Origin of the sequence: Streptococcus sciuri, from assembly GCF_024814375.1 — a bacterium.
GTDB lineage: Bacteria > Bacillota > Bacilli > Lactobacillales > Streptococcaceae > Streptococcus > Streptococcus sciuri.
On the sequence record NZ_JANUXX010000003.1, the window covers coordinates 57,672 to 152,381 of the forward strand.

Here is a 94,710-nt window from a genome sequence, read left to right on the forward strand (position 1 = left end):
TTAATATACTATCATGAACGTAATAAACAAGAGAAACAAAGACGATTAAGAGACCAAAATAGAAAGAAAGTAGACGTTCCTTTGTTGAATAATAATAGCGTTTAGGTAATATGGATATCAAGAAAGCTGATAAAATAAATGGAAATTTGGCAAAAGCGAAAGGTAGCGTGGTGAGCTGAAAAGCAATCATTTCTTTTTTACCAATTGGCTCATCTCTAGCAAGCAAGTTTGTCCACAAAGCGAGCAGTATCAGCGAGAAGCCATAGTAAATCGTATCATAATGAAAACCTGCACAAGTATATAAAACCGCTGGAAAGGTCGAAACGAGGTAAAGTAATTCTCTATAATACTTACTAATTTTTAAGGCAAAGTAAACCAATAAAGCATAGAATAGAATATTGAAAATACGTCCTAAATAGTAAGAGACGAAGATTTTTCGTGAAAACAGTTTTCCTACATTCCAACCAATAGCGCTTGGAATATAGGAAGGATTGATGATTTTGATGATAGCACCACTAAATTTACTCTCTTTATGCTTAACATTCAACCAATAATCTTGATTTGTATAGGTAGATGGACTACGTAAAATATCGTGATGTTCTACAGCCTTATAATCTGGTAAACTTTCCTTTTCATATTGAAATATCCCTCCATCTGCAAGCCGAATGACATTGATTAAATGCGTTTCTTCGTCCAATCCAAATTGAACAGGCTTTGCAAATGAGATGACTGTGCCAAAGAGGATAATCGTCACCAGAGCATTACGAATCATTTTTTTTGAGTTCTTCAAATCCGTTAACAAAAAATAAAGGATAACAGCTACGATTAGAAGAACAAATAAAGGATTATAATGAAATTGTGCAGGTAGAGGCAATAATAGCTGAGCACTAGCAATAAGAGCTAACCCTATCACTATCGGCCAAAATTTAATGTAGACATTTTTTTTCATTCTATAGATATTTCCTATTTTTTATTTTTTCAATTAGATACTAAAATAATCATAAAAACTCTTTTTCTATTCTTCTGCTTTCATTTTACTCAGTAAACGCATGAAGATGTATTTTATCGCTCTGGCTGGACCTATCACGATATACTTGGCAGCACCTCTTATGCCACCCAAATGATCAAAGTTCACGTAAGTATGTGGTAATAAATCTGAACGCTGGTTCAAGCTTTTGTTATCTATGAAAGCCGTTAAATGATTAGGATTTTCCACAATTCTAAAATCATAATGCCTATCCCAAGCAATATAAACCAATAAACGCTCAATCGCATGGAGAATAGAGTTTTGAGGAAGAGGTTCTTCCGGAATGTCTTCTTCTGCCAAACCAAGTTCAAATAAAGGCTTTAAGGAATCATACCTAAACCAGACATAGGTTCCATATGACATAACAAAGGTGTGAAAAGTATTGAAATCTATTGATTTTGAAAGATTCATTTGCTCCCACAAATCATTCATCAGCGGTGCAATCGTATTTTCATTGTGAGCATCTACGATTTTATTATACCTAAAAAAAGTGGGAATATCTGCAATCACTAAGCCTAAATCGGAATTTTTACTAAAAGATTTTAGAATTGCATTCGCTGGTTTGACAAGCATCTCTATTAACTCTTTACGCCAAGACTCTCCTGCCCAAAAATCAGCTTCTTTAGACTTTTTCGTGTGAAAATGACCAATATAATCGTAGCGTTCAAGTTTATCTTTCAATTTTAACATCGGTAGCACATCCCGCCCAATATTTCCTGTCACTGTAATTTCCGCAGACAGGTTAAACTCTTTTAGAATGGCGTTAATCGTATCAACTTTATCATTATGATCTGTCGTGATAAACAAGTCATAAGAAAAATCAAAATAGCTGAAATTTTCGAGAAACTCTGCTAACAAATCCACATAGAAAACATGTAAATGCACAGCGACTTTTTGATGAACAACCCCATCTGAGATAGGCTTTAGATACTTTCTACCCAATAGGTATCTAAAGTCAGGATAATTGATATCTGACATATGAGATACAATCAAATCTATAGGATAAGCACTATCACGCTCAATAGTATCTAAAATATAAGGTGCTATATGCTGATTGGCATCTATAGTCTTGATTTTAATAAAGGGCACCTTGTTCTTGAGGATAGCTGTCGGATTATAGTAGGAAAAGTCGGGATGTAACATCCCCGTGTCATCTGCATTGATTGTATTAAAAACTGTTTGGTAGTTAAATCCTGCGTCTGTTAGAGTTGTTGTGACCTGTGATTCATAGTTTTCAATCACATCTTGAACATCTGTATAGTCCTGCACATTCTGCCAAAAGTTTCGGAAAATAGCCGATGAAAACACTTTTTTAGAAAAAGAAAGGTAATAACTTTGCACATGTTCTTTAAATTGACTATTTAATCGAAAATTAGTCATTCCCCAAAAATCAATATTTTTATCGGTTTCAAAACGTTGATAGTAAGGTTTTAAATCCCACAAGGGACCAAAGCAAGTATCGTTCATCAAAGTCAAAGAATCGTACTGACGCATCGCTTTATCACCAACAAAGGCCATTCCATCACGCCAAGCCGCAAAATCAAAGCCATGATTTTCACGTTGGATAAAATCATCAATCACACCAAGCTGTTGCAGTTTTTTGCGTTCTTTATCTGACAACATGCTATTTGAAATAAAAACAACTCTCGAAAATAATGGTTTTATATGTTCCAGTTGATACTCCACATGGGGGCTTAATAAATTGAATTTATTAAAGTGGACATACAACAATAAACGCTTCATTTTCTCCTCCTAAAAAAGTTAATCATTTTTGTTGAAATCGTCCAACGGCGTGAATGTACGACAGCATTGTAACGTTGTATCATTTTTTCCAAGTCTCTTTGTTTGGCTTCCAACTCTAGATTTAACCGATTTATCAGTTGCAAATGTGTTAAATCATTATCAGCTTCTTTCTGAGTGATATAATTAACCAAATATCGAAGAGCTTCACTGCTGGTTGTTATCATTTGATAATGAAGATTAACCGTTCTATGATACTCACCAGGAAGCTCATAAATAATCTGTGGATCATTTTCTGTAAACAAATAATGACGTTCAATATAAACACCGTTTGTAAAGGCTGGTATTACTTCCAAGTCTTCCTCACCAGTACTCAATGTAACAACACTATAATAGCTTGAGCGTTCTGATAAATCGACTCGAATCTTCTGACAACCTTCTGGCAACTCTATTATCAAATTATCTTTCAAAAGGAGAGGAAAAGTTTGGATATTTTTTTGGCTAAATTGACCATCTCCATCTGCAAAATAAATCGTAACTTTTTCATTTAGTAATTTAGCTTGAGGTTGCGATTGTTGTGACAAAAGGAGTTCATAGGCGTTATTGCGTTCCAGTAAAATATCAATAATCTTATTTCTATCACTATCTGGATACTTCCTTACATACTTTTTTTGCGTTTCAAGCAACTTATAAAATCTTTTTTGCGTTTTCTTAAAATCACTTGGTCTCGAATCAGAACCCTCATTTATCCGATAAGCCGTCGTAGATATGGGTAGATAAGATAACACTGTCCGCTTGAACAACTCCAACTGAATATCAAAAGTATCATCTGCTGTATCATCCGCAATAATATCATTAACCTCTAATATTAAATTACGGTCAATCAACCAAGTTGATGGGGCTGTAAAACCACGTGTAGCGAGCATCTCTTCAAAGCTATGCGTCTTTGGGAGATATTGGCTTTCAAAAACCGAAGAAACCTTTATTTTACCATGCTCATCGACATAATCAATATCCGTTCCAGACCACTTAGCACCTATTTTTTCCATGTATTGAACTTGTTTTTCAAGCTTTTCAGCATTAAACCAATAATCATCACCATCACAACGTGCAATATAGGTGCTATGTACATCTGCTACTTTACAACCTATTCGCCATGTTGCAATAATTCCCAGATTTTTTTCATTATAATAAGCTTTGATGAGTTCTGGAAAACGCTCAGCATAGTCACGAATAATACTAGCGGAGTTATCCGTTGAGGCATCATCTATCAGAATGATTTCATAGTCAAATGTTGTTTTTTGTGTTAAAAAACTATCAATCGTCTGTCTCAACCACTTTGCTTTGTTATAGACAGTGCAAACAATTGAAACTTTGATACACCGTTTTTCAGTTTCATGTATTACTGACATCCTTACCCCTCGATTAGCCATTGTCCATTCCTATGCAACAGCCCAGCTGCAGAGTCAATTGCTGAAAAGTCATCTCGTGCAATATCTGTTCGATTGACAATAATAAGTGGCTGCATTTCTGAATCAGCATATGCCAACATTTCACGCTCTTTTCCTAAAATTGTCACCTGCAGTTGTAATTTAATATCATTAATATCTATCAATTGACACGTATAAGTAAATTTCTTATGTCCTTTTGTTGTCGTTGGTGTATCATATGCATTGTCATTATAAATCCAAATATTTCTATCAATATCTGTCATACAAAAAACAGGATAAGTGGTTATATCTTTTACAACGTCATATGAAATCTCAAACTGAACAGTATCTTCTTGTTGTATCTTCATTGGTGATAGAAGTTTCACTCTCAAGTTGTTCACCAATGTTTCTTTATTTGATTCTGACTTTACACCATCAGCTACATTTTCCTCTTTGACATAAACTACAGCATTGTCTACACTGTACTGATTTGCTACATCATCTGGATTTCCCAAGGCTTTTACAAAACCATCTTCAATGAGGACAGCTTGATTACAGTATTTTTTAACAGCACTCATATCATGTGTTACAAGGATTGTAGTTTTGCCACTTTTCTTGCGTTCCATAAAATAATCATTACACTTACGCTGAAAAGCTTCGTCACCCACAGCAAGCACTTCATCTAAAATCAAGACGTCTCCTTGAGCCTTGATGGCTACAGAAAAGGCTAAACGCACTTGCATACCACTCGAATAATTTTTGAGCTTTTGGTTCATAAAGTCTCCAAGTTCAGCGAATTCGACAATATCATCATACATAGTGTCTACTTCTTCTTTTGAAAAACCAAGAAGTGCACCGTTCATATAAACATTTTCACGTCCTGTCAATTCAGGATTAAAACCAACACCAAGCTCAATAAAAGAAACTAATTTACCATCTACAGTTACACTCCCTTTTTCGGGAACATAAATTTGTGAGATAATTTTCAATAGCGTTGATTTCCCAGAACCGTTACGTCCGACAATCCCAAAGAAATCACCTTCTTTGACCTCAAAAGAAATATCTTTTAAAACATGCTGTTCTCTATAACCTTTGATTCCTCGAAAACGGTTCACCATAGCTGTCCGCAAACTGTGAGTACTCTCGGTTGGTAATTTAAAAAATTTGCTGACATGTTCTACCTTGACGACTGTTTTTGATTGATTCATTTTACAGCACCTCCGCAAATTTCTTAGAATATTTGTTAAAAACGAACACACCAATCACAAAAACAACAAAAGGGATAAGATAAGGAATAGCCACAATGGCTTTATTATTAATCAATTGCCAAACCGTGACATTTGCCTTATCAAGGAGAAAATAGCGGGCATCTTGGATAATTTGAGCTACAGGATTAAGTAGCATAACCTTAGCTGCAATCAAGCTACGATCAGATACATAGGTGATGGGATAAATAATGGGTGTTGCATAAAGTCCAGCTTGCATGAATACTTCCCAAATTTGAGATAAATCACGAAAACGCACAAAAACTGTTGATAAAATCAGAGCAATCCCTGTTGAAAGAAGAAAAAGCTCAACTGCTAACGGAATAGTTACCACGGTTGCCCATGAAAACTGTACACCATTAAACAGAGCAAAAAGTAACACCACAATAAGGTTAATTCCAAAGTTAATTGCTGCTCCACAGATAGATGAGACAACGATGATTTCTTTTGAAAAGTTGAGTTTACGCAATAAATCTCCACGAGAAACAATAGACACCATCCCCATGTTCGTTGCTTCTGAGAAAAATCCCCATATAACATTAGCAAGCAATAAAGCCACAGCAAAATGTGGTACATCGCCACCTAAACGTAAGAAATGGATGAAGACAACGTACATGATAGCAAAGAGCAACAAAGGCTTCAAAATAGACCAAAGATAACCAACGACACTTCCTTGATAACGCAATTTAAAGTCAGTCTTTACCATTTCTCTTAAAAGAATGCGGTTTTCTTTACCGAAAAAATTCATCAGTTTCTCCTATAACCAAATTTTGTGATAATCAATGTTCTAAAAATAAAGGTGTGAAACCAGCGATTTTTAGCTAGCTTGTATGATTTCAAGGACGAGAGACGTTTCATGAGTGGCGCTTCTGTTATTCCAACAAAAGCGTCTACCAAGTCTCTATCACTAGAAGTAAGCTCAAAATTCCTCAACAAGCTTGCTTGCTTTTGACTAGAAGTGATAAGATACCAGTATTTTGCAACTAATGCTTGCGGTTGTAACCAATTTTTAATACGCTTATCCCACGTTCTAGCCCCAAGTACATTATTGCCATGCTGGCGGTAAAGTTCACCTGGTTTATCAATATAAATAAGTTGCCCCAAAGCCGCAGCTAACAATGCCAAGTACCAATCATGCATAATCACATTATCTGTTCTTGTCCACAGACTAGCTAGACTATGGTTAATACCCGACACACCACCTGTTACCGTATTTTCTGTCATTTCTTGGTAAAGTTTAGTATTAGCATGATGTGATTGTGTTTTCACCATACTCCTATGAAGCACATTGAGCTTAGCATCTACAACCATCAAATCCATATAAACCATGATAGGCTGATGACTATCATGCTCAGCAAAAGCAGCTAGTTGCACCTCTAACTTATCCTCTAGCCAAACATCATCTTGGTCGCTAAAAAAATAATAATCTGCCTCTTCAAACTTAACCAAGCGATAAAAAGACTCTATAACACCACAATTTTGAAAATCTTCTTCATTAATGAAAAAGATGCGATCATCTTTTTGAGTATAAACTTTGATGATGGAACGTGTTCTATCCGTTGACCCGTCATCTCGGATAAGAAGCTTCCAATCTTTAAAGGTCTGACGACGAATGCTTTCAATCTGATCTGCTAAAAAAGGCTCACCATTGTAGGTTGACATCAAGATATTAACTCTCATGCAAAAACAAATCCTCGTACTCTCCTACAATTTTTTCCCAAGTGTAATTATTGATGATAATCTCTTTAGCACGATTACTATAATCTACCTGATTAGGCATTCGTTCAGCTTTTGTTATTAGCTCCGCTAAATCACCAGTTTGTTTTTCCCAGTAAAGACTACTATCTTTTGCTACCGAACGGTTAAAATCTACACCAAGGACAAGATTTAATTTCGTCTGACTGAGCGCTTCAAGTAAGCCAGGATTGGTACCTCCAACCTCATGACCATGGATATAGGCAAAGGCATACTCTCGGATATAAGTCAGTAATTCACGATTATAGACAGTACCGACAAACTTAATACGCTTGTCTTTGTCAAAACCAGTTTTTCGACGTAACTCTTCAAAATAAGCATTCCCTTCATGATTACAAATGATAAGTAAATCACGCTTAGTTTTAGTCGTCATAAACTCACGAATAATAGTCTCGTAGTTATTTTCAGGAACAAAACGCCCAACGACAAGATAATAATTATCCTCAGAGATAGCCCATCTTTGAAAAAAAGTGCGCACCTCATCAGAATCTTTTGTCAGATAAGAAGGAGAAACATTTGTACCATAAGCAATAAAGGTCGTTTTAGCATTGGGATAAGAACTCTTGATATAACTTTCAATACCTCTATTATCTGCAACAATCAAATCCGCTTTTTGAGCCATTTTTTTCTCAGCATATTTCAAATAAGCTTGTATAGAGTGTGACCACTTAGAACGTCTCCACTCAAGTCCATCAGGATTGACCAAAACCTTTCCGCCACATTTGTGAATCCTTGAGATAAAAGGAACAATAAAAGCTCCTATGGTATTACCTAAAATATAAAAAACAGGCTCTTTAATCGCATTTTTCTTAATAAATGCAAGAGCATAGTTGATTGCCATCATATCGTATAAAATGACGCGAGCAGAACCAAGATTAGGTACCTTAATCCTAAAACAATCAGCTCCTTTATAATCATAATGAGTGCCGTGTTGCTCTTGGCTAAGACAGGCTACATGGTATTTGATGTACCGATTTTTTTGATGCGTCACCAACTCTGAAACAAATGTTTCAAATCCACCATAACTAGCAGGTAGACCACGACTGCCAATGATGAAAACATGCTGCAAAGCGCACTCCTCCAAACCTATAATGATCAGCTCCATTATATCATAAATACTAGCAGATAGCGACTTTAAAGATAGATTTTAGGCTTTTTCAAAAAGAAAAACCTGAATAAACCAGGTTTTAAAATTATTTTTTTACATTTTGCTTGTAAAATTCTTTTAAAGCATCTTTCCAACTTGGAATAACGAAGCCACTTGCCTTAGCTTTGGCAAGACTCATCGTTGAGTTAAATGGACGCTTAGCTTTAGTCGCAAATTGGCTTGAATCAACAGGTGTCACTACTACATCAATATCTTTCAAGATTTCTACTGCAAAATCATACCACGTTGTATCCTCACTGGCATCATTTGATAAATGATAGTAACCAAATTCTTTTTGATTTTCTGTCAAATAGGTCATAAACTCAGCTAATGTACGAGTCCACGTCGGACGACCATGTTGGTCATTGACAACCGTCAATGTATCGTGCGTTTTAGCAAGATTTTGCATTGTGAAAACAAAATTCTTCCCATAATTTCCAAACACCCAAGATGTACGGATGATGTAGAATTTATCTGCGTATTTTTCAACTGCTTCTTCACCAAGACGTTTTGTACGTCCATATTCTGTTTGAGGATCTGGTGTATCATCAACTTCCCATTCTTGACCAACTGGCTTCTCTCCGTCAAAAACATAGTCAGTTGAAATGTAAACAAGAGTTGCACCATATTTAGTAGCTGCTTTAGCTACAATTTCTGTACCTGTTACGTTGATAGCATAGTCAAGCTCTTTGCCTTCATCTTCAGCAGCATCAACAGCTGTGTAAGCTGCGCAATGATAAACAAGTGTTGGTTTCACTTGTGCAAATACTTCATCAACCTTTTCAGCATTTGTAATGTCCATTTCCGCAACATCAACCGCTACGTACTCTTCATCACGTTCATCTAATAAATAACGTAATTCTGTCCCTAATTGCCCATTGGCACCTGTAACTAAAATCATCTGTGACTCCTTTAATTTCGTAAGTTAAATTCATTATAACGCAAAAAAAGGATTTTTTCACCCTTTTTATCTGATGCCAAGCGCAATACGGGCATATCGACTCATTTTTTCAACAGACCAAGCTGGAACCCAAACAAGCTTGACCTCAACATTTGTCACCTCAGGAATATCTCGCATAACATCATAAATCTGATCAGTCAACAAATCAGCCAAGGGACAACCCATCGTTGTGAGCGTCATATCAATCTCTACCTCGCCTTCATCAAAACGAATCTCATAGACTAAACCAAGGTTGATAATATCAATTCCGAGCTCTGGATCAATGACCATCTCTAGCGCTTCTAAGATACGATCTTTGATTCTTGCAACTTCTTCTTCAGTATATAAGGCTGACATTTTTCACCTCCTAAAGCAAGACTAATCTTCCATAAAGTCTTTTAGTTGTTTGCTACGACTTGGATGGCGCAATTTGCGTAGAGCTTTTGCTTCAATCTGACGAATACGCTCACGTGTGACATTAAAGACCTTTCCGACATCTTCCAAAGTACGCATTTTACCGTCATCAAGACCAAAACGTAAACGCAAGACATTTTCTTCACGATCAGTCAATGTATCAAGCACTTCATTGAGTTGCTCACGCAAAACAACACGTGTGGTATATTCGACAGGACTTTCAATCACTTCGTCCTCAATAAAATCACCAAGATGACTATCATCTTCCTCGCCGATTGGCGTTTCAAGGGAAACTGGCTCTTGTGCAATTTTAAGAATTTCACGCACCTTATCTGGTGTCATGTCCATACGTTCTGCAATTTGCTCTGGGGTCGGATCTTGACCAAGATCTTGTAGCAGATTACGCTGTTCACGTACAAGCTTATTGATAGTCTCCACCATATGAACTGGGATGCGAATCGTACGCGCTTGATCAGCAATAGCACGCGTAATAGCCTGACGAATCCACCAAGTCGCATAAGTTGAAAATTTAAACCCCTTTGAGTAGTCAAACTTATCCACAGCTTTCATAAGCCCCATATTGCCTTCTTGAATAAGATCAAGGAACTGCATGCCACGTCCAACATAACGTTTAGCGATAGAAACCACCAAGCGGAGATTAGCCTCTGCTAAACGCTGTTTTGCTTGCATATCTCCTGCAGCTACCGCCAAAGCAAGTTTTTTTTCTTCTTCATTTGTTAATAATGGCACAACACCAATCTCTTTGAGGTACATGCGAACAGGATCGTTAACCTTAGCAGAGTTATTTCCTAGCAACTCCTCGTCTGTTAACTCTTCTGGTTTTGGCTCTTCAACCACGTACTTACTAGAGGGATTCCCTTCTTTGTCAGTGATAGCAATACCGCCATCTGTCAGACGCTCTAATAAATCATCAATCTGGTCAGCATCCAAAGCAAATGGAATGACTAACTTTTCAGTAACTTCCTCATCTATCGCAGTTCCTACTTTTTTATGGTTTCTAATAAAGTCTGCCACTTGTACGTTAAAGGTTGTTATTTTTTTCGTTTCTGCCATAGTTTCCTCATTCCATTTTTCTTTTTTGAGCAATCAATTGCTGAATTTTTTCCTCCAGCTCATCATCGACATTACCTTGATTGCTTAACTCACGTATTCGTTGACTTTGTTTACGGATATTTTGTTCTGCCAGCAACTGCTCACGCCTACGCTCAATCGCCTCCATCTCACCTAAAGCAACTTCATCTGGCAACCGCTCTTCTAATATACGATAGTACATCTGTCTCTCAGTATCACCAATCTCGTCCAAATCAAGACTTGTAATCTCTCCTTGACGACATAAAATCTGATACAGGCTTTCAATCTCCGGTGTATTGAAAGCAAAATCTAGACGATTGCGATAAGATTGCAATAAATAATCATGATGCAATAGGCGATGAAATAGCTGAATTTCCGCCTTTATAAGAGCCGATAACGGTTTAAATGTCGGAAAAGTCACCACTTGATGCTGAGTTTCTTGACTTGCTTTTCGTCTATTATTTCGACTGATGAGACGCTCGTTGTTAACCGCCTGTTCAATTTGTGGATAATCAAAATCCGGCAAAAATTCAGCAACTTTGTTAATATAACCGTTTTGCGCTGTGATAGATGGCTCCTGAGCAATCAATTTAGCTATTTTTTCCACATAAGCAATCTCAGCTTGCAGATTGTTGTTATTGTCAGGTCTTAGGTATTGAATATAAAATTCAGTGTTACTAATGCGACCCTTTTCCAAGAGCTGTTTAAGGGTCTCTTTTGAGTTGTGCCTTAAAAACTCATCTGGATCCATCTGATTAGGAATTCTAATGACATCAACAGACAATGAGGCTGACGCACCTAGTAATTCTAAAGATTTAGCTATTGCTTTTTGACCTGCACTATCACCATCATATACCAGTACAACTTTTTTAGTAAATCGGCTCAAATGCCTTACATGCTCAGAGGTTAGCGCTGTCCCCATAGAAGCGACCGCATTTTCAATACCTGATTGATAAGCTGCTATCACATCCATAAAACCTTCCATAAGATAAAGCTCGTGTGTTTTTTGTGCTATTTTTTTAGCCTTATCTACATGGTATAATTCGTAAGATTTATTGAAAATAAGGGTCGATCTCGTATTTTTATATTTTGCTACCTTTTTCTTCTGTTCTGACGGAGTCCAAATACGACCCGAAAAAGCAATCACGCGCCCCTCATCATCCGTTACAGGAAACATAATACGATTTCTAAAGGTATCATAGAAACGGCTGGAGTCCTCATCAATATTAAAAAGCCCAGATTGTACAAAAGCTTCATCATTATTAGGATACTTATCACTCAAAGTTTGATAAAGAAAATCAGGTTGCCTCGGTGCTAATCCAATATTAAAATGCGCTAATACAGCTTCATCAAGCCCTCTATCTCTCAAATAATCCCGAGCTTTTTGCCCTTCCTTTGTTGTCATCAAGATAGCGTGGTAAAAACGGGCAGCTTCACCATTTAAATCATAAAGCACTTGGTGAGGACTAGTCTTAACTGGCTGCTGTTTAGGTAAATCTAGCGTTACCCCTATGCGTTCCGCTACAAGATAGACGCTATCCATAAAACTAATTTGCCTGTACTCTTCTAAAAATTTAAAAACATCACCAGATTTTCCACAACCAAAACAGTGGAAAAACTGCTTATCTTCAACCACATTGAACGAAGGTGTTTTTTCCTTGTGAAAAGGACACAGACCAAGGTAATTATGACCAGAACGTGTCAGATTGACCACTTCGCCGATGACCTCTACAATATTGACACTACTTTTAATTTCAGATATTGTTTCACGACTAATCGCCAGAGTCATCACCTCCCTACTAAAATACAACGATTTTAGTTTTACGTTTCATTATATCACTTTCTAATCTTTTTGTAAATTATAAGGTTAAATAAAAAAGCATACTTAAAAAAACAAAACTATTTGCTTGCTCTTTTTATATTTTACTTGATATAATGTTAAAATCACTATAAATATGAAAGGTTTTTTATGGTTAAAGAACTCAGAGACTTTTTATTTAGAGGAAATATCCTCGACCTCGCTGTCGCTGTCATTTTAGGAGCAGCTTTTAATGCTATCGTCACTTCGCTTGTTGGTGACATTATCACTCCTCTTATTTTAAAACCTGCCTTAAAAGCTGCAGGTGTTGAAAAAATTGCTGACCTTGCTTGGAATGGTGTTGCGTACGGCAGCTTCTTGAGTGCTGTTATTAACTTCCTCATCGTTGGAACAACTCTCTTTTTCATCGTCAAAGCAGCTAATAAAGCTATCTCTCTTAGCAAAAAAGAAGAAGCTGACAAAGAGGCAGATGCACCCACTCAAGAGGAATTGCTTACTGAAATTCGTGACCTCTTAGCAAACAAATAAGAGACAATATTAAAAGGATTAGAATTAATTCTAATCCTTTTAAGTAACTTATAAACAAAAAACTAGGCTATACCTAGTTTTTAATATACTTTATTAGAATTTTTTACGCTTACGAGCAGCTTCTGATTTACGCTTACGTTTAACAGAAGGCTTTTCATAAAATTCACGTTTACGAGATTCTTGAAGAGTTCCTGCTTTCGTAACAGAACGCTTAAAACGACGAAGTGCATCGTCAAGTGATTCATTCTTTCGTACAACAGTTTTTGACATCATTTTCACCTCCTCAAGATATTGTGACAGCTACCGTCCATCTATTAGAATACCTAAATTTCTTTTTTTTGTCAATAGACTAATGCAGTGTTCTCAGATTATCTTCATCATAATCTCATATCTTTTGACTGCACTCTCTTTCAAACACCGTTCGTTAGATATAAACTATCTTATTAGAACAGTAAAAGTATTCGTTATTCATCAGGCGAAAAAGTCAACCTATCTCACAATAGTACAGTCTTCTTGGTCACATACCTCAAAATCATTAGCACAACACATATTTCCTATTTCTCAGAATTTTGGATTACAATTTTTCCTTCTTTTAACTCGATAATTTCATCAAAGTATGGCTTCATCTCTGATGATAAGTGGTGAGTGATTGCAATGATAGTGTACTGATGGTTAGATAACAGATTCTTTTCAATCATTCTAGCTAGTTCACGATTCAAACTCGAAGTACTCTCATCTAATAACAAGAAATTTCCTCCATTTATTAAAGCTCTGGCTAAGGATAATCGTTGTTGCTGACCTCCAGATAGGCTGACTCCTTCACTACCTATGACAGTATCTAACCCTTTTGGTAGCTTTTTTACTTCCTCTAGTAGTCCTACTGAAGTAAGAATCTCCTCTATTTTACCTTCTAAATTTTTATTTTTTAAAAGGATATTCTCCCTTACTGTTCCGTCAAAAACATAGGGGTATTGTTCAACGTATGTGATTTGTGATCGTAAGGAACTTCCTGAAATATCGGCTATTAATGTATCATCAAACGCTACAGTTCCCCTATCATAGCTCATGCCACCATTTAAAATTTTTAAAAGCGTTGACTTTCCTGTCCCACTAGCACCAACAAGACAATATTTTTTGCCTTTTTGAAAGGTAAAGTTAGCGCAAGAGAAAATTTCATTTCCCTCAAGTGATAGAGTCAAATCTTTTAGAGTAACTGCGTCAGTGAACTCAAAATTTTGGATTTTTGAATCATCTTTTAGACTCTCTTCTTGAATACCCTTTTGGAGCGATTGAAACTTTTCAAATATCGGAAAAATTCCCATCATTTCAATAATACTGGAGGACAGATTGCTGACACCATTAAAAATATCAACACTAATCGTAGATACAGATATCACCTGACCAAATGATATCAACTTGTTTACTACAAAAAAACCAGACAATATAAAACTACCTATTTGTCCCAGCACATTGCCAAAAGCAGCTAAAAATGTCACCGCTCCTACTATTTTGTAAGTAGAAGTTTCAACCTCTCTGATAGATTCTATCTCCTCTCCTGCTTTTAAACTAAAATATTTTTGCTGATTTAAAGAGAATAAATGTTTGAACCCACCAGCAATATTATTGATAGCTATGGTAAATTTTTCTTGTTTGCTTGTCAGCTGTCCAAAACTTTCAGCCATTTGTTTATCCAAAAGTTTAGGTAAAATTAAATTCAAGACTGCCAATAAAACAATCGATAACATTAATAACCAGTTAATATATATCAAAGCAAAAATAGATAAAGTCACCTCTACTATAGCTTCTGTAATTTTATAAAAGCTTCCATAGCCTTCATTATCAATACGATTAATGTCCATTGTTAACCACGAAATAATATTAGACTCACTGTCCTTATTCGGATTCGTTTTAACATACGAACTCACTATATCATTTCGAATATCGGCTAGCATTTTTTGCCTTACAAACACTTCGTACCATGTTCTAAAAGCAAGTAATATGACATAGACAAAATATAAAAGAGCAGCTAAAATGGCACCACGTACAAATACTTCAGTATCTCCTGCAATTAAACCATTGAAAGCATCAGCTGTGAGAAATGCTGATTCTATTTTCAAAAAAGTTGAAATTGCTATAATGATAAATAAAAAAACATTCTCTTTATAACGTTTTCTTATGTACAAAAACATCATAATTTTTCTCTCCAATCTAGCTTATCGCTGAAAAAATCATAACTTCCATTAAAGGTGCTTTTCCCAATAAATGGAGCAATGATAATCTGACCAATCATAAAGGCTGACATATATCCGTTTAGGATGCTACCACTATTATCATTGATATGTTTTATTGAATCATTAACAACATTATCAATATATTCGCAAAAGACCTGTGCTGTCTGGGAAGAATTGATGAGGTATACTGTTTGAAGAAGAGGACCATATCCAGATTCAATAATATGACAAGCGAGGTCTTTATCTATAATAGATTGTGCCAAATTTCTCATCAAGATATAATCATCTGCTGCATTTATAATAATATCGTCATCATTTATCTTCACTCCTAGATTGGACAAGTCTTCTATAGAGGTGATAAACTGATCATGTGCTTGGATACTAGCTTGTTCACCATAGCGAGATTTCATTACTTTAACTTTATATTTTCCGACATCACTGAGAAAGTAAGATTGAGCTGAAAGATTCTTTTTTTCTACTTTATCACCATCAATTAATACAAAATTTTCAAAACCAAGTTTTACTAGCATATCCAGCGAGTGACTGCCTACCGTCCCAAGACCAATGATAATAATCTTACAAGATTCTCTATATTTTCTAAAATTCAAATAATTTGTATTAGGAAAACAATTAAGAAACAAATCCGTTCTAGTCAAATCAACAGGAGCTTGAAAAAGTTGAAGATAGTTCTTCTCTTTTAAGTAATTAATGATATCTATCTTTTCCTTTTTTGTTAATTGATTATAATTTTCGATATCATTTGACGTTCTAAATTCCGATAAAAAAAGCAAAAAATTAAACAATTCTTCATTTTTGTCACTGTTGATTGCCATTTGCAAATCACGATGCCCATCGTACACAACAATCCCTACTTCTCGAAGAGACCAATTTAGCTCTTTTTTTAATCTGTAATAGCTCATATATTTTGTTTTTCCCATCTATAACAGTAAACCTAGGAAGTGATATTCCTAGGCTTAGAAACTATTTGTTAATCACGCAAATATTAATGTGTATAAACCCACATACTGTAACAACCAGTTTTGTTTCTTTAATGTCCATAGCCTTTTCCTCCTCACATTTATTCATTACTAGTAACTGTCTATTAGTTTATCAAAGTAAGAATAGTTTGTCAATTGTTTTTTGGGAATTTTATTTCTTTTTTGAATTTTTTGTTAATAGTTATATGATAAACTGGATTCATAGATATAGCTTATAAAGTTATTTAGCTATTGATATTTGTAGATAATTCTTTAAGCATACATAAAAGCCGCTTTTTAAGCGACTTTTACTAGTCTTTTATCGATTGCTCGTAAGCTCGTTGAACATACTCATCTATTTTTCCTGAGTCTTTCAATTTTTTAATAACTTTATTAATTTTCTTTTTAAGAGATGTGCTCCCCTTTGTCATCGCAATGGCATAAGCATCTGCATCGCTTGATTTCAAAGTAACCTTTTTGGCGATAGTCAAATCACTATTTTTCTCAGCATATCCTTTAGCAATTGGCTCTTCTAGGACAACTGCATCAACTTTACCACTCTTTAGTTCGTTAATCATCTCACCATTTTGAGTAAGAGTAAGCACTTTAGACCCTTTGAGTTGGTTTTTAGCAATAGTTTCTTGGATGGTTCCTTTTTGAACAGCTATTTGTTTATTCTTAAATGAACTTGTCGATGTATATTTATCAGCTTCAGATTTTCTTATGAGTACCACATTAACAGACTCGTAGTAATCATCTGAAAAGTCATATACTTTTTGACGTTCTTTTGTCACAGAGATACCAGATATAGCAATGTCTGATTTCCCAGATTGAACACTGGCTAAAACATTGTCAAAAGACATAGAAGAAAACTTGACCTTCACACCAAGTTCCTTGCCGATTTCCTTTGCAAGCTCAACATCTGCACCAACAATTGTATCTTTTCCATTGACAAGTGTTTTAAATTCAAATGGTGCAAACTCAGGATTGAGTGCTACTGTTAGCGTTCCCTTATCTTGGATTTTTTTCAAAGAGTTATCTTTCTTGGTAGACGATGAGCCACAGGCGACCAAGGCAGTGGCTGACAGAATCATCATAACTCCAACTAAAAGTTGTTTCCATTTCATAAGTGTTCCCTCTTCTCTTTAAGTTATTTTTTAGTATATTATTATTTTATTTTATATTTATTCATTTGTCAAGACATTTATGGAAAAATATTCATTTTTATTAAATAACATAAAAAGAGACCGCACGGTCTCTTTCATTTTAGTGGCTACGCCAGATATCATCATTATATTGCTTGATTGTACGGTCTGATGAGAAAAAACCAGCTTTAGCGATATTGTGGATGACTTTTTTATTCCAACTATCTTGATCCTCGTAATCTGCAAAGACTTGTTCTTTTACTGCTATGTATGCTTTGAGATCAATCAACGTCATAAACCAATCTTTATTGATGAGTTCATCACGAAGTCGGGTAAGACGTTCTTTGTTTCCAATTGCTACTACTTCATCATTAACAATAAAATCAACAGCTTCCTTAATAACGTCATCGCCTTCATAATAGTTTCTTGAAATATAGCCTGTAGTAGCATAAAGGTCAATAATAGTATCAGAGTCTTTACCAAATGTGTAGATATTTTCACGGCCAGCTAATTCAGCAATTTCAACATTGGCGCCATCCATCGTACCAAGGGTTAAAGCACCATTGAGCATGAATTTCATATTACCAGTACCAGAAGCTTCTTTTGAGGCAAGAGAGATTTGCTCAGAAATATCTGTCGCAGGAATTAAGTGTTCAGCAACAGTAACGTTATAGTTTTCAACCAAGTGAACATTTAGGTATTGATTTACTTCTGGGTCGTTGTTAATCACTTCTGATAAGCAAAGAATCAAGTGGATAATATCTTGGGCAATGGTATAAGCAGGTGCCGCCTTACCACCAAAGATAACGGTAATCTTGCGTTTTGGCAAGTGACCACGCTTGATTTCAAGGTATTTATGAATGACATAAAGAGCATTCATTTGTTGACGTTTGTACTCGTGAAAACGTTTGATTTGTGTGTCAATAATGGAATTTTCGTCAAGGTCAATATCTTTATTTTCTTTGAGATAACGTTTAAGAGCAAGTTTATTATTGTGCTTGATTTCAGTCAATTTAGCATGAACAGCTTTATCATCAGCAAAAGCAAGTAGTTTTTCAAGCTTAGTCGCATCAGTTAAGTAATCATCACCGATAAGTTCTTTAATATAGTCAGCCAAATCTTGGTTAGCAAATTCAAGCCAGCGACGGAATGTGATACCGTTTGTTTTGTTGTTGAATTTTTCAGGATAAATATCATAGAACGGTTTCAATTCACTATTTTTAAGGATTTCAGTGTGAAGTGCAGCTACCCCATTAACAGATGTTGAGAAATGAATATCCATATGTGCCATGTGAACACGGTCAGAGTCATCGATGATTTGAACAGCTGGATCAGCATATTCACTAGCAATCAATGTATTTAATTTTTCAATGATTGTTACTAAATGAGGAACGACTTCGTTAAGGTAGTCAAGAGGCCATTTTTCAAGCGCTTCTGCCAATATAGTATGGTTAGTGTAACCAACCATATTTTTTACGATTGAGACAGATTCATCAAAGTCAATGCCATGTTTTTCAGTCAAAAGACGAATAAGTTCTGGAATGACCATTGATGGATGAGTATCGTTGATTTGCACATAAGCATAATCAGCCAAGTCATGTAAGTTTGATCCACGTTCGATAGCTTCATCAATCAATAATTGTGCCGCATTTGAAACCATGAAATACTGTTGATAAATACGAAGCAATTCACCATTTTTATCTGAATCATCTGGGTAGAGAAAGAGTGTCAAGTTTTTCTTGATTTCAGTCTTGTCAAATGAAATACCATCGTGAATCAAGCTATAATCAAGACCGTCAATATCAAACAAGTTCAAATAGTTTTTAGTGTTGCGTTTGTAACCCAAAACATCGATACGGTCAAGACGAGATTTAAGTGTGAAATCTTTAAATGGCACATCATAACTGATATCAGTTGGAACAAGCCATGAATCTTTTTCAATCCAGTAGTTAGCTTCTGCTTCTTGTTGGTTATCAACAAAAACTTGTTTGAAAAGTCCGCAGTGATAGTTAAGACCAACGCCTTCACCATTGATGCCAAGTGTCGACATTGAATCGATGAAACATGATGCTAAACGCCCAAGTCCACCGTTACCAAGAGATGGTTCAAGTTCAACATCTTCTACTTCAGCAATTGATTTACCAGCTGCTGCTAATTCAGCTTTGACCTCTTTGTAAATACCAAGGTTGATAAGATTGTTTGATAATAGTTTTCCGATAAGAAATTCAGCAGAAATGTAATAAACTTTGCGTTTTGCTGTATTTTTTGGTTTTTCAGCCGCTAATTCTTTAACGTAATGCAAAAGCGCTACGTAAATATCTTCATTGCTCAATTCAGCAAGCGTTTGTCCTTTTGATTGGAGATAGTTTGTGAAATTAGTTGTCATTTTTAGTTTCCTTTTCTTCTTTAGTTGTCGTTTTAAATGTATTTTTGCGGCAGTAAAGTGCTGTAATATCTTTCAAGAAAGCTTTGCGCTCATCGGTCAAATCTTCTTTAAGCATACGCCACTGCCAATTTCCTCCTAAAGTATTTGGTGTGTTCATACGGCTATCAGCTGATTTATCAAGTAAATCTTGCATTGTCGCAATCGCAACATCACTAACGGTCGCAAATAAAGTTCGAAGCATAGCTTGTGTAATCAGTTCATCATCACTACGATGAGTGTAAGCATTTACAAATGCTTTTTGTTCGTCAGTCAAGTTGTCGTACCAACCGTTGATAACTTCATTATCGTGTGTTCCTGTATAAGCAACACTATTTTTATTACAGTTATGAGGAGCATCGATGCTCTTTCCTTCGGTGTCATAAAAGCCAAATTCAAGAATCTTCATACCTGGAAAAGCTGTATCCGTCAACAACTGTTCAGCTTTTGCATCGATGTAACCAAGGTTTTCAGCGATAATTGGAAGGTCGCCAAGTTCGTCTTTGACAACATCAAACAAGTCACGTCCTGGACCTGGTTGCCAACTACCGTCGTTTGCTGTTTTATAGTCACCGCGAATTTCCCAGTAATCAGAAAAACCTTTAAAGTGGTCAATGCGAAGCACGTCGTACATCGTCACACCAGCCTTGATACGCTCAATCCACCAAGCATAATGCGTCTTCTGATGTTCACTCCAGTTATAAATAGGATTGCCCCAAAGCTGACCATCATCGCTAAATTCATCAGCAGGTACTCCAGCGATAGCTGTCGGACGACGATTTTCATCTAGTTTGAACAACTCAGGCATGACCCACACTTCTACACTGTCTGCTGATACATAGATAGGCATGTCACCGATAATTTTGATGCCTTTAGCATTGGCATACTTTTTCAGTTGATACCATTGTTGATCAAAGAAATATTGCACTATTTTATGAAAGAGAATTTTATCTTTTAGCTTTTCACGATAAATAGCTAGTGTTTCTGGATCTCGCTTGATTACATTGATGTCATCCCACTCAGTTAATGCTTTATTTCCAAAATGTTCTTTCAATGCCATAAACTCAGCATAGTTAGCTAACCACGTTGCTTTTTCTTCAAATTGTGCTAGACGCTCCCTATTACTTTCTTCTTGCAAGAAAGCAATAACCGCTTTTTCCAAGATAGGACGGCGAGTCGTGTAAATACGCTCATAATCAACTTTCTCTGGGTCATCTCCAAAATCAATAGCCGCATAGTCAGATTCACGTAGATAGCCTGCTGATGCTAATAAATCAAAATCAATAAAATGTGTATTTCCTGCAATCGCAGAGAAAGATTGATAAGGGGAATCACCATAACTTGTTGTCGTTAGTGGTAAAATTTGCCAGTAAGTTTGGTCTGTTTCCTCTAAAAAATCAACAAAATCATAGGCAGATTTACCAAAAGTTCCCACACCAAATTGATTTGGTAAAGAAGTAATATGCATTAGGACACCGCTTGCACGTTTTACCATAGTTATAATCTCCTTATACTATTGTCAACATATTCAGTTTAGCGCAAGCGGTTGCATAAGTCAAGTGTTTTTGACAAAAAATTAAAAATACCTTTTTACCTTTATTATTTTAGCAGAACGCTATAATCTGAGAATTTTTTCTCACATCACGCTAATCCCTTATTTCTTGATTTCAAAGACGGAAGCTGACAAAGCCTTCAACGTTTTAAAATAACTTTTAGAAGATGCCGCATTCGTTAGAACTACAGCATATTTTGAAACATCTGATAGATAATGTTCTATTTTCTCTTCAGAAAAATTAAAAATGATTCGATAATGCTTTTCTCCTATGATATCATAAACGATTACATGTGATCCTGTCTCGGCAAAGCGAATCAAGACATGCTTTCTAATATCATCAAAACTTAGATAAGAAAATTCAGGACGATAGCGCTTTAGTTCTATCAATGAATGTGTAAATGCAACGGTGGGCTGATGATAGCTCACTTGATTCCAATCAATCTGGTTCACTTTATCTGATGCATTGTAGCTATTCATCGCTAACGCCTTGTCTGTTAATGTGAGATCCCCATTTTCTCCTGTTGGATGCAACTTTGTCCTTAAAAATTCTTGCCCCAACTGAATAAAACTCATTCCCTGCATTAACATACTCATCGCTATTGCTAACTCAATTCGCTTAGTGTGAGTGTCTAAATCATCATCTGGATGAAGTTCTCGTAATAGGTCGTTTACATTATAATTATCATGTGCCTCAATGTAGTTAAGCACTTGGTTGGGAGTCTGATAGCAAGATAGCCCCTCACTTCCTAAAATACCTTTTGCAACTATTTGCTCTGTCAGCTCTCCAGAAACAAAACCCGTTTTAATGTGACCATAAACTTCTGCACCTTTAATAGCATCTCTAATATTGTCATTGAAAAAGCCAATATTAGGCATCTGACATGCGTTTTCTTTTATTGCCTTATCTTCTTGTTTTAAGGCATCTCCCATATCCCAACCTTCACCATAAATAATAATTCGAGGATCAATAGCATCGACAGCTAATCGAATTTGATTCATCGTCTCCACATCGTGAAGCCCCATCAAATCAAATCGAAAACCGTCAATGTTATACTCTGTTACCCAATACAAAACAGAGTCAATCATGTACTTTCGATACATCTCTTTTTCACTCGCCATCTCATTACCACATCCCGAACCATTTTGAAAGCTCCCATCAAGGTTCATCCGATGATAATAATCCGGTACAATCCGTTGAAAAAGGGAGTCGTAAGATGAGTATGTATGATTGTAAACCACATCCATAATAACGCCGATACCTGCATTATGATAAGCTTGTATCATTGTCTTTAATTCTAAAAGACGTACCTCTGGTTTGTCAGGTTGACTGCTAAAACTCGCTTCTGGAACATTATAATTTTCTGGGTCGTAGCCCCAATTATAGGCAAAATTGCCATCAGCATCGATTACTTGATGATGATCGAAAATTGGTTGCAGTTGAACATGACTAACCTCTAATTCTTTGAGGTAATCAAAGCAAGTCTTATCCCCAAAATCATTTACCGTTTCCACTTCACAAGCACCCAGATACGTACCACGATTAGCTAAACTTACACCTGATGTTTTAGAAATTGAAAAATCTCGGATATGCATCTCTGCTATCACAGATTGATTGGGATTGTCCAGACGCCATGTTGCATCCTTACCATGTTTTACACAAAAGCCAGATGGGGTGCGTTTTTCTGAACTCAGGATAACACTTCTCTTGCCATTCCCCGTTGTTGCAATACTGTACGGATCACGACTCTCTACTACCCTATCTTCAAAATAAAGACGATAAGTATAAGCTTGGCCATCATAATTTCCAAAAAACGTTGCAAACCAAACACCATGTGTGTTTTCTTCATGGTTATCAGGGTTTTCCACTTGACCTCTATTCATGATGATGACATCTTTTAAGGGAGCATCGTTTGCACTCGTTTCATAAAAAAGGAGTTCGACTTTCTTGGCTGTTGGTGCCCACAATCGAAATTGTGTCTCATTACAGTGATACTTGACACCTAGCCAGCCATCAAACCCCCACTTATTGTCAAAACGCTTAGCATTAACTGCCATATCAAAGGCATGCACATCTCTGTAGCGATAATATCTGCTCGTATGGGCTGCCTGATGCGAATAATAAAGCGTATCATCTCCCTCAACAATCCATACCTCTGTCGTTTCCAAACCTTTATGACGTTGGATTTTAAATGGTTTTATCTTTAGTGGCTGATTTCTACCTTTAACAACAACGTACAGATATTCTAAAAAGTAAGAACTCTCAAAAGTTATCTGTCCGACAAGACCAAAACTATCAAAAGCTGAAAAGAGTGAATGCTCTCCTACACAAAATTTCCCCCAGCTCCAAAAACTATAATCAAAATAATGCCCAGATTGACTATGATAATGAACAGTTACTGTATTTTTCATCTTTTTATCCTCACTCTATCTCAAACAACCGCTTAAATTTGTTGATACAAACGGTTACTATCTCTTTTCTTAGAAGATAATGCTATCATAAAGGATACCCTTTTTGATATTCACGAACAGACTCTCTTTCTATCAAATGAAATGGCACGATAATTTTTTCACTATAAAAATGTTTATTTGATTTGGTTAACTCAAGTAAACGTTTCAGACTTGTTTTTCCTAGTTGCTCTATATTCACATCAAATGTCGTTAGATAGGGATGAACAATTGTTGAGAAAATAGAATCATTAAAGGTTATTAACGAATGTTCTTCTGGGATATGAAGTCCTCTTTGTTTTAGGTCTTGAATCAACTTAACCGATAAACGATCGCTGACAGATACTAGTCCTGTAACGTCATACTGCCACAGTACTTCGATTATATTATCCAAAGTACGTGGCAACTCGGTATCAAACAAAAGGTCATCTAGCGGTGATAGACCTGCATTTGTCATTGCTCTAAGATAGCCAAAATAACGCTCTCTTGAAATTTCTGACTCCTTGTCATCTGTTACAAAAGCAATATGACGATGTCCTCTCTCAAGCAGATAATCAACTGCTCTACTTCCCATTAGTTGATTATCGTTATCAATATAAGTAATTTCTGTTTCATGACCATTTGATGAACCCACAACAACAAAAGGCAGTTCGTTTTCTAATAAGTATTGTCTAACGGGATCATTTTTCTCTGAAAATAAGACGATAAAGCCGTCCACTCGCTTTTGCTTGTGCATGAGTCTTACTTGTGCTTCAAGCTCCTGCATAGTCATACCCGTTGCAATAGAAACTGTCAAATCAGACTGCTGCGCTTCATAGGTAATAGTAGAAATAATATTCATAAAAAAAGGTTCACTCAAACGCTCTGGAGTAACTAAAGGAGGTAGGACAACCCCTATCGCTTGTGTCAAACCATTAGCCAACATTTGGGCAGCCACATTAGGGACATAACCTAAATCGTCCATTGCCTTACGGACTTTTTCTTTCGTTTTTTGCGAAATGGAGCGATTATCTTTTAATACACGACTTACAGTTGAAGGGTTGACTCCTGCTTTTTGAGCAACATCTTTTATCGTTACCATTATCTTATCCTTCCTTTTCCATTTAAAATGTTACTAACAGTATAATAAACCTTGTCAAACAATGCAAGCGCTTTTTTCAATGCTATCCAAAATGATACATTTTTCTAAAATGAAAATCATGCTATAAAAACTTCTAACTCTTTGATAACATTCTGTTTATCCATGTAAGCTCTTTCTTTCCGATAAATTCTACTCCTCATTTTTGCAAAAAAGCTTGACTTTTTTTGCAAACGGTTGCATAATAGAGTTATAGAAAGCTAAAAATTCCTTAAAGGAGGAAATATTATGACCAAGAAATCTTGGAAAAAATGGTTAGCAGTCTCTGCTACTCTCACTTTGGCAGCTGGATTCGTTGCCATATCAACCGCTTCACCTGCTTTGGCAGCATCAAAAACCACTTTGAAATTATGGGTTCCAACCGATTCAAAGGATTCTTACAAAGACATTGTCAAAAATTTTGAGAAAGACAACAAAAACATTAAAGTTAAAATAATTGAGTCAAATGACTCCAATGCACAAGAAAATGTCAAAAAAGATCCAAGTAAAGCTGCAGATGTCTTCTCACTTCCGCATGACCAACTCGGTCAATTGGTTGAATCTGGTATCATCCAAGAAATTCCAAGTAAATACGCTGAAGAAATCAAGAACAATGACACAGAACAATCTGTTCTTGGTGCACAATATAAAGGTAAAACATATGCCTTTCCATTTGGTATTGAGTCACAAGTTCTCTTTTATAACAAGGAAAAACTATCAGCAGATGATGTCAAATCCTATGAAACTATCACAACTAAAGCCACCTTTGGTGCGAATCTAAAGCAAGTAAATTCTTACGTCACAGCACCGCTTTTCCTCTCAGTCGGTGATACTCTCTTTGGTAAGACCGGTGAAAATATCAAAGGAACAAACTGGGGTAATAAAGCTGGTGTCTCTGTCCTTCAATGGATTGCAGACCAAAAGAAAAACAAAGGTTTTGTTAATTTCAATGCTGATAATGCAATGAGTAAATTCGGTGATGGTAGCGTCGTTGCTATGGAATCAGGACCTTGGGATTACTCAGCAGCTCAAAAAGCTGTAGGTGCAGATAAACTAGGAGTTGCCATTTATCCAACCATAAACATTGGTGGTAAAGAGGTGCAACAAAAAGCCTTCCTTGGTGTCAAACTCTACGCAGTCAACCAAGCACCCGCCGGTTCTAATACCAAACGTATCGCAGCAAGCTACAAGCTCGCAAGTTACCTCACTAGTGCAGATACTCAAAAACAACAGTTTGAAACACGTAACATTGTACCTGCAAATAAGGTCATTCAAGAATCTGACGCTGTAAAATCAAACGAACTTGCAAAAGCTGTTATCACAATGGGTAGCTCAAATACTTACACGACTGTTATGCCTAAGCTTAGCCAAATGTCCACTTTCTGGACTGAAAGTGCTGCTATTCTTAGCGATACTTACAATGGTAAGATTAAATCAAGCGACTACCTCAAGCGCCTCAAGCAGTTTGATAGCGATTTAGCCAAATCAAAATAAGATGCTAAAAATAGAACCTTGCTAGCGACGCTAATCTGCAGTTAGCGGGGTTTATTTTTTAACACCTTGACTAATCATTGATAACATAATATATTATCCGTTATTTTAGAGGAGACTTATCATGGATACTACCCCTAAAAAACCATTACAGCTTTTTGTAGAAACCTTTAAAAAAGGAGATTCAGCCACTAAAACATCTTACTTTATTATGGGAGCTACTAATCTAAAAAATAAACAAATTGTAAAAGGAATGCTCTTTTTAATTAGTGAGATTCTCTTTCTTATTTCCTTTATCTACCAGGTTATCCCTGCCATCAAAGGACTTATTACCCTTGGTACTAATAGTCAAGGCATGACAACAAAGACTGTCGATGGGATTAAAATACAGATTGCCACGCAAGGTGACAACTCTATGCTACTGTTGATTTTCGGACTTGCCGCTGTGATTTTTTGCCTAGTATTTATCTACATCTACTGGTGTAATATCAAGAGTGCTGCTCACCTAGTGGAGCTAAAAGCGCACAATCGTAAGATTCCAAACTTTGTTGAAGATTTAAAAACCTTAGCAGATGGTCGTTTTCACATGACCCTTATGATTATCCCTTTGATAGGGGTTTTGCTCTTTACCATTTTACCATTGATCTATATGATTTGCTTGGCATTTACCAACTATGATCACAACCACCTTCCTCCAAAGAGCCTTTTTGATTGGGTTGGCTTTATCAACTTTGGCAATATCTTTAGTGGCCGTATGGCAAGTACATTCTTTCCTGTCTTGTCATGGACATTGATTTGGGCGGTCTTTGCAACGGTTACCAACTTCTTCTTTGGTATCGTTCTTGCTCTTATCATCAATACTAAAGGGCTCAAGTTTAAGAAAATGTGGCGGACAATCTTTGTTATAACCATAGCAGTTCCACAATTTATCTCGCTTCTTATCATGAGAAACTTACTAAACGATGCTGGACCTGTCAATGCTCTTTTTGAGAAGATTGGCTTGGTATCACATGCACATCCGCTTCCATTCTTATCAGATCCTATCTGGGCAAAGTTCTCTATCATATGTGTTAATATGTGGGTAGGTATTCCTGTCACTATGTTGGTTGCCACAGGAATCATCATGAACCTTCCGCAAGAGCAAATCGAAGCTGCTGAGATAGATGGAGCAAACAAATTTCAAATCTTTAAGTCTATTACATTTCCTCAAATCTTGTTGAACATGACACCAACACTCATTCAACAATTTATCGGAAACATCAATAACTTCAACGTCATCTACCTTTTGACAGGTGGTGGTCCTACCAACTCAAACTTCTACCAAGCAGGTAGCACCGATCTTTTGGTCACATGGCTCTACAAACTGACAGTAAGCGCTGCCGATTACAACTTGGCATCTGTTATTGGTATCATTATCTTTATTCTCTCTGCTGTCTTTAGCCTACTCGCTTACACAAGAACAAATTCTTACAAGGAAGGAGCTGCTAAATAATGAATAAAAGAAAACGCATCAACCTTACTTTCGTCTATATTTTGTTGACTGTTCTATCAGTCATCTGGCTCTTTCCTATCGCTTGGGTTGTCTTAACCAGTTTTCGTGCTGAAGGAACCGCTTTTGTCAATTACTTCATTCCGAAATCATGGACACTGAACAATTACACTAGACTCTTTACCCAAACCACCTTTCCTTTTGGGCAATGGTTTTTAAATACTTTGATTGTAGCAGCATTTTCATGTATCATCTCAACCTTTATAACTGTTGCTATGGCTTATGCTCTCAGTCGTATTAAGTTTAAACACCGCAACGGCTTTCTAAAATTGGCTCTTGTACTCAATATGTTTCCTGGTTTTATGAGTATGATTGCGATATACTATATTTTGAAAGCTCTTAATCTCGACCAAAGTCTGACAGCGCTTGTACTAGTCTACTCATCAGGATCTGCTCTGGGATTTTATATCGCAAAAGGGTTCTTTGACACCATTCCATACTCGCTCGATGAAAGTGCTATGATTGATGGTGCCACTCGTCAAGATATCTTTTTCAATATCACTCTTCCTCTCTCAAAGCCTGTCATCGTCTACACAGCTCTCATGGCATTCATCGCTCCTTGGATGGACTTTATCTTTGCCAAAGTTATCCTAGGCGATGCTACTAGCAAGTATACCGTAGCTATTGGACTCTTCTCCATGCTCCAACAAGATACTATCAATGATTGGTTTATGCCATTTACGGCTGGATCTGTCATTATCGCAATTCCCATTACATTACTTTTTATGATCATGCAAAAATACTATGTTGAAGGTATTACAGGCGGATCTGTCAAATAAGATTTGCCTTCTCACACAATAAGATAAGAATAGGAAATACATTATGACAACTCTACAATTAAATCATATCTACAAAAAATACCCAAATGCAACACACTATTCCGTGGAGGACTTCAATCTAGACATCAAAGACAAAGAATTTATCGTCTTTGTCGGTCCATCTGGCTGTGGGAAGTCAACAACACTTCGTATGATTGCAGGGCTTGAAGATATTACAAAAGGAGAACTCAAAATTGATGGAGCTATCGTCAATGATCTTTCCCCTAAAGATCGTGATATTGCTATGGTTTTCCAAAATTACGCCCTCTATCCTCATATGACTGTCTACGACAATATGGCATTTGGGCTGAAACTTCGCAAATATTCCAAAGAAGACATTGATAAACGTGTGCGTGAAGCAGCTGATATTTTGGGCTTAACAGAGTTTTTAGAGAGAAAGCCCGCCGATCTCTCTGGTGGTCAACGTCAACGTGTCGCCATGGGGCGTGCTATTGTTCGTGATGCCAAGGTGTTCTTGATGGACGAACCTTTATCCAACTTGGATGCCAAGTTGCGTGTGTCTATGCGTGCTGAAATCGCCAAGATTCATCAACGTATCGGATCAACAACTATCTACGTTACCCACGACCAAACCGAAGCTATGACACTGGCTGATCGTATCGTCATCATGTCTGCTACAAAAAATCCCGACGGATCTGGCACTATTGGGTGTATCGAACAAATTGGATCGCCACAAGAACTCTACAACCAGCCAGCTAATAAATTTGTCGCTAGTTTCATTGGAAGCCCTGCTATGAATTTCTTTGACATGACAGTTGGTAAAGATAAATTAACTAATCATCAAGGACTTACCTTAGCTCTTCCTAAAGGACAGGCTAAGGTACTAGAAGCCAAAGGTTACCTTGGTAAAACAGTCACTTTTGGTATTCGCCCTGAAGATCTCTCAAGCGATAACATTGCTCAAACAGCTTATCCGAATGCCACTGTGACTGCAGAAGTCGTTGTTGCAGAACTTCTTGGTAGTGAAACTATGCTCTACCTTAAACTGGGACAAGATGAGTTTGCTGCACGCGTTGATGCTCGTGACTTCCACAATCCAGGGGATAAAGTAACGCTTACTTTCAATGTTGCTAAAGGGCATTTCTTTGATATTGATACAAGTCAGCGTATCACTGCAGAGTAATAAAAAAGCACTTATCAGTGCTTTTTTATTACCAAAATTCACGGATAAAATCAGCTCCTAAACGTTCACTGTAAAAAAGTTCCGATAAGTTATCCTCATCAAAGATACGTACAAGATTAAGCAAATCATAGGCAAGATCTAAATCAGCAAGATTTTCTTTTTTTACCCATGAAACTTCACCTTCATCAGATGATTGCAAGCAACCTGTAAAATCCGATGCTTTATACAAAAAGACAAGGTAGCGTTCATTTTCCATAGTGTGCCAGTGCTTAACACCTACTAGCTGCGGACGATAGATAGTAAGTCCTGTTTCTTCGTACACTTCACGAATCATCGCCTGATGCAAGCTCTCACCTTTTTCGATATGCCCACCTGGAAAAGCAAATCCTGACCAAGCATAACGTTCTGGACGACGGTATTGCATGACGACGTTTCCTTTATTATCTTCTATCATACACATGTTGGTTAAAATGACCTTTTCCGCTCTTGACATAATACACCTCTCCTTTATTTAATTATCAGTATAGCAAAAAGAAAGGGCAGATACAATTGTCAAAACAACTTAATGGAGCGCTTTTTGCAACGTCTTTGAAAAACTACTCAGGTAGTAAAGACTATAAGCTAGAGCACTTCCCAGTACACTTGATAAAATATCAAAAGGTAACTTCAAAAGAGCGTAAGCTGGTGTCGAATAGATAAAGGAACGTCCTAAACCGTATCCTACAACACTAATAACACTGCCTACTAATAGCGCTAAAAAAATCTGCGTCTTTGAAACATTTCTAGCATCGCCAACCAGTTTGGATACTGTATAAGCTGCAAATCCCTGAACAATCAAGGATACAAACATCGGTGCTGGGTAAAAGAAGAAGTCCCCCAAAAAGCTTCCTGCGCCTGCAATAACAGCTGCTTCTATCGGATTAAACACCAAGGACGCGAGAAAAATAATCACTTTATTAAAGTAAAAATGACCACCTGGAACAGGCACGCTAAAGGAAGATAAGATAATGGTTAGCGCTGTAAAAAGCGCAGCGTAAGTTAATCGTTTTGTCATGATGAACCTCCTAAGACTTTTGTTTAACAGTATATTCCTCTTTAGCGAACCTTTCAAGTTCTAAAAAAGAAAGTTGTCTGGGGACAGTTTTAGAGTCATATTGACGTCATTAATGCACATAAAAATCAGACTAATAAAATTAGTCTGATACATTTGCCGTGACCCAATGATAAAATCGCTGATAGACCTCTATAAAAATAATGTCCTATCCACATGCCAACGCTCATCAACCTTACACCAAGTCTTTTATCTTTAAACTCATGATTAGTAAGTGTTTTGTAAAATCACTCTCTGAGAGCGACAATGTGGTATCAAGACACTCACCTAGTAACTGCACCAATTTAGATACTTTTTTATTTCTATTCATTTACTATCTTCCTTCTGCATTATAAGAAATGAATTTCCTCCATACTTTTATCTATGGACAACTTTTCCTCATTCAATACTTCAAACGGTTTCGTTAGTTTATTCATCATCATTTCTTCTGTTACTTATTTTTATCTCAAGGTTTCTTCGGTTTAGTACAAAGATGGTAGTATCAATAATTTAATACAAATTTAAGAATTTCCCTTGATTATCAGATTGATTTTTCTTTCTTGCCCCTGAAAATCATCGCAATCTTGATATTAAGCCATTTTTTCAATATCACCCTATCGCATATCAGTCATCACTGCGCATTGTTTTTTATTGTTGCCGTAACAAATACTCCATAGAAAGACTACTTCTTTTTATATTGTTTTGAGTTCTAAAATTATATCTCGTAATTGTGCAGCCAACTCAAAATCCAAGAGCTCTGCTGCTTCATTCATCTCTTTTTGGAGTTTTTTAATGGTTTCTTGACGCTCTTTTTGAGTCATGGTTGAGACATCAATATTTGTCTCAAGCTCAGTTTCCTCAGCTTTATTTGTAATGGCGATAAGATCACGAATTTCCTTTTTAATCGTTTGAGGTACAATACCGTATTTTTCATTATATGCCATCTGCAAGTGACGACGACGAGCTGTTTCATCCATTGCTTTTTGCATAGACTCGGTTATCTTATCAGCATACAAAATCACGTGTCCATTACTATTTCTAGCTGCACGACCAATAGTCTGTATCAGACCGCGTTCATTCCGCAAAAAACCTTCTTTGTCTGCATCAAGGATAGCAACAAGACTAACCTCAGGAACATCAATCCCCTCTCGTAAAAGGTTAATTCCAATTAAAACATCAAAAATACCAAGACGCAAATCACGAATAATCTCTGTCCGCTCTAATGTTTTTATATCTGAGTGCATGTATTTCACCTTGACACCCATTTCCTTGAGGTAGTCAGTCAAATCCTCTGCCATTTTTTTGGTCAGCGTTGTGACAAAGGTTCGCTCACCTTTATCAACACGACTGTTAATCTCTCCAAGAAGATCATCCATCTGTCCCATAGTTGGTCGCACTTCTACTTCTGGATCTAAGAGACCTGTCGGACGAATAATCTGCTCAACAACAGTATCTGTCTGCTCTAACTCATAATCACCAGGTGTCGCCGATACGTAGACAATCTGGTGGACATGACTTTCAAATTCTTCACGGCGAAGAGGGCGATTATCCAGAGCAGAGGGCAGACGAAAACCGTAATTGACTAACATTTCCTTGCGAGATCGGTCACCATTATACATCCCTTTAATCTGCCCCATAGTCATGTGACTCTCATCAATCATAATCAAAAAGTCATCTGGGAAAAAATCAAGGAGGGTATAAGGAGGCTCACCCTCACTTCGCCCATCCATGTGACGAGAGTAGTTCTCAACACCATTAGTGTAACCCATCTCACGGAGCATTTCAATATCGTATTCGGTTCTTTGGCGAATGCGTTGCGCCTCAATTAGTTTCCCCTCTTTTTCAAAAAGAGTGACTTGCTTTTCCATTTCCTTTTGAATAGCAGCAATTGCTTCTTCTATGTGATCATCATTTGTCATAAAGTGAGTGGCTGGAAAGACAACCAAATGATCCACATCAGCAATCACACGTCCTGTCAACGGATCAATTTCACGAATGCGGTCAATCTCATCTCCAAAAAACTCTATTCTAAAAGCATGTTCATCACGGCTGGCTGGAAAAAGTTCAACCACATCACCACGAACACGAAAACGTCCACGCTGAAAATCGATGTCGTTGCGTTCAAATTGAATATCCACCAAATCGTTGAGCAATTTATCACGTGAGATTTCCTGCATAGGACGTAAACTCACGGCACTATCAGCATACTCTTTTGGTGATCCCAAACCATAAATACAAGATACAGATGCCACAACAATCACATCATTTCGTTCTAGGAGAGCAGAGGTTGCTGAGTGGCGGAGTTTATCAATCTCATCATTAACTGAACTGTCCTTTTCAATATAAGTGTCACTGGATGGTACATAAGCCTCAGGCTGATAGTAGTCATAGTAAGACACGAAGTACTCAACCGCATTTTCTGGAAAAAATTCCTTGAACTCACCGTAGAGCTGACCTGCTAAGGTCTTGTTATGAGCGATGACAAGAGTAGGCTTATTGACCCGAGCGATGACCTGACACATGGTATAGGTTTTCCCTGTCCCCGTCGCTCCTTTTAAAATTTGTGCTTTTTCTCCACCTTCAATATTATCCACCAAGCTCTCAATAGCCTCAGGTTGGTCTCCTGAAGGCTGATACTTTGATACTAATTTAAAGACATTATCTTCTTTTCTGTCAATCATGTTATTCTCACTTTCTTCACTTATTGTAATACATTATCCTAAAGTTATCAATTCTAGGCTTTTATCTACCCTTTAGAGTTTATGTTATAAAACCTAACATAAGAATATGAAAAAGTTGACTTTCCCCTTATAATTTGCTAAAATGAAGTTCATAGTGCTAGGACACAGTCGTTCTAGTGATTTTTTTAGTAAAGGAGACATTCATGAAGAAAACAATTAAGGCAATTGTATTTGCCCTGATGGCTGTATTCATGGTTTTTGGCGAAAAAGCCAGCGCTGACACGATTTCAATCGTGTCTGATACCGCCTATGCACCGTTTGAATTTAAGGACAGTGATCAAGTTTATAAAGGAATTGATGTCGATATTATCCAAGAAGTGGCAAAGCGCTCTGGTTGGGATTATAAAATGACTTTTCCAGGATTTGATGCTGCTGTCAATGCTGTTCAATCTGGACAGGCTGATGCTCTTATGGCAGGAACTACTGTCACAGAAGCTCGTAAAAAAGTATTTACTTTTTCTGATACTTACTACGATACTTCTATCGTTATTTATACCAAAAAAGAAAATAAAATCAGCAAGTATAGCCAACTCAAAGGAAAAACAGTTGGAGTTAAAAATGGAACTGCTGCGCAATCTTTCCTTGAAAAAAACAAATCAAAATACGGCTATACTCTCAAAACTTTTGATACCAGCGATTTAATGAATAACAGTCTGGACTCTGGTTCTATTGATGCCGCTATGGATGATGAACCCGTCGTCAGATATGCTATCAACCAAGGAAAAGACTATGCTATCAATATGAATGGCGAGTCTGTCGGAAGTTTTGCTTTTGGTGTAAAAAAAGGAAGTAAATACGAATACCTCATCGAAGAATTTAACACAGCACTTGCTGCTATGAAATCAGATGGTACTTACGATCAAATTATGAGCAAGTGGTTAGAATCAGATGCTACCAAGACTAGTGCTAGTGCAACTGGAGATGCAAATGCTAAAGCAACACCTCAAAAAACGACTTATAAAATTGTCTCAGATTCTTCTTTTGCTCCATTTGAGTACCAAAATAGCTCAAACAAATATACTGGTTTTGACATGGAGCTTATCAAAGCTATTGCTAAACAGCAAGGCTTTAACATCACTATTAGCAACCCAGGATTCGATGCTGCTCTTAATGCCGTTCAATCTGGGCAAGCAGATGGTGTTATCGCTGGAATGACCATTACTGATGCTAGAAAAGAAATCTTTACTTTCTCAGATTCTTACTATACTGCTAACATCATCTTGGCTGTCAAAAAAGGATCTTCTATCAAATCCTATGAAAATCTTAAAGGCAAAACTGTCGGTGCCAAAAATGGAACAGCTTCTTATACTTGGTTAGAACAGAATGCCAATAAATACGGTTTTAAAATCCGTGCTTTTGATGAAGCATCTTCTATGTATGATAGTCTTAATTCAGGCTCTATTGATGCTCTTATGGATGATGAAGCCGTCCTTGCTTACGCTATCAAACAAGGACGTAACTTTGAAACACCCATCAAAGGAGAAGCTTCAGGCGATATCGGTTTTGCCGTGAAAAAAGGGGCAAATCCCGAACTCGTTGAAATGTTTAATAACGGTTTAGCTGCCTTAAAGAAAAATGGACAGTATGATAAGCTCGTGAAGAAATACCTATCAACAAGTAACTCTTCTTCTAGCCAGTCATCTTCAAGCTCTACAGTCGATGAAACAACTATCTGGGGATTGCTGCAAAACAACTACAAACAGCTACTCCAAGGATTGTGGACAACGATTAGCTTGACTCTTATCTCATTTGCTATCGCAATGATTATCGGTATTTTCTTTGGTATGCTAAGTGTGGCTCCAAATAGTGTTTTGCGTACTATCGCTGCTATATTTGTTGATGTTGTCCGTGGTATCCCACTAATGATTGTAGCTGCTTTCATTTTCTGGGGAATTCCAAATCTTATCGAGCAACTTACCGGTCACCAAAACCCAATCAACGATTTTGTTGCAGCAACTATTGCTCTTTCTCTTAATGCTGGTGCTTATATCGCTGAAATCGTCCGTGGTGGGATTGAAGCCGTACCAAAAGGGCAAATGGAAGCAAGCCGTAGCTTAGGAATTTCATACGGAAAAACCATGCGAAGGGTTATCTTACCACAAGCAGTTCGCCTTATGCTTCCTAACTTTATAAATCAATTTGTCATCTCTCTCAAAGATACAACTATCGTCTCAGCAATTGGATTGGTTGAACTCTTCCAAACAGGGAAAATCATTATCGCACGTAACTACCAATCATTCCGCATGTATGCTATTCTAGCAATCCTTTACCTCGTGATGATTACCCTATTGACTCGCTTGGCAAAACGCTTAGAAAAGAGGCTTAACTAATGGCAGAATTAAAAATTGATGTTCAAGATTTACACAAATCATATGGGCAAAATGAAGTTTTAAAAGGCATTAATGCTCAGTTTTATGAAGGAGATGTTGTCTGCATCATTGGACCATCTGGTTCTGGAAAGTCTACTTTCCTTAGAACACTGAATCTCCTTGAAACCATTACTAGTGGAAAGGTCACCGTTGATGGTTATGAATTATCTGACCCCAAAACAAACCTTGATAAAGCACGTGAAAATATCGGAATGGTATTTCAACACTTCAATCTTTTTCCACACATGTCTGTTCTTGATAATATTACCTTTGCTCCAGTTGAACTCGGTAAATACACTCAAGAAGAGGCTGAAAAAATCGGAATGGAGTTGCTTGAAAAAGTTGGCTTAGCTGATAAACGTGATGCTAAACCAGAAAGTCTCTCTGGTGGTCAGAAACAACGCGTTGCTATCGCACGAAGTCTAGCCATGAATCCTGATATCATGTTGTTTGATGAACCAACATCAGCTCTTGATCCAGAAATGGTTGGAGATGTTTTAGAAGTTATGCGAGACCTAGCTGAGCAAGGCATGACCATGCTAATTGTTACACACGAGATGGGGTTTGCCAGAAAAGTAGCTAACCGTGTTATTTTTACAGATGGCGGTCAATTCATAGAAGATGGCACACCTGAGCAAATTTTTGATCATCCAAAACACCCACGCTTACAAGATTTCCTAAACAAGGTCTTAAATGCTTAAAAAGAACTCTCATAGAGAGTTCTTTTTAATAGCCTAACATTACCTATAAACTCTAAAGTAAACAGCACATAAATATTGCTCAATAATCTATCTTTTGATATGATAATATCATGTTTACATTTATCTCTGTTTTGCTAGCCTATATGGATCGACACATACTCATTAATATCAAAACAAGTCAACAAAAAGGATTAGTATTTTGGCGGTCATTTCTTGCTTATTTCTTAGTTTTTACGCTTTCTGTCACAACAATATTCTTGACCTTTTACTTGTTGCTTCAAGGCTTATTTACTCAACAACTCATCTATTATCTTGGAGCTCTTTTGATTCTTGGAGTCGCCTTTTTCATAACTTATCAACTTATCCTCTACACGCCAGCTGTTTTTAAAAACTGTACTTTTATGATAGGATATGCTCTTGTTCGTGTAATCAAATCACATCATCAACGCAAAACAAAGAAAAAAGCAAAGGTAGATTAAGTATTCAATCTACCTTTGCTTTTTTCTCACGCTCTAACCGCAACTTACGGTTAGGATTTAGCTCATTGAATAAGGCTTCAAGTTTAGCAGCATTCCAAACATCTGCTGCTGAAACAAAGTTACCATTCTCATCTTTAAATGATATGGGTTTATCTCCCATAATCTCCTCCTTTTAATCAACAAACTCAAATTCAAAATGACCTATACGAACCGTATCACCATTTTTAGCACCACGTTCACGGAGAGCTTCATCAACACCCATACCACGCAATTGGCGAGCAAATTTCATGATAGACTCATCACGTTCCATGTTAGTCATGGCAAAGAGCTTTTCAATCTTTTCACCCGAGAGAATCCAAGACGCATCATCAGCACGTGAAATGTAAAAGGGTGGCTCATCCTCATTAAAGCCATAGTAGACCTCATCTTGCTCCATATCATTCTCATCATAAAGTAGGAATTCATCAGTTTTGTCAAGCAATTCTGCTGTAGCTTCTAAAAGATTTGTCAAACCTTGATGAGATAGACTTGATATTGGAAAAATCATTGGAAGCTCAGCAAATTCATCGTATCCAGCTGCTAGCTTTTTCTTAAATAGGCGCAAATTCTCCTTTGCCTCTGGCATATCCATTTTATTAGCAACAATAATCTGTGGACGTTCCATAAGACGTAAATTATAGCTTTCTAGTTCATGATTGATGGCGAGGTAGTCTTCGTAAGGATCACGCCCTTCACTTGCCGCCATATCAATAACATGTAGGATGACACGAGTGCGCTCAATATGACGCAGAAACTGCGTCCCTAAACCAACACCTTGACTAGCCCCCTCAATGAGCCCAGGAAGATCAGCCATAGCAAAGCTCTCGCCAGACTTGGTTCTCACCATTCCGAGATTTGGTACAATAGTGGTAAAATGATAGGCACCAATTTTAGGTTTGGCTGCACTGACGACACTAAGCAGTGTAGATTTCCCAACAGATGGAAAACCCACTAGGCCAACATCGGCTAAAATTTTCAGCTCCAACTGCAAATCACGCTCTTGACCAGGCTCTCCATTTTCTGCAATTTCAGGAGCTGGATTGCGAGGAGTAGCAAAGCGGATATTACCACGTCCTCCACGTCCTCCATTTGCGACGATAAATTCTTGCCCATTTTCAATCATATCAGCGATGACCTTACCAGTGTTAGCATCACGAACTGTCGTCCCAGGTGGGATAGGAACAATCAAGTCCTCTGCACCACGACCATGCATGCCTTTGGTCATACCTTTTTCACCTGCTTTCGCCTTAAAATGACGATTGTATCGAAAATCCATAAGAGTACGTAGACCCTCATCTACTTTAAAAATGACCGATCCACCTCGTCCTCCATCGCCACCCCAAGGACCACCATTAGGAACATACTTTTCTCTGCGGAAAGCAACCATGCCATCTCCACCACGACCAGCTTTGACACTGACTTTTGCTGTATCTAAAAACATACTCATTATTATTTACCTATCTTTGTCCGTTTAAAAAAACGCTTATTAAGCGCTTTACAGTTACATGCCTGTCACTCCAGCAAGTGCTGTGAATAATATTCCCCCAATTGTCACAATGATCATCACAATCACGACAATCATAGTTAACTTTTCAAATGGGGTCTTTTTACGTGGTCCATTATCTCCAAATGCCATGACATACTACCTCTTCTTGTTTGTTTCTATTATCTTACCATGAAATCAGCCTTTTCGCAAATATAAAATTCAAGTGCTACATCGAAAATAACTAATGTTTTTAACTCTTTTGCTAAAGATATATACTATATACTAAAGCACCGCTATTTGTCAGTAACAAAAGACCTATGTCTCTATCTAACTAGTCACTCAACCAAAAAGGCTTTCTTACTTGCAGTTTTCCAGTAAAGCCACTGTTTTGTGCTGTCTATCCTCCGTTGCAGAGATAGTTCCGGACGGTTTATTGAGTATATCATAAACAAGACGTTCATAATGTAAAACCTGATTTTGATAAGTGATCATATCTGTCACCTCATCAATCTAAAATGAGATGATGTAATGATTTTAGGATTAACACTTATTGCTCTCTTTTTCACCAATACTTTTACTTCTTTTCGTGATTTTAGACTGCACAAAACTAAAATTTATCTATCGCTTTGAAACTCCTCTATCCTTTTTATTATAGTATAAAGGTAAAACCAATCAGTATTCTTAGTCCTCATTAGGGTGACTGACGATTAACTCGAGTTTTCCTGTTATCGTCCAGCAGTTGACATCATTTGGAAGGATAAAGTGGTCTCCTTTTCTGATAGGATAAACCTCTCCCTCAATAGTCAATTGCCCCATGCCTTCTAAAACACTAAGGAGGAGATAGGAGGCTGTGCGTTGAAAATCAACTTGACCTTTGATTTGCCATTTGTAAACAGTGAAAAATGCATTAGCAACGAGCGTTGTCAAATCTAGGTTATCACTTATGATGCGAGCGGGCGTACTATTAGCAGGTTTGCCAATAGTCAAGACATCGATAGATTGTTTGAGGTGCAAATCACGAGTTCTACCTTTTTTATCCTTGCGTTCAAAATCATAAACACGATACGTTGTATCACTAGATTGCTGGGTTTCTAAGATAAGAATTCCCTTCCCGATAGCATGCATAGTCCCACTAGGAACGTAGAAAAAATCACCAGCTTTTACAGGAATCTTGGTTAGCAAGTAATCCCAATCACTTTCTTTTATTAACTGCTCAAGCTCTTCTTTAGACTTAGCATTGTGTCCGTAGATAATCTCTGCTCCCTTATCTGCGGCAATCACATACCAACACTCCGTCTTACCAAGCTCTCCCTCATGCTCAAGAGCATAGCTATCATTGGGGTGGACTTGAACACTCAACCAATCATTCGCATCTAAAATTTTTGTCAATAATGGAAAAACCTCTGACTTTGGATAACCAAATAAATCCTTATGGTCATGATACAGCTGATCCAAACCATAACCTTTATAGCGACCATTTGCAATAGTCGATACACCATTTGGATGCGCAGAAATTGCCCAGTATTCACCCGTTGTCTCACTTGGAATATCATAACCAAAAGTGTCTCGCAACTTTGTCCCACCCCAAATTTTCTCATGCATTTGTGACTTTAGAAATAACGGTTCTGCCATTTTGATTCTCCTCTTAAAAAACTTTCTTGATTTTTACACAGTGCGACTTATTATCGATTAATTCTTTTCTTATTATAACGCAGAGTCTTCTTGTTTGTCTAGCATTGTCAAAAATGAGTAGTACAATCTTTTCTTTTTTATTTTTTATAAACAAAAAAACTGCCGTTATAACGGCAGTTTTTGCAAGTTATTTTACAGCATCTTTAAGAGCTTTACCAGCTTTAAACGCAGGAACTTTTGAAGCTGCAATTTCAATTTCTTCACCAGTTTGTGGGTTACGACCTTTACGAGAAGCACGTTCACGTACTTCAAAATTACCAAAACCGATAAGTTGTACTTTCTCGCCTTCTGAAAGCAATTCAGTTACTGCTGCAAAAACTGCATCAACAGCTACTGCTGAATCTTTCTTTGTCAACTCAGAAATTTCTGATACTTTTGCAATCAAATCTTGTTTGTTAGCCATTTAACAATCCTCCAATAATTTTGTAAGCTTTCGCTTTAACAGAAACTATAATACCTAAAAATCGCTGTTACGTCAAGTTATTAACGCTTTGAAGCGCTTTTTTTCTTAAAAATATCAAAAGTAAACTGGTCATTGACTAAATCAATGCTGGTAGCTTTGAGGTAAAGACCCGCATCGTTTTTAAGATTTTGCAGGTTAATTGTGATAGTTGCTTTTTGGGGATCAATTACGACAATATCAGGTAATTTATAACTTGTTTTGATGTATTGTAGAACTTCTTTTTGAGGAAGAGATAGAGTTCCTACAGAAAAGGAGGTCACTTTTAATTGCACAGCACCATTTGAGAGACGCACTGGCTCAAAGTAGACATAAAGTGGAACCTCATAGCCAAGCAAGGTATAAGATCCTTCAAATAAGATTGAAGAAGAAGCAACATAGATTTGATAAGAAAAATCCTTGCTCTGATAATCTTTCAAAAAGGCAGCAATAGTGTTATTAAGTTCCTCTTTATGCATAGTAAAGGTACCAACCTTAACACTGTTTGTGGTGTGTTTGAGAGTTTGCTGATTATTAGGTTCCCTTGGTTGTATCAAACGACTCATAACAACACTTATAAAACCGATATTGATAGCAAAAAGCAGTAAAAATCCCCATTTCCACCAGTTAATCTTTTGTCCAAGAATCTTTTGTTTCACTGATTTTCTCCATTACTTGATCTGACATGATTTGATAGCCGATATTATTGGGATGAAAATGATCTCCCTCAAAAAGTGCATCATTTAAGATGCTGGTCTGATTACCTGACGTTTGTACAACACCTTCTTTTCCTTCAATACCTTTATAAAGTGCGTCATTGATTGGGACAAAATAGACATTTTGGTAGGCTTTGGTAATCTCTTTCGTTGCTGTATTCCAATTGTCAACAACCTCTTGCATCTGGGTCATATCTGGAAAATTAAGGTAAAAAGGGTTATAAATACCCAAGATATAGATGGGGAGATTACTGTTATCTTTTCGAGCCAATTCAATAATAGCACGAAGACGCTTTTGGTAAGCTTTAGCAGGCTTCTTGAAACTATCAACACTAAGCTTAGTTAAATTCTTTCGGATAACCGCCATAACATCATTGCCACCAACAGTCAATGTCATCATCTGTGATTGTTTGAGAGCTCTTTGGATTTTAGTCTGCTTCTTCATGCGACTTAAAATCTGAGAGCTGGTATTGCCAGAAATACCATAATTTTCACTATGCACCATATAACCATACTTACTCTGTAGCGCTTGTGCTAAGATAGGCACAAAACCACCTTGATTAGTCGTATCTCCAACACCTTGCGTCAGAGAATCACCGATAGCAACATAAGTAAGTGTCTTTTTGTTTTGCCTTAAAAAGTCAGATTTAGTCAATTTAGGATTAGATTTTGGGATAAGTATACTAAATAGCCCAATGGATAAAATAAGACTCACTAAAAAGAAAGCAAGTCCTGTAAATACTGATTTTCTATTCATAGCGCACCATAACTGCAAAAGCATTTTCACCCGTGTGGGTCTGGATGATAGATCCTGTCTCAAGTACGGAAATTGGAACGCCTAAAACTTTTAATTTTTCCCTGAAAGTATTTGCCAAATCAGCTGTACCACAATAAGAAATACCAACTTCTGCGATTTGACGTCCTTTGATATGTTCCATAAACTGCTCAAACCATTTATTAAAAGCTTTAGAACCACGTCCTTTTACAATCGGTACCAATTCATGATTTTTCATTTCTACAACGACACGGATATTAAGAAGTGATGTCAAAACACCTGTCACACGTCCTATACGACCACCTTTGACAAGGTTTTCCAAAGTAGATACACCCATAAAAAGTTCAGATTTTTCTCGCACTTCATTAACACGCTCCACAATAGTAGTGAGTTCGGCACCTTCTTTAGCCAATTTTGCAGCTTCTACTACTTGAAACTTTTGGCATTGATCGGTGAAAGTTGAGTCAATCACAGTCACCTCAACGCCTGCGAGATTAGCACCCTGACGAGCAGCCTCAATGGTACCTGAAAGGGTATGTGATAGGTGGATAGAGATAATGTCTGTCGCCCCTTCTTGGTACAAGCGTTCGTAAACTTCAGCAAAGACACCAACCGATGGCTGACTGGTCTTTGGTAAATTTTTGCTATGGCGCATCAACTCCAAAAATTTTCCTTCTTCTTTTAAATCATTATCTGAATAAAGAACCCCATCAACCATAACAGATAGAGGCACCACTGTAATATCAAGTTCTTTTATCAATTTCGGTTCGATTGTAAGGGAAGAATCCGTTACAATTTTTACATTTGCCATAATCTTTTCCTGTCTAATATAATCATTTTCTCCTCCATTATACCAAATTTTAAGGAAAACCGTATTGGTAAAATCAAAAAGATTGGAAATCCAATATTTTTACGATTTTCTTAGGAGTTCTCTTGCTTGTGTCCTAGCAGCTTCTGTTACGTTACTGCCTGCTAGCATTTTAGCAATTTCTTCGACACGCTCATTCTCATCAAGCAATCGTACTGTTGAAACAGTTGAATTATCATCAGAGACTTTTTCAATGAAAAACTGATAATCCGCAATCGCAATGACCTGAGGTAAATGCGAGATTGCCAGTACTTGCGAGTGATTACCAATCTTGTAAATTTTTTGGGCGATAGCTTGTGCCACACGTCCAGATACACCTGTATCCACTTCATCAAAAACAATACTCGTTTTATCTTCCTTACGAGAAAAAGCCGACTTAATGGCAAGCATCAAGCGTGAAATTTCACCACCAGATGCTACTTTAACCAAAGGTTTGAATCCTTCACCTGGGTTTGTTGAGATATAAAATTCAATAAGTTCATTTCCATCTTTATTAAATTTACCTTTGGTAAATTTAACCTTAAAATCTGCTTTTTCCATGTAAAGTTCGGTTAATTCTTGCTTAATCTCTGCTTCTAATAGTTTGGCAAGTTCGTGACGCTTATCACTTAATAACTTAGCTGATTGAATCAACTCTTTTTCTAACTTCTTAAGTTGGTGTTCTAAATCATTATTTGAACTAATGTTTCCAGTCAGAAGATTATACTCCTTAACACTATTGTCCAAGTACTCTAACACATCATCAACACTACCACCATATTTACGCGTGATGACATTAATAGTATCAAGTCGGTTTTCAATAGTTTGGAGATAAGCAACATCAAAGTCCATATTGTCAATAATAGCCTCTAAACGCTTGGTGACTTCTTCAAGGATATAGTAACTCTCAGCTAAACTCGCTGAGAGTTCCTTATAGTCAGAGTCAAACTCCTCAAGAGTCATCAAGTCATTCATAGCAGTGCGGATATTTGAGAGACTTGAGAACTCCTCATCATCTAGCATGATAAAGGCATCGTGCAATGTATCTGCAATATTTTTATAATTCATGAGCTTTTCACGCTCTTTTAAGAGTTTTTTATCCTCTTGAGATTTGAGTGAAGCTGCCTCAATTTCTGCTATTTGAAACTCTAGCATCTCAATGCGTTCTTTATGCTCTCTTTCATTTTTTTGCTTGAGAACGACTTGCTTACGTAAATCTCGGTAAGCCTCAAAAGTTTTTCGATAGCTTGATTTTATCGTTTTGAAAACAGTATCCCCAAAACTATCTAGCATGCTAATATGAAGTTGTGGACGCATGAGTTCTTCTTGGTCATGTTGTCCATGAATATCAACCAAATGCTGTCCAACTGCACGTAAAGTCGCTAGATTGACCATGCGTCCGTTAATGCGACTAACACTGCGCCCATTATGAAAAATTTCTCTACGGATAATTAACTCATCTGAAAATGCAATCCCATTGTCCTCCAAGATACGAGATAGCATAGGATTATCATTAACCGAAAAAAAACCCTCAATCTCAGCTTTATTGGCACCATGACGAATAACCTCAATACTAGCACGCGCCCCAAGCATCATATTCATAGCATCAATAATAATCGACTTTCCTGCACCGGTCTCTCCAGTAAGTACTGTCATACCAGTGTCAAAAGTCAAGGAAATCTCCTCAATGATAGCAAAATTTTTGATGGAAATTTCTAATAACATGAACGCTCCTCTCTAAGATTTGTCCAACATCCACTCAGACAAAGCCTTTTGAACCTTCTCTACAACCTCTTTTTCTTTTACCAGCAAAAGGAGACTATCATCATCTGCAATAACACTTAATAAATCAGATGTAAAGTGTCTTTTTAGACGTGTTTTGAGCACACGACTATTGCCGGGAATAACATCAACCGTCAAAAAGAAAACCTCTCCAGCAATAACATTTGATACTGAGACAATTGGGTTTGTTTCCTTTGTCACTGCTTGTTCACTAGGTGTCTCTACTTCTTCAGAAAATCCATAAATGTAATGTCCTAAATCCGATGGCACCTTGATAATTCCAATTTCATTCATATCTCGTGAAATAGTTGCTTGTGTCAGGTGCATACCACGCTTTTCCAACAAGTTCAACAACTCTTGTTGAGTCTCGATAACTTCTGTCGTAATCAACTCCTTAATCATTTTCAAGCGCTCTTTTTTTCTCATCATTTTTTAAACTCCTCATGTGCTTTGTCGATAATTGTATCTATATAGTCAGAGGCTAGATTGTGCGGATGCTCCGTTTTTTTCAAATGTGCCAAAAACTCAATATTACCGTGCCCTCCTTGGATAGGAGAAAAATCTAATCCACAGATTGTGTAGCCAGACTCTAACGCAAACTGACATACTTGTTTGACAACCATCTCATGAACCTTTTTATCTTTGATAATGCCATTTTTGCCAACAAATTCCCTGCCTGCCTCAAACTGTGGTTTTATCAGAGCAACCACATCTCCACTATCAGCTAAAATGCTAGAGAGAGCTGGTAAAATCAAATGAAGCGAGATAAAACTAACATCAATGGAGGCAAATAGTGGCTGACCAAAAGTAAAGTCACTAGATTTAGCATAGCGAAAATTGTACTGCTCCATACTGATAACACGCTTATCTTGTCGCAACCTCCAAGCAAGCTGATTGGTTCCTACATCTACAGCATAGACAAGCTTTGCTCCAGACTGTAACATCACATCTGTAAAACCACCCGTAGATGCTCCAATATCAAGAGTGTTCTTCTCTGCAAGTGAAATATCAAACACTTCTAACGCTTTTTCAAGCTTAAGCCCACCACGACTAACGTAGCGCAATTTTTTACCTTTCAACTTAAGTTCTGTATCACTAGCAATTTTCTCGCCAGGTTTATCAAAACGCTCTCCATTTAAAACAGAAATAACAAGTCCTGCCATGACACCACGCTTAGCCTGCTCTCTGGTTTCAAAAAGCCCTTGTTTATAGGCAAGAACGTCCACCCTTTCCTTAATCATCTAGCCGCAACCTTTCCAATAATGCCCTTAGTTTTATAAATTTTCTTGATTGCCTGACTTCTAACTCTTCCACCAGTGCGAAAGCTCGGTTGAGAGTGTCCTCAAGGATATGATGAGAGTTGTCCAGCCCTAGCAAACTTGGGTAGGTGACTTTTTGTGCTACTATATCCTTGTTTGGCGTCTTCCCCAAGGTTGCAAAATCTGCCGTCACATCTAAAATATCATCTCGCACTTGAAAAGAAAGACCAACTAACTCACCTATCTGCTTTAACAAAACCAACTCTTTTTGTGAAACATCAGCCAAAATCCCTGCTGCAAAAAAAGGATAAGCAAGAAGACAACCTGTCTTATGGCGATGAATGGTAGCGAGCTCTTCTATAGAAGGGTGGGAGTGTTCAGCTGCCATATCCAGCATCTGTCCTGCAACCATACCAAAACTACCTGAAGCTTGCGACAAAGACTGTATCAGATTAACTTTGACACGATCAGCCAAATTTGCTCCAGAAATTAAGCCAAAAGGGTCTAAAAAGAGACTATCTCCAGCTAAAATAGCAGTCGCCTCATCAAACTGTTTGTGATTAGTCAAACGTCCACGGCGATAATCATCATTATCCATGGCAGGGAGATCGTCATGAATTAAGCTAGCTGTGTGAATCATCTCAAGAGCAGCTGCTACATCATAGTGTCCACTATCCAATTTAATTCCTAAATCTTCCAGTAGATCCAGTAGAATAAGTGGTCGAAAACGCTTACCTCCTGCATCAACTGAGTACAAAATCGCTTCAATCAATCTCTCTGAAACCGCCCCAGACTGGCAATAATAGGCATGAATAGCCTCATCTACACACTGTTTTTTATTCATTAACTATCCATCTCTACTTCTGTTCCGTCATCTTGCATGACAGTGACAAGTGTTTTTTCAGCAGCTTGCAACGTTTGTTGCAACTCTTTTGACAGTGCCATTCCTTTTTGAAATGCACCGATAGCTTCCTCTAATGCAATATCTCCTGTCTCCAATTTCGCCACAATAGTTTCTAAAGCTTGTAAGTTTTCCTCAAATGTTTGATTTTTTGACATGTTCTACCTCAACTTCTAGCTGACCATCTCGCATAACAATCTGCAAGAGGCTACTTTTTTCTAGTGCTTCGACACTTGATAATATTTGACCATTTTGTTTAACAATAGCATACCCACGCGCCACAATATGCGAAGTATCTAATGATAGCAATGCATCCTGCACTCGCTCAAAACGTGCCAATTTACTGTCATATTGATTAGTCATCGTTGTCAATAACAGCCGCTTGAGATAAGCAAGCGTTGTTTGATTTTTTTGAATTTTCCCCATCAATTCAAGCCCTAATAAACGTTGTTCCAAAAGCTCTGCTTTCTGTTTATTATGGCTATAGATATGACGCATATTACTTGTCATCTCTGTACATAAATAATCAATCTTTTGTACATAACTATCATATAAGCGCTCAGGTTGACGAAAAATCACCGACTGACGAGACTTTGCCAAACGCTCCTCTAATGTCTCTATGCGAGCAAGCGTTGCTTGATAACTACGTTGCCTGCTCTCTGACAAAAAAGCAAGTACATCTGCCTTGGTCACAGGAGTAGCCAACTCAGCAGCAGCTGTGGGTGTTGCAGCACGCCGATCCGCAACAAAATCTGATAAGGTCGTATCAGTCTCATGTCCGACACTTGAAATCACAGGCAGATGAGACTCAAAAATTGCCTCCACAACTGATTCTTCATTGAATGCCCAGAGATCCTCAATTGTGCCACCACCACGTCCTACAATCAAAACGTCCAAATCCTTGAGCTGATTGGCTCTTTTAATGTTTGCTACAATCTCTTGAGAGCTTCCATCGCCTTGCACTTTTGTTGGAAAAAGCACAATAGATACGCCAGAAAATCGACGAGAGACAGTCGTAATAATATCTCTAATCACTGCACCACTGACACTAGTGATAACACCGATTTTCTTTGGAAAACGTGGAAGTGGTCGTTTGTGTGTATCTTCAAAATAGCCAGCCTTAGCCAGCTTTTCTTTTAACTGCTCAAATCGAAGCGCCAAGACTCCTACTCCATCTGGATCAGCTCGCTCAATGATAATCGAATAAGAGCCATTGGGTTCATAAAGGTCTATACGTCCCACAACATTGATTTTCATTCCCTCTTCAAGCTCAAATCCCAAGGTTTTAAAATCTTTTGCCCACATGGTTGCTTTTATTACCGCATTCTCATCTTTTAGGGAAAAATACTGATGATTAGGGCGACGTCGAAAGTTTGAAACTTGTCCTGTCACATAGACACGCTCTAAGTAAGGATCTTTATTAAACTTTAACTTGAGATACTTAGTTAAGCTAGATACTGATAAATAATCCGTCAATAGATTCTCCCCCTAACATAAAAGACTCATCATACGCTTTTTATTATATCAAATTTAATAAGCTTTTGACTAAAAAAGAGGGAAAGAAGGGTTTTTGGCAGACAAACTCTCAAATCTTTTCATCACTTTAGGAATTTGCCGACTAATCTGCGTTGGAAGGACAACATAAACGTCCTCACTTAGCATATCTGCGATATAAGAATGTAGGTAAGTGGAAGCAACGACGGTCTCAAAAAGATTGTCTCTAAACTGGGCACAAAAACCAGCTATCATACCCGCCAAAGTATCTCCCATCCCTCCAGTCGCTTGGTAAGGTCCACCAACACCAATCGAACAAACTCTATCCGTAGTATAGACCTTCGTTGCTTGACTTTTAGCTACTAAAATCGTTCCATTTTGAAAGGAAGCGAGGGCTACTTGAGTGTTTCTGGTAGTTTGTTTATCTATTTTGAGACCCGATAAACGCTCCCACTCTTTTTGATGTGGTGTGAGAATGATCTTATGTTTTTTTAATGCAATCTTTTTGTTTCTTGCTAGTAAATTCAAAGCAGAACCGTCAATAATAAAAGTCTGATGATCCGCTATAGTTTCAAAAACAAGCTTAAAAATTGCCTTTGAGAGGGTATCCTCACCTAAACCCGATCCAATAAGAACAACATCAGACTGCCTAATAGCAGTCACTAAATGCTCTTGATGACTCATATCAAAAGCCATGGCTTCTGGTAGGTGAGCATGCAATGCTGTGATATTCTCTTTATCTGTGGCAACGCTCACCAAGCCAGCTCCGCTATTTACACAAGCAATAGCCGCCATAATAATAGCACCACCATAAGGATAATGGCCTCCTATCAAAAGCACACGACCAAGACTCCCTTTATGGATATCTCTAGGGCGAGGAGTAATGACTTTTTTGGCAATAGTTTCAGCACTCAACATGACGAACACTCCTTTGGGCTACCTGGTAGGTTTGCTCAAGAAGCATGGTAATAGTCATAGGACCAACACCACCTGGAACTGGAGTGATGTAACTCGCCACATCTTTGACAGCATCGAACTGTACATCACCAATTAACTTGCCATCACTGTCACGGTTCATACCAACATCAATTACCACAGCCCCTTTTTTAACATAATCTTTTGTCACAAAGTTGCCTTGACCAATCGCAACAATTAAAATATCAGCTGTTTTGGTAACTTCCGAAAGATTTTGTGTACGAGAGTGGGTAAGGGTCACCGTTGCATTTTTAGCCAATAAGAGCTGCGCCATAGGCTTTCCAACGATATTGCTACGACCGATGATAACAGCATGCTTGCCGTCAAGATCAATAGCATAAGTAGCAAGCAGTTCCATGATTCCAGCTGGCGTGCAAGGTACCATAGTAGGACGTCCATTCCAGAGATGCCCAGTATTTATAGGATGAAAACCATCAACATCCTTGTTGGGATCAATCGCCATAATGACTTTTTTATCATTGATATGCTCTGGAAGTGGTAATTGTACCAAGATACCGTGGATACTGGTATCTTGATTATATTCTTCAATCACCTCTATCAACTCTTCTTCACTTATGTTATTAGCTACACGCTTAGTGATACTCTTGAAGCCCACTTTTTGCGCTGAACGTTCTTTATTGCGCACATAAACTTGACTGGCTGGATTGCCCCCAACCAAAATAACGGCTAAGCCAGGTACAAGTCCATAAGTCTCTTTCATTTTTTGAACCTTATCAGTTAGCTCTTTCTGCATTTTAGCAGCAAGTACTTTTCCATCTATAAGTGTCATTATATTCTCCTTATCATAGCTCTTTTCTTTCTTATTCATTATATCGAAAAGCCTTGCAAAACGCTATCATAATTTCAAAAAATACCACTAGAAATCTAGCGGTATTCGTTATTTCACCGTTGTCAGGAGATAATCACCAATATTAACACGTACAGCTTGTGTCACTAGGATATCATCATAGTCTGATGAATTAGTCACAATGACAGGTGTAACAACAGAAAGACCAGCATCACGTATAATCGCAAGATCGAACTCCAATAGCTTATCTCCTGCTTTAACCTTTTGCCCAACCTCGACAAAACTCCTAAAGCCTTTACCAGCCAGAGAAACAGTATCCATACCAACATGAATGAGAATTTCAGCACCGTTTTCTGTACGTAATCCAACAGCATGTCCAGTAGGAAAGACTAGTGTAATTTCACCATTACTTGGTGCTACAATCGTTCCATCTGATGGATTGATAGCCAGACCTTTACCCATAGCACCTGAAGCAAAAACTGCATCAGGAACATTTTCAAGCGATACTACCTCGCCAATCATAGGACTAGCAACGATGTCTTGTTGGAGTTCTTTGAGCTTTGGAGTAATTTCTTGCATCTGATGGGTATCTGTTACTTCACCGTAAAGATTAGGAATTTTGACAAACTGCGTCAGAATAAAACCTAAGACAAAAGATATGACAATAGCTACACCATAGTAAATCACGTTCTGACTGTTGCTAGGCGATATGAAAGATGGGATAGCAAACAATCCCATACCACCAAAAGAGTGTGCTTTCACATCGACAAAACCTAAGAAAGCACCTTGAACAGCACCTGCTATACAGGTCATGATAAATGGTGTGCGCATTGGTAGTGTAATCCCATAGATAGCTGGCTCAGTCACACCAAACACGGCAGAGATGAGGGCAGGAATAGCTAATTCACGAACTTTTGTTTCTTTGGTACGTAACATAATATTAAGAAGTGATCCCGCTTGAGAAAAACAGATTGCAGTCGCTGCCACCAGAATCACACCAGTCGGATGTTGTTGCAATTCTAAGATAGCAAGTGGAATCAATCCCCAATGCACACCAAACATAACAAGTACTTGCCAAGCACCACCAAGAATAAAACCATACAAGATGGGACTGACCTTGTAGATAGAGCTAAATACAAAACCAACAAAATCACTGGCGTAGTTCATAACAGGTCCGATAGCAAGAAAAGCAAGTGGCACTGTTATCACAAGCACGCAAAATGGTACGAGAAAAACCTTGACCACATCAGGAATGATTTTTTTAAAGAACCGCTCAAACTTAGAGCCCACCCAAACTGTTAGAATAATAGGAAGTACCGTCTGCAGATAGCTAGAAGCTGGAAAAATAACAGGAATTCCTAAAAAATCGACATTGTCTTTTGCAAAGCTTACTGCGATATTAGGATAGACAAGAGCAAAAGCTAGCGCCATCGCTGTGAAATGCTCCATCTTGAAACGTTTAGCAGAGGTAATCGCTAGAATGATGGGTAAAAACTGAAAAAGCCCATCACCTGCAGCATTGAGAATAATATAAACGCCTGTTGTCTCTTTCATCCCAGATACTGCTAAGATAGCTACCAAGCCCTTTATCATACCTGATGCACACAGTATACCAAGCATAGGTTGAAAAAGACCCGATACAAGTGTGATAAACTGATCCAGTATATTTTCTTTAGGAACATCACCCTCATCAGCGTCCACACCGCCATCACCAGAGATACCTGCGACCTTTAGGACATCTGCATAGACATCTGGGACGTGATTGCCAATAACCACCTGATACTGACCACCTGCTTTAACTACTGTAACAATGCCAGCACGTTGTTTGAGATAGTCATCATCAGCTTTACTCTCATCCTTTAAACTAAAACGTAATCGTGTTACGCAATGCACTAATTTTGCGATATTTTCTTTACCACCAACATGAGTCACAATATCTTGTGCTAACTCTGTATAATCTTTAGCCATAAAAGCCTCCACATCATCTTATTTTGTCTGAAAACAAACAAAAAACCTAAACAAATACCAAACGAGACGCTCTACCACACAGTAAAAAGTCACTCATTTCATATTTATCTAGGTTTTGCCTGCTTATCAGTAACAATCCTTTTTGATAATCTTATTATAGCAAACGTTTACATTTAATACAAGTGTTTTTTTGGAAAAATATTGAATTATTCCTCACAACCTCATCTTTTCCAATAAACTAACAAAAACACCTCAAGAGCAAGATATAAAATCGAACTTTTGAGGTGTTTTCTCTTCTATATTTACTTTCTAGGGTGTTTCATCTCTTCTTTAATAGGGCAAGAGCAGTTACAATCCCCACAAGAGCCTTTTTGTTTGATATATTGACGAATACCAAAAACAGCTGCCAATGCAATAAGTAATGCAATGATAATGGTAGACATAAGACCTCCTATTCATTGATAAGTGCAAGATTGTCAAGGCTAATCACCGTTTCTTTTTGCCTTGGTTTTCGAACAACAAAGTAAGTCATTACTAACACTAACATCGCTGCAACCAGTGTCCACAAAGTAATCGGTTTACCATAAAAGAACACTAAGCCAAACTGATACAAAACCAAATTCACCACATAAGCTAGCCCAGTCTGAAATCCAATAGCTGCCAATGTCCAACGTAAATCATTCATCTCACGCTTGATAGCTCCAATTGCCGCAAAACAGGGGGCACACAACAAGTTAAAAGTCATAAAAGAATAAGCGGCTAACGCTGTATAGTCTGTCTGCAGACTATGCCAGAGAGCTTTGCTGGTTTCTGTAGCATCGGGATTATGGTAGAGGATACCAAAAGTAGCAACCACTGTTTCCTTAGCTGCCAACCCTGTAATGGCTGCGACAGTCGCTCTCCAATTACCAAAACCAAGTGGGCTAAAAATCCAGGCTAAAGAACGTCCTAAGCTCGCCAAGATACTTTGATTTGTCTCGACAGCTTGTAAGCTAAAACTGTAAGAACTGGTAAACCAAATCAAAATCGTCAGACTAAAAATTACAGTTCCTGCACGCTTGGTAAAACTAATCACCTTACTAAAAGCATAACGTAAAACCGCCATAGCCTTTGGTAAATGGTAGTTGGGGAGCTCCATGATAAAAGGACTAGCATACCCACCTAAAAAATGCGTTTTTTTCAGTGCAATACCTGAGAGTACGATAGCTAACATGCCTAAAAAGTAAGTACTAGGTGCTACCAAAGGATTATGTGGGAAAAAGGCTCCTGCAATCAAAGCAATAATGGACAATTTTGCAGAACAAGGCATAAAAGTCGCCGTCATAATAGTTATCCTGCGATCACGCTCATTTTCAATGGTACGGCTGGACATAATACCTGGAACCCCACAGCCTGTTGAGATAAGCATTGGGATAAAGGATTTTCCTGAAAGACCAAAACGCCTAAAAATGCGATCCATAACAAAAGCGATACGACTCATATAGCCGACATCTTCTAAAACACCGAGACAAACAAAAAGTACAAAAATCTGTGGCAAAAAACCAAGAACTGTACCAATTCCAGCAATAATACCATCAACAATCAAGGATTGCAACCAAGGTGCTACTTTCAAGATTGCTAAGAATTGATTGACAGCATTTGGAATATATTTACCAAAAAGAACGTCATTGACCCAATCTGTTCCCATAGTCCCAACGGTTTGTATAGACAGATAATATACCAAAAACATAATCAAACCAAAAATCGGTAAAGCCAGCAGACGATTGGTAATAACCTTATCAATCTTGTCTGACAAAGTCATCTGAAACTCACTTTTATGATTCATTGCCATCTGACAAACTCTCTCAATAAAAGCATAGCGCTCATTGATAACAATAGATTCTGCGTCTTCTGTGAAAATCTGCTCTGTGATAGCAATAATCTCATCAATATCAGAACGTTGGAAAGAAGAGAGATTGACTTCTTCTTGGATAAGGGGATCACGCTCAAACAGTTTGATAGCATAAAAACGCTGGGAGCGATTGGGAACACTATCACCAAGCACCTCAATAATCTGAGAGAGAGCTGCTTCAAATTTATCATCATAGACAGGCATCACTGCCTCATCTACACTTTCCTTCGTCGTTTTCTTAGCTTTGGCTAGCGCCTTAGCAACACCTGTCCCCTGAGTAGCGCTAGTTAAAATAACAGGAACACCCAGCTGATAGGAAAGCCTATCGGCTGATAAGTTCTTGCCTTGAAGTTGTAATACATCTGCCATATTGAGTGCAAGTGTCACTGGTATCCCTGTCTCGATAAGCTGTGTTGTCAAGTAGAGACTACGCTCTAGGTTTGTACTGTCTACAACATTTAGAATACTGTCGGCATGAAGACTCAGCAGATAATCTCTAGCTACTTTTTCTTCTGGTGTATAAGGAGACATTGAATAAATTCCTGGCAAGTCCTGCACCAGAATATTCGCTTGCTTTTTGACAGTACCACTCTTACGCTCAACCGTAACGCCTGGCCAGTTTCCTACATGCTGATTAGAGCCTGTTAGGAGATTGAAGAGTGTCGTTTTACCACTATTTGGATTTCCAATCAAAGCTATTTCTGTCACTGTTCTTCTCCTTTTTCACTCGGTAGGACTGCGATAAGATTCGCTTCAGATTTCCTAAGTGTCAACTCATAGCCACGAAGAGTTAACTCAAGGGGATCACCTAGCGGAGCAACTTTTCTAAGATAAAGCTTTGTGTGACGTGTCAAGCCCATATCCATCAAGCGTCGCCTAGCTTCACTCACTGCATATATCCCCTCAACGTAAGCATAAGAACCAATGGGCAATTTCGATAAAGGAATAGCCTTCTGCTTATCTTCTCTACAAACTACAACATCTATGTGACTTGTGATTGAACTATCAAAAGCTAGACGACTTCCCTTTATCATCATAATGGCACTCCTTTTGGTTTTTGCCACTAAACGTAGACGACTTCCCACAGTCAATCCTAAATGAGAGAGGTGTTTGACACTCTCAGAAGGAAGATCGATGCCTAGAACTTCATAGTCAATTTCAAGTTTTGCATCTTGTAAAATCAACCTCTTGTCCTCCATAAATGTAAACTACCAATTACCCTGACTATTATATCACAAAGAAAAGCTAAATTGACTGAAAATTCAATATTATAATGATTATAATCAGACCTCTAATAAATAATTAGATTGGTTTCAATCAAGTACCAAAATACACTAAAAACCTATCATAAAAAGCTGAACTAAAAAGTTCAGCTCATACATTTAAAGCACCTTGCTTAGAAAATCCTTTGTCCTATCTTCTCTGGTGTACTCAAAGACCTCTTTTGGTGTCCCTTCTTCAACAATGTATCCACCATCCATGAATACAACACGATCAGCCACTTCACGAGCAAATCCCATCTCATGCGTGACAATAACCATTGTCATTCCAGACTTCGCAAGATCTTGCATAACACTTAACACCTCACCGACCATCTCTGGATCAAGAGCCGACGTTGGTTCGTCAAATAAAAGCACATCAGGATTCATGGCAAGACCACGTGCAATTGCAATACGTTGTTGCTGACCACCTGATAGGTTCTGTGGATGGCTATCTGCCTTATCACGCAGTCCTACTTTTTCAAGTAATTCATAGGCTTTTTGTTCTGCAGTAGCTTTGTCCATTCCCTTTGTCTTAATTGGTGAGAGAGTAATATTGTCCAAGACCGACATATTTAAAAAGAGATTAAACTGCTGAAAGACCATGCCCATTTTTTCACGCATCTTAAAAATATCATTTGACTTATCCGTAATCTCCACACCTTCAAAATAGATATGCCCTTTTGTTGGCATTTCTAGTAGATTCATAGTGCGTAAGAATGTGGATTTTCCAGAACCAGACGGACCTATAATGGCAATGACTTCACCTTTATGCACATCAAGGTTAACGCCTTTTAGCACCTCATTTTTATCAAATGACTTATGCAAATTTTTGATTGAAAGAATGGTTTCTGTCATGCTTTTCTTTCTCCTTTACTTAGACGATTTTCCATGAATTTTAATAACCAAGTGAGAGCTGTCGTCACAATCAAATAGTAAAAAGCAGCAAACAAATAGGGAGTTAGGGGAATGTAGGTCTTTGATTGGATTGTAGTTGCACCACCCCAAAGTTCCATAATCCCAATTGTTTGTAGAAGTGAGCTATCCTTAACGATTGTGATAAACTCATTACCCAAAGCAGGCAAGATATTTTTAAGCGCTTGCGGTAAAATAACATAACGCATAGCTCTTATCGGACGAATACCAAGAGAATAAGCAGCCTCTAACTGTCCTTTTGGCACAGCATCAATCCCAGCCCGAACAATTTCAGAAACGTAGGCTCCGCTATTGAGAGACAGAATAACAATTCCTGGCATAATTCGTGAAAAGTCCATATCAATCACACCAAACCCAACTGTTGGAAAACCATTGAAAAAACTCATCCAAGCAAAAGCAATGGCAATTTGCACCAGCATAGGTGTTCCTCGAAAGACCCAGACGTAGAAACTTATTAGCCATTTAAATATTTTAATTTCGTGTCCATTGATTACCCAGTGACTACGTTTGATAAGGGCTGCTAATACCCCAATAAGCGTCCCGAATAAGACGACGCATACTGAAATCATAATCGTAACAAGCACGCCATAGTTAAAATAGTCAAGATATTGCGGTAAGAATGAAAAATCCATTAAGCTATCCTCTCCTTTTTGATGATATAGATAGCATTATACTACATAGTGAATAAAAATACAATAATTTTATTTAATTTTTTATTTATTCTCTCAGTTACAAGTCTCAAAATAAATTTTCATAAGCGTATAAAATTGCAAAAAGCAAGTAGTCAACTTGCTTTTAATCAAAAATCCCAAGCAAAGCTCAGGACTCTATGAATTTAATACAACAAATCGTAAATTTCCATAGCAATCAAATCAATGCTATCAAAAGAATAAGTCTCACGTGCATTGACATCGCGAAGGGTGAAAACAGGTCCATTTTCAGCATCATTGCTAAAAGACACCTCTGCAACAACCACACCCTCACGCTCAAAATTACGTTTTAAATTACCACCATCTGTTGTCATCAATTCTAAACGATTGATAATTCTCACCAAATGTGATTCCATTTTAATTCTCCTCTAAGTTTTTAGTCGCTTCTATTTTAACATAAAAGATACTATTACGACAATAAAAAGTGTTATCCTTCTCTCGTTAGCAAGACTAGCACTCTCTTTTAAGAGTGCTAATTTTGTAATCTTTTCTCTTGCATTCTCCAAAAGGGGTGCTATAATAAGGATATAAAGTTTGACCAATTTTGACTAATATCTAGGTCAAACATGGCGTTTCTTTCAAATATGCCATATCAATAGTGATTAAGAGAAGAAAGGGGTATTTCTATGCTCTGTCAAAATTGTAACTTAAACGAAGCAACTATTCACCTCTATACCAATGTTAATGGTCAACAAAAACAAGTTGATCTTTGCCAAAGTTGCTATCAAATTATCAAAACAGACCCTAATAATGCCTTTTTTACAGGATTAAACGACAATAAAACACGTAATCGCCAACAAAGTCAAACAAGTAGTATCAATCCTTTCTTTGACGATTTCTTTGGTGACCTCAATAACTTCCGTGCCTTTAGTGGACAAGATTTACCAAATACGCCACCAACACAATCTGGTGGTAATCGTGGCAACGGTGGTAATAACCAACGTCCAAACACACAACAATCCAACCAACCACACGGTCTACTAGAAGAATTTGGTATCAATGTTACAGACCTTGCTCGTCGTGGCGATATTGATCCTGTTATCGGACGTGATAGCGAGATTGTGCGTGTTATTGAGATTTTAAATCGTAGAACCAAAAACAATCCGGTTCTCATCGGAGAGCCAGGTGTCGGCAAAACAGCTGTTGTTGAGGGCTTAGCTCAAAAGATTGTTGATGGAGATGTCCCTCAAAAACTTCAAGCAAAACAAGTCATCCGTTTAGATGTAGTTAGCCTTGTTCAAGGTACTGGTATTCGTGGACAATTTGAAGAACGTATGCACAAGCTTATGGAAGAAATCCGCGAACGAAAAGATGTCATTCTCTTCATTGATGAAATTCATGAGATTGTCGGAGCAGGATCTGCTGGGGATGGCAATATGGACGCTGGAAATATCTTAAAGCCTGCTCTTGCTCGTGGAGAACTACAGCTTGTCGGTGCTACAACGCTCAATGAATACCGTATCATCGAAAAAGATGCTGCGCTTGAACGTCGTATGCAACCTGTCAAGGTGGACGAACCCAGTATAGATGAAACCATCACTATCCTAAAAGGTATTCAAAAAAAATACGAAGATTATCACCACGTCAAGTACAGTGACGAAGCTATCAAAGCATCTGCTATCTTATCCAACCGCTATATTCAGGATCGTTTTTTACCCGATAAAGCTATTGATCTTTTGGACGAAGCTGGCTCTAAGATGAACTTGACTCTTAATTTTGTAGATCCTAAAGAAATCGATCAACGCTTAGTAGAAGCTGAAAATCTCAAAGCACAAGCCACACGTGATGAAGACTTTGAACGTGCCGCTTATTTCCGTGATCAAATCGCTAAATACAAACAAGTCCAAAAGCAAAAAATAGATGACCAAGACACACCTGTTATTACTGAAAAGACAATTGAGCATATTATCGAAGAAAAAACCAATATTCCTGTCGGTGAGTTAAAGGAAAAAGAACAATCACAATTGATTAACTTATCTGATGACCTGAAAAAACACGTCATCGGACAAGATGATGCCGTTGATAAAATCGCTAAAGCCATCCGTAGAAATCGCGTGGGTCTTGGCACACCAAATCGTCCTATTGGAAGCTTTCTTTTTGTCGGACCGACTGGTGTTGGTAAAACAGAATTGTCTAAACAGCTTGCTATTGAACTCTTTGGCTCAGCTGATAGCATGATTCGATTTGACATGAGTGAATACATGGAAAAACATGCCGTAGCAAAGCTCGTCGGTGCACCTCCGGGATATGTGGGATACGATGAGGCGGGACAATTAACTGAAAAAGTTCGTAGAAATCCATACTCGCTTATCTTACTTGATGAAGTTGAAAAAGCACACCCTGACGTTATGCATATGTTTCTTCAAGTGCTTGATGATGGGCGTCTAACAGATGGACAAGGACGTACCGTTAGTTTTAAAGACACTATTATCATCATGACCTCTAATGCAGGAACAGGCAAAGCCGAAGCTAACGTAGGATTTGGGGCAAGTCGTGAAGGACGTACGCACTCTGTTCTAGGTGAGCTAGGTAACTTCTTTAGCCCAGAATTTATGAACCGCTTTGATGGTATTATTGAGTTTAAAGCACTCAGTAAAGATAATCTGCTTCGTATCGTTGACTTAATGCTTGATACTGTCAATAAGAGACTAGCTGTCAATGGTATTTTGCTGGATGTAACAGACAAGGTCAAAGAAAAGTTAGTAGATCTTGGGTACGATCCGAAGATGGGAGCACGTCCATTGCGCCGTACTATCCAAGATCATATTGAAGATGCTATCACTGACTTCTATCTTGAGCATCCTAGTGAAAAACATTTAAAAGCTGTTCTTAACAGTAAAGGTGATATCTTTGTCAAATCTGCCAAAAAACAAGAACAATCAAAGAAAGAAGTTATCACTGATTAAATTTCTAAAGGTAATCTCTATGAGATTACCTTATTTTTGAGATAAGACTGAAGAATTTTCTTTAAAAATTTAGTACAATAGAATTAAGCATTATTTTATATTAAAAGGAGATTTTATGAGCATCCCTACCTTTGGATACAAAAAAGACGATATCAACTATACATCCCGCTACGGTGTCTATGCCATTATCCCAAACACGAAAAAAACAAAACTCATCCTCGTTCAAGCTCCTAATGGTTCTTGGTTTTTGCCTGGAGGTGAGATTGAAAGAGGAGAAACTCACCTTCAAGCTCTAGAACGTGAGTTAATGGAAGAATTGGGATTTACAGCAACCATCGGCTACTATTACGGTCAGGCAGACGAGTATTTCTACTCTAGTCACAGAGACACTCATTTCTACAATCCTGCATATCTCTATGAAGTGACAAGCTATACTGCTATTGGTAAGCCATTAGAGGATTTTAATACTATTGCTTGGTTTGACATCGAAGAAGCCAAGGCTAAGTTAAAACGTGGTAGCCACCGCTTTGGAATAGAAGAATGGCAAAAAAAACAGCATTAAAGCTATTAGTTTACAGATTTTCTATCCAATAAGTGCTATAATAAGAGTGAGAAAACAATCGGAGGTTTCTTATGAGACTCATTAATACAACCAGTAGCCATGCTAAGTTAGTTCAAGGTCAACTCAGCAACACAGATGCTACTTTGGTCGAAACATACTCTGCTGGCAATACAGACGTGGTCTTTACACAAGCTCCTTACCACTATGAGATTTTGATTTCAAACAAATATCGGGCTATCAAGGATAGTGAACTTGAAGCCATTCGTGAGTTTTTCCTCAAACGAAAAATTGCTCCTAACATTGCACTTTTAGATAAAATAAAGACTCTACATACCGCCAATTTGATTGAAATCTCTATCCCTGCTATGATTTGAAAACTTTTTACTTATAACGATAATATAAAAACACTTGGGAACAATCCTCAAGTGTTTTTATATTATCTATTATTTATTTGACAAAGTCTAAAAGGGCAAGGAAGCTTTCCGGTTGAAGCGACGCACCACCAACCAAAGCACCATCAACATCTGGGCAAGCCATGTAAGCTGCAACGTTTTCAGGTTTAACCGAACCACCGTATTGAACACGAACTTTATCAGCTACTTCTTGACCAAAGTCTGCCGCAACTGTGTCACGAACTACTTTACACATTTTTTGTGCGTCATCTTGGCTAGCTGATTTACCAGTACCGATAGCCCAGATTGGTTCGTATGCGATAACAAGTGAAGCTACTTGCTCTTTTGACAACCCAGCAAGAGCAGCTGAAACTTGTCCGCCAACAAATTCAGCAGCCTTACCAGCTTCGTAAGTTTCAAGAGATTCACCACAACAGATAATTGGTGTCATGCCGTTAGCGAAGATGGCTTTAGCTTTTTTGTTGATATCTTGGTCTGTTTCATGGAAGTAATCACGACGTTCTGAGTGACCGATAACAACATAGTCAGTTCCTATTTCTTTAAGTACTTGTGGGCTTGTTTCACCTGTAAAGGCACCTGCATTTTCAAAGTAAGCATTTTGAGCTGCAATTTTAAGGTTTGAACCTTTAGCCGCTTCAAGAACAGTTGACAAATCAACAGCTGGAGCAGCAATTCCTGCTTCTACAAGGTCAGCTGATGGCAATTTCCCAGCAACAGCTTCCACAAAAGCTTTGGCTTCTTGTGGATTTTTATTCATTTTCCAGTTACCAGCGATAAATGGTTTACGTGACATTTCACATACCTCTTCTTTTTTTATTTACTTGTTTATTTTATCACATTTTAGAGACAATTTAAAGACATAGTCACTTTTTTATGGAAAATCCTAACTCAAAAACCTACTGTTCTTTCTTAGCTATCAAAACTTTCCGTGGTTTAGTTCCCTCGGCTGGACCAATCACACCCGCTATCTCAAGTTCCTCAATGAGACGAGTAGCTCGTGGAAAACCGACAGAAAGTCTTCGTTGCAACATGGAAGCACTCGCCTTTTGGCTTTCTATCACTAGTTCTTTTGCCTCTTCAAATAAGCCATCACCTTCAGAAACACCTTTTTGCCCAGAAACAAAGTCTTGCTCAGAAACCTCACCAGGGTCAAAGCTCTCGTCATAGTTTGCATCTGCTTGTTCCTTGATGAAGCTAACAATGTTTTCCACATCATCATCAGAGATGAAAGATCCTTGCAAACGAATAGGATGATTCTCATCGATAGGCTTAAAGAGCATGTCTCCCCGTCCTAGAAGTTTTTCTGCTCCATTTTCATCAAGAATGGTTCTACTGTCCGTACCGCTTGACACGGCAAAGGCAATCCGTGAGGGGACATTAGCCTTAATCAAACCTGAGATAACATCAACCGACGGACGTTGCGTAGCTAAAATCATATGGATACCTGCCGCACGTGCCTTCTGACCCAAACGAATAATGGCATCCTCAACTTCCTTACTCGCTACCATCATCAAATCCGCTAATTCATCAACAATGACGACAATAAAGGGAAGTGGAATGTGTTTTTGATCGGACTGTTTATTAAAAGCTTCCACCTTACTATTGTAACCTGCGATATTGCGCGCTCCAAAGTGACTAAAAAGTTCATAGCGCCTCTCCATCTCATCAACAACTTTCTGCAAAGCACGACTAGCTTTTCGAGGATTAGTAACAACAGGAGTCAAAAGATGCGGAATATCATTATAGACAGATAGCTCAACCATTTTAGGATCAATCATTAAAAGCTTAACCTGATCGGGACGTGCCTTCATCAAGATACTAGCAATCATACCATTCACTGCTACAGATTTACCTGAACCTGTTGATCCTGCGACTAGGAGATGAGGCATTTTAGCAAGATTAAAGCTCCTAGCCGATCCATTAACTGCCTTTCCGAGTGGCACTTCTAAAAGATTATTTGGGTGAATCTTAGCTTGCTCCCATAGTTCACGAAAAGAAACCGTTGCAATTTCAGAATTTGGCACTTCAATACCCACTAAAGATTTACCAGGAATCGGTGCCTCTATGCGAACATCCTTAGCAGCTAAGGCTAGAGCCAAATCATCTGCTAGAGTTGAGATACGATTGACACGAACACCGACAGCTGGCTTAACTTCATACTTGGTCACTGACGGACCTATCTCAGCACGCTCAACCTTAACATCAATTCCAAAACTTTTAAAAGTAGACTCCAAAATGGCAATGTTTTTACGCACGATATTTTTTTCTTTAGATTGGTTCTTAGGTTTATCAGATGCAAAGAGTTCAATTGTTGGCAATTGATAATCCAAAATCTCTTTAGGAACAAAATCAACACTGACATCCTCTAGCGCATCCATATCATACATTAAATCCTCTTGAAATTCCTCATTGCTCTGTTCAGATGGCGAAGCTTCTGGTAATTGATAATCCAAAATTTCTGGTAAATCTTGGCTTGTTTCTTCTACCTCCTTATTATCTGATAAAATCTCGCCTGTCTCTAAGTCAACATCCAGATCCTCTAGGCGTTTTTGTACTTTTTGGGCTTCTTTTTCTGCCTGTTTTAAACGTTTTTGTTCCTCTTTCTTAACGAGATTTTCTTCTTTTTTGGCAAAGCGTTTTTGCTTATTTTCTTCGTGCTTTTTAGCAAACTTTTGATACATGCCTTGTACGAAATCAACGACATCATAGATGTCCCAAGGACTCATCAAAAAAACACCTAATAGGATAAATAAAGCTCCAATCATGAAAGCCCCTATATTTGAAAAGAGAAAATCTGTTGGCTTATACAAAAGAGCTCCAATCATCCCTCCACCAACAAAATGCTCAACCTTGAAAGTAAGGAGGTCACTCGTTAAGAGTTTAGCAGTTTGAATAAAAATATCTTTACCACGATTAGCTGAAAGGGCAAATAAATACGCTTGCCACTCAATTAAAAGCCCTATCATCAGTACCATAAATCCACTGATAATCCCTTCATGCTTTTTAATCCAGCGAAAAGCAAAAAGATAAACTAAAATCGCAAAAATAACCACATAAGCAAGACTTCCTACTCCAAATCGAATCACATTATAAGTAGTGATGCCAAAAGCACCTAAACGAATAATGGCAAAAAAGAGAATCAATGCTGTCCCAAACGCCAACAACATCCGCCTAAACGCCCTTTTCTTTTCTTGCTCTGCCTTTGTTGGACGTCGTGTTTTTCGTCCTTTTTTTCCAGACTTTGTTCCTCTTGCCATATGACCCTCCTAGTCATTTTCAGATAATCACAATCCCTATTGTACCACATTTTGAACACTTAGAAAAATCACATAAGAGGAGTTTTTGATAGAATTTTCATAGCGAAAGCTAAGGTTCTGTGTTACAATAGAGAAAAACGTTTTGGAAGGATTTCAATTAATGAAAAAATGGGGAGTTCTATCACTACTATTTGTTCTTCTCCTCACCCTAGCAGGGTGTGAAAGCATTGAGCGTACCTTGAGGGGAGATGATTACGTGAATCAACAAATAGCTGCTAGCTCTAGCCAAGCTGAAAAAGAAAAGGCTACTAAAGAATTGCATACAGCCCTTAAAGCCAAAGCTAGTTCTTTTCCTCAATTAACTGATACCGTCTCAAAAAATGAGGCAGAGATCCTCATGACAACGTCTTTGGGAGACATCACCATTAAGCTTTTTCCTAAATATGCCCCTCTTGCTGTAGAAAACTTTCTCACTCACGCCAAGGAAGGCTACTATGATAACTTAACTTTCCACCGTGTCATCAACAATTTTATCATCCAATCAGGAGATCCAAATGGCGATGGTACAGGTGGAAAATCCATCTGGAAGGGAAAAGACAAAAGCATTGATTCTGGAAATGGCTTTAAAAATGAGATTAGCCCTTATCTCTACAATATCCGTGGTAGCTTAGCAATGGCAAATAGAGGGGAAAACACCAATGGTAGCCAGTTTTACATCAATCAAAATAGTACAAACAATGCCAGCACATTAAAGACTAATCAATATCCTAAAGCTATCATTGATGCTTATAAAAAAGGAGGAAATCCTGATCTCGATGGGCAATACACTGTCTTTGGACAAGTCATCAGTGGCATGGACGTTGTGGACAAAATCGCCCAAGTCGAAACAGACGACAGCAATAAACCTAAGACAGATGTCACTATTAAAACTATAAAAATCCTAAAAGACTATCAGTTTGATTAAGGGATGGTGTATAAAAAACGGCAAAAGCCGTTTTTTATTTGTTGAGTAAATCAGACAAAAAGTTTTCTTTTAACATGTGAAGATTAAAGATATTAGTCATGTGACCAAAAGCTTCAGATAATGGTAAATGCGCTGTTTTCCATCCTTGACCATCAGTGACCCAAATAAATGCAACATCATTTTTTGAAGTTGTGACAAATTGATTGAGTTCTGTAAACTCACCCGCTACTGCCTTTAGCTTACTGCTACCACCGCCGTAGTAGTTGGTTTCAATCAACCAAACTTTATGCTGTTCTTTGGAGTAAATTGCCACATCGAAACGACGCTCAGATTTATCAACGGGAACTTCTATATTCCATTTTTCTTTTATGAAAGGTGCGGTTGCTTGAGTTTTCCACTCTAGACCCAGTAGGTCAGAAATTTTAGAAACATGACGCTCTAAAATGCCTTCCATAGTTGTTCCGCTACGATTTTTTCGTGCATTGCTGTCTAAACCAGCCTCAACTCCGTAAACATAGTCAACTAAGGAACGATTTGCTTTATTCTGCAAGAAATCTAGCAAACCAGACTTTTCAATGAAGTCTACATAGTCTTTGATAATATCTGTATCAATTTTCGAAAAGTTGAGTTGTTCGAAACTCATGTTATCTTGTTCATCTATAGAAAGAACATCTAAAATTTTATCACGACTGGCAATTAGGCTTGGGATCGCACGCAACAAGTTTGGTTGCTTCGCAAATAGCGACAAAGCTTCATCATAGATTGACTCTTTGCCTATTAAGTAATTGAGCGTATTTAATTCTAGTTCAAATTGTTTAGTTTCTCGCTCAACTTTATCCCAGTTGACGTAATATTCAGGCGTGCGGTTTGTTACAGATAAAGTTGATAAAAACTCTTTAAGCCTATCTTCTGGCGAGAGTTGCAAATATTCATTTAATTTCATAATACCTCCTTGCTACTTTCTTTTTCTAATCTTGTTCTTGCTATTTTTAAAATCTCGTTCAGCATCTATTCCAATAAATTTTCGTCCTAACCTTTTAGCAACTCTGGGTGCTTTTGAAATAAGGCAAGTGCCTCATCGTATATATTTTCTTTCCCAACGAGATAATTAAGCGTATTAAGCTCTAGTAAATATTCAGGTTTCTGGGTTGGGTGCTTACCAGCCCATTTTTCAGATTGTTTCGTAAGCGAACCTGTCCAAACATCCTTCATCTGCTTACCATCATTTATTTCTTTCATTAAGTCATAATTATAGTAATGACGAGCTTTTTTATCGTCTTTTCTAGCCCAAAGTATGGTTTCTGTAGAATGTGTGAAATAGCGACAAGATAAATTAGGTGCTGGATTTGTTTTTTGCCAAGTGATATTGTTTAGAATTTTAAATCCTTCTTGTTCTAAAGCCATACCAACAGAATATATGTTGTGAAAACTTCCTGAAATCCATATTGTGCCATTTGGCTTTAAGACTTTTCTGGAAAGATTTATCCATCTTCGATTGAAGTCATGTTTTTCTTCAAGCGATGAGACCTTATCCCATTCCCCTTTATCAACAGAAACAACCTGTCCGCCAGAATTTGAAATACCCCCATTACTCAAAAAGTAGGGCGGATCTGCAAAAATCATATCCATGCTTTCTGGCTTCATTTTTGATAGAAATTCAAAAGTATCAGCATGGACAAGAATAGCTTTATTTTTATGATAGTATGGTTTCGTCATTAAAACACCCCCATACTTATATTCGTTATTTGTCATCATTCGTTACAATCACCTCTGATACTTTACCACGACTAGAAGCCTTGGCGCCATTCGCTCTTGTGACTTCTATACTGTGGATAGTAAAATCTTTATACAATTCGTAAACCAAAGGACTGGAAGAATTGGATAACATCACGTGTACCCCCTTTTCTGACAATCTTTTAAATGTATCTCTGAGGCGCACCTGATCGTCATAAGAAAAGCCCTCATGTGTGTAAGAGGTGAAAGCACTTGTCTCTGAAATAGGGATATAAGGCGGGTCAAAATAGACAAAATCGCCAGCCTTAACGTCTTCAACCGCCTTTTCAAAGTCCCCATTCATAATCTGAATGCTGTTTTCATTTAGGTACTTCGAAATGGATAAAATTAAGTTTTCATCAACAATTTTAGGATTTTTATAGCGACCATAAGGAACATTGAATTGATTTTTTGAATTAACACGATACAGTCCGTTAAAGTCAACTCTGAGCATATACAGGATACGAGCAGCCCTTTCCGTGTCAGACATTTTTTTAATCCTACCATCTCTGTCAACTGACCGTAAATCTAAGTAATATTCTTTAGAATTACTTTCCTTGTGTTTAGATAGTAGCTGGATTAGTTCTTCCGAATTATCTCTAATTTGTTGATAGCAGTTAATTAGTTCACTATTAAAATCGTTTATTATAGCATCAGTGGGTGATAGTTCAAAAAATAAAGCTCCTCCGCCTACAAATGGTTCAAAATACTTATTGTAATTGTCTGGCATCAGTGATGTGATCATTGGTAATAGCTGGCGTTTACCCCCTGTCCACTTTGTGAAAGGTTGTAACGGTATGTTTACACTCTTTGTTTTCATAACCTTATTATATCACAAGTCCTGTTTTATCATTGTTAAACAAAAACAAGCTAAGAAAAACTAGCTTGCTCTGTGTTTAACTGCCGTCTTTTTATTTATAATTTCTCCAAAAAAGCAATTAGCATTTGAGCGGAGCGTTTACCGGCTTCTATGATGAACTCATCAAAGGTGATGTTGGCATCATGGCTAGCGGTATCGCTCATCGCTCTGACCACGATGAAAGGACGCTTTGTTGCATACGCAGCTTGCGCAATCGCAGCTCCCTCCATCTCAACAGCTAGAACATCTGGAAAAGCTTTTTTTATACTATCGTTCTTATCTTGACAAGCAATAAAGCTATCACCTGTTGCAATCAGTCCGATATGACTGTCTATATCTTGTTCTTTTAGAATTTCCTCAAAGACGGCGATGAAGTGCTCATCAGACTCGAAATAAAGAGGCTGTGTAGCCATCTGTCCATAAGCATAACCAAAAGCTGTCACATCTACATCATAATAAACCAAGCGAGTGGCTACCACAACATCACCGATGGCAATCCCTTTTCCCACAGCACCTGCTGATCCTGTATTGATAATAGCGTCTACGTCAAAGAAATCCACCAAAACGGCAACACTCATGGCAGATATGACTTTACCAATACCAGATTGCACAAGCACTACTTCATGTTTTCCAAGTTTTCCGCTATAGTAAGTCTTTCCTAAACGTGTCGTTATTCTTTTTGTGTCTAATTTATCTACTAAAAGCTGCAATTCCTGATCCATAGCAGCAATAATTCCAATTTTCATCTTACCTCACCAATTAAAAACAGCGTAAACGAGTGCTACAATCAATAGTAACACAATCCCAAGTATAATATTCAACTTACGTCTAAAAGCTTTACGCCTTTCCTGCTCCATTTTACGGCTCTTATAAATAGGACGAGAGGCGTCATCAATCTGAAAGTCCTCATCATCTAGGTTGTTGTGTTTTGCTTTTTCAATGATATCATCTGTAAGTAGAGGAGTTCCCACTAGATATCACCTCCGTAATGAAGCGCATAATATTGCAGAGCAATGAGGGTCTTGGCATCGCAAATCTCCCCTGATTTGACCAAGTCCATACACTCTTTATAACTAAGCTCAAATAGCTCAATAACTTCATCATCATCTTGAGGACGAGGATGTTCCACTTTTTTCAGTTCCCTAGCCAAATAAAGTCTAATTTTTTCATTTGAAAAACCAATCGCTGTGTAAAAAGTGTAGAGAGGAGTGAGTTTTCCTTGATATCCTGTTTCTTCCTCTAGTTCACGACTAGCTGCATCCGTTTCAAAACCCGTTTCGCCTTCTTCTAGTTTGCCTGCTGGAATCTCATAGGAGACTTGCTCGATGGCTTTACGGTATTGTTTGACAAGGATAATTTTTCTCTCCGCAGTGATTGCTAAAATAGCGACGGCACCTTTGTGAAAAACAAGCTCCCGCTTTGATGTACCTAAGTTATTTGGCAGTTTGACCTCGTCAACAGCGACCTTAAAAATCCTACCATCAAAAATCTCTGTACGTTTCAATGTTTTTTCTTCAAAATCCATAACTTACCTCATTTTTGCGAAGGGTGGTGGGGCTTATTTTTAGCATATCCTTCTTTATTGACCTGACGCGCTCGTCCAATAGCAATACTATCTTTCGGTACATCCTCGACAATACTAGAACCTGCGGCTGTTAGAGCATTATCACCAATAGTTATAGGAGCAATTAAAGTTGAGTTGCTCCCAACAAAAGCATTATCACCAATAACTGTCTTGTACTTGGACTTGCCATCATAGTTAACCGTAATGGTTCCAGCACCAAAATTGACTTTACTTCCCACTTGAGCATTCCCAATATAGGTAAGGTGACCCGCCTTAGTATCTGCACCGATGTGAGATCCTTTGACCTCTACAAAGTTTCCAATATGAACATTTTCCTCAAGAGTAGAGTCTGGTCTAATATGGGCATAAGGTCCAACTGTCACACCTGTAGCAAGATGCGATTGCTCAATCATTGAATGTGTGATAACGTTTCTCTCTCCAATGATGGAGTCAATAATCGTAGTTCCATTGGTTAGGATAGATCCTTCACCAATCTTGGTATGTCCTTTTAGAGTCACATTTGCTTCGATAAGCACATCATCAGCAATTTCTACGTCAATATCAATATAAGTTTCTTTAGGATTAATAAAGGTGACACCATTTAGCATGTGCTGTTTATTGATACGCTCTCTCATTACCTCTTTGGCAACAGACAATGCGATACGATCATTGACCCCTAAGCTTTCATTAAAATCACGTAACTTATACGCTCCTACTTTTTCACCAGCACCTTTAAAAATGCCAATAACATCCGTTAAATAGTACTCACCTTGAGCATTATTGGTATTGATATTTTTAAGTGCTTCAAAGAGACGTTTATTATCAAAGACGTAAGTACCAGTGTTGATTTCGGTGATTTGTTTTTCAAAATCTGTGGCATCTTTTTCTTCAACAATCTTTGTCACTTCCTCATCAGAATTGCGAATGATACGTCCATAGCCAAAAGGGTTGGTGGCATCAGCAGTCAGGATTGTGGCAATATTTTTATGATTGATATGATAATCAATCAAATTCTTTAAACTCTCACCTGTAATCAATGGAGTATCCCCAGCAATAACCAGAGTTTGACCATCAAGAGCAGATAAGTCTTTTTCAGCCATCATAACAGCGTGCCCCGTCCCCAATTGATCTTTTTGGAGGACAAAACGACTAGCATCTCCCAAAGTCTGACGCACAAGCTCTGCTTTATGACCGATAATAGTCACTGTTTTTTGAGGGGCAATCGCCTGAACATTGCGAAAAACATGCTCTAACATAGTAATGCCAGCTACCTTGTGCAGCACTTTAGGCAAATCCGATTTCATACGTGTTCCCTTACCTGCAGCTAAAATAATTGCATAATTCGACATAACACCAATCCTTTATCTATAAGTAAACTGCTACTATTATATCATAAAATTGCACATTATAGGCAGGCTATTTCATATACTCTCGTGCATTATCTAATACTGCCATCACTGCTAAGCTATGTTCTAACGCTTTTTGAGCTGATTTGCTATCTCTAGTCGCTAAAATACGCTCAAAGTTCTCAAACTCTGCTTGCATACGGTGTTTATTGGCATTATGATCGATGAGATGGCTTTTCTCCTTATTCAAGGTTACTTGGATGACTGGTAAGCTGTTTGTTGCTCCTAATATAGCAATAGACCCTTTATTACCTTGGATAGTGGAGCGTGCTTCTGCTTCACAATCTTTTGCAGCGATACAAACACACTTAAACCGATCAAAGTCCATAACCAATACTCCAGAGGTATCCACATCTTTTTCCTTATTTGCCAAATAATACACAGACTTTGGCTGACCAAAAAGACCTACGATGAGATGGATATTATAGATATTAAGATCATATAAGGCTCCTCCTCCCATCTCTGGATCAAAAGCTGGAGCTACTTCACCTTTCTTAAAAGCATCATAGCGTGAAGAATACTGTGAATAATTGCACTCCACAATCTTAATCTCACCAATGGAGGGGAGCGCCTCCTTAATCACGGCAAAGTTTGGCAGATACTGATTTGTAATAGCTTCTAGTAAAAAGACCTGTTTTTGCTTTGCAATAGTTGCCAAGTCCTCTAAATCTGATTTTTTAAGCGTAAAAGGCTTTTCACAAATGACGTTTTTTCCAGCTTGCAAAGCTTTTTTAGCATAGGTATAGTGAGTGTTGTTGGGTGTTGCGATATAGATTGTATCAATCGCATCACTTGCTAACAAATCTTCATACCGATTCGTTGCAATCGGTATCGCATAGCGATGAGCCAACTCTTGTGCCTTACTAAGACTGCGTGGGGTGGATAAAATCCCTACTAACGCTATGCCTGTTATATTCTCCAAAATAGGTAACACTTCTTGAACAATTTTACCTGTTCCTAACACTGCTAACTTCATTTTATGTCCTCTTTCTTAGGATAAATCATTTCAAACTCTTCTAAAAAACTCAAACTGTCCTCACTAAAAGTCAAACCACACTTCGTAAACCATTTATTGAAAAGTTTTTCGTGTTCTTTTTACCACCATAAAAGACTCCTATCGTCCTCGCCTTCTTTGTAGGCATGCTGAGCTGATACTTGATAAAAAGGCACTAGACTAACTTTCTTGATTTCAATAATGCAGACGACTTTATCCTGACTATCTAAAAAATCTCCCTGTAGCAATGGTGCTTCTGTCTCGTATAATTCGTAAGCAAATGATGTCGCTGTTTTAATACCCTTTAGAACCAAGTTAGCTATCGTATCTGCCACCGCACCAAAAGACAAAGTATCCATGTCTTGAGTGATTTCAGAATGAGTAGCGAGAAAATCTTGACACATGATTTTGGCTTTTACCATATCATCTCTGTAATTTTCTTAATGTTCTCCGAAAAGGAACGTGGCAACAGCGATGACAATGATGGCACCCAAAATAGAGGGAAAGATAGCCATGCCTGCAAGATGTACTCCCCAAGCGCCAAAAAGACGCTGTCCAACAAAAGCACCGAGTAATCCTGCAACAGTGTTCCAGATACAGCCCATTGAGCGATTTTTTCCTGTTATAATACTAGCTATCCATCCGACAAAAGCGCCAACGATAAGTGCGCCAATCATAGATATTCTCCTTTTTCGTTTGTACTAGTTTGATTATAGCATGATTAAAAGGCTTTGACAAAAATCCATCAATCTAAAAATAAAAAAGCTAGTCTAGCTAGCTTTTTAGATATTACAAGCCCCAAGCCCCAAAACCTGAAGATTGGTAAGCACGAATAGCGGCTTGGATTTGAGCATCAACGCTTGAAGTATCGCCCCATATTGGCATTGTTTGGAAAAGACCAGAGGCACCTGAAGGGTTGTAAGCATTAACATTACCGTTTGATTCTTTAGCAATAATATATTCCCAAGTGCTTGCACTTGTTCCGGTTGCAGCAGCTACTTGAGCAGCAGCATAAGCTCCTACGGATCCTGCAGTATTGCCATTTGCTAACACAACGCTAGATTGGTAAGTTGCTGTCTCAGCAGGTGCTGCTGATGCTGTTTCTACTGCTGTAGAGGCATCAAGCTCTAAAACCTGACCAACGTGGATAAGGTTGCTATCTGCAATATGATTTAGGCGAACGAGTTCGTCAACCGTTGTATTGTGGTTTGTGGCGATGGCTGATAAAGTATCTCCAGCTTGAACAGTATAGCTATCTGCATGAGCTACAACACCTGCTATAGCCAATCCAAGTGTTGCCAAAACCATCACTAACTGCATTTTTATTTTGTTTGTCATATATCTTCTCCTTGATATGATATTACTCCTTCTCAAAAGGGAGTTAACTTGTTGAATCTCTCAACAACGTTATTTATCATACACACTTAAGGTGACAAACAGATTGGCTTTGTGTAACATTGATAACAAAGAGATTGACTTTTATCAACGAAAGCTTAAATAAATCTTAAAAAAGAGCAGTTTTCTTTTTTATTTTAAACTCCAACCACCATCTATCTTAACAATAGTGCCTTGCATAGCACTTGCTTTCCCAGATGCTAAAAAAAGAGTTAGCTCCGCAATTTCCTCTGGCAACGTCCAGCGCTTAATCGGAGTCTGTGCCGCTACCCAATCAGCCAAACCGCCTGGCTCAAAGTCAGTTGCTGTCATTCCCGTTTTGACCGCACCAGGAGCGATGCCAAAGACCTGAATACCTTTATCAGCGTAGTCCAGAGCGACTTGCTTAGTCAAACCAGCAAGAGCATGCTTGCTGGCGGTATAGCTAGATCCGCCACCGCCTGCCAAAAAAGAAGCAATAGAGCACATATTGATGATGATACCTTGCTGACGTAATAACATCTTAGGCAGATAGTGGTGCATTAGATGAGTAGGTGCATAGAGATTGATAGCAAATAGTCGCTCCATATCTGCCATACTTTGCTCAAGAAGTGGCTGATAATTATCCAAGATACCTGCGGTATTACAAAGAATATCGACATCTGCTACTTGCTCAAACAAACTCTCTAAATCTGCCGTTAGATCCAGTTGAAACGTGTGCAAGTGTTCATCTTGCTTATCAATTGCTGACTTATCTACTGCAAAAACCTCGTAGCCTGCCTCTAAAAAGGCACACATCTGAGCTCGTCCGATACCGCTAGCTGCCCCAGTGATAAGTACACGCTTAGTCATCTACTGATACCCAGTCTGTCGCTAAAACATCACAGGGTGTTGGACTCCACATCGAAAATCCTTCTCCTTCACCAGAGACGTTGATGAGAAAATAAGGTGTAACCTTAAGCGACTGACCACCAACTTCAAGCCTATCAAAAAGCTGGACGTAATTTTCAGCGCCACCCCAACCAGTTCGGACGTATTTTTTCTTGGCTTTCAAGCCCGGTAAAATCTCTTCAAATGTCATTGTGATACCTCTTTTTTCTTTTACTCTTATTGTAACAAAAAGGTAAAAAGAAATATAGAGGGATATTTAATCATTCACTTTTTCCATCAACTCTGTAAAATCACTCACCACGTCATAATGACAACCCTTCTCTAGGTGACCTGCTGTCTGCAACTCTCTAAAATGTGCCTTCGCACAGTTTATCTTGTCCTTTTCCTTACCTCTCAAATCAGTTTCTTTGCTAGAACCTTTTGTCTCGGCGACAAAATAAATATGCTTGACGTGGTCTTTTTTAAAGGCTATCGCCCAGTCAGGATTGTAGTTCCCAAAAGGGGTTGGAATATGAAACCAAGTCGGCAATTTAGCATAGACCCTGACGTCACCAGAGCTATCCAGTTGCTGTTGAAAATTTGCTTCGGTGTTTGAGTCGACTTTGACATAGTTGTAAATTGAACAATTAGCACTGAGGACATGACTATCATAGGCAGGAAACTTGGCACGCTCAGTAGTTTGATAAAAGAGAGCACTATCGTAGTTATCGCCTGTCAGTCTATACTCGATGTCTTGTCCCATACTGATAGCTTTTTGTTCATTGATGAGACTGGCTGTTTTTCGAATAAAGTCCTCTGGGTTTTGCTTAAAGGTGTCAAACTTGCTAGGACTAATCTGTGTCAGTATCTTTGCTATTGTCTTGCGAGTGAGATTTGTTTCTTGGCTCAATCGATCAAGCAAGTCATAGCGCTCAGTGATAGGAGACGGTTGCATTTTTTCCTCAAAATGCTGCATAAGTGTCGCCTCCAGCCTATCTGTCTCTAGTCTGGTGACTTCCGTTTCTTGTACACTATAGGTCAATGGTCTGATGTAAAGACTCGTATTAATCGCCTGTATCGCATCTGTTATCAGTTTGTCTTCGTCAAGGTGAATGCGATAAACGGACTTTTGATTGATACATTTCCAGAGCTCTTTAAAGGCTTGGAATTTCTCGGTATTGACTTCATCTCTAAAAGCAAAGTCTTCTTGGTTGGCGTTTTCAACAGGGACATGCAGACTGACTTTGTCTAGCAAGTCTGCCATAGACGCTTCAAAGCCCTCTAATGCTCTGTCAAAGACTAGCTGATCTATCTCTTTTGCCACGTAGTAGCGTTCGGTGAGAAAGCCCTCTTCATCCAGATAACCTTGTTGTGTGAGCTGATAGAGGATTTGACCTGCCAAATTCCTCTTCGATAACTAGTTCTTGTCCTGTCTCATTTCTCAAAATCTTCCTCTTTAAAAAACTAGAGCTGACTTGATAGGCTCTATCCTTGAGTTCCTCACGCAACTCTCCTTGCAAGCCTCTAGCAAAGCTATCATAACTTTCATTGGCGATGATGGTGAGCTTATTGATGTCATGGACTTTCTTGTCCCCGAGAAGTTCTGCGTCTTGGCGGTTACCATTTTGATTGACACACAGACGCATGCCTCGTCCAATCTCCTGACGTTTGCGTATTTCGGATTTGCTCTTATTGAGGGTACAAATCTGAAAGACATTGGGATTATCCCAGCCTTCTCTGAGAGCAGTATGCGAAAAGATAAAGCGTACGGGCTCTTCAAAGGACAGCAGACGTGCCTTGTCTCGCATGATGAGGTCGTAGGCTTCCTTGTCAGAGGAGTCCTTTCCTTCCTCAGACTCTGTCTTGTAGTCGATAAGGATGGTCTTAGCAGGCCTTTTATCGACTTTTTTCTTCGAAAAGTAGCCTGCATGAACAGTACTGGAGTCTTGGTAGCGCTCCAGATAGCGATAATAAGCATCTGGCTCTTTTTTATGCTCTCGGAGATAAGAGCTGACTTGCTTGTGGTATTCCTCCTCAAAGAGAGTCGCATAGTCGCCGTTGTGCGCATGATGTTGCTCATCGTACTGCTTGTAGCGTGCGACTTGGTCGATGAAAAAGAGAGATAACACCTTGATTCCACGCTGATAAAGCATAGCTTCTTTTTGCAAGTGCGTTTTGATAGTCTCTCGTATCTGCAAGCGACGCATATCAAGATCGGCAATCTCTCCGATGACCTCACCTACAGCTAGGCGATAGCTAGCGCCTACCTGAATGCTATTGGTAAACGGTCTAGCATCAAAATCCTGCAAGGTCATCCCCTCATAGGCTGACAGCCCGCCTGATGCCTGATAGAGGTCAAAAGGAGCTGATATGAGCTTATTAACACGCTTGATACCAGACTTTGTCCTCCTCTCAAACTCTATTCTCGCTTTTGGGGCACCTGTTGGCTGAGGGATGATCGCTTGCAGATAGAGGTAGCCTGTCGTTCCCGTGCTTGTGGTCTGTGCAATACTTTTGACCGCTATCTTTTTGACCAAGTGCTTGTTATAAGCATCCATAGCGTCTAGGCGGTAGAGCATGTCGTGCTTTTCCTTATGCGTAGCTGAGTAACGCAAGGTAAATAGGGGCTTGAAGTCTCGTAGATTCTTTTTGGTTTGCTCCCCCTCAACAGACTGTGGCTCGTCGATGATAAGGATCGGCCTCGTCTTTGCGATGATCTCCATCGGCACTTGATTGCGGATGCTCTCGTGTGCTTTGTATATCCGCTTGGTGCGTGTGCTAAAGGCTTGGCTATTGATAATCATGACCTCAATGTCGGCACTTGTGGCAAAGTTGTCAACAGCGGTGATAGTGTTAGAGTCATAGACAAAGCTCCGTGGGCTCTTGCCATAGTAAAGGCGAAAATGATCGCGCATAGCCTCAAAGGACGTCCATACCCCCTCACGAATAGCAACACTCGGCACAACGATGACAAACTTGAGCCAGCCATAGCGTTTATTAAGCTCCATGATGGTACGGATATAGGTATAGGTCTTGCCTGTGCCTGTCTCCATCTCGATGGAGAAGTTATAGCTGTCTCTACCGTCAAACTGACTGATAGAGAGGGAGCTTGATGGAGGGAGGTGATGATTGATTTGGGTTTGTTGGACACGCTTTTGGATAGTCTCCTTTCCCAGTCTGATGGGAGCGTTGAGGTGATAGGCGAGCAAGTCCTCTCGCTGTGTGATTTCGGTCAGCTCTTTTTGTCCCTCAAAGAGGTCGCAGACACTAGAGACCGCCTCTAGTTGAAAGTCCTGCTCTTTAAACTGTAGTTTCATGGGCTACCTCGTTTATCTTACTCCTTTTACACTTTTTGTAGCGTGAACACATGATGCTAATCGCCTTGTGGAGGGCGATGATGTCTGTCATGAGCTGATAAAAGCTGACCTTATCCAGCTCTATTGCGGATAAAGGTTGGGTATTGTAAGTGTTTACCATAGGGGGCTCCTTTCTTGATAGGGTGTCTTCTGCACTTTTTACACCACCTTGACTTGTGTTTCTGGGCTGAGTTCTTTGAAGATTTGGATAAGGTTGATTTTATCGGAGGAGTTGGCAAAGCTAGCATCCCAAAAGACGGCACGCTCTGGCTGCGCCTTTGCGACTGATCGGATAGTGTCTTCTCCGATGACCTCGTCAAAGCAGGCGATGAGTTCGCCATCAGCGACGGTATAGATGGTGTTATCCCCCTGCTTTTGCTGGGTGATGGCTAGGGAGAGCTGGCTGCCCCAAGAGAGCATGACCTGAAAGAGGAGGTCAAGGGCACTAGTTCCCTCACGGAGATGATTCACACTAGCCAGCAAGTCGCCCTGCACGGTATCGCCAGGTGTCAAAGCTACGTCTCGGAAATTAGACTCTGCTAGCCTAAAGGCACGAAAACCAAGGTCAAGGCTGTCAGCCTTATCTGCTTGCTCGGTACGAATCTTATTCGCTGCACGTCTGATGCGCTCACGCGCAATCTGATCAATGGTATCAAAGCCTGCTTTTTTAGCAGCGGAGCTTTCCGCCACCTCGTCTAGAGTACAAAGGATATACTTTCGCTTACCTCCATCCTCGGCATTCAACTGCATCACCGCATCTGCCGTGGTCGCTGAACCAGCGAAGAAGTCCATAAATAATGAGTCATTTTCAAATATGCTCAGTATTCTACTCATAAATGTCAGTTGCTTCGGATTATCAAAATCCAGTCCAAAATCTTTTAACCGCTTGTTGTCTGGACGTTGGTCATCACTCATAATTGATTTAGGCCTTTGCTTTGAATTTTCATCCAAATATCTTTTTATCCTAGGTAGACTCCCATCAGTATGAAAGTGTATTCTGTTATCGTTTATTAACTCCAATAATTTTTCTGTTTTATATCTAAATCCTCCAGGAGGGACAGGATCTTCCTTGTTTGTTAATGGATTGATAATTGGTTGCATACTCCCATTTTTCACTCCACCTAAGTCACCTTTCATATATACTCCCCTTTTATCAACATACCAATAATTTGTAAAATCAATAAATCTCGGATATTTTGTTAATTCTTTTAACTCTGCTGTAATCTCATCAGATGAAAGCCCCATTTTTTGTAACTTAACTATTCTTTTTTTATACTCAGCTATATTATTTTTATTTACTTCCCATTTATTTCCAGCATGCTTTTGATTCAATGAAAGAATATCTTTTGAATAGACTAAACAATATTCGTGACTTACGGAAATATACAAACTTTGATTTTTAGAACTGTTTGTATTTCTAGTTATGCTTGCAATAAAATTCTCCTGTCCAAACACTTCATCGCAGACTTGTTTGAGGTTGGCTTGTTCATTGTCATCAATGGAGATAAAGATCACGCCACTGTCCTTGAGGAGGTTGCGAGCAAGCAGAAGCCTAGGATAGATCATGTTGAGCCAATCGCTGTGATAGCGTGAGTTGGTCTTGGTATTTTTTCTGAGACGCTGTCCCTTCTCATCGAGATTGCCTTCGCGTGCGTCTTGCTCCGCTTTTGTCTGATGATAGTTGTCCCGATAGACGAGATCATCACCCCTATTGTAGGGTGGGTCGATATAGATCATATCCACCGCTCCCAGATAGGACTCTTGGAGGATTTTCAAAACCTCCAGATTGTCACCTGTGATAAAGACGTTTTCACTCCCTTCAAAGTTCACACTCTCATCAAGGTCAGGGCGTAAGGTCTTGGTCGTGCGGCGACCAGCTTGGCGCAAGGAAGAAGTCTTGCCCACCCAGCGAAACTCATAGGTCTCAGGGCTAGTCGCTAGAGTCGGTGCGAGAAAGTCTCGCAGTCTCTCAAAGTCCACGCTCCGACGCAAAAAGCCGTCCTCTCCCCTGTCCTCTGTCAGACATGTAGGAAAAAGACGACCAATCTGCTCTATCAACTGCTCACGCAAGCACACTGAAGACAGGTCTAGCTTGTCAAGACCTGTGTAGGTGCCTACTTTTCGTTCGTTCGTTCGTTCGTTCGTTCGTTCGTTCGTTCGTTCGTTCGTTCGTTCGTTCGTTCGTTCGTTCGTTCGTTGCTCATGGTATCATCTCCTTTGTTGTGTTGTCAAGAGGTCACATTCATTTTATCATATTTTGACCTAAAAGAAAAACAGCTGTTGACTCAACAGACTGTTTGCGTGCTTACTGCTTCTTTGCTAGCCTTGCTTTTTGGCGGTCACGCTTCATGGTATTGGAGCGTAGCTGTCCACAGGCTGCATCGATATCTGTCCCATGCTCCTGACGTACGACACAATTGACACCGTTTTTCTTGAGCACATCATAGAAAGCATCAACACGCTCCTTTGGACTGCGGCTATACTGGTCATGTTCACTGACAGGGTTGTAGGGGATGAGATTAACATAGGAGAGCTTACGGATGTTCTTGGTCAGATCTGCTAGCTCTTGTGCTTGCTCGATATTATCATTGACCTGATTGAGCATGATATACTCAAAGGTCACACGCCGATTGGTTCTCTCGATGTAGTAAGAGATAGCATCAAAGAGCTTTTCTAGTGGAAATGATCGATTGATGCGCATGATACTAGATCGTAGGTCATTGTTTGGCGCGTGCAATGACACTGCTAAATTTACTTGAATCCCTTCATTAGCAAAGTCACGAATCTTGTGCGCAAGCCCTGACGTTGACACCGTGATATGACGAGCACCGATAGCCAGACCGTTATCATCATTGATGGTTCGTAAAAAGGTCATGACATTATCATAGTTATCAAAAGGCTCTCCGATACCCATGACGACCACATGACTGACACGCTCATCTTGACCACGCTCATCAAAATAGCGTTGCACGAGCATGATTTGGGCAGTGATTTCACCACTGTTGAGATCACGTTGTTTTTTAATCAAGCCACTCGCACAAAAAGTACAGCCGATATTGCAGCCGACCTGTGTCGTCACGCAGACAGACAGACCATAGTGCTGACGCATAAGCACCGTCTCAATTAACATACCATCTGGCAATTCAAAAAGGTACTTGACCGTACCATCAAAAGACTCCTGCACGATGCGTTGCTTTAGAGGATTGACACAAAAATTATCCTTTAAAAGAGCGATAAAGTCCTTTGAGATATTGGTCATCTCATCAAAAGACTGGATACGCTTACGGTACAGCCAATCCCAAATCTGCCCAGCTCTAAACTTCTTTTCACCGTGCGCTATCGCCCACTCAATCAGCTCATCTCGTGTTAAACTATAAATCGATGGTTTCATATCATTCTCAAGCAACTTGACGTTGCTCTCCTCCTTTTTATCTCTCTTTCTTGCGAATGACAAACTGCGCTCTAGCATCCTTTATCGCACGCTCTTCCTGGCGACGTCTACGCTTATTGTCTCGGCGGATACTATCCGTTCGTTTCCTATCCTTAAAGTGATAATTTTGCCGCTCCTTTTTGGTCGTTTTCGTTTTCTTTTTACTGAAAATCTCTTCTTCAAAAAAGATTTCCTGTGGTGCTGGATTTTCTAAGATAAAATAGGCGCAGCCAAAGCTACAATATTCATTGAGGTAATCCTCAAGTCTTGTGATACTTTTATCTTCTTTACCTTTTTTGACGTCCTTATAAAAACCACGCAAACGCAACTGCTCATTACTCCAGTCGCCAACGATATAGTCATATTTGAGAAGCACTTCTGAAAAGCGTTGCGTAAACTTTATCACATCAAAGGCTGATTTTTCATTGACAGTCAAGGTAAATTGGTAGTCATCACTCCATACCTTATCATCTACTAGCATAAACTGTGGACCAGGAAACCGATTGTAATTGTACATCTCTGCTGAAATTTCCTTACGCATGAAACTCCTCTCCAATATGATTTTTTTCAAATAGTTTGATGCTGCCCTTTTTGGCAGTAGGACTATTATACACTATTTTATTCATTTTGAAAGTAAAATCTTTTATGCCAAATGAGAACAACTAGACTTCTTTACCCTTGTAGACAAAACGAATATGGGAAAAGTCCTTGTCAGATGGCTTATCCGCCAAAAAAGCAGTCGCTTCTTTTTTGACTTTCACCAAATCAATGCCTTGTGCTGTCGCTCCATATACACAACCACAGTAGCACTGACGATAGATGTCATATTCTTCGCACATCTCAACCGAGCGCAGATAGCCTTTGTTTTTCTTGAAATCACTGGGCAAATACTTGGTTGCATAGACTTTTTGGACATCAAGACCGATTGCATTGATGACCTGCGCATTTTTGTGTGGGCTAATCGTAAGTGCAGAGCCAAAGTAATCAAAATCAAGATCTACAGCCTTTTGGGCTGTCTTATCCAGACGATAGTCAAAGCAAACTTTGCAACGGTCACCTCCCTCAGGCTCCTGCTCCAAACCACGCACTTTTTTGATAAATTCACTTGGCTGATACGCTTCTGCTAAAAACTGCACATGGTTACCTGTACGCTCATTAAAATCACTAACAAACTGCTTTGTGACGTATTCACGCTTTTCATACTCAGCTTTAGGATGAATGTTAGAATTGGCAAAATAAACCGTCACATCAGCGTATTGTGTCAGGTATTCTAAAGTATAGGTAGAACACGGTGCACAGCACACATGCATCAAAATCTTGGGTCTTACAGTTTCTCTTTGCCAAACCTTAACCATTTGCTGCATAACACGATCATAATTTATCTTTTGATTGGGGTTCATCTTTGATAAGACCTCGGTCACATCAATCATCGCCGAACCCTCAATAGAACTTCGTCCTTTCATCATCTCAATCCTTTTATTTGGTTTTCTTTAGATAATCAATTGCTTCTTTGAGAGTGGTAACAGGTACAATCTTCATATCCGTACCTATCCTTTTAGCCGCTTGTTTAGCTTCTTCATAGTTGGTTTTAGCGGTTGGGTCTTTCTTTTTCACAGCTTTATCAACAGGATTGTTAGGTACAAAGAAAATCTTTGCTCCAGCTTGTGCCGCTGAGATGACCTTGAGACCTGCCCCGCCAATGTCACCGATAGAGCCATCTGGCTCTATCGTTCCAGTTCCTGCAATCACACGACCTGCACGCAGATCATCACCAGATACTTGGTCATAGATTGCTAATGTAAACATCAAGCCGGCACTTGGACCTCCAAAACCATCCGTGGAAAACTTCACTTTAATAGATGAGTTGACCTCTGTATGATCTGTCAGACCAATACCAATACCGTGCTTTCCATTACTCAGTTCGATAATAGAGCCTTTAGCTGTTTTATGCTTACCATCAGAAGTATAGCCAATCGTCACTTCATCTCCTAACTGAAGACCAGCCACATAGTCAATCAACTCTTTAGAATTCTTAAACGTTTTACCGTTGACAGCTGTCACAGTATCAGCGATTTGTAAGACTTTTCGGAATGTTGAGTTGTGCGCAACATTCAGCACATAAACCCCTTTATATTCCATTGTGACTTCTTTACCAGCCAATTTCAAAGCTTGATAAATAGCAGTGTTTTGCGAACTCTCCATATAAAAACGATTGATACGGATATAGTCATCGTTGCTATAGCCACCTGTCATCGTCTGTTCTGTCTCAATCACCGCATCTGGTGTAGCCAAAGCATAAAGCAATTGTGCTAGAGTAGCTTGACTGACACCCACTGCTACAAAATTATAAGAACCTTTTTTATGATCTTCTTTGCCATTGACCGTCAAAACAGACTTGATATCAAAAGCACCACCTGGCATCTCCACATAATAAGGTAGTGGTACAAACAAACTAAATAGCATAAAAACGACCGCTAAAAGCCCCAAGAACCACCACTTAAATCGTTGCCAAAATGACTTCTTGGTTGATTGATTACTCGCCATAGCTCTCATTACTCTCCATTTCTACTAGGACACTCTCTGGCACAAACGGTGTAATATCTGCCCCAAAATGTATCATCTCTCGAACACGACTCGAACTCACATAAACAAATTCAGGATTTGCCAATAAAAAAACACTCTCAAGGGTATCATCTAAATGATGATTAAAAAAAGCTAGCTCAGCTTCATAATCCAAGTCCTTGCTACTACGTAGACCGCGCACCAAATGCGTAACACCAAGTTCTTTTGCCACATCAACTGCTAACACACCTGTAGCTGTAACCACCTCTACATTTGTCAAAGGTATCAAGGCTTTTTTTAGCATTCGAGAGCGCACCTCTATAGGAAAGAAACTTACCTTTGCCACATTGTCAAAAAGCCCAACATAGAGCTTGTCAAATAAAGCGCTACTACGTGTCAACAAGTCAATGTGTCCCAGTGTTACAGGATCAAAAGAGCCTGTAAAGAGACCTATTTTTTCAGTCATTTATTATCTCCGTCACAATACAAGTACAAAAACATGACAATGATGAAAAGACCAGTCAACTGACTAGACTTAAAACCATTGGCTACAAAATCCATTAGGAAAGGTAGAATAAGAAGCGTAGCTATCAACAAATAGATAGGATCTTTGCTATGAGATAGAGCTCCCACTCCTTCTTGATTTTTCAAATGAAAATGTCTCAGATATTTTTCCAAACGATTGAGGCGATACAAGAGATAAAGCAGTATCATCCCTATCGCTACCAATACAAACACAAGTACTCTTGTATCCACAACTCTCTCCTATCTCACATAAACACTGACCTTGCTGATGCCATAAACTTTTTGCTTCCACAACTCCACTGTGACTATCTTCTCAGGTAAAGCCACAGCCTTATCTGTCTCACAGACAAGCATAGCATCTGTTGCAAGAAGATTTTTTTTCTCTAAGTGTTCAATGGTACTGACAATCTCTTCTCTGGCATAAGGTGGGTCTAGTAGCACCAAGTCAAAGGTCCCCTCTAAGCGCTCTATGGCTTTATCTGCCTCCATTTTTAAAAGTTGAAACTGACTTGGAGCCTTCGTCATCTTGATATTTTCTTGGATAATAGCTTGCGCCTTACGATGTCGCTCCACTAAGATAGCCTCTGTCATTCCTCGAGAAATGGCCTCAATAGCAAGGCTACCACTACCAGCGTACAAATCTAAAACACGACCTCCCTCAAAGTAAGGACCAATCATATTAAAAATAGCACCCTTAACCTTATCTGTCGTTGGACGTGTCGTCTGACCAGCCAAAGTCCTTAAAGGACGACCACCAAATGTTCCTGCTACTACTCTCATGCTATCTATTATAACATAAAATAGATGGCATGTGAGTCTGTTATCTTGCCTTATATGAATTTATCACCTTTTCATATACATTAGAAAAACAGCAGACTTTTCAGCTACTGTTTTTTCTCAATCATATGAGCTATCAACTATAACTTCTCTCAATAATCTGTGATTTCAGCTCGATCATGAACACGACTTTTTTTACCTTGACGTTTGTTGAGAATAGTTTCAACATCATCTGGTGTAACTCCAGTCTCAACAAGCATAACTGCCAAATGGTATAGCAAATCAGCTGTTTCATTGGCAATCTCGTCTTTATCAGCATTTTTAGCAGCGATGATGACTTCGCTACTTTCCTCACCAATTTTTTTCAAGATTTTATCCAAACCTTTGTCAAATAAATAGTTGGTATAAGAGCCTTCTTTAGGACAATTTTTACGTTGTTTAGCTGCTCTATAGAGTGTCTCTAACATAATCTCTCCTTATAAAATCTGATTAAAAAAACATGACCTTGCGCCTGTGTGACAGGCAGTTCCTGCCACCTGCTCAACCTCAATAAGTAACGTATCACAATCACAATCTGTCTTAATGGACTTGACATTTTGAAAATGCCCACTGGTGGCACCCTTGTGCCATAGCTCATCACGACTGCGACTATAATACCACATCTGACCTGTTTCCAAAGTCTTTTGATAACTGGCTTCGTTGAGATACGCTAACATCAAAACTTCCTTTGTCTCATAGTCTAGAATGATGGCTGGAATCAAGCCAGCTTGCTTCTCAAAATCAAGTGTTATCACTGTCTCACCTCCACACCTGCTTGCATCAATCTTTCTTTTAAGCTAGCAATTTCTATCTCTCCGTAGTGAAAGACAGAGGCTGCTAAAGCTCCTGTGACGCTTGTCTTTTTAAAAATATCTATAAAGTCGGAGATGTTTCCCACACCACCTGAAGCAATAATAGGAAGTTGAGTCACTTCGCTCACAGCTTGATAAAGTTCAAGATCAAAACCTGATTTAGTACCATCCTTATCCATAGAAGTAATGAGAAGCTCCCCTGCTCCTAATGACGTTACTTCCTTTACCCACTCAATAAGATCTAAGTCTGTATCCTTACGACCACCTGATACATAAACATGCCAAGTCCCATCTGACTGTCGTTTACCATCAATAGCAACAACCACGCACTGGTTGCCAAATTTTTTAGCACATTCAGTAATGAGTTGGGGATTATAAACTGCTGAGGAGTTGATAGCAACCTTATCAGCACCTGCTTTTAGCATTGCCTGCATGTCAGCTACACTGCGAATGCCGCCGCCTACTGTAAAAGGAATGAACACTTGACTAGCAACATGTGCCACAACATCCACCATAGTAGATCGATTGTCACTAGTTGCTGTAATATCCAGAAAAACCAACTCATCACAACCTGCTTCATAGTAAGCACGAGCGCTATTCACTGGATTGCCTACATCTATCAAATCAACAAAGTTGACTCCCTTGACCACACGACCATCCTTGACATCAAGGCAGGGAATAATGCGCTTTGCTAACACGACATCACCTCCTTGAGTTCTTCTAGACTGATATTACCATTATAATAAGCTTTACCAACTATAGTACCTGCTACACCAAGACTAGCTAGCCTTTCAAGATCTCTTTTAGTATGAATACCACCTGAAGCAATAACATGCGCTGTAGTTAGTTTGCTCATAAGCTGATTATAATGAGCAAAGTTAGGTCCTGTTAGTGTGCCATCTCTATCCACATCGGTGTAAACAAACAAGGTCACACCTAACTTTTCCATCTCAAGAGCAAGATCAATAAAGTGGATATGACTGGTTTCTAGCCAACCCTCTGTAATAACTCGCTCATCTTTAGCATCAATTCCCACAACAATCCTATCAGATCCAAAACGCTCTAGCGCTTGCTTTATAAAATCAGGATTTTTAACTGCCATAGAACCAATGATTACTCGGTCAATACCAACTCTCAGATAGTCCTCAATCTGCGCAAGCGTACGAATACCTCCGCCAACTTCAATCCCAAGCCCTGTCTCACGCTTGATTTTAGCAATCAAATCACGACTACTCGAACATCCAGCCACAGCACCATCCAAGTCCACCACATGAATAAACTGAATACCTCCCTTCTGAAAAATCTTGGCTTGCGCTAAAACATCTTGATTAACTACTGTTTCTTGGGCAAAATCTCCTCTAACCAAGCGTACAGCACGTCCATCTCTAATATCAATCGCTGGTAAAACTTGCATCTACAACCTCCTTAAATCGTCTCAATATCATCAAACCACACTCGCCAGACTTCTCAGGGTGAAATTGAACGCCGTAAACCTTGCCATGTGAAATCATAGCTGGGACTTCTATACTGTACGAACTAGTCGCATTTAAAAACACATCTGCTACATCTGCATAGTAACTATGAACAAAATAGACAGACTGAGCTTCCACATCTTTTGTCAATGCGTTATCCTGTCTGATTGTCAGCTTATTCCATCCCATATGGGGTACAGGATAGCCATCTTGTCTAGGAATCGGGCGACAAGTACCTGCAATCAAACCCAAACCCTTAGTGGGGGTGTGTTCCAATCCTTTATCTAAAAGCAACTGCATGCCCAGACAAATCCCAAGAAGCGGTATTCCTTGTGCTACAGCCTGCTTGATAACCTCTACCAATCCCCAATCAACAAGCTTTGCCATAGCTGTAGGAAAAGCACCCACCCCAGGCAAAACCAAGCCATCTGCCTGTAAAATCTCCTTTGGGTCTCTTGAAAGCTTAGCATTAACACCAATCTTCCCCAAAGCACGTAGGACATTAGCAGTATTACCTGCATCATAATCAATCACAATCATTATAATAGTCCTTTCGTCGAATTCACCCCATGTATATCTGGATTAATAGTGATAGCTTCTCTCAGAGCGCGCCCTGTTGCCTTGAAGAGACTTTCTGATTTGTGGTGATTGTTCTTTCCGTGCAAGATTTTCAAATGCAGATTCATCTGAAGATTAAAAGCCAAGGATTGAAAAAATTCCTCCACCAGCTCAGTATCAAAATTGCCCAATCGAGGGTTCGTAAAGTCACAATCAAAGACTAGATAACTACGTCCAGACAAATCAAGGCTCGCCATACCTAAGGTCTCATCCATAGGTACAAAACTCGTACCATAGCGATTAATACCCATTTTATCTCCCAGAGCTTCTCGTAGCGCTTGTCCTAAGACAATCCCTACATCCTCAACGGTATGGTGGCTATCCACCCAAAGATCTCCTTCTGCTATCACTTCAAGGCTCAAGCGACCGTGCCTAGCAAATAGTGTCAGCATGTGATCAAAAAAACCAATGCCCGTCTGGATAGATACAGGTTCTTGACAATCTAAATTGACTTTCAAGTTAATTTTAGTTTCTGCAGTGTGACGTTCGATACTCGCTTGTCTCATGATTTTTCTCCTTCCTGTCTGATTTCAATAGCACGAGCATGGGCAGATAGCCCCTCTGCGTAGGCAAGGGTCATAATATCTGTGCTTGCTTTAGCAACAGCTGGTTTGTTGTATTGAATGTACTGCATGCGTTTAACAAAGTCATGCACTCCAAGTGCTGAGTAAAAGCGAGCAGTGCCTGATGTTGGAAGAATATGGTTGGTTCCTGCATAATAGTCTCCGATTGGCTCACTGGTGTAGTGCCCAAGAAAGATAGAGCCCGCATTCTCAATCAAATCCAGATAAGCATAAGGTTCATCCAATGCCACCTCCAAGTGCTCAGGGGCTACTTCATTCATTAAAGCAAACATTTCTTCCACCGTCTCTGCGATGATGATGCATCCGTGATTATTTAGAGCTTTTTGAGCAATATCCTTACGTGGTAATCTTTCTAATTGATAAGCGAGTTCTTTTTCCACTTCATCTGCCAATCTTTTTGAATTGGTTACCAAAATCGTACGAGCTAACACATCATGTTCGGCTTGAGATAGCAAGTCCGCTGCCACAAAACGAGCATTTGCAGAATCATCTGCGATGATTCCAATCTCAGAAGGTCCTGCAATCATATCAATCCCTACTAGACCAAATACTTGTTTTTTAGCCGTTGCTACATAGATATTTCCAGGACCAGTGATTTTATCCACTTTAGGAATGGTTTGTGTCCCATAAGCCAGTGCTGCGATACCTTGCGCTCCACCGATTTGGAAAATCTTATCCACACCAGAAAGACTTGCTGCTACCAAAATAGCAGGATTAAAGTGTTCTTGCGGTGGCGTTATCATAATAACTTCCTTGACACCTGCAATCTTAGCAGGCAGAACATTCATCAAGACAGATGAAGGGTAAGCAGCCGTACCACCTGGTACATAAACCCCTACACGTGACAACGGACGTACCAGCTGACCACGAATAACACCTTCACTTGGTTTGTCCTCAAAACCTGTCTCCAACTGCTGACGGTGATATGTCTCAATGTTTATCTTAGCATTTTTTAAAGCAAGCAAAACAGTTGAATCAATCTCATCAAACGCTTTAGCGATTTGCTCTTGCCCTATCTCAAGACTCGTCAAAGTCATCTTATCAAATTGTTGACTGTAAGCAAAAAGTGCATCATCTCCCTTTTTGCGCACATTAGCAATGATTTCTGCTACTGCAGTATCCACTGTTTTTTGATTCACCTGGTTTGTTAGGCGCTCTTCAACCAATTGTTTAACAATAATTTCCTGTGTTCCTACTAAACGTTTCATCACAATGACTTCTCCTTTCTGCCGACAATATGCTCGATTTTTTGAATAAAATCAATCACTTCCACCTTGTTCTTTAGCGCAGCTTGATTAACTATGAGACGTGCTGATATACGACAAATATCCTCAAACTCAATCAATCCGTTAGCTACAAGTGTTGCTCCTGTTTCCACAATATCCACAATAGCATCTGCTAAACCTAGAACAGGAGCAATTTCCACAGAACCTTGTATAGCTATAATTTCTACATCTTCACCTTTCTTATGAAAATGCTGACGTGCTATCTCAGGGTATTTCGTAGCAATACACTTACGCTTGTGATCTTGCGGATTATAACTAGGTACTGAAGCCACAACAAACTTGCACAAGCCAAAATTCAAATCCAATATCTCCAAGACATCTGTCGCATACTCGATAAGCAAATCCTTGCCCACGATACCCACATCAGCAACTCCATGTTGGACATACGTCGCTACATCAGGCGCTTTCACAAGAAGAAAGCGAAAAGCTTTATCAGGGCTTTCAAAGATGAGGTGTCGTCCCTTATCTTTCATAAAGGACATATCAAATCCTGCCTTTACCAATAAATCCACCGTACTTTTTTCGATACGTCCTTTAGTTAGAGCAATGGTAATAGTCATCTCAATCTCCTTTCTCAAAAGTCAGCTTATCATGAATAGATTGGTACACAGCATCAATATCAATCGCCCAGCCCACCGCTGTCAACTCCATCGCACCAAACCGCTCAAAAAGATGATCATACCTGCCCCCAGACAGAAAAGCATGAGGTACATGAGCATCAAAAACACGAAACATCAAACCGTTATAATAAGGCATGCTAGCAACCTGTCCCAAATCAAGAGCCAAACCTACCAAGTGCGATTCCTGTGTTAAAATAAGTTCTAACTCATCAAAAACTGCTAGTAAAACAGCGTCATCTGTCAACTGTCGTGCTTTCTCTAGCACAACATCCCCTCGCCCAAAAAGATAAGGCAACTCCCGAATAAATGCATCAAAACGACTAGAATGGTCCTCTGTAAAACGGTATAGTCCTGTAATATTTTTATTAGCAATCAAATCTTTCAATACTACTGTTTCTGGTGGATTTAAATCAAAGTAATCAAAAAGATGATTTAAAATCTCAGCATGGGAAAATTCAAAAGTATAATCTGTAACTCCTGTTGCAGATAGAGCAGCAGTAGCTGTCTCAACAGCCTCACGCACAGCCAAATCTGCTTCATACCCAACAAGCTCAATACCCGCTTGCGTACTCTCATTATCAAGCCCACGCAAATCCTCATGACGTCTAAAAACTTTTCCTGAATAAGAAAACTTAATCGGAGGTTGTACCTGTGTAGATGCAATAACACGACCAATTTGACTAGTCACATCTGGACGTAGGGTCAAGAGTGCTCCATTTGCACCAAAAAAATTGTACTGATCCGTCGCTACATGGTCTGAAAAAACTTCAAAATGCTCAATAGTAGGCGTCTCAATTCGATTAAATCCATAACTAATCAGCAAATCACTAATCGTCCGCTCAATCTCATAAGACGCTCTTGCGCGTTTAAACAGTTTGTCATGCATGCCTATTGGTAAAGCTGTTTTATTCATCACATCCTCCTTCTAACTGACTTAGTACAGCTAAAACCTGCTTCATTTCCTCATCTGTACCGATAGTAATCCTCAAATAATCTCGAAGACGATCTACTTTAGGAAAATATCGAACATAAATATGCTGATTTTCTAATATTTCAAAAACAGACTGCGCTGTTTGTAGCGGTTTTGCTAGAATAAAATTTGCCTTACTAGAAATAACTGACCAACCCAAGTCTATCAAACTTTGACTAAACCAGTCTCTAGTCTTTGCTATCTGTTGACAAATCTTCTCATAATAGCCCCAATCTTCCACGGCAGCTCTTGCTAAATGCTCTGCTAAACTGTCTACCGCATAAGGATTGACGGAATTTTTAACCGCCTCCATAACTGCTATTAACTGTGGACTGCCTATTCCATAGCCCACACGCAAACCAGCTAGACTCGCATCCTTTGAAAAAGTGCGTGTAATAAAGAGATTATCGTACTTATCCAACAGAGGAATCGCCGTCTGTCCACCAAAATTGATATAAGCCTCATCCACAATGACTACTACATCTGAATGAACTTGTAGTAAACTCTCTAAATCAGCTTGCTCCATCAAACGTCCAGTTGGAGCATTAGGATTGGCAATAATAATACCTCCACAACCTCTTTCGTAATCTGTGAAATCAATCTCAAAATTTTCTGTTAAAGCAACCTCTTTATAAGGAACATGGTAGAGTTCAGCCCAGACTTTGTAAAAACCATAAGTCAAATCTGGAAACTGGATGGGTAAACCGCTATTGAAAAAAGCTAGAAAAGCCTGTGACAAGATATCATCTGATCCATTTCCTATAATGAGTTGCTTACTAGACACCCCTAATCGTTGAGCCAAAATTACCTTAAGATCAACTTGATCTAAGCTAGGGTAGCGAACTAAAGACTCTGCAGCAAAAAAACGTAAACTATCAATCACTCTTGGACTTGGTGGATAGGCATTTTCGTTCGTATTCAGCTTTATCATTTTTTTATCAGTAGGCTGTTTTCCAGCCACGTAAGGTACAATATTCCGTAGTCCTTTTATCTCTGCCATGAACAATTCCTCTTTCTTCTCTTAATTCAGCGATAGTTTGAAAAAATAAACAAAAAACGCCCTCGCAAAAAAACATTGCAAGGACGTTTCCACGTGGTCCCACCTCAATTCAGCCAACTGTCACCAACTGACCCTCTGGAAGTCTATTGACTTCTAGCGCAATAACGACCGCCAACCGTCAGACACTACTTGTTTCCTTTTGCATCTGCACTCAAGAATGTGTATCTAAAACCTTTATGCACTCTCAGCCTTTGTGCACTCTCTGTCTCTATCGTTTCAGACGTTTTTCTCTCTACGCTTTAATTTAAATAATATTTTACCGAAATTTCTGAAAAATACAAGTAAAAAATAGAATTTTCATAAAAAATATTATCTTTTTTCATGCACAAGAAAAAACCAAGAGTATATCACTCCTGGTTCTTGTTATTTTTAGAGAATGTTACTAAATTTTTCAACAACATCTTTTGGCCAAACACTTGACTGTACCTCGCCAATATGTTTCTTACGAAGTAAAAACATAGCTAAACGAGACTGACCAATACCACCACCAATAGTTAATGGGAAGAAACCTCTAAGAAGTGTTCTATGCCACTCCAATTCCAGTCTATCCTCATCACCTGTTATAGCGACTTGGCGACGTAGCGCATCCTCGTCTACACGGATTCCCATCGAAGAAATCTCAAAGGCCGCTCCTAGTTGGTCATTCCAAACAAGAATATCTCCGTTCAGACCTTTATATCCATTTTCAGATTCGCTAGTCCAATCATCGTAGTCCGGTGCACGACCATCGTGAGGTTTACCATCAGCAAGCTCCCCTCCAATGCCAATCAAAAATACCGCTCCATACTCTTTACAAATAGCATTTTCACGTTCCTTAGGAGTCAAGTCAGGATAACGTTCAACAAGATCCTCAGTGTGGATAAAAGTAATCTGCTTTGGTAAAACGGATTCAATATCAAAACGTGCTTCTACAGCTAACTCCGTAAGACGAATAGCCTTATAAATCTTCTCAACAGTTTCTTTCAAATAATTAATATCACGTCTACCATCAGGAATAACTTTTTCCCAATCCCACTGATCAACATAAACAGAGTGCGTTTGATCCAGAGAATCCTCATCTGGGCGAAGAGCTTTCATATGCACAAACAGCCCCTCTCCCTCATTAAAACCAAAACGTGCTAAGGTATGACGTTTCCACTTAGCAAGTGAATGCACAACTTCAAACTCAGCATCTGGAATTTGTAAAACCTTGACAGATACTGGATGCTCAACACCTGAAAGATTATCTTGCATACCATCTCCAACTTGGCTAAGAATCGGTCCTTGTACTTCAACTAACTCGAGTTTATCAATCAAATACTGCGTAAACGTATTTTTGACAAAAGAAATCTCCTGTTGCTGATGAATGAAACTTTTTTTCATGCTTTCTGCTCCTTTTCTATCAAGATTCTTATCATATTACTAAAGTAAGATAGAACTATTATACACTTATTTTGAAAGAATGAAAAGATGTTTTTGTTATTTTTTGAAAATTTTACATAAACGAATATTAAACATAATCACTCTTATTGTACGAAAAACAATTTTAATTCATTTTTCGCTTTTTTACTCCATACTCACTTCTTAAAACTGACTAATAATTTATTCAATTATAAAAGCGAAGTCAAATTGACCTCGCTTTTAAATATATAGTCCGCACGGGGTTCGAACCCGCGACCCCCACCTTGGCAAGGTGATGTTCTACCACTGAACTACGTTCGCAATGCCGGCTACATGACTTGAACACGCGACCCTCTGATTACAAATCAGATGCTCTACCAACTGAGCTAAGCCGGCTACTCTCTTATGCGGGTGAAGGGACTTGAACCCCCACGCCGTTAAGCGCCAGATCCTAAATCTGGTGCGTCTGCCAATTCCGCCACACCCGCATATCATGACCCGTACTGGGCTCGAACCAGTGACCCTCTGATTAAAAGTCAGATGCTCTACCAACTGAGCTAACGAGTCGAATCGCTACGGTCCCGACGGGAATCGAACCCGCGATCTTCGCCGTGACAGGGCGACGTGATAACCGCTACACCACGGGACCTAAGTAACACTTTATATGGGAGTTAACGGGTTCGAACCGCTGACCCTCTGCTTGTAAGGCAGATGCTCTCCCAGCTGAGCTAAACTCCCTTTTGCCAAGCGACTACCCTATCTAACAGGGGGCAACCCCCAACTACTTCAGGCGTGCTAGGACTTAACTGCTGTGTTCGGCATGGGTACAGGTGTATCTCCTAGGCTATCGTCACTTAACTGCTGAATAG

The 94,710-nt window shown here is 38.8% G+C and carries 92 protein-coding genes, 6 tRNA genes, 1 rRNA gene and 5 pseudogenes (1 of these 104 cut by a window edge); 12 read left to right on the forward strand and 92 right to left on the reverse strand.

Going from position 1 to position 94,710, the window contains the following annotated elements:
- From NXS10_RS03555 to dnaG, 11 genes are all read right to left on the reverse strand, one after another.
- Positions 1-949: the 5' portion of a DUF2142 domain-containing protein gene (locus NXS10_RS03555; protein ID WP_259137749.1), read on the reverse strand. 563 nt of this gene lie to the left of the window's left edge; the window shows 949 of its 1,512 coding nt (coding positions 1-949); the start codon lies at positions 947-949; its stop codon lies off the left edge, out of view.
- A gap of 66 nt (positions 950-1,015) precedes the next feature.
- The gene (locus tag NXS10_RS03560; protein ID WP_259137751.1) at positions 1,016-2,770 is read right to left on the reverse strand and encodes a rhamnan synthesis F family protein; all 1,755 of its coding nucleotides are present in this window, start codon (positions 2,768-2,770) and stop codon (positions 1,016-1,018) included.
- Positions 2,767-4,179 carry a glycosyltransferase family 2 protein gene (locus tag NXS10_RS03565; RefSeq protein WP_259137753.1) on the reverse strand — a complete coding sequence of 471 codons (1,413 nt, stop codon included), beginning with the start codon at positions 4,177-4,179 and terminating at the stop codon, positions 2,767-2,769. Before NXS10_RS03565 ends, NXS10_RS03560 begins: the two co-directional genes overlap by 4 nt.
- A 2-nt stretch (positions 4,180-4,181) precedes the next feature.
- On the reverse strand, positions 4,182-5,405 hold the full coding sequence (locus tag NXS10_RS03570; protein ID WP_259137755.1) for an ABC transporter ATP-binding protein: 1,224 nt from the start codon (positions 5,403-5,405) through the stop codon (positions 4,182-4,184).
- A gap of 1 nt (position 5,406) precedes the next feature.
- Complete coding sequence (locus tag NXS10_RS03575; RefSeq protein ID WP_259137758.1) at positions 5,407-6,210, reverse strand: ABC transporter permease; 804 nt, start codon at positions 6,208-6,210, stop codon at positions 5,407-5,409.
- A complete protein-coding gene (locus NXS10_RS03580) occupies positions 6,210-7,142 on the reverse strand; it encodes a glycosyltransferase family 2 protein (RefSeq protein WP_259137760.1) in 933 nt (310 codons plus the stop codon). Before NXS10_RS03580 ends, NXS10_RS03575 begins: the two co-directional genes overlap by 1 nt.
- Positions 7,132-8,286 carry a beta 1-4 rhamnosyltransferase Cps2T gene (gene cps2T / locus NXS10_RS03585; protein ID WP_259137762.1) on the reverse strand — a complete coding sequence of 385 codons (1,155 nt, stop codon included), beginning with the start codon at positions 8,284-8,286 and terminating at the stop codon, positions 7,132-7,134. Before cps2T ends, NXS10_RS03580 begins: the two co-directional genes overlap by 11 nt.
- A 124-nt stretch (positions 8,287-8,410) precedes the next feature.
- Complete coding sequence (gene rfbD / locus NXS10_RS03590) at positions 8,411-9,265, reverse strand: dTDP-4-dehydrorhamnose reductase (protein WP_259137764.1); 855 nt, start codon at positions 9,263-9,265, stop codon at positions 8,411-8,413.
- 66 nt (positions 9,266-9,331) lie between these two features.
- Positions 9,332-9,661 carry a metal-sulfur cluster assembly factor gene (locus NXS10_RS03595; RefSeq protein ID WP_259137767.1) on the reverse strand — a complete coding sequence of 110 codons (330 nt, stop codon included), beginning with the start codon at positions 9,659-9,661 and terminating at the stop codon, positions 9,332-9,334.
- A gap of 21 nt (positions 9,662-9,682) precedes the next feature.
- On the reverse strand, positions 9,683-10,792 hold the full coding sequence (gene rpoD, locus NXS10_RS03600; protein WP_259137769.1) for an RNA polymerase sigma factor RpoD: 1,110 nt from the start codon (positions 10,790-10,792) through the stop codon (positions 9,683-9,685).
- 7 nt (positions 10,793-10,799) lie between these two features.
- Positions 10,800-12,599, reverse strand: a complete 1,800-nt coding sequence (dnaG, locus tag NXS10_RS03605) for a DNA primase (protein WP_259137772.1) — start codon at positions 12,597-12,599, stop codon at positions 10,800-10,802.
- Between the two features lie 180 nt (positions 12,600-12,779).
- On the opposite strand from dnaG, the gene mscL reads away from it, so the two are divergent.
- Complete coding sequence (mscL, locus tag NXS10_RS03610) at positions 12,780-13,157, forward strand: large conductance mechanosensitive channel protein MscL (protein WP_259137775.1); 378 nt, start codon at positions 12,780-12,782, stop codon at positions 13,155-13,157.
- A gap of 93 nt (positions 13,158-13,250) precedes the next feature.
- Here the strand turns inward: mscL and rpsU are convergent, their stop codons facing one another.
- The 8 genes and pseudogenes from rpsU to NXS10_RS03650 all read right to left on the reverse strand — a co-directional run.
- Positions 13,251-13,427: a 30S ribosomal protein S21 gene (gene rpsU, locus NXS10_RS03615; protein ID WP_000048058.1), complete on the reverse strand. Its 177-nt coding sequence runs from the start codon at positions 13,425-13,427 to the stop codon at positions 13,251-13,253.
- A 284-nt stretch (positions 13,428-13,711) separates the two neighbouring features.
- The gene (locus tag NXS10_RS03620; RefSeq protein ID WP_259137779.1) at positions 13,712-15,349 is read right to left on the reverse strand and encodes an ATP-binding cassette domain-containing protein; all 1,638 of its coding nucleotides are present in this window, start codon (positions 15,347-15,349) and stop codon (positions 13,712-13,714) included.
- Positions 15,346-16,326, reverse strand: a complete 981-nt coding sequence (locus tag NXS10_RS03625) for a ThiF family adenylyltransferase (protein WP_259137781.1) — start codon at positions 16,324-16,326, stop codon at positions 15,346-15,348. Before NXS10_RS03625 ends, NXS10_RS03620 begins: the two co-directional genes overlap by 4 nt.
- A gap of 350 nt (positions 16,327-16,676) precedes the next feature.
- Positions 16,677-17,492, reverse strand: coding sequence for a transporter substrate-binding domain-containing protein (locus NXS10_RS03630; RefSeq protein WP_259137783.1), 816 nt, complete (start codon positions 17,490-17,492; stop codon positions 16,677-16,679).
- A gap of 139 nt (positions 17,493-17,631) precedes the next feature.
- The gene (glgP, locus tag NXS10_RS03635; RefSeq protein ID WP_259137786.1) at positions 17,632-19,896 is read right to left on the reverse strand and encodes a glycogen/starch/alpha-glucan family phosphorylase; all 2,265 of its coding nucleotides are present in this window, start codon (positions 19,894-19,896) and stop codon (positions 17,632-17,634) included.
- Positions 19,886-21,427: a 4-alpha-glucanotransferase gene (malQ, locus tag NXS10_RS03640; protein ID WP_259137788.1), complete on the reverse strand. Its 1,542-nt coding sequence runs from the start codon at positions 21,425-21,427 to the stop codon at positions 19,886-19,888. Before malQ ends, glgP begins: the two co-directional genes overlap by 11 nt.
- A gap of 159 nt (positions 21,428-21,586) precedes the next feature.
- Complete coding sequence (gene pulA / locus NXS10_RS03645; RefSeq protein WP_259137790.1) at positions 21,587-23,896, reverse strand: type I pullulanase; 2,310 nt, start codon at positions 23,894-23,896, stop codon at positions 21,587-21,589.
- Between the two features lie 85 nt (positions 23,897-23,981).
- Positions 23,982-25,025: pseudogene (locus NXS10_RS03650) on the reverse strand (LacI family DNA-binding transcriptional regulator); the annotation flags it as partial.
- A 273-nt stretch (positions 25,026-25,298) separates the two neighbouring features.
- Here NXS10_RS03650 and NXS10_RS03655 point away from each other — a divergent pair.
- The 4 genes from NXS10_RS03655 to NXS10_RS03670 all read left to right on the forward strand — a co-directional run bounded on the left by NXS10_RS03655 (position 25,299) and on the right by NXS10_RS03670 (position 30,051).
- The gene (locus NXS10_RS03655; protein WP_259137792.1) at positions 25,299-26,543 is read left to right on the forward strand and encodes an extracellular solute-binding protein; all 1,245 of its coding nucleotides are present in this window, start codon (positions 25,299-25,301) and stop codon (positions 26,541-26,543) included.
- 121 nt (positions 26,544-26,664) lie between these two features.
- The gene (locus NXS10_RS03660) at positions 26,665-28,032 is read left to right on the forward strand and encodes a carbohydrate ABC transporter permease (protein WP_259137794.1); all 1,368 of its coding nucleotides are present in this window, start codon (positions 26,665-26,667) and stop codon (positions 28,030-28,032) included.
- A complete protein-coding gene (locus tag NXS10_RS03665; protein ID WP_259137796.1) occupies positions 28,032-28,868 on the forward strand; it encodes a sugar ABC transporter permease in 837 nt (278 codons plus the stop codon). The genes NXS10_RS03660 and NXS10_RS03665 overlap by 1 nt, the downstream gene beginning before the upstream one ends.
- A 43-nt stretch (positions 28,869-28,911) precedes the next feature.
- Positions 28,912-30,051: an ABC transporter ATP-binding protein gene (locus NXS10_RS03670; protein ID WP_259137798.1), complete on the forward strand. Its 1,140-nt coding sequence runs from the start codon at positions 28,912-28,914 to the stop codon at positions 30,049-30,051.
- Positions 30,052-30,079: 28 nt separating this feature from the next.
- On the opposite strand, the gene NXS10_RS03675 is transcribed toward NXS10_RS03670, so the two are convergent.
- The 4 genes from NXS10_RS03675 to uvrB form a co-directional block, all read right to left on the reverse strand.
- A complete protein-coding gene (locus NXS10_RS03675; protein ID WP_259137799.1) occupies positions 30,080-30,544 on the reverse strand; it encodes an 8-oxo-dGTP diphosphatase in 465 nt (154 codons plus the stop codon).
- 69 nt (positions 30,545-30,613) lie between these two features.
- Complete coding sequence (locus NXS10_RS03680) at positions 30,614-31,108, reverse strand: ECF transporter S component (RefSeq protein ID WP_259137928.1); 495 nt, start codon at positions 31,106-31,108, stop codon at positions 30,614-30,616.
- A 229-nt stretch (positions 31,109-31,337) separates the two neighbouring features.
- Positions 31,338-31,472: a hypothetical protein gene (locus tag NXS10_RS03685; protein ID WP_259137802.1), complete on the reverse strand. Its 135-nt coding sequence runs from the start codon at positions 31,470-31,472 to the stop codon at positions 31,338-31,340.
- 361 nt (positions 31,473-31,833) lie between these two features.
- A complete protein-coding gene (uvrB, locus tag NXS10_RS03690) occupies positions 31,834-33,822 on the reverse strand; it encodes an excinuclease ABC subunit UvrB (protein WP_259137804.1) in 1,989 nt (662 codons plus the stop codon).
- A 203-nt stretch (positions 33,823-34,025) separates the two neighbouring features.
- On the opposite strand from uvrB, the gene NXS10_RS03695 reads away from it, so the two are divergent.
- From NXS10_RS03695 to NXS10_RS03705, 3 genes are all read left to right on the forward strand, one after another.
- A complete protein-coding gene (locus NXS10_RS03695; protein ID WP_259137806.1) occupies positions 34,026-36,212 on the forward strand; it encodes an ABC transporter substrate-binding protein/permease in 2,187 nt (728 codons plus the stop codon).
- Entirely contained in the window at positions 36,212-36,952 is a 741-nt protein-coding gene (locus NXS10_RS03700; protein ID WP_259137809.1) for an amino acid ABC transporter ATP-binding protein, read from the forward strand. The genes NXS10_RS03695 and NXS10_RS03700 overlap by 1 nt, the downstream gene beginning before the upstream one ends.
- A gap of 110 nt (positions 36,953-37,062) precedes the next feature.
- Positions 37,063-37,431: a hypothetical protein gene (locus NXS10_RS03705; RefSeq protein WP_259137811.1), complete on the forward strand. Its 369-nt coding sequence runs from the start codon at positions 37,063-37,065 to the stop codon at positions 37,429-37,431.
- 4 nt (positions 37,432-37,435) lie between these two features.
- Here the strand turns inward: NXS10_RS03705 and NXS10_RS03710 are convergent, their stop codons facing one another.
- The 23 genes from NXS10_RS03710 to NXS10_RS03820 form a co-directional block, all read right to left on the reverse strand.
- Positions 37,436-37,591, reverse strand: a complete 156-nt coding sequence (locus NXS10_RS03710; RefSeq protein ID WP_259137813.1) for a hypothetical protein — start codon at positions 37,589-37,591, stop codon at positions 37,436-37,438.
- Between the two features lie 12 nt (positions 37,592-37,603).
- Complete coding sequence (obgE, locus tag NXS10_RS03715; RefSeq protein WP_259137815.1) at positions 37,604-38,917, reverse strand: GTPase ObgE; 1,314 nt, start codon at positions 38,915-38,917, stop codon at positions 37,604-37,606.
- 54 nt (positions 38,918-38,971) lie between these two features.
- Complete coding sequence (locus NXS10_RS03720) at positions 38,972-39,106, reverse strand: DUF4044 domain-containing protein (protein ID WP_115270454.1); 135 nt, start codon at positions 39,104-39,106, stop codon at positions 38,972-38,974.
- 531 nt (positions 39,107-39,637) lie between these two features.
- Positions 39,638-40,588, reverse strand: coding sequence for a mannose-6-phosphate isomerase, class I (gene manA / locus NXS10_RS03725; RefSeq protein ID WP_259137817.1), 951 nt, complete (start codon positions 40,586-40,588; stop codon positions 39,638-39,640).
- 187 nt (positions 40,589-40,775) lie between these two features.
- Positions 40,776-41,051: a non-specific DNA-binding protein Hbs gene (gene hbs, locus NXS10_RS03730; protein ID WP_259137819.1), complete on the reverse strand. Its 276-nt coding sequence runs from the start codon at positions 41,049-41,051 to the stop codon at positions 40,776-40,778.
- An 80-nt stretch (positions 41,052-41,131) separates the two neighbouring features.
- Complete coding sequence (locus NXS10_RS03735) at positions 41,132-41,746, reverse strand: YpmS family protein (RefSeq protein ID WP_259137821.1); 615 nt, start codon at positions 41,744-41,746, stop codon at positions 41,132-41,134.
- Entirely contained in the window at positions 41,715-42,560 is an 846-nt protein-coding gene (locus NXS10_RS03740; RefSeq protein ID WP_259137824.1) for an SGNH/GDSL hydrolase family protein, read from the reverse strand. Before NXS10_RS03740 ends, NXS10_RS03735 begins: the two co-directional genes overlap by 32 nt.
- Positions 42,553-43,389 carry a DegV family protein gene (fakB, locus tag NXS10_RS03745; RefSeq protein ID WP_259137826.1) on the reverse strand — a complete coding sequence of 279 codons (837 nt, stop codon included), beginning with the start codon at positions 43,387-43,389 and terminating at the stop codon, positions 42,553-42,555. Before fakB ends, NXS10_RS03740 begins: the two co-directional genes overlap by 8 nt.
- A gap of 99 nt (positions 43,390-43,488) precedes the next feature.
- Positions 43,489-45,150 (reverse strand): DNA repair protein RecN, encoded by a 1,662-nt coding sequence (recN, locus tag NXS10_RS03750; RefSeq protein WP_259137827.1) that lies wholly within the window; start codon positions 45,148-45,150, stop codon positions 43,489-43,491.
- A 12-nt stretch (positions 45,151-45,162) separates the two neighbouring features.
- Entirely contained in the window at positions 45,163-45,636 is a 474-nt protein-coding gene (locus NXS10_RS03755; RefSeq protein WP_259137830.1) for an arginine repressor, read from the reverse strand.
- Positions 45,633-46,448: a TlyA family RNA methyltransferase gene (locus NXS10_RS03760; protein ID WP_259137832.1), complete on the reverse strand. Its 816-nt coding sequence runs from the start codon at positions 46,446-46,448 to the stop codon at positions 45,633-45,635. The genes NXS10_RS03755 and NXS10_RS03760 overlap by 4 nt, the downstream gene beginning before the upstream one ends.
- Entirely contained in the window at positions 46,441-47,310 is an 870-nt protein-coding gene (locus NXS10_RS03765; RefSeq protein WP_259137834.1) for a polyprenyl synthetase family protein, read from the reverse strand. The genes NXS10_RS03760 and NXS10_RS03765 overlap by 8 nt, the downstream gene beginning before the upstream one ends.
- Positions 47,310-47,525 (reverse strand): exodeoxyribonuclease VII small subunit, encoded by a 216-nt coding sequence (locus NXS10_RS03770; RefSeq protein WP_259137837.1) that lies wholly within the window; start codon positions 47,523-47,525, stop codon positions 47,310-47,312. Before NXS10_RS03770 ends, NXS10_RS03765 begins: the two co-directional genes overlap by 1 nt.
- Positions 47,503-48,843, reverse strand: a complete 1,341-nt coding sequence (xseA, locus tag NXS10_RS03775) for an exodeoxyribonuclease VII large subunit (RefSeq protein WP_259137840.1) — start codon at positions 48,841-48,843, stop codon at positions 47,503-47,505. The genes NXS10_RS03770 and xseA overlap by 23 nt, the downstream gene beginning before the upstream one ends.
- 69 nt (positions 48,844-48,912) lie before the next feature.
- Positions 48,913-49,779 carry an NAD(P)H-hydrate dehydratase gene (locus tag NXS10_RS03780; protein ID WP_259137843.1) on the reverse strand — a complete coding sequence of 289 codons (867 nt, stop codon included), beginning with the start codon at positions 49,777-49,779 and terminating at the stop codon, positions 48,913-48,915.
- Entirely contained in the window at positions 49,766-50,629 is an 864-nt protein-coding gene (locus tag NXS10_RS03785; RefSeq protein ID WP_259137930.1) for a bifunctional methylenetetrahydrofolate dehydrogenase/methenyltetrahydrofolate cyclohydrolase, read from the reverse strand. Before NXS10_RS03785 ends, NXS10_RS03780 begins: the two co-directional genes overlap by 14 nt.
- A gap of 105 nt (positions 50,630-50,734) precedes the next feature.
- Positions 50,735-52,612, reverse strand: coding sequence for a beta-glucoside-specific PTS transporter subunit IIABC (locus NXS10_RS03790; protein ID WP_259137846.1), 1,878 nt, complete (start codon positions 52,610-52,612; stop codon positions 50,735-50,737).
- A 302-nt stretch (positions 52,613-52,914) separates the two neighbouring features.
- Positions 52,915-53,055: a FeoB-associated Cys-rich membrane protein gene (locus NXS10_RS03795; RefSeq protein ID WP_259137848.1), complete on the reverse strand. Its 141-nt coding sequence runs from the start codon at positions 53,053-53,055 to the stop codon at positions 52,915-52,917.
- Between the two features lie 8 nt (positions 53,056-53,063).
- Positions 53,064-55,211: a ferrous iron transport protein B gene (gene feoB / locus NXS10_RS03800; protein WP_259137850.1), complete on the reverse strand. Its 2,148-nt coding sequence runs from the start codon at positions 55,209-55,211 to the stop codon at positions 53,064-53,066.
- Positions 55,208-55,687, reverse strand: a complete 480-nt coding sequence (locus NXS10_RS03805) for a FeoA domain-containing protein (protein WP_259137853.1) — start codon at positions 55,685-55,687, stop codon at positions 55,208-55,210. The genes feoB and NXS10_RS03805 overlap by 4 nt, the downstream gene beginning before the upstream one ends.
- Positions 55,688-55,885: 198 nt before the next feature.
- Positions 55,886-56,620, reverse strand: a complete 735-nt coding sequence (locus tag NXS10_RS03810) for an amino acid ABC transporter ATP-binding protein (protein WP_259137855.1) — start codon at positions 56,618-56,620, stop codon at positions 55,886-55,888.
- The gene (locus NXS10_RS03815) at positions 56,617-57,330 is read right to left on the reverse strand and encodes an amino acid ABC transporter permease (protein ID WP_259137856.1); all 714 of its coding nucleotides are present in this window, start codon (positions 57,328-57,330) and stop codon (positions 56,617-56,619) included. Before NXS10_RS03815 ends, NXS10_RS03810 begins: the two co-directional genes overlap by 4 nt.
- Positions 57,331-57,533: 203 nt before the next feature.
- Positions 57,534-57,764, reverse strand: a complete 231-nt coding sequence (locus tag NXS10_RS03820; RefSeq protein WP_259137858.1) for a DUF1797 family protein — start codon at positions 57,762-57,764, stop codon at positions 57,534-57,536.
- Between the two features lie 270 nt (positions 57,765-58,034).
- Here NXS10_RS03820 and NXS10_RS03825 point away from each other — a divergent pair, with 270 nt between their 5' ends.
- The 3 genes from NXS10_RS03825 (at position 58,035) to NXS10_RS03835 (ending at position 61,250) form a co-directional block, all read left to right on the forward strand.
- The gene (locus NXS10_RS03825) at positions 58,035-60,314 is read left to right on the forward strand and encodes an ATP-dependent Clp protease ATP-binding subunit (protein ID WP_259137860.1); all 2,280 of its coding nucleotides are present in this window, start codon (positions 58,035-58,037) and stop codon (positions 60,312-60,314) included.
- Between the two features lie 115 nt (positions 60,315-60,429).
- Complete coding sequence (locus NXS10_RS03830) at positions 60,430-60,876, forward strand: NUDIX hydrolase (protein WP_259137862.1); 447 nt, start codon at positions 60,430-60,432, stop codon at positions 60,874-60,876.
- A 71-nt stretch (positions 60,877-60,947) separates the two neighbouring features.
- On the forward strand, positions 60,948-61,250 hold the full coding sequence (locus tag NXS10_RS03835; RefSeq protein WP_259137865.1) for a DUF1827 family protein: 303 nt from the start codon (positions 60,948-60,950) through the stop codon (positions 61,248-61,250).
- A gap of 73 nt (positions 61,251-61,323) precedes the next feature.
- Here the strand turns inward: NXS10_RS03835 and tpiA are convergent, their stop codons facing one another.
- Positions 61,324-62,082, reverse strand: coding sequence for a triose-phosphate isomerase (gene tpiA / locus NXS10_RS03840; protein WP_259137867.1), 759 nt, complete (start codon positions 62,080-62,082; stop codon positions 61,324-61,326).
- Between the two features lie 103 nt (positions 62,083-62,185).
- On the reverse strand, positions 62,186-64,546 hold the full coding sequence (locus NXS10_RS03845; RefSeq protein ID WP_259137870.1) for a DNA translocase FtsK: 2,361 nt from the start codon (positions 64,544-64,546) through the stop codon (positions 62,186-62,188).
- 160 nt (positions 64,547-64,706) lie between these two features.
- On the opposite strand from NXS10_RS03845, the gene NXS10_RS03850 reads away from it, so the two are divergent.
- Positions 64,707-65,510, forward strand: a complete 804-nt coding sequence (locus NXS10_RS03850) for a peptidylprolyl isomerase (protein WP_259137873.1) — start codon at positions 64,707-64,709, stop codon at positions 65,508-65,510.
- A 34-nt stretch (positions 65,511-65,544) separates the two neighbouring features.
- On the opposite strand, the gene NXS10_RS03855 is transcribed toward NXS10_RS03850, so the two are convergent.
- From NXS10_RS03855 to rrf, 44 genes and pseudogenes are all read right to left on the reverse strand, one after another.
- Positions 65,545-66,453 (reverse strand): type II restriction endonuclease, encoded by a 909-nt coding sequence (locus NXS10_RS03855; protein WP_259137875.1) that lies wholly within the window; start codon positions 66,451-66,453, stop codon positions 65,545-65,547.
- Positions 66,450-66,558: pseudogene (locus tag NXS10_RS08625) on the reverse strand (site-specific DNA-methyltransferase); the annotation flags it as partial. The gene NXS10_RS03855 and the pseudogene NXS10_RS08625, both read right to left, overlap by 4 nt.
- Positions 66,546-66,647 (reverse strand): annotated as a pseudogene (locus tag NXS10_RS08710) (type II restriction endonuclease); the annotation flags it as partial. The pseudogenes NXS10_RS08625 and NXS10_RS08710, both read right to left, overlap by 13 nt.
- Positions 66,626-67,262 (reverse strand): annotated as a pseudogene (locus tag NXS10_RS03860) (DNA-methyltransferase); the annotation flags it as partial. The pseudogenes NXS10_RS08710 and NXS10_RS03860, both read right to left, overlap by 22 nt.
- Positions 67,252-68,103 carry a DNA adenine methylase gene (locus NXS10_RS03865; protein WP_259137877.1) on the reverse strand — a complete coding sequence of 284 codons (852 nt, stop codon included), beginning with the start codon at positions 68,101-68,103 and terminating at the stop codon, positions 67,252-67,254. The pseudogene NXS10_RS03860 and the gene NXS10_RS03865, both read right to left, overlap by 11 nt.
- Positions 68,104-68,198: 95 nt before the next feature.
- Entirely contained in the window at positions 68,199-68,888 is a 690-nt protein-coding gene (locus NXS10_RS03870) for a 5'-methylthioadenosine/adenosylhomocysteine nucleosidase (protein ID WP_259137880.1), read from the reverse strand.
- 6 nt (positions 68,889-68,894) lie between these two features.
- Positions 68,895-69,113 (reverse strand): cell wall synthase accessory phosphoprotein MacP, encoded by a 219-nt coding sequence (gene macP / locus NXS10_RS03875; RefSeq protein WP_259137882.1) that lies wholly within the window; start codon positions 69,111-69,113, stop codon positions 68,895-68,897.
- On the reverse strand, positions 69,113-69,667 hold the full coding sequence (locus tag NXS10_RS03880; protein WP_259137884.1) for an NUDIX hydrolase: 555 nt from the start codon (positions 69,665-69,667) through the stop codon (positions 69,113-69,115). Before NXS10_RS03880 ends, macP begins: the two co-directional genes overlap by 1 nt.
- Before the next feature lie 8 nt (positions 69,668-69,675).
- Entirely contained in the window at positions 69,676-71,055 is a 1,380-nt protein-coding gene (glmU, locus tag NXS10_RS03885; RefSeq protein ID WP_259137887.1) for a bifunctional UDP-N-acetylglucosamine diphosphorylase/glucosamine-1-phosphate N-acetyltransferase GlmU, read from the reverse strand.
- A 67-nt stretch (positions 71,056-71,122) separates the two neighbouring features.
- Complete coding sequence (locus NXS10_RS03890; protein WP_259137889.1) at positions 71,123-72,088, reverse strand: Gfo/Idh/MocA family protein; 966 nt, start codon at positions 72,086-72,088, stop codon at positions 71,123-71,125.
- Positions 72,085-72,510 (reverse strand): annotated as a pseudogene (locus tag NXS10_RS03895) (ASCH domain-containing protein). Before NXS10_RS03895 ends, NXS10_RS03890 begins: the two are co-directional and overlap by 4 nt.
- A gap of 36 nt (positions 72,511-72,546) precedes the next feature.
- Positions 72,547-72,783: a GlsB/YeaQ/YmgE family stress response membrane protein gene (locus NXS10_RS03900; protein ID WP_259137891.1), complete on the reverse strand. Its 237-nt coding sequence runs from the start codon at positions 72,781-72,783 to the stop codon at positions 72,547-72,549.
- Positions 72,784-72,895: 112 nt separating this feature from the next.
- A complete protein-coding gene (locus NXS10_RS03905) occupies positions 72,896-73,444 on the reverse strand; it encodes a LysM peptidoglycan-binding domain-containing protein (RefSeq protein ID WP_373317989.1) in 549 nt (182 codons plus the stop codon).
- A 189-nt stretch (positions 73,445-73,633) separates the two neighbouring features.
- Positions 73,634-74,332, reverse strand: coding sequence for a 3-oxoacyl-ACP reductase (locus tag NXS10_RS03910; protein WP_259137893.1), 699 nt, complete (start codon positions 74,330-74,332; stop codon positions 73,634-73,636).
- Positions 74,325-74,561, reverse strand: a complete 237-nt coding sequence (locus NXS10_RS03915; protein ID WP_259137895.1) for a DUF2829 domain-containing protein — start codon at positions 74,559-74,561, stop codon at positions 74,325-74,327. Before NXS10_RS03915 ends, NXS10_RS03910 begins: the two co-directional genes overlap by 8 nt.
- A 66-nt stretch (positions 74,562-74,627) precedes the next feature.
- Positions 74,628-75,752: a restriction endonuclease gene (locus NXS10_RS03920; RefSeq protein WP_259137898.1), complete on the reverse strand. Its 1,125-nt coding sequence runs from the start codon at positions 75,750-75,752 to the stop codon at positions 74,628-74,630.
- Entirely contained in the window at positions 75,703-77,667 is a 1,965-nt protein-coding gene (locus NXS10_RS03925; RefSeq protein ID WP_259137901.1) for a DEAD/DEAH box helicase family protein, read from the reverse strand. Before NXS10_RS03925 ends, NXS10_RS03920 begins: the two co-directional genes overlap by 50 nt.
- Positions 77,651-77,827, reverse strand: coding sequence for a hypothetical protein (locus NXS10_RS03930; protein WP_259137903.1), 177 nt, complete (start codon positions 77,825-77,827; stop codon positions 77,651-77,653). The genes NXS10_RS03925 and NXS10_RS03930 overlap by 17 nt, the downstream gene beginning before the upstream one ends.
- Before the next feature lie 38 nt (positions 77,828-77,865).
- Entirely contained in the window at positions 77,866-79,782 is a 1,917-nt protein-coding gene (locus tag NXS10_RS03935) for a site-specific DNA-methyltransferase (protein WP_259137906.1), read from the reverse strand.
- Positions 79,783-80,011: 229 nt separating this feature from the next.
- On the reverse strand, positions 80,012-81,097 hold the full coding sequence (rlmN, locus tag NXS10_RS03940; protein ID WP_259137908.1) for a dual-specificity RNA methyltransferase RlmN: 1,086 nt from the start codon (positions 81,095-81,097) through the stop codon (positions 80,012-80,014).
- A 37-nt stretch (positions 81,098-81,134) separates the two neighbouring features.
- On the reverse strand, positions 81,135-81,677 hold the full coding sequence (locus NXS10_RS03945) for a YutD family protein (protein WP_259137910.1): 543 nt from the start codon (positions 81,675-81,677) through the stop codon (positions 81,135-81,137).
- Between the two features lie 121 nt (positions 81,678-81,798).
- Positions 81,799-82,566 carry an epoxyqueuosine reductase QueH gene (locus tag NXS10_RS03950; RefSeq protein ID WP_259137934.1) on the reverse strand — a complete coding sequence of 256 codons (768 nt, stop codon included), beginning with the start codon at positions 82,564-82,566 and terminating at the stop codon, positions 81,799-81,801.
- 46 nt (positions 82,567-82,612) lie between these two features.
- The gene (locus tag NXS10_RS03955; protein ID WP_259137911.1) at positions 82,613-83,680 is read right to left on the reverse strand and encodes a SepM family pheromone-processing serine protease; all 1,068 of its coding nucleotides are present in this window, start codon (positions 83,678-83,680) and stop codon (positions 82,613-82,615) included.
- Positions 83,670-84,164, reverse strand: coding sequence for a pantetheine-phosphate adenylyltransferase (gene coaD / locus NXS10_RS03960; protein ID WP_259137912.1), 495 nt, complete (start codon positions 84,162-84,164; stop codon positions 83,670-83,672). Before coaD ends, NXS10_RS03955 begins: the two co-directional genes overlap by 11 nt.
- Entirely contained in the window at positions 84,161-84,454 is a 294-nt protein-coding gene (locus tag NXS10_RS03965; protein WP_259137913.1) for a hypothetical protein, read from the reverse strand. The genes coaD and NXS10_RS03965 overlap by 4 nt, the downstream gene beginning before the upstream one ends.
- Before the next feature lie 9 nt (positions 84,455-84,463).
- Entirely contained in the window at positions 84,464-85,003 is a 540-nt protein-coding gene (rsmD, locus tag NXS10_RS03970; protein WP_259137914.1) for a 16S rRNA (guanine(966)-N(2))-methyltransferase RsmD, read from the reverse strand.
- Positions 85,004-85,152: 149 nt separating this feature from the next.
- The gene (gene hisE, locus NXS10_RS03975) at positions 85,153-85,467 is read right to left on the reverse strand and encodes a phosphoribosyl-ATP diphosphatase (protein ID WP_259137915.1); all 315 of its coding nucleotides are present in this window, start codon (positions 85,465-85,467) and stop codon (positions 85,153-85,155) included.
- A gap of 9 nt (positions 85,468-85,476) precedes the next feature.
- The gene (gene hisI, locus NXS10_RS03980; RefSeq protein WP_259137936.1) at positions 85,477-85,824 is read right to left on the reverse strand and encodes a phosphoribosyl-AMP cyclohydrolase; all 348 of its coding nucleotides are present in this window, start codon (positions 85,822-85,824) and stop codon (positions 85,477-85,479) included.
- Complete coding sequence (hisF, locus tag NXS10_RS03985; protein WP_259137916.1) at positions 85,791-86,549, reverse strand: imidazole glycerol phosphate synthase subunit HisF; 759 nt, start codon at positions 86,547-86,549, stop codon at positions 85,791-85,793. The genes hisI and hisF overlap by 34 nt, the downstream gene beginning before the upstream one ends.
- On the reverse strand, positions 86,543-87,265 hold the full coding sequence (gene hisA, locus NXS10_RS03990) for a 1-(5-phosphoribosyl)-5-[(5-phosphoribosylamino)methylideneamino]imidazole-4-carboxamide isomerase (protein WP_259137917.1): 723 nt from the start codon (positions 87,263-87,265) through the stop codon (positions 86,543-86,545). Before hisA ends, hisF begins: the two co-directional genes overlap by 7 nt.
- Positions 87,243-87,866, reverse strand: coding sequence for an imidazole glycerol phosphate synthase subunit HisH (gene hisH, locus NXS10_RS03995; protein WP_373317995.1), 624 nt, complete (start codon positions 87,864-87,866; stop codon positions 87,243-87,245). Before hisH ends, hisA begins: the two co-directional genes overlap by 23 nt.
- On the reverse strand, positions 87,863-88,447 hold the full coding sequence (gene hisB / locus NXS10_RS04000; RefSeq protein WP_259137919.1) for an imidazoleglycerol-phosphate dehydratase HisB: 585 nt from the start codon (positions 88,445-88,447) through the stop codon (positions 87,863-87,865). The genes hisH and hisB overlap by 4 nt, the downstream gene beginning before the upstream one ends.
- Positions 88,444-89,733: a histidinol dehydrogenase gene (gene hisD / locus NXS10_RS04005; protein WP_259137938.1), complete on the reverse strand. Its 1,290-nt coding sequence runs from the start codon at positions 89,731-89,733 to the stop codon at positions 88,444-88,446. Before hisD ends, hisB begins: the two co-directional genes overlap by 4 nt.
- Positions 89,733-90,371 (reverse strand): ATP phosphoribosyltransferase, encoded by a 639-nt coding sequence (gene hisG / locus NXS10_RS04010; protein ID WP_263008827.1) that lies wholly within the window; start codon positions 90,369-90,371, stop codon positions 89,733-89,735. Before hisG ends, hisD begins: the two co-directional genes overlap by 1 nt.
- Before the next feature lies 1 nt (position 90,372).
- Positions 90,373-91,344 carry an ATP phosphoribosyltransferase regulatory subunit gene (locus NXS10_RS04015; protein ID WP_259137920.1) on the reverse strand — a complete coding sequence of 324 codons (972 nt, stop codon included), beginning with the start codon at positions 91,342-91,344 and terminating at the stop codon, positions 90,373-90,375.
- Positions 91,337-92,401 (reverse strand): histidinol-phosphate transaminase, encoded by a 1,065-nt coding sequence (gene hisC, locus NXS10_RS04020; RefSeq protein WP_259137922.1) that lies wholly within the window; start codon positions 92,399-92,401, stop codon positions 91,337-91,339. Before hisC ends, NXS10_RS04015 begins: the two co-directional genes overlap by 8 nt.
- A gap of 429 nt (positions 92,402-92,830) precedes the next feature.
- Complete coding sequence (gene asnA, locus NXS10_RS04025) at positions 92,831-93,823, reverse strand: aspartate--ammonia ligase (RefSeq protein ID WP_259137924.1); 993 nt, start codon at positions 93,821-93,823, stop codon at positions 92,831-92,833.
- Positions 93,824-94,093: 270 nt separating this feature from the next.
- Positions 94,094-94,154, reverse strand: a tRNA-Gly gene (locus NXS10_RS04030).
- Between the two features lie 10 nt (positions 94,155-94,164).
- Positions 94,165-94,237: transfer RNA gene (locus NXS10_RS04035), tRNA-Thr, on the reverse strand.
- A 10-nt stretch (positions 94,238-94,247) separates the two neighbouring features.
- Positions 94,248-94,329 (reverse strand) — tRNA-Leu (locus NXS10_RS04040).
- 6 nt (positions 94,330-94,335) lie between these two features.
- Positions 94,336-94,408 (reverse strand) — tRNA-Lys (locus NXS10_RS04045).
- 9 nt (positions 94,409-94,417) lie between these two features.
- Positions 94,418-94,490 (reverse strand) — tRNA-Asp (locus NXS10_RS04050).
- A 16-nt stretch (positions 94,491-94,506) separates the two neighbouring features.
- A tRNA-Val gene (locus NXS10_RS04055) sits at positions 94,507-94,579 on the reverse strand.
- Positions 94,580-94,583: 4 nt separating this feature from the next.
- A 5S ribosomal RNA gene (gene rrf / locus NXS10_RS04060) occupies positions 94,584-94,699 on the reverse strand.
- Positions 94,700-94,710 lie beyond the last annotated feature (11 nt).

What these genes read in the sequence shown, in the direction of transcription:
- NXS10_RS03770 (WP_259137837.1), bottom strand. Translation starts at nt 47,525, where the DNA reads ATGTCAAAAAATCAAACATTTGAGGAAAACTTACAAGCTTTAGAAACT.
- NXS10_RS03765 (WP_259137834.1), bottom strand. Translation starts at nt 47,310, where the DNA reads ATGAATAAAAAACAGTGTGTAGATGAGGCTATTCATGCCTATTATTGC.
- hisB (WP_259137919.1), bottom strand. Translation starts at nt 88,447, where the DNA reads ATGAGACAAGCGAGTATCGAACGTCACACTGCAGAAACTAAAATTAAC.
- NXS10_RS03710 (WP_259137813.1), bottom strand. Translation starts at nt 37,591, where the DNA reads ATGGGAGATAAACCCATATCATTTAAAGATGAGAATGGTAACTTTGTT.
- NXS10_RS03810 (WP_259137855.1), bottom strand. Translation starts at nt 56,620, where the DNA reads ATGACAGAAACCATTCTTTCAATCAAAAATTTGCATAAGTCATTTGAT.
- uvrB (WP_259137804.1), bottom strand. Translation starts at nt 33,822, where the DNA reads ATGATTGACAGAAAAGAAGATAATGTCTTTAAATTAGTATCAAAGTAT.
- recN (WP_259137827.1), bottom strand. Translation starts at nt 45,150, where the DNA reads ATGTTATTAGAAATTTCCATCAAAAATTTTGCTATCATTGAGGAGATT.
- NXS10_RS03705 (WP_259137811.1), top strand. Translation starts at nt 37,063, where the DNA reads ATGTTTACATTTATCTCTGTTTTGCTAGCCTATATGGATCGACACATA.
- hbs (WP_259137819.1), bottom strand. Translation starts at nt 41,051, where the DNA reads ATGGCTAACAAACAAGATTTGATTGCAAAAGTATCAGAAATTTCTGAG.
- hisA (WP_259137917.1), bottom strand. Translation starts at nt 87,265, where the DNA reads ATGCAAGTTTTACCAGCGATTGATATTAGAGATGGACGTGCTGTACGC.
- NXS10_RS03670 (WP_259137798.1), top strand. Translation starts at nt 28,912, where the DNA reads ATGACAACTCTACAATTAAATCATATCTACAAAAAATACCCAAATGCA.
- pulA (WP_259137790.1), bottom strand. Translation starts at nt 23,896, where the DNA reads ATGAAAAATACAGTAACTGTTCATTATCATAGTCAATCTGGGCATTAT.
- rfbD (WP_259137764.1), bottom strand. Translation starts at nt 9,265, where the DNA reads ATGATTTTAGTTACAGGTGCCAATGGGCAATTAGGGACAGAATTACGT.
- NXS10_RS03955 (WP_259137911.1), bottom strand. Translation starts at nt 83,680, where the DNA reads ATGGCGAGTAATCAATCAACCAAGAAGTCATTTTGGCAACGATTTAAG.
- NXS10_RS03700 (WP_259137809.1), top strand. Translation starts at nt 36,212, where the DNA reads ATGGCAGAATTAAAAATTGATGTTCAAGATTTACACAAATCATATGGG.
- NXS10_RS03595 (WP_259137767.1), bottom strand. Translation starts at nt 9,661, where the DNA reads ATGTCAGCCTTATATACTGAAGAAGAAGTTGCAAGAATCAAAGATCGT.
- NXS10_RS03855 (WP_259137875.1), bottom strand. Translation starts at nt 66,453, where the DNA reads ATGAAATTAAATGAATATTTGCAACTCTCGCCAGAAGATAGGCTTAAA.
- NXS10_RS03740 (WP_259137824.1), bottom strand. Translation starts at nt 42,560, where the DNA reads ATGAATAGAAAATCAGTATTTACAGGACTTGCTTTCTTTTTAGTGAGT.
- NXS10_RS03580 (WP_259137760.1), bottom strand. Translation starts at nt 7,142, where the DNA reads ATGAGAGTTAATATCTTGATGTCAACCTACAATGGTGAGCCTTTTTTA.
- NXS10_RS03830 (WP_259137862.1), top strand. Translation starts at nt 60,430, where the DNA reads ATGAGCATCCCTACCTTTGGATACAAAAAAGACGATATCAACTATACA.
- NXS10_RS03720 (WP_115270454.1), bottom strand. Translation starts at nt 39,106, where the DNA reads ATGGCATTTGGAGATAATGGACCACGTAAAAAGACCCCATTTGAAAAG.
- NXS10_RS03835 (WP_259137865.1), top strand. Translation starts at nt 60,948, where the DNA reads ATGAGACTCATTAATACAACCAGTAGCCATGCTAAGTTAGTTCAAGGT.
- NXS10_RS03620 (WP_259137779.1), bottom strand. Translation starts at nt 15,349, where the DNA reads ATGATGTTTTTGTACATAAGAAAACGTTATAAAGAGAATGTTTTTTTA.
- NXS10_RS03630 (WP_259137783.1), bottom strand. Translation starts at nt 17,492, where the DNA reads ATGAAATGGAAACAACTTTTAGTTGGAGTTATGATGATTCTGTCAGCC.
- NXS10_RS03575 (WP_259137758.1), bottom strand. Translation starts at nt 6,210, where the DNA reads ATGAATTTTTTCGGTAAAGAAAACCGCATTCTTTTAAGAGAAATGGTA.
- NXS10_RS03845 (WP_259137870.1), bottom strand. Translation starts at nt 64,546, where the DNA reads ATGGCAAGAGGAACAAAGTCTGGAAAAAAAGGACGAAAAACACGACGT.
- NXS10_RS03780 (WP_259137843.1), bottom strand. Translation starts at nt 49,779, where the DNA reads ATGTTGAGTGCTGAAACTATTGCCAAAAAAGTCATTACTCCTCGCCCT.
- NXS10_RS03655 (WP_259137792.1), top strand. Translation starts at nt 25,299, where the DNA reads ATGACCAAGAAATCTTGGAAAAAATGGTTAGCAGTCTCTGCTACTCTC.
- NXS10_RS03790 (WP_259137846.1), bottom strand. Translation starts at nt 52,612, where the DNA reads ATGGCTAAAGATTATACAGAGTTAGCACAAGATATTGTGACTCATGTT.
- malQ (WP_259137788.1), bottom strand. Translation starts at nt 21,427, where the DNA reads ATGGTAAAACGTGCAAGCGGTGTCCTAATGCATATTACTTCTTTACCA.
- NXS10_RS03795 (WP_259137848.1), bottom strand. Translation starts at nt 53,055, where the DNA reads ATGTCTACCATTATCATTGCATTACTTATTGCATTGGCAGCTGTTTTT.
- rpoD (WP_259137769.1), bottom strand. Translation starts at nt 10,792, where the DNA reads ATGGCAGAAACGAAAAAAATAACAACCTTTAACGTACAAGTGGCAGAC.
- hisC (WP_259137922.1), bottom strand. Translation starts at nt 92,401, where the DNA reads ATGGCAGAGATAAAAGGACTACGGAATATTGTACCTTACGTGGCTGGA.
- NXS10_RS03825 (WP_259137860.1), top strand. Translation starts at nt 58,035, where the DNA reads ATGCTCTGTCAAAATTGTAACTTAAACGAAGCAACTATTCACCTCTAT.
- NXS10_RS03870 (WP_259137880.1), bottom strand. Translation starts at nt 68,888, where the DNA reads ATGAAAATTGGAATTATTGCTGCTATGGATCAGGAATTGCAGCTTTTA.
- glmU (WP_259137887.1), bottom strand. Translation starts at nt 71,055, where the DNA reads ATGTCGAATTATGCAATTATTTTAGCTGCAGGTAAGGGAACACGTATG.
- NXS10_RS03930 (WP_259137903.1), bottom strand. Translation starts at nt 77,827, where the DNA reads ATGGTAAACACTTACAATACCCAACCTTTATCCGCAATAGAGCTGGAT.
- NXS10_RS04015 (WP_259137920.1), bottom strand. Translation starts at nt 91,344, where the DNA reads ATGAATAAAACAGCTTTACCAATAGGCATGCATGACAAACTGTTTAAA.
- rlmN (WP_259137908.1), bottom strand. Translation starts at nt 81,097, where the DNA reads ATGAAACCATCGATTTATAGTTTAACACGAGATGAGCTGATTGAGTGG.
- hisD (WP_259137938.1), bottom strand. Translation starts at nt 89,733, where the DNA reads ATGAAACGTTTAGTAGGAACACAGGAAATTATTGTTAAACAATTGGTT.
- manA (WP_259137817.1), bottom strand. Translation starts at nt 40,588, where the DNA reads ATGGCAGAACCGTTATTTCTAAAGTCACAAATGCATGAGAAAATTTGG.
- NXS10_RS03905 (WP_373317989.1), bottom strand. Translation starts at nt 73,444, where the DNA reads ATGACAAACAAAATAAAAATGCAGTTAGTGATGGTTTTGGCAACACTT.
- asnA (WP_259137924.1), bottom strand. Translation starts at nt 93,823, where the DNA reads ATGAAAAAAAGTTTCATTCATCAGCAACAGGAGATTTCTTTTGTCAAA.
- NXS10_RS03755 (WP_259137830.1), bottom strand. Translation starts at nt 45,636, where the DNA reads ATGATGAGAAAAAAAGAGCGCTTGAAAATGATTAAGGAGTTGATTACG.
- NXS10_RS03865 (WP_259137877.1), bottom strand. Translation starts at nt 68,103, where the DNA reads ATGAAAACAAAGAGTGTAAACATACCGTTACAACCTTTCACAAAGTGG.
- NXS10_RS03915 (WP_259137895.1), bottom strand. Translation starts at nt 74,561, where the DNA reads ATGACATTTGAAGAGATTTTACCGGGCTTGAAAGCCAAGAAAAAATAC.
- NXS10_RS03760 (WP_259137832.1), bottom strand. Translation starts at nt 46,448, where the DNA reads ATGATTAAGGAAAGGGTGGACGTTCTTGCCTATAAACAAGGGCTTTTT.
- hisG (WP_263008827.1), bottom strand. Translation starts at nt 90,371, where the DNA reads ATGACTATTACCATTGCTCTAACTAAAGGACGTATCGAAAAAAGTACG.
- NXS10_RS03910 (WP_259137893.1), bottom strand. Translation starts at nt 74,332, where the DNA reads ATGACTAAGCGTGTACTTATCACTGGGGCAGCTAGCGGTATCGGACGA.
- hisE (WP_259137915.1), bottom strand. Translation starts at nt 85,467, where the DNA reads ATGTTAGAGACACTCTATAGAGCAGCTAAACAACGTAAAAATTGTCCT.
- NXS10_RS03625 (WP_259137781.1), bottom strand. Translation starts at nt 16,326, where the DNA reads ATGGGAAAAACAAAATATATGAGCTATTACAGATTAAAAAAAGAGCTA.
- NXS10_RS03570 (WP_259137755.1), bottom strand. Translation starts at nt 5,405, where the DNA reads ATGAATCAATCAAAAACAGTCGTCAAGGTAGAACATGTCAGCAAATTT.
- NXS10_RS03695 (WP_259137806.1), top strand. Translation starts at nt 34,026, where the DNA reads ATGAAGAAAACAATTAAGGCAATTGTATTTGCCCTGATGGCTGTATTC.
- fakB (WP_259137826.1), bottom strand. Translation starts at nt 43,389, where the DNA reads ATGGCAAATGTAAAAATTGTAACGGATTCTTCCCTTACAATCGAACCG.
- NXS10_RS03685 (WP_259137802.1), bottom strand. Translation starts at nt 31,472, where the DNA reads ATGAATAGAAATAAAAAAGTATCTAAATTGGTGCAGTTACTAGGTGAG.
- NXS10_RS03665 (WP_259137796.1), top strand. Translation starts at nt 28,032, where the DNA reads ATGAATAAAAGAAAACGCATCAACCTTACTTTCGTCTATATTTTGTTG.
- mscL (WP_259137775.1), top strand. Translation starts at nt 12,780, where the DNA reads ATGGTTAAAGAACTCAGAGACTTTTTATTTAGAGGAAATATCCTCGAC.
- glgP (WP_259137786.1), bottom strand. Translation starts at nt 19,896, where the DNA reads ATGACAACTAATTTCACAAACTATCTCCAATCAAAAGGACAAACGCTT.
- NXS10_RS03560 (WP_259137751.1), bottom strand. Translation starts at nt 2,770, where the DNA reads ATGAAGCGTTTATTGTTGTATGTCCACTTTAATAAATTCAATTTATTA.
- rsmD (WP_259137914.1), bottom strand. Translation starts at nt 85,003, where the DNA reads ATGAGAGTAGTAGCAGGAACATTTGGTGGTCGTCCTTTAAGGACTTTG.
- NXS10_RS03850 (WP_259137873.1), top strand. Translation starts at nt 64,707, where the DNA reads ATGAAAAAATGGGGAGTTCTATCACTACTATTTGTTCTTCTCCTCACC.
- obgE (WP_259137815.1), bottom strand. Translation starts at nt 38,917, where the DNA reads ATGAGTATGTTTTTAGATACAGCAAAAGTCAGTGTCAAAGCTGGTCGT.
- NXS10_RS03675 (WP_259137799.1), bottom strand. Translation starts at nt 30,544, where the DNA reads ATGTCAAGAGCGGAAAAGGTCATTTTAACCAACATGTGTATGATAGAA.
- NXS10_RS03890 (WP_259137889.1), bottom strand. Translation starts at nt 72,088, where the DNA reads ATGAAGTTAGCAGTGTTAGGAACAGGTAAAATTGTTCAAGAAGTGTTA.
- NXS10_RS03660 (WP_259137794.1), top strand. Translation starts at nt 26,665, where the DNA reads ATGGATACTACCCCTAAAAAACCATTACAGCTTTTTGTAGAAACCTTT.
- coaD (WP_259137912.1), bottom strand. Translation starts at nt 84,164, where the DNA reads ATGACTGAAAAAATAGGTCTCTTTACAGGCTCTTTTGATCCTGTAACA.
- NXS10_RS03945 (WP_259137910.1), bottom strand. Translation starts at nt 81,677, where the DNA reads ATGCGTAAGGAAATTTCAGCAGAGATGTACAATTACAATCGGTTTCCT.
- NXS10_RS03565 (WP_259137753.1), bottom strand. Translation starts at nt 4,179, where the DNA reads ATGTCAGTAATACATGAAACTGAAAAACGGTGTATCAAAGTTTCAATT.
- NXS10_RS03950 (WP_259137934.1), bottom strand. Translation starts at nt 82,566, where the DNA reads ATGATTGATGTGACCGAGGTCTTATCAAAGATGAACCCCAATCAAAAG.
- rpsU (WP_000048058.1), bottom strand. Translation starts at nt 13,427, where the DNA reads ATGTCAAAAACTGTTGTACGAAAGAATGAATCACTTGACGATGCACTT.
- NXS10_RS03820 (WP_259137858.1), bottom strand. Translation starts at nt 57,764, where the DNA reads ATGGAATCACATTTGGTGAGAATTATCAATCGTTTAGAATTGATGACA.
- tpiA (WP_259137867.1), bottom strand. Translation starts at nt 62,082, where the DNA reads ATGTCACGTAAACCATTTATCGCTGGTAACTGGAAAATGAATAAAAAT.
- NXS10_RS03925 (WP_259137901.1), bottom strand. Translation starts at nt 77,667, where the DNA reads ATGAAACTACAGTTTAAAGAGCAGGACTTTCAACTAGAGGCGGTCTCT.
- NXS10_RS03900 (WP_259137891.1), bottom strand. Translation starts at nt 72,783, where the DNA reads ATGATTGGCGCACTTATCGTTGGCGCTTTTGTCGGATGGATAGCTAGT.
- NXS10_RS03880 (WP_259137884.1), bottom strand. Translation starts at nt 69,667, where the DNA reads ATGGATTTTGAAGAAAAAACATTGAAACGTACAGAGATTTTTGATGGT.
- NXS10_RS03815 (WP_259137856.1), bottom strand. Translation starts at nt 57,330, where the DNA reads ATGGATTTTTCATTCTTACCGCAATATCTTGACTATTTTAACTATGGC.
- dnaG (WP_259137772.1), bottom strand. Translation starts at nt 12,599, where the DNA reads ATGACTCTGGCGATTAGTCGTGAAACAATATCTGAAATTAAAAGTAGT.